General features: G+C 56.4%; 122 protein-coding genes (2 of these 122 only partly in view). 68 read left to right on the top strand and 54 right to left on the bottom strand.

The features are described 5' to 3' along the window. The 20 genes from V6S97_RS06540 to V6S97_RS06445 form a co-directional block, all read left to right on the top strand. A protein-coding gene (locus V6S97_RS06540; protein WP_334426395.1) for a phage portal protein crosses the window boundary here: on the top strand, positions 1 to 1,405 show its 3' portion. The gene continues 287 nt to the left of window position 1, outside the view; 1,405 of the gene's 1,692 nt are visible here — the last part of the coding sequence; its start codon lies off the left edge, out of view; the stop codon is at positions 1,403 to 1,405. Then, positions 1,402 to 2,697: a S49 family peptidase gene (locus V6S97_RS06535; protein ID WP_334426394.1), complete on the top strand. Its 1,296-nt coding sequence runs from the start codon at positions 1,402 to 1,404 to the stop codon at positions 2,695 to 2,697. The genes V6S97_RS06540 and V6S97_RS06535 overlap by 4 nt, the downstream gene beginning before the upstream one ends. A gap of 6 nt (positions 2,698 to 2,703) precedes the next feature. Next, positions 2,704 to 3,135: a head decoration protein gene (locus tag V6S97_RS06530; protein WP_092731713.1), complete on the top strand. Its 432-nt coding sequence runs from the start codon at positions 2,704 to 2,706 to the stop codon at positions 3,133 to 3,135. A gap of 12 nt (positions 3,136 to 3,147) precedes the next feature. Then, on the top strand, positions 3,148 to 4,245 hold the full coding sequence (locus V6S97_RS06525; protein WP_334426393.1) for a major capsid protein: 1,098 nt from the start codon (positions 3,148 to 3,150) through the stop codon (positions 4,243 to 4,245). A gap of 81 nt (positions 4,246 to 4,326) precedes the next feature. Beyond that, entirely contained in the window at positions 4,327 to 4,671 is a 345-nt protein-coding gene (locus tag V6S97_RS06520; RefSeq protein WP_334426392.1) for a hypothetical protein, read from the top strand. A 95-nt stretch (positions 4,672 to 4,766) separates the two neighbouring features. Continuing rightward, positions 4,767 to 5,081, top strand: coding sequence for a hypothetical protein (locus V6S97_RS06515; protein ID WP_334426391.1), 315 nt, complete (start codon positions 4,767 to 4,769; stop codon positions 5,079 to 5,081). Continuing rightward, a complete protein-coding gene (locus tag V6S97_RS06510) occupies positions 5,066 to 5,677 on the top strand; it encodes a hypothetical protein (RefSeq protein ID WP_334426389.1) in 612 nt (203 codons plus the stop codon). The genes V6S97_RS06515 and V6S97_RS06510 overlap by 16 nt, the downstream gene beginning before the upstream one ends. After that, positions 5,670 to 6,197 carry a hypothetical protein gene (locus V6S97_RS06505; RefSeq protein ID WP_334426388.1) on the top strand — a complete coding sequence of 176 codons (528 nt, stop codon included), beginning with the start codon at positions 5,670 to 5,672 and terminating at the stop codon, positions 6,195 to 6,197. The genes V6S97_RS06510 and V6S97_RS06505 overlap by 8 nt, the downstream gene beginning before the upstream one ends. A 46-nt stretch (positions 6,198 to 6,243) precedes the next feature. Further along, positions 6,244 to 7,038, top strand: a complete 795-nt coding sequence (locus V6S97_RS06500; protein ID WP_334426387.1) for a hypothetical protein — start codon at positions 6,244 to 6,246, stop codon at positions 7,036 to 7,038. A gap of 9 nt (positions 7,039 to 7,047) precedes the next feature. Then, positions 7,048 to 7,464, top strand: a complete 417-nt coding sequence (locus tag V6S97_RS06495) for a phage pre-tape measure protein (RefSeq protein WP_334426385.1) — start codon at positions 7,048 to 7,050, stop codon at positions 7,462 to 7,464. A gap of 131 nt (positions 7,465 to 7,595) precedes the next feature. After that, positions 7,596 to 7,730, top strand: coding sequence for a hypothetical protein (locus tag V6S97_RS06490; RefSeq protein WP_272872982.1), 135 nt, complete (start codon positions 7,596 to 7,598; stop codon positions 7,728 to 7,730). Further along, complete coding sequence (locus tag V6S97_RS06485; RefSeq protein ID WP_334426384.1) at positions 7,717 to 11,262, top strand: phage tail length tape measure family protein; 3,546 nt, start codon at positions 7,717 to 7,719, stop codon at positions 11,260 to 11,262. Before V6S97_RS06490 ends, V6S97_RS06485 begins: the two co-directional genes overlap by 14 nt. 60 nt (positions 11,263 to 11,322) lie before the next feature. Beyond that, positions 11,323 to 12,624 carry a hypothetical protein gene (locus V6S97_RS06480; RefSeq protein WP_334426383.1) on the top strand — a complete coding sequence of 434 codons (1,302 nt, stop codon included), beginning with the start codon at positions 11,323 to 11,325 and terminating at the stop codon, positions 12,622 to 12,624. Between the two features lies 1 nt (position 12,625). Continuing rightward, positions 12,626 to 14,941 carry a hypothetical protein gene (locus V6S97_RS06475; RefSeq protein ID WP_334426382.1) on the top strand — a complete coding sequence of 772 codons (2,316 nt, stop codon included), beginning with the start codon at positions 12,626 to 12,628 and terminating at the stop codon, positions 14,939 to 14,941. Positions 14,942 to 14,953: 12 nt separating this feature from the next. Then, entirely contained in the window at positions 14,954 to 15,847 is an 894-nt protein-coding gene (locus V6S97_RS06470; protein WP_334426381.1) for a phage BR0599 family protein, read from the top strand. Between the two features lie 38 nt (positions 15,848 to 15,885). After that, complete coding sequence (locus V6S97_RS06465) at positions 15,886 to 16,125, top strand: hypothetical protein (RefSeq protein ID WP_334426379.1); 240 nt, start codon at positions 15,886 to 15,888, stop codon at positions 16,123 to 16,125. Beyond that, on the top strand, positions 16,122 to 16,325 hold the full coding sequence (locus V6S97_RS06460; RefSeq protein WP_334426378.1) for a hypothetical protein: 204 nt from the start codon (positions 16,122 to 16,124) through the stop codon (positions 16,323 to 16,325). Before V6S97_RS06465 ends, V6S97_RS06460 begins: the two co-directional genes overlap by 4 nt. Beyond that, positions 16,325 to 18,691 carry a phage tail protein gene (locus tag V6S97_RS06455; protein ID WP_334426376.1) on the top strand — a complete coding sequence of 789 codons (2,367 nt, stop codon included), beginning with the start codon at positions 16,325 to 16,327 and terminating at the stop codon, positions 18,689 to 18,691. The genes V6S97_RS06460 and V6S97_RS06455 overlap by 1 nt, the downstream gene beginning before the upstream one ends. Continuing rightward, positions 18,691 to 19,680 carry a gp53-like domain-containing protein gene (locus tag V6S97_RS06450; protein WP_334426374.1) on the top strand — a complete coding sequence of 330 codons (990 nt, stop codon included), beginning with the start codon at positions 18,691 to 18,693 and terminating at the stop codon, positions 19,678 to 19,680. The genes V6S97_RS06455 and V6S97_RS06450 overlap by 1 nt, the downstream gene beginning before the upstream one ends. After that, positions 19,677 to 20,150: a hypothetical protein gene (locus tag V6S97_RS06445; RefSeq protein ID WP_334426372.1), complete on the top strand. Its 474-nt coding sequence runs from the start codon at positions 19,677 to 19,679 to the stop codon at positions 20,148 to 20,150. The genes V6S97_RS06450 and V6S97_RS06445 overlap by 4 nt, the downstream gene beginning before the upstream one ends. 26 nt (positions 20,151 to 20,176) lie before the next feature. Here V6S97_RS06445 and V6S97_RS06440 read toward each other — a convergent pair whose 3' ends face one another. Then, positions 20,177 to 20,344 (bottom strand): hypothetical protein, encoded by a 168-nt coding sequence (locus V6S97_RS06440; protein WP_334426370.1) that lies wholly within the window; start codon positions 20,342 to 20,344, stop codon positions 20,177 to 20,179. A 79-nt stretch (positions 20,345 to 20,423) separates the two neighbouring features. On the opposite strand from V6S97_RS06440, the gene V6S97_RS06435 reads away from it, so the two are divergent. The 6 genes from V6S97_RS06435 (at position 20,424) to ligD (ending at position 24,086) form a co-directional block, all read left to right on the top strand. Further along, entirely contained in the window at positions 20,424 to 21,419 is a 996-nt protein-coding gene (locus tag V6S97_RS06435) for a glycoside hydrolase family 19 protein (protein ID WP_334426368.1), read from the top strand. Beyond that, positions 21,419 to 21,712: a DUF6527 family protein gene (locus V6S97_RS06430; RefSeq protein ID WP_334426367.1), complete on the top strand. Its 294-nt coding sequence runs from the start codon at positions 21,419 to 21,421 to the stop codon at positions 21,710 to 21,712. The genes V6S97_RS06435 and V6S97_RS06430 overlap by 1 nt, the downstream gene beginning before the upstream one ends. Beyond that, a complete protein-coding gene (locus tag V6S97_RS06425; RefSeq protein ID WP_334426366.1) occupies positions 21,712 to 21,963 on the top strand; it encodes a hypothetical protein in 252 nt (83 codons plus the stop codon). The genes V6S97_RS06430 and V6S97_RS06425 overlap by 1 nt, the downstream gene beginning before the upstream one ends. After that, the gene (locus V6S97_RS06420) at positions 21,963 to 22,565 is read left to right on the top strand and encodes a hypothetical protein (RefSeq protein ID WP_334426365.1); all 603 of its coding nucleotides are present in this window, start codon (positions 21,963 to 21,965) and stop codon (positions 22,563 to 22,565) included. The genes V6S97_RS06425 and V6S97_RS06420 overlap by 1 nt, the downstream gene beginning before the upstream one ends. Continuing rightward, complete coding sequence (locus V6S97_RS06415; RefSeq protein ID WP_334426364.1) at positions 22,549 to 22,878, top strand: hypothetical protein; 330 nt, start codon at positions 22,549 to 22,551, stop codon at positions 22,876 to 22,878. Before V6S97_RS06420 ends, V6S97_RS06415 begins: the two co-directional genes overlap by 17 nt. A 149-nt stretch (positions 22,879 to 23,027) precedes the next feature. Further along, positions 23,028 to 24,086 carry a non-homologous end-joining DNA ligase gene (gene ligD / locus V6S97_RS06410; protein ID WP_334426363.1) on the top strand — a complete coding sequence of 353 codons (1,059 nt, stop codon included), beginning with the start codon at positions 23,028 to 23,030 and terminating at the stop codon, positions 24,084 to 24,086. Here ligD and V6S97_RS06405 read toward each other — a convergent pair. From V6S97_RS06405 to V6S97_RS29170, 15 genes are all read right to left on the bottom strand, one after another. Continuing rightward, positions 24,083 to 24,334: a hypothetical protein gene (locus tag V6S97_RS06405; RefSeq protein WP_334426362.1), complete on the bottom strand. Its 252-nt coding sequence runs from the start codon at positions 24,332 to 24,334 to the stop codon at positions 24,083 to 24,085. The two genes, ligD and V6S97_RS06405, sit on opposite strands and share 4 nt — an antisense overlap. Before the next feature lie 19 nt (positions 24,335 to 24,353). Then, positions 24,354 to 25,694, bottom strand: coding sequence for a DNA methyltransferase (locus tag V6S97_RS06400; protein WP_334426361.1), 1,341 nt, complete (start codon positions 25,692 to 25,694; stop codon positions 24,354 to 24,356). A 10-nt stretch (positions 25,695 to 25,704) separates the two neighbouring features. Further along, positions 25,705 to 25,956, bottom strand: a complete 252-nt coding sequence (locus V6S97_RS06395) for a hypothetical protein (protein ID WP_334426360.1) — start codon at positions 25,954 to 25,956, stop codon at positions 25,705 to 25,707. Beyond that, on the bottom strand, positions 25,953 to 26,198 hold the full coding sequence (locus tag V6S97_RS06390) for a hypothetical protein (protein WP_334426359.1): 246 nt from the start codon (positions 26,196 to 26,198) through the stop codon (positions 25,953 to 25,955). Before V6S97_RS06390 ends, V6S97_RS06395 begins: the two co-directional genes overlap by 4 nt. 3 nt (positions 26,199 to 26,201) lie before the next feature. After that, a complete protein-coding gene (locus V6S97_RS06385) occupies positions 26,202 to 26,522 on the bottom strand; it encodes a hypothetical protein (RefSeq protein ID WP_334426358.1) in 321 nt (106 codons plus the stop codon). Positions 26,523 to 26,543: 21 nt separating this feature from the next. Next, positions 26,544 to 26,822, bottom strand: a complete 279-nt coding sequence (locus V6S97_RS06380; RefSeq protein ID WP_334426356.1) for a DUF2312 domain-containing protein — start codon at positions 26,820 to 26,822, stop codon at positions 26,544 to 26,546. 124 nt (positions 26,823 to 26,946) lie between these two features. Then, a complete protein-coding gene (locus V6S97_RS06375) occupies positions 26,947 to 27,519 on the bottom strand; it encodes a dATP/dGTP diphosphohydrolase domain-containing protein (protein WP_334426355.1) in 573 nt (190 codons plus the stop codon). After that, the gene (locus V6S97_RS06370) at positions 27,516 to 27,716 is read right to left on the bottom strand and encodes a hypothetical protein (protein WP_334426354.1); all 201 of its coding nucleotides are present in this window, start codon (positions 27,714 to 27,716) and stop codon (positions 27,516 to 27,518) included. The genes V6S97_RS06375 and V6S97_RS06370 overlap by 4 nt, the downstream gene beginning before the upstream one ends. A 5-nt stretch (positions 27,717 to 27,721) precedes the next feature. Next, entirely contained in the window at positions 27,722 to 28,261 is a 540-nt protein-coding gene (locus V6S97_RS06365; RefSeq protein WP_334426352.1) for a hypothetical protein, read from the bottom strand. Positions 28,262 to 28,465: 204 nt separating this feature from the next. Next, positions 28,466 to 29,065 carry a hypothetical protein gene (locus tag V6S97_RS06360; protein WP_334426350.1) on the bottom strand — a complete coding sequence of 200 codons (600 nt, stop codon included), beginning with the start codon at positions 29,063 to 29,065 and terminating at the stop codon, positions 28,466 to 28,468. Beyond that, on the bottom strand, positions 29,062 to 29,670 hold the full coding sequence (locus V6S97_RS06355; RefSeq protein WP_334426348.1) for a ParB/RepB/Spo0J family partition protein: 609 nt from the start codon (positions 29,668 to 29,670) through the stop codon (positions 29,062 to 29,064). The genes V6S97_RS06360 and V6S97_RS06355 overlap by 4 nt, the downstream gene beginning before the upstream one ends. 10 nt (positions 29,671 to 29,680) lie before the next feature. Next, positions 29,681 to 29,959: a hypothetical protein gene (locus V6S97_RS06350; protein WP_334426347.1), complete on the bottom strand. Its 279-nt coding sequence runs from the start codon at positions 29,957 to 29,959 to the stop codon at positions 29,681 to 29,683. A 330-nt stretch (positions 29,960 to 30,289) separates the two neighbouring features. Continuing rightward, positions 30,290 to 30,781, bottom strand: a complete 492-nt coding sequence (locus V6S97_RS06345) for a hypothetical protein (RefSeq protein ID WP_334426345.1) — start codon at positions 30,779 to 30,781, stop codon at positions 30,290 to 30,292. Next, entirely contained in the window at positions 30,781 to 31,092 is a 312-nt protein-coding gene (locus V6S97_RS06340; RefSeq protein ID WP_334426343.1) for a hypothetical protein, read from the bottom strand. Before V6S97_RS06340 ends, V6S97_RS06345 begins: the two co-directional genes overlap by 1 nt. Next, positions 31,092 to 31,370, bottom strand: a complete 279-nt coding sequence (locus V6S97_RS29170; RefSeq protein ID WP_442886012.1) for a DUF7352 domain-containing protein — start codon at positions 31,368 to 31,370, stop codon at positions 31,092 to 31,094. Before V6S97_RS29170 ends, V6S97_RS06340 begins: the two co-directional genes overlap by 1 nt. Before the next feature lie 332 nt (positions 31,371 to 31,702). Between V6S97_RS29170 and V6S97_RS06335 the strand changes: the two genes are divergently transcribed. Next, positions 31,703 to 31,990, top strand: coding sequence for a hypothetical protein (locus tag V6S97_RS06335; RefSeq protein WP_187772362.1), 288 nt, complete (start codon positions 31,703 to 31,705; stop codon positions 31,988 to 31,990). Here V6S97_RS06335 and V6S97_RS06330 read toward each other — a convergent pair whose 3' ends face one another. The 12 genes from V6S97_RS06330 to V6S97_RS06275 all read right to left on the bottom strand — a co-directional run bounded on the left by V6S97_RS06330 (position 31,991) and on the right by V6S97_RS06275 (position 37,096). After that, on the bottom strand, positions 31,991 to 32,224 hold the full coding sequence (locus V6S97_RS06330; protein WP_334426342.1) for a hypothetical protein: 234 nt from the start codon (positions 32,222 to 32,224) through the stop codon (positions 31,991 to 31,993). It abuts the gene before it with no gap. Then, positions 32,214 to 32,363 carry a hypothetical protein gene (locus V6S97_RS06325; protein ID WP_334426341.1) on the bottom strand — a complete coding sequence of 50 codons (150 nt, stop codon included), beginning with the start codon at positions 32,361 to 32,363 and terminating at the stop codon, positions 32,214 to 32,216. Before V6S97_RS06325 ends, V6S97_RS06330 begins: the two co-directional genes overlap by 11 nt. Continuing rightward, complete coding sequence (locus V6S97_RS06320) at positions 32,360 to 32,617, bottom strand: hypothetical protein (RefSeq protein ID WP_334426340.1); 258 nt, start codon at positions 32,615 to 32,617, stop codon at positions 32,360 to 32,362. Before V6S97_RS06320 ends, V6S97_RS06325 begins: the two co-directional genes overlap by 4 nt. Further along, positions 32,614 to 32,847 (bottom strand): hypothetical protein, encoded by a 234-nt coding sequence (locus V6S97_RS06315; protein ID WP_334426339.1) that lies wholly within the window; start codon positions 32,845 to 32,847, stop codon positions 32,614 to 32,616. The genes V6S97_RS06320 and V6S97_RS06315 overlap by 4 nt, the downstream gene beginning before the upstream one ends. A 2-nt stretch (positions 32,848 to 32,849) precedes the next feature. Next, a complete protein-coding gene (locus tag V6S97_RS06310) occupies positions 32,850 to 33,614 on the bottom strand; it encodes a hypothetical protein (protein WP_334426338.1) in 765 nt (254 codons plus the stop codon). Beyond that, a complete protein-coding gene (locus V6S97_RS06305) occupies positions 33,611 to 34,132 on the bottom strand; it encodes a hypothetical protein (RefSeq protein WP_334426337.1) in 522 nt (173 codons plus the stop codon). The genes V6S97_RS06310 and V6S97_RS06305 overlap by 4 nt, the downstream gene beginning before the upstream one ends. Next, on the bottom strand, positions 34,098 to 34,361 hold the full coding sequence (locus tag V6S97_RS06300) for a hypothetical protein (protein ID WP_334426336.1): 264 nt from the start codon (positions 34,359 to 34,361) through the stop codon (positions 34,098 to 34,100). The genes V6S97_RS06305 and V6S97_RS06300 overlap by 35 nt, the downstream gene beginning before the upstream one ends. A 171-nt stretch (positions 34,362 to 34,532) precedes the next feature. After that, positions 34,533 to 35,399: a TAXI family TRAP transporter solute-binding subunit gene (locus V6S97_RS06295; protein WP_334426334.1), complete on the bottom strand. Its 867-nt coding sequence runs from the start codon at positions 35,397 to 35,399 to the stop codon at positions 34,533 to 34,535. A 35-nt stretch (positions 35,400 to 35,434) separates the two neighbouring features. After that, entirely contained in the window at positions 35,435 to 35,848 is a 414-nt protein-coding gene (locus tag V6S97_RS06290) for a helix-turn-helix domain-containing protein (RefSeq protein WP_334426333.1), read from the bottom strand. Beyond that, positions 35,845 to 36,018 (bottom strand): hypothetical protein, encoded by a 174-nt coding sequence (locus tag V6S97_RS06285; protein ID WP_334426332.1) that lies wholly within the window; start codon positions 36,016 to 36,018, stop codon positions 35,845 to 35,847. Before V6S97_RS06285 ends, V6S97_RS06290 begins: the two co-directional genes overlap by 4 nt. A gap of 152 nt (positions 36,019 to 36,170) precedes the next feature. Next, positions 36,171 to 36,665 carry a helix-turn-helix domain-containing protein gene (locus V6S97_RS06280; RefSeq protein WP_334426330.1) on the bottom strand — a complete coding sequence of 165 codons (495 nt, stop codon included), beginning with the start codon at positions 36,663 to 36,665 and terminating at the stop codon, positions 36,171 to 36,173. A gap of 23 nt (positions 36,666 to 36,688) precedes the next feature. Continuing rightward, complete coding sequence (locus tag V6S97_RS06275) at positions 36,689 to 37,096, bottom strand: hypothetical protein (RefSeq protein ID WP_334426329.1); 408 nt, start codon at positions 37,094 to 37,096, stop codon at positions 36,689 to 36,691. A 591-nt stretch (positions 37,097 to 37,687) separates the two neighbouring features. Between V6S97_RS06275 and V6S97_RS06270 the strand changes: the two genes are divergently transcribed. The 5 genes from V6S97_RS06270 to V6S97_RS06250 all read left to right on the top strand — a co-directional run bounded on the left by V6S97_RS06270 (position 37,688) and on the right by V6S97_RS06250 (position 40,496). Next, on the top strand, positions 37,688 to 37,909 hold the full coding sequence (locus tag V6S97_RS06270; RefSeq protein ID WP_334426328.1) for a hypothetical protein: 222 nt from the start codon (positions 37,688 to 37,690) through the stop codon (positions 37,907 to 37,909). Between the two features lie 468 nt (positions 37,910 to 38,377). After that, complete coding sequence (locus V6S97_RS06265) at positions 38,378 to 38,836, top strand: hypothetical protein (protein WP_334426326.1); 459 nt, start codon at positions 38,378 to 38,380, stop codon at positions 38,834 to 38,836. Between the two features lie 38 nt (positions 38,837 to 38,874). Continuing rightward, the gene (locus tag V6S97_RS06260) at positions 38,875 to 39,339 is read left to right on the top strand and encodes a hypothetical protein (protein ID WP_334426325.1); all 465 of its coding nucleotides are present in this window, start codon (positions 38,875 to 38,877) and stop codon (positions 39,337 to 39,339) included. Positions 39,340 to 39,762: 423 nt separating this feature from the next. Further along, a complete protein-coding gene (locus V6S97_RS06255; protein ID WP_334426324.1) occupies positions 39,763 to 40,311 on the top strand; it encodes a hypothetical protein in 549 nt (182 codons plus the stop codon). Further along, entirely contained in the window at positions 40,311 to 40,496 is a 186-nt protein-coding gene (locus tag V6S97_RS06250; protein WP_334426322.1) for a helix-turn-helix transcriptional regulator, read from the top strand. The genes V6S97_RS06255 and V6S97_RS06250 overlap by 1 nt, the downstream gene beginning before the upstream one ends. A gap of 32 nt (positions 40,497 to 40,528) precedes the next feature. On the opposite strand, the gene V6S97_RS06245 is transcribed toward V6S97_RS06250, so the two are convergent. From V6S97_RS06245 to V6S97_RS06205, 9 genes are all read right to left on the bottom strand, one after another. Continuing rightward, a complete protein-coding gene (locus tag V6S97_RS06245; RefSeq protein ID WP_334426321.1) occupies positions 40,529 to 41,704 on the bottom strand; it encodes a helicase HerA-like domain-containing protein in 1,176 nt (391 codons plus the stop codon). Next, positions 41,701 to 41,877: a hypothetical protein gene (locus V6S97_RS06240; protein ID WP_334426320.1), complete on the bottom strand. Its 177-nt coding sequence runs from the start codon at positions 41,875 to 41,877 to the stop codon at positions 41,701 to 41,703. Before V6S97_RS06240 ends, V6S97_RS06245 begins: the two co-directional genes overlap by 4 nt. A gap of 59 nt (positions 41,878 to 41,936) precedes the next feature. Continuing rightward, on the bottom strand, positions 41,937 to 42,092 hold the full coding sequence (locus V6S97_RS06235) for a hypothetical protein (RefSeq protein WP_334426318.1): 156 nt from the start codon (positions 42,090 to 42,092) through the stop codon (positions 41,937 to 41,939). A 27-nt stretch (positions 42,093 to 42,119) separates the two neighbouring features. Then, positions 42,120 to 42,725 (bottom strand): methyltransferase type 11, encoded by a 606-nt coding sequence (locus tag V6S97_RS06230; RefSeq protein ID WP_334426317.1) that lies wholly within the window; start codon positions 42,723 to 42,725, stop codon positions 42,120 to 42,122. After that, on the bottom strand, positions 42,725 to 44,077 hold the full coding sequence (locus V6S97_RS06225; RefSeq protein WP_334426316.1) for a DUF3560 domain-containing protein: 1,353 nt from the start codon (positions 44,075 to 44,077) through the stop codon (positions 42,725 to 42,727). Before V6S97_RS06225 ends, V6S97_RS06230 begins: the two co-directional genes overlap by 1 nt. Before the next feature lie 54 nt (positions 44,078 to 44,131). Next, positions 44,132 to 44,488 (bottom strand): hypothetical protein, encoded by a 357-nt coding sequence (locus tag V6S97_RS06220; protein ID WP_334426315.1) that lies wholly within the window; start codon positions 44,486 to 44,488, stop codon positions 44,132 to 44,134. A 121-nt stretch (positions 44,489 to 44,609) separates the two neighbouring features. After that, positions 44,610 to 44,795: a hypothetical protein gene (locus V6S97_RS06215; protein WP_334426313.1), complete on the bottom strand. Its 186-nt coding sequence runs from the start codon at positions 44,793 to 44,795 to the stop codon at positions 44,610 to 44,612. Between the two features lie 904 nt (positions 44,796 to 45,699). Continuing rightward, positions 45,700 to 48,114 carry a VapE domain-containing protein gene (locus V6S97_RS06210; protein WP_334426312.1) on the bottom strand — a complete coding sequence of 805 codons (2,415 nt, stop codon included), beginning with the start codon at positions 48,112 to 48,114 and terminating at the stop codon, positions 45,700 to 45,702. A gap of 19 nt (positions 48,115 to 48,133) precedes the next feature. Then, positions 48,134 to 48,418, bottom strand: a complete 285-nt coding sequence (locus V6S97_RS06205; RefSeq protein WP_334426311.1) for a hypothetical protein — start codon at positions 48,416 to 48,418, stop codon at positions 48,134 to 48,136. Between the two features lie 169 nt (positions 48,419 to 48,587). Between V6S97_RS06205 and V6S97_RS06200 the strand changes: the two genes are divergently transcribed. From V6S97_RS06200 to V6S97_RS06160, 9 genes are all read left to right on the top strand, one after another. Continuing rightward, a complete protein-coding gene (locus V6S97_RS06200) occupies positions 48,588 to 49,061 on the top strand; it encodes a hypothetical protein (RefSeq protein WP_334426310.1) in 474 nt (157 codons plus the stop codon). A 153-nt stretch (positions 49,062 to 49,214) separates the two neighbouring features. Then, positions 49,215 to 49,406, top strand: a complete 192-nt coding sequence (locus V6S97_RS06195) for a hypothetical protein (protein WP_127756983.1) — start codon at positions 49,215 to 49,217, stop codon at positions 49,404 to 49,406. 3 nt (positions 49,407 to 49,409) lie between these two features. Next, positions 49,410 to 50,708 (top strand): DUF2800 domain-containing protein, encoded by a 1,299-nt coding sequence (locus V6S97_RS06190; protein WP_334426309.1) that lies wholly within the window; start codon positions 49,410 to 49,412, stop codon positions 50,706 to 50,708. A gap of 46 nt (positions 50,709 to 50,754) precedes the next feature. Then, entirely contained in the window at positions 50,755 to 51,477 is a 723-nt protein-coding gene (locus V6S97_RS06185) for an ssDNA-binding protein (RefSeq protein ID WP_334426307.1), read from the top strand. A gap of 63 nt (positions 51,478 to 51,540) precedes the next feature. Next, positions 51,541 to 52,905: a DNA cytosine methyltransferase gene (locus V6S97_RS06180; RefSeq protein ID WP_334426305.1), complete on the top strand. Its 1,365-nt coding sequence runs from the start codon at positions 51,541 to 51,543 to the stop codon at positions 52,903 to 52,905. A gap of 187 nt (positions 52,906 to 53,092) precedes the next feature. Further along, the gene (locus V6S97_RS06175) at positions 53,093 to 53,719 is read left to right on the top strand and encodes a 3'-5' exonuclease (RefSeq protein ID WP_334426302.1); all 627 of its coding nucleotides are present in this window, start codon (positions 53,093 to 53,095) and stop codon (positions 53,717 to 53,719) included. Next, positions 53,719 to 55,125 (top strand): DEAD/DEAH box helicase, encoded by a 1,407-nt coding sequence (locus tag V6S97_RS06170; protein ID WP_334426300.1) that lies wholly within the window; start codon positions 53,719 to 53,721, stop codon positions 55,123 to 55,125. The genes V6S97_RS06175 and V6S97_RS06170 overlap by 1 nt, the downstream gene beginning before the upstream one ends. An 80-nt stretch (positions 55,126 to 55,205) precedes the next feature. Beyond that, complete coding sequence (locus tag V6S97_RS06165) at positions 55,206 to 55,886, top strand: hypothetical protein (protein WP_334426298.1); 681 nt, start codon at positions 55,206 to 55,208, stop codon at positions 55,884 to 55,886. 265 nt (positions 55,887 to 56,151) lie between these two features. After that, positions 56,152 to 56,538 carry a hypothetical protein gene (locus V6S97_RS06160; RefSeq protein WP_334426296.1) on the top strand — a complete coding sequence of 129 codons (387 nt, stop codon included), beginning with the start codon at positions 56,152 to 56,154 and terminating at the stop codon, positions 56,536 to 56,538. Here V6S97_RS06160 and V6S97_RS06155 read toward each other — a convergent pair. Next, the gene (locus tag V6S97_RS06155; RefSeq protein ID WP_334426294.1) at positions 56,504 to 56,935 is read right to left on the bottom strand and encodes a hypothetical protein; all 432 of its coding nucleotides are present in this window, start codon (positions 56,933 to 56,935) and stop codon (positions 56,504 to 56,506) included. The genes V6S97_RS06160 and V6S97_RS06155 overlap by 35 nt on opposite strands. A 106-nt stretch (positions 56,936 to 57,041) precedes the next feature. Between V6S97_RS06155 and V6S97_RS06150 the strand changes: the two genes are divergently transcribed. From V6S97_RS06150 to V6S97_RS06140, 3 genes are read left to right on the top strand one after another with little or no spacing between them, the layout of a single operon-like run. Then, positions 57,042 to 58,292: a DUF4297 family anti-phage-associated protein gene (locus V6S97_RS06150; protein WP_334426292.1), complete on the top strand. Its 1,251-nt coding sequence runs from the start codon at positions 57,042 to 57,044 to the stop codon at positions 58,290 to 58,292. Positions 58,293 to 58,301: 9 nt separating this feature from the next. Further along, a complete protein-coding gene (gene herA, locus V6S97_RS06145) occupies positions 58,302 to 60,038 on the top strand; it encodes an anti-phage-associated helicase HerA (RefSeq protein ID WP_334426291.1) in 1,737 nt (578 codons plus the stop codon). A gap of 16 nt (positions 60,039 to 60,054) precedes the next feature. Continuing rightward, a complete protein-coding gene (locus tag V6S97_RS06140; RefSeq protein ID WP_334426290.1) occupies positions 60,055 to 60,879 on the top strand; it encodes a hypothetical protein in 825 nt (274 codons plus the stop codon). A 17-nt stretch (positions 60,880 to 60,896) separates the two neighbouring features. Here the strand turns inward: V6S97_RS06140 and V6S97_RS06135 are convergent, their stop codons facing one another. Further along, the gene (locus V6S97_RS06135) at positions 60,897 to 61,769 is read right to left on the bottom strand and encodes a hypothetical protein (RefSeq protein WP_334426289.1); all 873 of its coding nucleotides are present in this window, start codon (positions 61,767 to 61,769) and stop codon (positions 60,897 to 60,899) included. A 118-nt stretch (positions 61,770 to 61,887) separates the two neighbouring features. Then, on the bottom strand, positions 61,888 to 63,381 hold the full coding sequence (locus V6S97_RS06130) for a hypothetical protein (RefSeq protein ID WP_334426287.1): 1,494 nt from the start codon (positions 63,379 to 63,381) through the stop codon (positions 61,888 to 61,890). Between the two features lie 217 nt (positions 63,382 to 63,598). On the opposite strand from V6S97_RS06130, the gene V6S97_RS06125 reads away from it, so the two are divergent. Further along, on the top strand, positions 63,599 to 64,375 hold the full coding sequence (locus V6S97_RS06125) for a metallophosphoesterase family protein (protein ID WP_334426286.1): 777 nt from the start codon (positions 63,599 to 63,601) through the stop codon (positions 64,373 to 64,375). 2 nt (positions 64,376 to 64,377) lie between these two features. Here V6S97_RS06125 and V6S97_RS06120 read toward each other — a convergent pair whose 3' ends face one another. Next, positions 64,378 to 65,106, bottom strand: coding sequence for a hypothetical protein (locus tag V6S97_RS06120; protein WP_334426285.1), 729 nt, complete (start codon positions 65,104 to 65,106; stop codon positions 64,378 to 64,380). A 255-nt stretch (positions 65,107 to 65,361) separates the two neighbouring features. Here V6S97_RS06120 and V6S97_RS06115 point away from each other — a divergent pair, with 255 nt between their 5' ends. The 10 genes from V6S97_RS06115 (at position 65,362) to V6S97_RS06070 (ending at position 82,074) form a co-directional block, all read left to right on the top strand. After that, on the top strand, positions 65,362 to 65,958 hold the full coding sequence (locus V6S97_RS06115) for a hypothetical protein (protein ID WP_334426283.1): 597 nt from the start codon (positions 65,362 to 65,364) through the stop codon (positions 65,956 to 65,958). 44 nt (positions 65,959 to 66,002) lie between these two features. After that, the gene (locus tag V6S97_RS06110; RefSeq protein WP_334426282.1) at positions 66,003 to 67,994 is read left to right on the top strand and encodes an AAA family ATPase; all 1,992 of its coding nucleotides are present in this window, start codon (positions 66,003 to 66,005) and stop codon (positions 67,992 to 67,994) included. A gap of 458 nt (positions 67,995 to 68,452) precedes the next feature. Further along, the gene (locus tag V6S97_RS06105; protein ID WP_334426281.1) at positions 68,453 to 68,626 is read left to right on the top strand and encodes a hypothetical protein; all 174 of its coding nucleotides are present in this window, start codon (positions 68,453 to 68,455) and stop codon (positions 68,624 to 68,626) included. Further along, positions 68,623 to 69,366 (top strand): hypothetical protein, encoded by a 744-nt coding sequence (locus tag V6S97_RS06100; RefSeq protein ID WP_334426279.1) that lies wholly within the window; start codon positions 68,623 to 68,625, stop codon positions 69,364 to 69,366. The genes V6S97_RS06105 and V6S97_RS06100 overlap by 4 nt, the downstream gene beginning before the upstream one ends. 9 nt (positions 69,367 to 69,375) lie before the next feature. Next, a complete protein-coding gene (locus V6S97_RS06095; RefSeq protein ID WP_334426278.1) occupies positions 69,376 to 71,643 on the top strand; it encodes a hypothetical protein in 2,268 nt (755 codons plus the stop codon). Continuing rightward, a complete protein-coding gene (locus V6S97_RS06090; protein ID WP_334426277.1) occupies positions 71,640 to 72,590 on the top strand; it encodes a TniB family NTP-binding protein in 951 nt (316 codons plus the stop codon). Before V6S97_RS06095 ends, V6S97_RS06090 begins: the two co-directional genes overlap by 4 nt. Next, positions 72,587 to 74,032 (top strand): TniQ family protein, encoded by a 1,446-nt coding sequence (locus tag V6S97_RS06085; RefSeq protein ID WP_334426276.1) that lies wholly within the window; start codon positions 72,587 to 72,589, stop codon positions 74,030 to 74,032. The genes V6S97_RS06090 and V6S97_RS06085 overlap by 4 nt, the downstream gene beginning before the upstream one ends. 111 nt (positions 74,033 to 74,143) lie before the next feature. Further along, positions 74,144 to 76,597, top strand: coding sequence for a DUF4238 domain-containing protein (locus V6S97_RS06080; protein WP_334426275.1), 2,454 nt, complete (start codon positions 74,144 to 74,146; stop codon positions 76,595 to 76,597). Between the two features lie 459 nt (positions 76,598 to 77,056). Next, positions 77,057 to 81,046 carry a PIN domain-containing protein gene (locus V6S97_RS06075; RefSeq protein WP_334426274.1) on the top strand — a complete coding sequence of 1,330 codons (3,990 nt, stop codon included), beginning with the start codon at positions 77,057 to 77,059 and terminating at the stop codon, positions 81,044 to 81,046. Between the two features lie 119 nt (positions 81,047 to 81,165). Continuing rightward, entirely contained in the window at positions 81,166 to 82,074 is a 909-nt protein-coding gene (locus V6S97_RS06070) for a hypothetical protein (protein WP_334426273.1), read from the top strand. A gap of 106 nt (positions 82,075 to 82,180) precedes the next feature. Here V6S97_RS06070 and V6S97_RS06065 read toward each other — a convergent pair whose 3' ends face one another. The 3 genes from V6S97_RS06065 to V6S97_RS06055 form a co-directional block, all read right to left on the bottom strand. Next, a complete protein-coding gene (locus V6S97_RS06065) occupies positions 82,181 to 83,185 on the bottom strand; it encodes a hypothetical protein (protein ID WP_334426272.1) in 1,005 nt (334 codons plus the stop codon). Between the two features lie 530 nt (positions 83,186 to 83,715). Next, positions 83,716 to 84,087 carry a hypothetical protein gene (locus V6S97_RS06060; RefSeq protein WP_334426271.1) on the bottom strand — a complete coding sequence of 124 codons (372 nt, stop codon included), beginning with the start codon at positions 84,085 to 84,087 and terminating at the stop codon, positions 83,716 to 83,718. Between the two features lie 212 nt (positions 84,088 to 84,299). Next, on the bottom strand, positions 84,300 to 84,932 hold the full coding sequence (locus V6S97_RS06055) for an outer membrane protein (RefSeq protein ID WP_004430633.1): 633 nt from the start codon (positions 84,930 to 84,932) through the stop codon (positions 84,300 to 84,302). Positions 84,933 to 85,375: 443 nt separating this feature from the next. On the opposite strand from V6S97_RS06055, the gene V6S97_RS06050 reads away from it, so the two are divergent. Together V6S97_RS06050 and V6S97_RS06045 are read left to right on the top strand one after the other, a co-directional pair. Then, a complete protein-coding gene (locus tag V6S97_RS06050; protein WP_080866314.1) occupies positions 85,376 to 85,828 on the top strand; it encodes a hypothetical protein in 453 nt (150 codons plus the stop codon). A 210-nt stretch (positions 85,829 to 86,038) separates the two neighbouring features. Further along, entirely contained in the window at positions 86,039 to 86,599 is a 561-nt protein-coding gene (locus tag V6S97_RS06045; RefSeq protein WP_035212709.1) for a dual specificity protein phosphatase family protein, read from the top strand. Between the two features lie 133 nt (positions 86,600 to 86,732). Here V6S97_RS06045 and V6S97_RS06040 read toward each other — a convergent pair whose 3' ends face one another. Continuing rightward, positions 86,733 to 87,992 (bottom strand): AGE family epimerase/isomerase, encoded by a 1,260-nt coding sequence (locus V6S97_RS06040; RefSeq protein ID WP_162691825.1) that lies wholly within the window; start codon positions 87,990 to 87,992, stop codon positions 86,733 to 86,735. Positions 87,993 to 88,170: 178 nt separating this feature from the next. Here V6S97_RS06040 and metH point away from each other — a divergent pair, with 178 nt between their 5' ends. Then, on the top strand, positions 88,171 to 91,944 hold the full coding sequence (gene metH, locus V6S97_RS06035) for a methionine synthase (RefSeq protein WP_004430640.1): 3,774 nt from the start codon (positions 88,171 to 88,173) through the stop codon (positions 91,942 to 91,944). 70 nt (positions 91,945 to 92,014) lie between these two features. On the opposite strand, the gene V6S97_RS06030 is transcribed toward metH, so the two are convergent. Further along, positions 92,015 to 93,346, bottom strand: a complete 1,332-nt coding sequence (locus V6S97_RS06030; RefSeq protein ID WP_060727421.1) for an MFS transporter — start codon at positions 93,344 to 93,346, stop codon at positions 92,015 to 92,017. Positions 93,347 to 93,424: 78 nt separating this feature from the next. Beyond that, positions 93,425 to 94,201 (bottom strand): AAA family ATPase, encoded by a 777-nt coding sequence (locus V6S97_RS06025; RefSeq protein ID WP_060725257.1) that lies wholly within the window; start codon positions 94,199 to 94,201, stop codon positions 93,425 to 93,427. A gap of 331 nt (positions 94,202 to 94,532) precedes the next feature. Between V6S97_RS06025 and V6S97_RS06020 the strand changes: the two genes are divergently transcribed. Beyond that, a complete protein-coding gene (locus V6S97_RS06020) occupies positions 94,533 to 95,171 on the top strand; it encodes a hypothetical protein (protein WP_004430647.1) in 639 nt (212 codons plus the stop codon). 41 nt (positions 95,172 to 95,212) lie between these two features. Here V6S97_RS06020 and V6S97_RS06015 read toward each other — a convergent pair whose 3' ends face one another. From V6S97_RS06015 to V6S97_RS05990, 6 genes are all read right to left on the bottom strand, one after another. Continuing rightward, the gene (locus tag V6S97_RS06015) at positions 95,213 to 96,256 is read right to left on the bottom strand and encodes a zinc-dependent alcohol dehydrogenase family protein (protein WP_004430649.1); all 1,044 of its coding nucleotides are present in this window, start codon (positions 96,254 to 96,256) and stop codon (positions 95,213 to 95,215) included. A gap of 95 nt (positions 96,257 to 96,351) precedes the next feature. Further along, positions 96,352 to 97,410 (bottom strand): ABC transporter ATP-binding protein, encoded by a 1,059-nt coding sequence (locus V6S97_RS06010; RefSeq protein WP_334426269.1) that lies wholly within the window; start codon positions 97,408 to 97,410, stop codon positions 96,352 to 96,354. 13 nt (positions 97,411 to 97,423) lie between these two features. After that, positions 97,424 to 98,206, bottom strand: coding sequence for an ABC transporter permease (locus V6S97_RS06005; RefSeq protein ID WP_334426268.1), 783 nt, complete (start codon positions 98,204 to 98,206; stop codon positions 97,424 to 97,426). After that, entirely contained in the window at positions 98,203 to 99,087 is an 885-nt protein-coding gene (locus tag V6S97_RS06000; RefSeq protein WP_131861039.1) for an ABC transporter permease, read from the bottom strand. Before V6S97_RS06000 ends, V6S97_RS06005 begins: the two co-directional genes overlap by 4 nt. 103 nt (positions 99,088 to 99,190) lie before the next feature. Then, the gene (locus tag V6S97_RS05995; protein WP_004430660.1) at positions 99,191 to 100,297 is read right to left on the bottom strand and encodes an ABC transporter substrate-binding protein; all 1,107 of its coding nucleotides are present in this window, start codon (positions 100,295 to 100,297) and stop codon (positions 99,191 to 99,193) included. A 290-nt stretch (positions 100,298 to 100,587) separates the two neighbouring features. Continuing rightward, positions 100,588 to 101,466 (bottom strand): MurR/RpiR family transcriptional regulator, encoded by an 879-nt coding sequence (locus V6S97_RS05990; protein ID WP_026363416.1) that lies wholly within the window; start codon positions 101,464 to 101,466, stop codon positions 100,588 to 100,590. 176 nt (positions 101,467 to 101,642) lie between these two features. On the opposite strand from V6S97_RS05990, the gene V6S97_RS05985 reads away from it, so the two are divergent. The 6 genes from V6S97_RS05985 to V6S97_RS05960 all read left to right on the top strand — a co-directional run bounded on the left by V6S97_RS05985 (position 101,643) and on the right by V6S97_RS05960 (position 109,112). Then, positions 101,643 to 102,416: an N-formylglutamate amidohydrolase gene (locus V6S97_RS05985; protein ID WP_099086042.1), complete on the top strand. Its 774-nt coding sequence runs from the start codon at positions 101,643 to 101,645 to the stop codon at positions 102,414 to 102,416. A 213-nt stretch (positions 102,417 to 102,629) separates the two neighbouring features. Then, on the top strand, positions 102,630 to 104,144 hold the full coding sequence (locus tag V6S97_RS05980) for an amino acid permease (protein ID WP_004430663.1): 1,515 nt from the start codon (positions 102,630 to 102,632) through the stop codon (positions 104,142 to 104,144). Between the two features lie 64 nt (positions 104,145 to 104,208). Beyond that, entirely contained in the window at positions 104,209 to 105,573 is a 1,365-nt protein-coding gene (locus V6S97_RS05975; protein ID WP_099086043.1) for a glutamine synthetase family protein, read from the top strand. An 18-nt stretch (positions 105,574 to 105,591) separates the two neighbouring features. Next, on the top strand, positions 105,592 to 106,980 hold the full coding sequence (locus V6S97_RS05970) for an aldehyde dehydrogenase family protein (RefSeq protein WP_334426266.1): 1,389 nt from the start codon (positions 105,592 to 105,594) through the stop codon (positions 106,978 to 106,980). Continuing rightward, complete coding sequence (locus V6S97_RS05965; RefSeq protein WP_334426265.1) at positions 106,977 to 108,122, top strand: iron-containing alcohol dehydrogenase; 1,146 nt, start codon at positions 106,977 to 106,979, stop codon at positions 108,120 to 108,122. Before V6S97_RS05970 ends, V6S97_RS05965 begins: the two co-directional genes overlap by 4 nt. A 273-nt stretch (positions 108,123 to 108,395) precedes the next feature. Continuing rightward, positions 108,396 to 109,112 (top strand): ParA family protein, encoded by a 717-nt coding sequence (locus V6S97_RS05960; RefSeq protein ID WP_004430670.1) that lies wholly within the window; start codon positions 108,396 to 108,398, stop codon positions 109,110 to 109,112. Positions 109,113 to 109,177: 65 nt separating this feature from the next. Here V6S97_RS05960 and V6S97_RS05955 read toward each other — a convergent pair whose 3' ends face one another. Beyond that, on the bottom strand, positions 109,178 to 109,696 hold the full coding sequence (locus tag V6S97_RS05955; protein ID WP_004430673.1) for a Spy/CpxP family protein refolding chaperone: 519 nt from the start codon (positions 109,694 to 109,696) through the stop codon (positions 109,178 to 109,180). Positions 109,697 to 109,754: 58 nt separating this feature from the next. Between V6S97_RS05955 and V6S97_RS05950 the strand changes: the two genes are divergently transcribed. The 3 genes in view from V6S97_RS05950 to V6S97_RS05940 are tightly spaced (at most 47 nt apart) and all read left to right on the top strand, a layout consistent with a single transcriptional unit that may run on beyond the window. Continuing rightward, positions 109,755 to 110,309, top strand: a complete 555-nt coding sequence (locus V6S97_RS05950) for a Crp/Fnr family transcriptional regulator (protein ID WP_112355841.1) — start codon at positions 109,755 to 109,757, stop codon at positions 110,307 to 110,309. A 37-nt stretch (positions 110,310 to 110,346) separates the two neighbouring features. Then, a complete protein-coding gene (locus tag V6S97_RS05945; RefSeq protein WP_031234587.1) occupies positions 110,347 to 110,994 on the top strand; it encodes a TetR/AcrR family transcriptional regulator in 648 nt (215 codons plus the stop codon). A gap of 47 nt (positions 110,995 to 111,041) precedes the next feature. Further along, positions 111,042 to 112,003 carry the 5' portion of an MFS transporter gene (locus V6S97_RS05940; RefSeq protein WP_004430678.1) on the top strand. 244 nt of this gene lie beyond the right edge of the window, so the window shows 962 of its 1,206 coding nt (coding positions 1-962); it begins with the start codon at positions 111,042 to 111,044; its stop codon lies beyond the right edge, outside the window.

Here is a 112,003-nt window from a genome sequence, read left to right as displayed (position 1 = left end):
CGGTTCCCGCTACCAGCTCAATGCTCGTCCTGAGACGAAGGTCCTGTGGGGCAAGGAAGACCCGAAGTGGGAAGAGGCGTTTCAGGAAGAGGTTGAGACCAAGTTCATGCTGTGGGGCGAAAGCCAGCAGAAATGGGTCGACGCCGCCCGCATCAACACCTTCACCGCGCAGGTTCGCCTCGGTGTCTGCACGTTCTTCGGCGGCGGGGAAATTCTGGCAAGCGCCGAATGGATGCCGGCCGATGGTCGTCCGTACCGTTCCGCCGTGCAGATGATCGATCCTGATCGGCTTTCCACTCCGATGGACAAGCTCATGCAGGACTGGTCGCGCATCCGAAACGGCGTGGAGCGTGACCGTCGCGGCGCTCCGATTGCCTATCACATCCGGAATTCCCATCCGAACGACGGCCCGTACCACGATTTTTCCAGTCTCTCCGACATGAACTGGACACGGGTTCCCGCTCGCAACCGGTGGGGTCGACCAATGATCCTGCATATTTATGAGCAGGATCGCCCTGATCAGTCCCGCGGCGTATCTGACTTGGTTTCGGCGCTTTCCGAAATGCGTATGACGAAGCACTTTCGTCGCACGGAACTGGAACGCGCTGTCGTCGCAGCCAGCTACGCAGCTTCGGTTGAGTCGGAAATTCCTGATGATGTCCTGGCAGCCCTTGGCGGACAGACTCCTGAGGGCAACGCCACTGTCGAATGGATGACCGCATACTTGGGGGCTATTGAGGCCTACAATTCCAATGCGACTAACTTGCACATGGACGGCGCCAAAATTCCTGTGTTTGCGCCCGGCACAAAGCTGAAGTTGCAGAACACTGGTGCCGTCGGCCCACTCGGCGACAAGTATGAGCAGAGCCTTCTGCGCTACATCGCGGCGGCCCTCGGGCTTTCTTACGAGCAGTTCTCGCGCGATTTCACACAGACGAACTATTCCTCGGCTCGCGCTTCGATCGGCGAAACGCAAAAGGGTATGAATGCCAAGAAGGCGATTGCAGCCGATGGCGTTGCCAACTTCATCTATCGCCTCTGGCTCGAGGAAGCGATCAACAAGAACGACCTCGAATGCCTCAAAAGAAAGAACGTGCCGCTCTTTTACGAGGGATTGAACGCCGAAGCCTACTGCGCGTGCGAATGGATCGGCGCGGGGCAGGGTCAGATCGATCCGCTCAAGGAAACTCAGGCCGCCGTTCTCAAGGTGAAAAGCGGGTTCTCCACGAAGGAAGCCGAGATCGCGAAAATGAGCGGCGGCGACTATCGCCGCGTCGCACGCCAGATCCAGCGAGAGCGGGAACTGGACAGCTTTTACGGCAATCCGTCGATCTACGACAGCATTGATACCAAGGACATGGAAAACTCACTGTCCGCCACACCAAGAGAAGGAGAGGCGGCGTGAACGCAATCCTCGCACGTTTTCAGGACAGCACCGCTCTCGTTGCCGAAACCCGTGGTTCGTGGCTCGAAACTTATTCGCATATGGCGGCAGATCATCTCGCAGAGATCGACAAGATGGCCGCGAACGAAAACGATTTCTGGTACGCCGAGGATGATTACCGTTATCGGTATCGTCCATACAATGTGAAGAACGGCATTCTTTATGTGCCGGTTCAAGGCATTCTTCTGAACAATTTTCCGTATCAGGTTGGCGATTGGCTGACCGGTTACGAATACATCCGTGAAGCGGTTCGTCGTGGACGCGACGATAGTCAGGTCAAGTCGATCATCCTCGTCATTGATTCAGGCGGCGGGATGGTCTCCGGAAACTGGGATCTCTGCGATTTCATTTACGAGACGCGCTCAATTAAGCAGATTCGCGCTGTCGCTGCCGAGTTTGCCTACTCCGCCGCCTACAACATCGCCGCTGCCACATCACACATCACTGTTGCTCGCACTGGGGGCGTGGGTTCGATCGGCGTGGTTCGGACACATGTCGAACGTTCCAAGATGCTCGAGCAGGCGGGTATTACCCCAACGATCGTTCGATCGAAGCCGGGCAAGTTTCAAGGCAATTCAATCGAACCTCTGTCGAACGCCACGAAGGAAAAGTGGCAGGCGGAGGTCGAAGAACTGCATTCGCAATTCGTCGCCATGGTGGCGAGGGGTCGGGGCATGAGTGATGAGGCGGTCGACGAGACCGATGCTCAAACCTTCATGTCTCGTCAGGCACTCGAGATTGGACTGGCTGATGCCATCGGAAATCTTGAAGACGCCGTATCGGCCTTACAGGCCACATTCTCACAAGAAGGAGATGAACCAATGGCCGAAAACTCTCAGGCCGAACACGAAGCTGCGGTCGCTGCCGCACGTGCCGAAGGTGTCGCAGAAGGTGAAAAGACCGGCGCCGCCAACGCAATTTTTCGCATCAACGCGATCATCGGCTCGGACGCTGGCAAGGCGCGTCCCACTGCCGCGCTGACCGCCGCCCTTAAGACATCGATGTCTGCTGATGAGGCGACGGAGTTTCTGGCATCGCTGCCGGAAGAAGCAAAACCCGACGCTGCCGCCGCCACGCAGCCCGGCGCGGGTGCCCCTGCCGGCATGTTCACCGCCGCCATGGACGGCACGACTCAGCCGAACATCGCTGCTGGTGCCGATGCCAATGACGACAACCAGGCAACCGATGCCGAGAAGGACCGAGCGCTGATCCGCGGCTACGGCCTCGCCGGCTTCTCTGACAACAAGGAGTAAACCGCGATGGCAAACATTACGCCTCCCTATGCAGATCCCGGCCGCGCAGCGTTCGAGGAACTCGACACCTACCTGCAGAACCATCTGTTGGCAGGTTCCCACCCGGAACTGGCACCTGCCTATTCGTTCCCGATTCCGCTGAACGCGAATTACGCGCAGTTCACCGTTCTCGGCCTGAACGCAACCGGTGAACTGGTGCCGGCCGTTACCGGGAGCGCCAGCCCCGACGATGACGTGCAGGCTATCGGCGTACTCGCCCACGCCGTCTCGCGCGGCGGTGCTGGTTCCCCGGCCGTCAACGGCCAGGTGTTCTACTCCGGCTGCTTTAACCAGGACGCGCTCGTATGGGACGACTCTTTCAGCACGGATGCGCTGAAACAGGCGGCTTTCCGTGGCGCGCCCACTCCCACCACCATCATCGTCGCCAAGCGCGCGTAACAGGAGGCATCAATGGTCGCTCAGACCCAACATCTCGAACTCTGGGACACCAGCCGCTTCCTTGGCGTGTTCCGTGACATCAAGCCCGATCCGCTCTACTGGACTCAGTGGTTCCCCTACGAACTGCGCTCGAACGACGAGTGGATCGATTTCGAAAAGATGCCGGTGCAGGGCCGCAAGCTTGCTCCGTTCGTCATGCCGCTCGCGCGCGGCGAGTCGGTCTACGAAGACACCGGAACGGCTTTCCGCTTCAAGCCTGCGTACATTAAACTGGAAGATCAGGTCGACCCGCTCATGCCGCTTCGCCGTCGTGTCGGTATCGATGCGAACATGTCTCAGATGCCCGTGCAGCTTACGCCGATGCAGCGCCTCACGCTCATCCGCGCTGCCATCGCCGAGAGCCATGTTCGTGCCATCAATCGCCGCTGGAACTGGATGGCGGCGACCGCGCTTCGCGACGGCAAGGTCACCATCTCTGGTGAAAACTACCCGACCACGCTCGTCGACTTCAAACGCGCAGTGAACCACACCATCACGCTCGGTGCCGGCAGCCGTTTCGGCGAAGCCGGTGTTTCGATCGTCGACTTCTTCCAGTTGGTAATCGACCGGATGGCGACGGCAGACTTCGGCGGCGTCCCGGTTCGTGCGACCATGGGCGGCGGTGTTTGGGCCATCATGCGCAAGGACGCAGAGTTCAAGACGCATCTGGACCTGAACCTGAAGGGCGGGAACATCACCTACGAACGCGGCCTCGTTTCCGGCGATCCGGTGTTCAAAGTGGGTGAAATGACGATCGGTGGCGGTTCTGGTCAGTCGATCGAGCTTTGGGTCGACAATTCGACCTACATCGATCCGCAAACCGGTGCAGCAGCGCGCTACATCGGCAACCACCAGATCCTCTTCACGAGCACCGCGGAGGCAGTCAGCGGTACTCGCGCATTCGGTCGGATCATCGACAAGAAAGCTGGCTACGAAGCTCTCCCGATCTTCCCGAAGAACTGGGAGCAGCCGGGCGACCTCGAAGTCGAATACATCACCCACAAGTCGGCTCCGCTGTTCGTTCCGATCAACCCGAACGCCACTCTCTTGGCTAACGTCATCGCACCGTAACCAGCGGGCGGCGTCGGTTCAAAGAGCATACAGCATCCCCTGCTCGGGGATGCTTTTTCCCATCAACAGGAGACTGAGAAAATGGAATACGGTTTTACGCTTCATAGCATCCGTCGCAAGGATGAAGAGCTTCCCGTCGGTCAGGTGCAACAGTTCACCGACAAAGACTACAAAGACATGCTCCGTCTCGGCGCAGTTCGCGAGCCGACCACCGACGAGATGAAGCTTTACAAGCTAGCCCATCCCGACGAGGAAATCGATCTCGACAATGACGAGACCGGCGCCGACGAAACCAAGTCGGGCAAAGGCAAGGGAAAGGGTAAAGCGACGCCGTCGAAGACTTCGGCAGCCGGAACCGAACCTCCTGCGGCTGGCGAGGGTGTAACCCCTGCGGCTGGCGAAGGTGAAAGCGGAGCGCTCGTCTGATGAACTGGCGGGAAAGGAAGCGAGAACACCTGCTTCCAGTCCATGAAACCTTCTCGATTCCCGCGGTGTATCTCACCCACGCCGCGGGAATTCCCGTGCCCGTTAACATCCGGCTGCATCAGCGTCCGACTGTTCTTGAGGCGCAGGGTGAAGACGGAAGCGGGCAGATTGTCGACATTGTCGATCGCGTCATCTTCAAGGTCGCAGAAGTGGCCAACGTGGTCGCCAGCGCCTTCGTCATTCTCAGCGATGCCGAGGCATATGTGACCGGCCCGAGCCGCCCTGAACGAGAGGGTTTCATATGGGTTGAGGTCAGGACCGCCACGAAAGCGGAACTGGCAAGCTTGCTCTCTCAGGTCGACACCTCGGGCGACGAGTGGAGGGGCATCCCACCATGGTCGCAGCAGTAATTGCCATCGAATTCGATCAACTTTCGTTCGTCGATGAAATGACGAACACGACCGAGTTGGCGTTGGTTCGTGCTCTCAACACGACAGCGACGCGCGACCGCACCAAGTTTGCCCGTGCTGCCCGTAACCAGGTAGCGTTTCCAGCGTCTTACGTTTCTCCTTCTAGCAAGCGGCTCTGGCTGAAGACGAAGGCGAAACGTAGTTCGCTTGAGACCGTGATTGAGGGTAGGGGGTCCGCAACCTCGCTGGCCCGTTTCACGAAGCAAAAACCGTTGTCCGGTGGACAGCGTCACAAAGGCGGAAAGATCAACGTGACGGTCAAGCCGGGTCAGACCCGATCCATTCGCCGCGCGTTTCTCATGCGCCTGAAGAACAACAACGTCGGACTCGCTGTCCGCACAGACGGGTCGCTGCCCAAGGGAGCGTACAAGCCCCGGTCGTTGGGAAAGAACCTCTGGCTTTTGTACGGCCCGTCGGTCGACCAGGCGCTTCGCTCCGCCTCCGATGGCGGTGGCATTTATGAAGAGATGGCACCTGAGTCATTGGAATTCCTCGAAAAAGAGTTTTTCAGGCAGTTGGAGCTGTTGAATGGTTGATCCTTTTCGCCTGCGGGCCATGAAGCAATTGAGCCACTATGTGAAGCAGGTCAATCCAGCGAACGACTGTGAGTTCGATCTGTCGGATTTCGTCGATAGTGCCGGCCGCCCTGCAGAACGCGTATTTCGTGGAAGGACGCTGTTTGGCGACAACGATCCTCGCCCCATGGTCGTGTTGCTTGAAGATCCGCGGCCAGTGGACGCAGTGAACGGGACATCAACCTCTCCCGCAGCCGTCAATCAGTTCCGCGTGCTCATCCAGGGTTTCGTCGAAGACGATCACGAACATCCGCTCGATCCGGCTTACAGATTGTCCGCCGAAGTCATCCGGGCACTGGTCCGCGCCAAAGCGAATCGCTTCGATATTCTCGGTCTCGGAAATAAAGCGCCATGCGTGATGTCGTTATCGATCGGCCAGCCCGTACATCGCCCACCGGACGACGAGGTTTCGAGCGTGGCCTATTTCCTCATACCGGTCACCCTCGGCCTTGCCGAAAACCTTGAGACGCCTTTCGCGTAGCATAAAATCACGTTATAGTCGCAATACTCACAAGGAGAGAAATTCTATGGACCTGCAATCCCGCAATCTCACTGTACCGCGCGGAACCGCTCTTTTCGCCAAATACAAGCCCGGAACGCAGGTTCCTGGTCCTTTTCGCGAACTCGGTAATACGCCCGAATTCACGCTGGCTCGCGAAGCTGAAACGCTGCCGCACTATTCGTCGCGGGTCGGCTTCCGCACACTGGACGAAGAAGTTGCCATCGAAGCGACGTTGACCGGCTCCGTAACGACGGACGATATGAAGGCCGAGAATGCAGCGTACTTCTTTATGAGCGAGGTGACGACGGTCACCGTCACCGCCAGTTCGAACGTTGAAGAAACCTTCGAAGAAGTCAAAGCCGGCGATCTTTATCAGCTCGGTTTCAGTGACACCAATCCGTCCGGTGCCCGAAAGGTCACAACCGTCGTTATTACCGATGGGGCTGCGACGACGCCGGTAACCTTCACGCTCGATGAGGATTACATTCTCGATGCCGACCTCGGCACGGTTTACATCCCCGTCGGAAGCGCAGCGATCGGTGGATCCATCGAAGTGAACTATTCCGTGGCGGCATCCACGCGCGATCAGATCGTTGCCGGGGAAACTCAAGTTGAAGGCGCGCTCAAGTTCATCTCGAACAACCCGATCGGTCCGCAGTTCGACATCACCTTCCCCCGTGTCCGTCTGTCGCCGAACGGCGACCTCGCGCTCATCATGGACCCCGAGTCGAGCGAATGGCAGCAGTTGCCGCTTTCGATCAGCGTCATGAAAAAGGGCAACCTCGCGCTCGCGTATCGCGACGGTCGTCCGGTAGCGTAAGGGATCGACATGGATCAGTTGGAGACACTGATACTGCCGAGCGAGACCGTGAAAGTCGGGACCCAGTCCTTCGAAGTTTACGGTCTCGCCTTTGCGCATATCACCCGCATCATTCGTGAACATCGTAGCGTGTGTGCAGATCTTTACACCAAGGCTATCGCTGGCGAGCTGAGCGGAAGCGTCGAAGAGATTGCCTTGAGCATGACGGACGATTTCGCACCGCTTGCAGCAATGGTCATCGCTTACGGCTCGGGCAATCCTAACGCGGTCAACATGGCCGCGCGGTTGCCTCTAAGCGTTCAGGTCGATGCTCTCGAGAAGATTGTCAACCTCACCCTCGTCGCGGAGGGCGGCTTGGAAAAACTCATGGAGATCGTCGTTCGGGCGATAGCGGGCGCGGCAAGCCTGACATCCCTGAAAACCTGACGGACTGGGTAGAGGGTGTCCATCGCCAGGTCAGCTTGTTGCTGGCCCACGGACACCCATCAGCCTGGTTCTATCCGGTCAGCAAGGTTTTTGTAGAGGCTCGCTTCGTGGTCGACAGGATCAACGCTCAAATGGCAAGCGAAGCAGCCCTTCTGCAAATGGCGATCTCCACAGTCCCAAATCAGAGCGTGAAGCCCGCCTCCACCAAGAAAGCCCTCAAGGCTTTCCAGTCGCAATTGAAGGTGCTGAACAATGGCGAGCCGTGAAAGAGTCGTCGAATTTGCCGTCAAGGCTCGCGATGAATATTCGAAAGTTCTCAGGAACCTTGAGCAGCAGCAGAAGCGCCTTTCAGCTTCGGCCGCCGCTCAGGGTCGTAGAGCCGTCGTCGGTGTTGCTAAAGGTGAGATCGAGACCGCTGTCGCGAATTACAAGCGTCTCAACAGCGAAGTTGATCGTTATCGCGCAGTCCAGGCCAATGCTGCCCGCACGGGCTCGTTGTCTGCGGCGGAAATGCGAGAACTGGGCGACACGATCAAACTGGTGCGTGACCGTTCTCGTGAAGCCATGGGCGCGTTGCAACAGAAGCGCGCGGCTCTCCAGCAAATCAACGGCGAGGCTCGTGTAGGCTTCGCGAGTTTCAGCCGGCTTGCGACAGAGATGCAGCGCGGTGCTGTGGCGTCCACGAACGAGAGCGTTTCGCTCGTCAACACCACAGCAGAACTGAACAAGCTAACCACGGCGTCGAAGAAAGCTGCCGCCGCGCAGGGTTCGCTCGGTGACCGGATGGATTCCGTAGCCAACGCGGGCGGTGGAGCCAAGAAGGGTTCCCGAGTAGGCGGCGATCCCGAAGATATTTTGGTCTATGGTTTGCGCCCGTGGCAGTTGACGAACCTTGGTTATCAGGTGAACGACGTTGTGTCGGGTCTCGCCATGGGTCAGGCGCCATTGCAGGTGCTGGCACAGCAGGCCGGTCAGTTCGCGCAGATCTGGCCCAACGTCATGGTCACCGTGGCACGGTCTATCCCGCAACTCGCAATGCTTGGCGTTGTTCTGGCCCCGTTCATCTCTGCGGCGATGCGCCTGAAGGAAGCCGGCGACTCTGTCGAATACTTCCAGAAGAAGCTCGCACTCTCAGCCGATGGCTATCGTTATACCGCTGAGGGGCTCACGGAAATCACCGACAAAATCAAGGATATGGGGGTCTCGATCGACGACGCCCGTTCGCTGGTTGCCGGCTTTGCTTCCGACGGCATTTCCGGTGGCCGGTTCGCAGGTCTCGCGGACCTTGCCAAGAACCTCGATGCTGTGACCGGTGAAGGGGTTGTCGAAGCTGGCAGGAGGGTTTCTGCCGCGTTCAGAGGCTCGGTTGACGACGTACAAGCACTAGACGAGGAACTGAACTTCCTCACGGCCTCGCAGTACGAGCAGATCAAGGCGATGGACGCGAGTGGAAATCGCGCAGGTGCGCTGGCCATGGCGCAGGATGTCCTTCGCACCAAGCTCGAGGGAACAAAGACAGAGGCGAGCGACTGGGCGAAAGCGATCGATGAGATGCGCGCCGCGTGGGATGAGCTTGTCGGTGCGCTTGAGGACAGCGGCATCATTCAATTCGTGACGCGGGAAATCGATCGTTTTGGACGTGACGTGAAGAATTTCACGCGTGATGTCCGCACCGCCACCAAGGTTGTGCAGGGTGCCTTCGAAGACCAGAGTGTCGGTGACCGTATTTCTGAACTGCGGCAGGCCATCGCACTGGAAGAAAAGCTTCGGGAGGGAGGTATTGCAACCGGTTCGATGGGTATGAGCGGGGTTGATAATCTTGCCGAGATGAAGTCCGAGCTTAACGACCTGCTCGGACTTCAGCGGGAGATTGCCAAGGTTGAGCGTGAGCGGAACTTTGAAACTGCTGCAATGAGCGGTGAAACCGAGGTGCAGCAAAAGGCACAGATGAAAATCAATGCTGCCGTCGAAAAGGGTCTCGACAGTATGCGCGAGGAGGCCTCTGCGGTTACCCTCACCAACCGTGAGCGCTTTATTGAAGAAAAGCTGCTGAAGGCGCGCAACGACGCACTGGAACAGGCGAAAAAGCTCAATCAGGAATTCCTCGGCCTCACAAAGGAGCAAACCGAGGCCATCCGCCAGCAGGCCGGCGCGCTCTATGATGCGCAGAACCGGAACTTCGAGGCGCAGTACACGGCGGAGCGAGGCACGCCGCAAGGCCGGCAGATGGAGGAACTGATTGCGGCGACCGTCAAGCTTGCCGAGCAGATGGGCGTGAGCGCGAAAGATTTGCTCACCGCTATGTCCTACGAGACAGGCGGAACCTTCGACCCATGGAAGGCGGGCCCCACGACGCAGAACGGTCAGCACCGCGGTTTGATCCAGTGGGGTGAACCTCAGGCCGCCAGATATGGAGTGACTGGTGAAACCACAATCTCGCAGCAGATCGAGGCGGTCGGAAAATATCTGGCAGATGCCGGCGTGAAAGCTGGTGATGGCTTGCTGCAGATTTATGCGGCCATCAATGCGGGCAATGCGAAAAACATCAATGCCTCGGACGCCAAGAACGGCGGCGCGCCTGGTACAGTCCTCGACAAGGTCTCCGAGCAGATGGGCGGTCACGAGGCGAGGGCGCAAGGGCTGCTCGCAGCGTATGCGGGAACCGTCGAACACGCGACCAAACTCGCACAGTTTGACAAGGATCGGGCGCTCGATCAGCAGGAGTATCTTACCGATTATCAGAAGCGCGTCGAGCAGCAGAAGTTCGAACTCGACCTGATGTCCAAGTCCGCCCGCGAGGCTGCTATTCTCAAAGCCGTTCGTGATGAGGAGAACCGGGCACGGGAAACTGGACTTCAACTGACGAAAGAGCAACGCGCTGAAACGGAGCGACTGGCTGCGGAAGAATTTGACCGGAGCAACGTCAATCGCGAAGTGAACGAACTTCTCGAACAGCGTTCCCTGTTGCTTGAGCGCATGGATCTTGCGCAATCGAGCGGCGACCAATCGCTATTCGCGTCGACGGCTACCGAACTGGATAACGTAAACACGAAGCTCAACGAGGCTATCGCCTCCGCCATTGCCTTCTGGCAGGCGATGGGTGGCGAGGGTGCAGCCAACGCTATTAGTCAGTTGCAGAACATGCAGATTACGATCGGTCAGTCGACCGATCGCATGAAAACGCAATTCCTCCCAACAGCGGAAGACATTAACGAAAAGCTCGCCGACATTGGTGGCAATGCATTCAGTGCCTTCGCGCAGGCTATAGCAAACGGTGAAAATGCCGCCGACGCGTTCTTCAACGCGCTGCTGCAAGGAATCTCCGAGTTCCTGATTGAGATCGGGAAAGCTATCATCAAACAGGCTCTGTTCAACGCTTTGACTGGAGGGACGTCGTCAGGCGCTGGCGCAGGGGGCGGTATTGGCGGGCTTCTATCAGGACTCTTCGGCGCCAAGCATAGCGGCGGTATGGTCGGTACTACGACCCAAACCCGTCGCGTTAACCCGATGGTTTTTGCCGGTGCGCAGCGATATCACGGCGGGGGTATCGTAACCGACGGCTTACGTCAGGGTGAAGTCCCGATCGTCGCCCTCGAAGGTGAAGAGGTTCTGACCGAGAACGATCCGCGTCATTCTGCGAATGGGGGCGGTGGTAGAGCCGTCAATCTGAAAGTGGTCAACGCGTTCAATCCTGAAGAGGTGCTGGAAGCTGCGTTGTCCAGCGTTGCGGGGGAACGGATATTGACCAACTGGATGACCCGAAATCAGAACAAGGTCAACGGTGCTCTCGGTCGATAGTTCGTTGCAAAATTACTCTTAATATGAGAAATTCCCGCCAAACGAGGATCGGTTCGACACATGGCAGTCTTCCTCCCTTTCGTGCCCAACTGGCGTAACGGAATCCGGGATACCTACGAGTTCAAAACGGACGTGTTCACCACCCGAAACGGGAGCGAGCAGCGCCGGGCACTTCGCATTCAGCCACGGCGCGCTGTTGAAGCAACCATCCTTCTCGATGGTGAGCGGATGCGCAATTTCGCCGATGCGGTGAACCGGGCGCGGGACGGCAAGGTCGAGATTGCTGACTTCTCAGCGGAGCCCGCTTTGGTGAAGAGCACCACGGCAGCCGGCGCGACTGTTCTGTTGATAGAGTCAACACCGCTCTGGCTGGTCAACGACGGAACCTACGTTCTGATGACGGGACGCACGGCGGCCAAGGTGCATATCGACTTCGTGGACAACAACACGGTCGTCCTCGTAAACCCGCTACCCAAGCCGATTGGCGCAGGCGCGTATCTGCTCCCGTATCTACCCGCGCAACTTGCCAACTCGAACACGCTTTCACTTTACACCAATCAGGTCGCGACGACTCCGGTCAAGTTTGATGTCGAGCCGGGCTCCGTGGTGCGGACTCCGGACGATCTGCCGTTTGACGAAAGTGCCGAGGGTGACAGTGTCCAATCCTTCGGGCCAGCAGCCATCCTGTTCGGCCGCTACGTTCTCCTGCGCAAGCCGAATTATCTCAATCGACCGCAGGTGCAGTTCAACCTCAAATTCGAGACTGTCGATTATTCCCGCGGTGTCGTGAAAACATTCACGCCCGTTCCGCTCGTGTCACGAACGCTGACCGCCACCTACATGGCGATGAGCCGTGCGGATGCGATGGCTATTCTGGACATCTTCGTGCGATGCAAGGGGAGGGCGGGTGAGATTTACGTTCCGACGTGGGGAAGTGATTTCCCTGCCGCCATGAATGTGGCGGACAAGGTGATCCAGTTCGCAGGGACGGATTTCTTTGACACCTACAACGAAGACCGCGCGCACGCGGCGGTTTTGATCCGGACACGTTCCGGGCAGCTTCTGCCTCGCGAGATTACCTTGATGGCGACGAGCGGCGGAAACACCTTCGTCGAGTTCCATGAGGATATCGGCGTTGCCGCCTCGGAGATCGAGCAGATTTCGTGGATGTTCGTCTCCCGATTCGCGCAGGACAGCCTCACGATCGAATGGGTGACGAACACGGTGGCAAACATCAGCCTCTCGTTTGTCACGCTCGAAAACCTGGCAGCCGAAAGCTCCTACGGCAGCAACTGGATTTTGGCGACGGGTTATTGGCGAGATCGCGGGCAGTGGGTCGACTCCGCAGTGTGGGAGGACTGAGATGCCTATCGGTCCTGTCGATCTCATCAAGAATGGCGAATCCGGCGCCAGCGTTCGCTCAAAACTCAATCTTCTGTTACAGGGAGCGATCGACGGTTCCCTCGGCTCCGTCACGCCCGAAGATCTTGATGCACTGGTCGACACGATCGCGCCGGCACGTCCGAAAGACTTCAAACTTGATTCGACGCTGGTGCCATCCAATCTGGTGATCGGAACGTGGGCTCCTTCGCTCGAGGATGATTTTGCATACTACGAGCTGCAATTGAAGCAGGGTCTCGGGAGCTGGATCGGTTACCAGACCAGTTCGACCATGTATCAGGTTCCAATGATACCAAACACGGTCTACACCGGCCGCGTTTATGCGATCGACAAGTCAGGCAACAAGTCTGAGCCGAGCGTCGAATTCACACACACCACCGTGGCAGACGAGATTCCGCCTGCGATGCCTGTAGGCCTCACGGCTACGGGTGGCATCAATTCCACTTGGTTGAAGTGGGGGGCCAGCACCGAAAGTGACTTTGCCAGATATGACCTCTTCGAGGCGTTGGAGGAATTTCCTGCTCCAACGGAAGCCTCTATTCCTTCATTCACGTCTCAAACAAACGCTTTCGTCATTGGCGGTCAGGATCCGGAGGTGACGCGCTGGTATTGGGTGCGTGCTGTCGACACGTCAGGAAACGCATCTCCATGGTCAGCGCCGGCTTCGGCGACGACTACTGAAGTCAGAAGCGAAGTCAAAGCAACTTTGGTGGGCATCCTCTTCAAGCCGGGTGATCCACCCAACGGAAACCGGCTTACGTGGACAGCAGGTCAGATCAGCTTTGGCACCGATGGCAGCATTCCTGTTACGAAAAACATCCCTGCCGGCTATGTCGATTTCAGCGGCGCGACCGTCTACGTCTATTACATCCTCGATGACAATAAGTTTTCGGTAACCACGTCACTCGTGACGATGTACGCACAGGATTCAATCCTCATCGGCGTCTATCAGGGTGAAACCGACTATCAGGCCGTCGAAGGCAAAGCGTTCATCGATGGCGGCACGATCCTGGCACAGACGATTGGTGCAAACCAGCTAGTTGCCAATCAGGCCGTCATTACCGGCGCGGCGCAGATCGCTGAAGCGATCATTGAGAACGCTCATATCGTCGAGTTAAGCGCGGCAAAGTTGATGGCGAACACTGCGTTGGCAGGTTCGATCACAGTCAGCGGGCACGCGCTCGGCGACGTGGCGGGTTACGCTAACGATCCTGCCGGCCGTATCAATCAGGCACTGACGCAAATTGACCCCGGTAAGATCCTGATTGCTGGCGGAACTTCGCTCGCGGACTGGCGCTCAGGCGGCGACAATACCAAAATCAACGGCGGCAACATCGCCACCAATTCGGTTCGAGCAAACGTTCTCGAGATCGGAGCCAGAGGGGTAACGGCGACCGGGATCGCATTCTCAGGAAACACGCCGACATCCAACCGTGTCAGTTGGACCGCTGGAACTATTACATATCTGGACGACGCCGGAGCTACGGTTGAGGTTGCTGTGTCGGAGAACCCCATCGGGGCGATGTGGACCGACGCGACGATTTACATCTACTGGGCGAAAGGCGCGTCTTCCCTATCGTCGACAACGTTACCTTCCACCGCTTTTGCCTCGAATAACATCGTTCTCGCCACGTATAAGGGTGGTCTTAACCTGAGCACCGACTATGGGCGAACCATCATCGACGGGCAAGGGATCAAGACCGGAACGGTCGGTGCCGACCAGATCGCAGCCAATGCGATCCGCGCGCAGCATATTGCTGCCGACGCTATTCAGGCAGGTCATCTCCAGGCAGGCATCGTCTCCACGGATAAACTTGCTGCAGGTGCCGTCACCGCCGCAAAGATGAGCGTCGGTTCTCTTTCGGCTATCTCTGCCATTTTGGGCTACGTCGACATTGGTGACGCGAACATAACCAGGTTGGTGGTTCAAGAGCACAACATAGCCACGGGTGCTGTCACTGCTGCTGCAACAGGAACAAATTCACTGACTATCGTGCACGGTCCCAAGGGTCCCGCGATCAGGGTCGACGTTTCTTTAGTGCTGAGCACCAGCAATACGAATTATACAATCTATCAATTTTGGAACGACACCGACGGCACTCTTGTAGAACAATTTCGACTCCAGGGTGCGCAGTCGACAACTATGCCAGCGTCAAGAGCCTACCTGTACACACCACCGGTCGGACGAACACAAACAACATTCAGGTTCGAAGCGAGCAACACTGACGGTGTCACCGTGAGTAATAAACTCATCACGGCTGTAGCCTTTAAAGCATGATGGAGATCGTCGATGTCATTTAATCAACGAGAGAACAGCCGATATAGCGGCACACCGGTCTCCCTCTATCTCATTCAGGGTGCTGAAAACTCCGCTGAGAGCGGGATGATCGGCCCTTACGGTTTCAACAATGGTGAGACAATCATCAACCGGAAGATTGGAACAAACGAACTGGGACAGGATATCATCCTGCCGTTCTACCCGTGGCCGATTAAGAACAGCGCGATCACCCATGACGGCACGCTGGACAAATCAGATGTGACGATCTCCATGTCACTCGGTAGCGAAATCGATCAGTTGTTTCTGGCATATCCGCCGTCACAGGTCGTCAACCTGACGATTTTCGAGGGGCACGTAGGCGATCCCGTGACCGAAGAAAATTATCCGGCTCTTTGGCTTGGTCGCGTCCTCGGAAGCACCTACAAGAAGAACGAGATCGAGCTTTCTTGCCAACCTGTCTCAACGTCTCTGAAGCGACCGGGTCTTCGACGGAACTATCAGATCGGCTGCCCGCACGTCCTTTATGGTTCCCAGTGCAGAGCGAACCGGGCGGCAGCCACGGTCACCCGCTCGGTAACAAGCGTGACCCGCAACAGGGTCATGGTGGATGCGTGGTTGGGTGCCCATTTCGGACTTTACATCGGCGGGCTGCTGGAATGGGTGAACTCGGATACCGGCGTTCGAGAACTGCGCACCATTGCGAACGTGATTAACGACAGCGGGACCAGTGTAATCATCGTTCGTGGCATTGCCCGAGGGCTCGCTGTCGGAACCCAACTCTCTGTCATCAGGGGATGCAACCGGCAAATGAGCGGGTGCAATCAGCACAACAATATTCATAACTATGGCGGCCAACCATTCATTCCGCTTGAAAATCCGCTTTCCTCCAAGAACCAGTTCTACTAGAATTACTCACTAAACGTGAAACGCGCGAAAAGTGAGCCATGCCCCTTCCTTTCCTGGCATCATTTCTGGTCCAGCTTCTCATCGGCGTAGGCTCGATGGTGATCGGCTACCTGATGATGCCGAAAGCTGCCACCTCGCAACCTGATGAACTTCGGGACATGGATGAGCCGACGGCCGAAAGCCGTCCCATACCTGTGGTGTTCGGTGAACTTGATGTCGCCCCTAACGTGCTGTGGTGGGGCGATAAGGCGACGACCAGCAGAAAGGTCTCAGCTTGAGCGAGTCGGACCCCATCGTCACGATTAGCGACATGCGACCCTTCTTCTGCGTGAAAGGGGTTCGCAAGGCGTTCGTGACGGGCGGCGGCGATTTCGAGCACTTCCTGAAAAACGGTATGCCGGCATCACAACTGCGCGGTAAAGGTTTCGACGCTCAGCTTGATCGCGTGCTCGACGCCATCCGAGCGAGGTCGTCCTGATGGGAATGGGCGGTAAAGGCGAAGGTAAAGTCGAAATCTTCGAATACACCATGGGCCTCCACATGGGCATTTGCGCCTATGGTGACGGCCTGACACTGGTCGCCGCAAAATACAACGACAAGGAAATCTGGCGCGGCGGACTGGTTGACGAGGGTACAGTGCCGGTGAACCGGCCCGATCTTTTCGGGGATGTGAAAAAAGAGGGCGGCGTCAAAGGCCTTTTATGGTGGCTGCCCGGCAAAGCGACTCAGGTCATGCCGGAGTCGCTGGCAGCGCGTCTCGGGCTAACGAGCGCGACATGCCCCGGTTTCCGTGGGCTCGCAAGCGTCTTTCTGACCGGTATCGCTGATGTGTGGGAAGGCGCTTATCAAGGGCTTGTCAACGCGCTGAACAATCAGCCGTCGGCATTCAAACGCGGTTTCTATCTGGCGGCAAATAATCCGTATCTGCGTGCCTTTTCTTTCCGTGTCCGTCGCGCTCCGATCGGTCTCAATCCGGCCCTCGCATTGATCCAAGTCGACAATGATTCCCTTGGAAATCCCCAGTTTGCCGCCAATCCAGCTCACATCATTTACGAATGCCTGACGAATCAGGACTGGGGAATGGGCGAGTCGCCAGGCGTTATCGACAAGCCGTCTTTCGAGGCAGCCGCCCAACTTTTTCACAATGAAAAGCTCGGCATGAGTTTGATCTGGACGCGTCAGAGCGAGATCGAAAAATTCATCGGCGAGGTCTGCAACCATGTTCAGGCTGCAGTGTTCGTGAAGCCCTCGACCGGCAAGCATACCATCAAGGCGCTCCGCGGCGACTACGATGTCGACTTGCTGCCTGTGATTGACCCGAGCAACGCCGATCTTTCCAGTTTTGCCCGCAAGGCATGGGGCGAACTGGCGAACGAGATCGTCGTCACGATGACGAACGCCGAAACTGGAAAGACCGAAACGATCACCGTCCAGGATCTGGCCGGCATTGCAGCAGAAGGCGGGATCGTCAGTTCTTCGAGGAACTATTACGGTTTCACCTCGAGAACGGCGGCGCAGTATGTGGCCGAGCGTGACCTTGCTGCCTCTGTGAATCCTATCGCTACTTGTCAGGCTCAGGTGACGCGGCAGTTTTGGGACTCGGTGAGCAGCGACGTGGTCGTTCTGTCGTGGCCCGAATACGATATCGAGCGGATCGTCTTCCGGGTTTCCGAGGTCCAGAAAGACAGCAACGTCGTCACGCTCGATCTCTACGAAGACATTTTCGGGCTCGATCTCGCCAGCTACCTTGAGTCCGACGACACCGCGTGGGTAAATCCGTCGCAACCGCCGACACCTGCGTCCTATTACCAGATCGGCACGGCTCCTGCATTCATGGCCGCCGCTGCACTGAAACTCAACGATCCTTCCGAACTGGAATATCCGGAGGCGCTCGCCGCCGTCACGGTCGGTGCCGACAGCGATGATGACGTGAACTACGATCTTGTGACCTACGTCACGGACGTGAACGGCACGACCAAACGTTCATCGATCGGCACCCGGCCGTTCTTCGGCACTTTTGCGCTCACCACTCCGCTCATTGCCGAGTCGCAAAGCCAGTTGACCTCGTTGCCGGGATTGCGCGGCGGCGTTCCATCGGCTGGCGATTTTATTCTCATTGGGACCGGGAACGACGAATACACGGAAATCTGCACGGTTCAGACTGCGGACGCGCTCGGATATCTCTTGAACCGTGGAATGCTCGATACCATCCCGAAGGCGTGGCCTGTCGGAACACGCTGCTTCATCATTCCGGCCGACTCCATCATGGTAGATCCGACTGTGAGGTCGGTGTTCGAGAGCACGTCCTACTGGCTGCTGACCAGAACGACAGCCGGCGCACTTCCGTTGGCAGATGCTCCGCAGTTGAATATCTCGATCACACCGCGCCCGTATCGCCCTAACCGGCCTGCCAACGTGAAGATCAACGGTGTGGGTTTCGGCGCGGTCGATGCGCGAGCCGCGTCCGAGTTGTCGGTAACCTGGTCGAACCGTAACCGTATTCTTGAGTCGACGCAGGCTCTGAAATGGAACGAGGCTGACGTTGGCGGCGAAGACGGTCAGACGACGCGCATCGATGTTCGAACGACGACCGGAACTCTGATCGTCAGCTATCCCGGTTTGACCGGCAACAGTTTCACCATTCCGCTCAGCGAACTCGGCACGAACGTCAACTCGACGATCACAGTATCGGCTGAACGTGACAGCTATCGTTCCCTCCAGGCACACACGCTGGCGGTTCAAATCACACCTCGCGATGCGATCATATTGTCCGGTGACGAGAGCGGTTATCTCCACCTGTCGGGCGACGAGAGCGGACGCATTCTACTTTCAGGAGACGCCTGATGGCCGACAAGGAACTTGGAGCATTATTGCCGATCGAAGCGCTGCTTGCGGCGGCGCTGTTTCACACTGTGCAGCAAGGGAATAGTCGAAAGGTCACGGCGCAGCAGATTGCTGACTTTGTGAACGGGAACTATCCGGCGTTCATTCAGACGCTTTTGTCGGCGCAGAGTGCGGAGGACGTTTATGCCGCTATTGGTGCGGCGCCCGACGCAGATAAACTCGGGGGCCAGTTGCCGTCGTTCTTCGCTTCGGCGGAAGCGGTGGATGACGCGCTTGCGGACAAAGTACCTACGTCGCGCACGATTGCGGGTCATGCTCTGACTGCGGACGTTACGATCGATAAGGGGGATGTCGGACTTGGAAACGCCGACAATACGTCTGACGAGGATAAGCCGGTCAGTACCGCACAGCAGGCGGCGCTTGATCTAAAGGTAGCCGGTCCGAACGGTGGTGTCTCTGACAATTTCCCCGTTGCGTTCGACGCGACCACTGGAAAGCTCATCAAGGCTATCACCGGTGCTATTGCGGCTCTTCATGCTCTGACGCCTGCCGCTGACAAGCTCCCTTACTTCAGCGGAGCGAGCGCGGCCTCTCTTGCCGATCTGACCGCGTTTGCCCGGACGATCCTGGATGACGCAAATGGTGCGGCGATGTTCACGACCATGGGCGCGACATCAGGTACTGGCTGGATGAAGTTACCAAATGGACGGTTGATGCAGTGGGGTACGACAGTTGGTGTAACTGATGGCGGCGGAAATTTGGGAATAAGCTTCCCAACATCATTTTCCAGCGGCTCGTCCTACAACGTTGTTGCGTGGAACGGAGAAAGTCAGACCGCTGGCGGAAACATGGTGCTTTCACAGTTACGCTCGGCCCCATGGCCACAAGCTGCCGGTTTCGCTGTGAGTGCGCGAGTGGGGAACACGGGATCTGCACTCAGCTCAGCTAACATCCGCGTCGATTGGATCGCAATAGGAGTGGCTCCATGATTTACGCAAAATTCGATGATCTTGGCTTTCCCGTCGGCTTTTGGATCTCTGAGGCATGCAGCAATCCGGAGGAAGTAATTCCTTCCGACGCTGTAGTTATCACTGAGGCGCAGCACCTTGAATTCCTCGAAAACGCAGGCGGTCGTCGTTACCTTGATGGCGAGGTGATAATCGTGGAGCCGGCCGCCGTGTCGCCATCCATCACCGACTACGAGAACGCCATCCAGAACCTTGTCGACAGTACGGCGCGCGAGCGCCAGTTTCGGGACGGGGTGACGCTGGCATCCTATACGGCGTCTACCAAACCGAAGTGGGCGGCAGAGGCTCAGGCCTTCGTCGCGTGGCGCGATAACGTCTGGTCTTACGCGTATGGTGAGCTGGCCAAGGTGCAGGCTGCTCAGCGACAGCAGCCGACCGTTGATGAGTTCCTCATCGAGATTACGCCAATTTCTTGGCCTGTAACAGAATAAGGATTCCTATGGCCTCCTATATCGACTCACTGAAACGACAGAACACCTTCCTGCAGTCGGAAATCGAGCGTCATGCGAACGCGTGTGATGCTCTTGCATCCGAACTGGAACTGGCGAGCCGCCAGCGCGACGCGTTTCAAAAGCAGCTCGAAGATATGCTGAACGATCAGACCGAGCTTCCTTTTGATGTTCAAAATTCCTCATAAAAGTTGTAATTTAGGGTGATGTTGTGTATTTCTCATCGGGTCCACATCCGTTCCCGAGGATTAATCCATGACAGCAGTGTCCGTCTCTCAGGTCCGCGCCGCAGCAAAGGGGCGCGTTGACGAAAGCAACCTGAATTCTGTCATGATGGCGCTGTCGAAATACGGCCCTAGCGCCGGTTTGGACCTTCCACACCGAACCGTTCCCTACCTTTCCCAGTTGATGCATGAAAGCGGGTCGTTCCGCTATGACCGCGAGATTTGGGGCCCGACGCCGGTACAAGAGCGCTATGACACCCGAACCGACCTCGGCAACACGCCTGAGAAGGATGGCGACGGTTACAAAAACCGTGGTCGCGGCCCGATCCAGGTGACCGGAGCCCACAACATCCGCGCATTCTACCAGTGGTGCAAGCGGAAGGGCTTCAACCCACCCGACTTCGTGAAGAACCCCGACCTGATCAATACCGATCCGTGGGAAGGGCTTTCGGCGATCTGGTACTGGGACGAGGGTAACCCCGACGGCAAGAGCCTCAATCGCTACGCGGATCGTAACGACCCCGAAATGCTCACCCGTCGCATCAATGGCGGCCTGAACGGCTTCACGGATCGCCTCGACTATTACACCCGCCTCGGCCTTGTCGTGCTCGGGTTCAAAGCCACCGATATCATCGGCCTGCAGAACGCCGGGCAGAAGGCGGGCCACTACAAGGGCAAGCTTGACGGCCTCGACGGTCCGCAGACGCGTGCTGCCATCCACCTGATGCTCGTCGACCTGTCGCCAAAGTCGCAGGTTGTTGAGGTCAAAGCGGCTCCTGTCGTTGAGGAAAAGCCGGTGCCGGTCACACCGCCGAGCCTTGATGCGCCGTGGTGGAAGTCGAAGGAGGTGATCGTGCCGGCCGTAACGGGCGGTGGTCTCTCCTCTGGTCTGGCTGCCGTCGGCTCGATGCCGTGGCAGAACCTCGCGCTAATACTCCTCGCGTTCGGCCTTGCCGGCGCATTCTTGCTCTGGCGCAAGAAGTCGGATGCCAAGGTTGTATCTGATCAGGTGCAGGGGATGGCGTGATGGCGGAAGTCAGAACTGCTCCGGTTACGGCCACCTACTGCGAAGATATCGAGGATGTGAAGGCCACCGCAGGTGCTTTCGAGTTCTTCGTCGATCGCGATCAGAAGATCGCAGGACTGGTTTACTCCTGCCCGTGCGGGTGCGGCCGAACCGGAGCGCTGAATTTCCGACCGCATCCGTCGCCTTCGTGGCAGTGGAATGGCGATCGCGAAAAGCCGACCCTGACGCCGAGCGTCCACCATGTCGGCCACTGGCATGGCTTTCTCACTGACGGCGTTTGGAGATCGTGCTGATGTTCGGACTCACCGACTATCTCAAACTGGGCATCGGTGCCGTCGTAGGCGCAGCGTTGATGGTTGTCCCGGCTTGCTCTTACGGTTCATTCCGCGAACGGGAAAATGCCAAGCTCGAGGCTGCAAAAGAGGCTCTCAACCGCATCACCAAACTGGAGAAAAACGATGCTTCGTTCCGCAAGCTTTCGTCTCGCGAGCGTTGTCTTGCTTTCATGCGTGACAGCAAGTTGCCAGACAGCAACTGCGATTAATGGAAGCGGATACCGGCACATCAGCTTCTCTGATGCCGAAGCTGCACGCCTCGCATCACAGGATCCCACAGCCGGCCCGGCAATCTACTCCAACAACCGCCAGTGCAGCCAAGACGCTGCCTGCCGCAAATAAGGGCAGGGGAGTGAACATGGAACCTGGTTATCATGGCACCGGGATGTGGGTGAGAATACAGCATCGCTTCGGGCCACGGATGATGGAGTGGTTCATGGCAGGCCACTTGATTGCCTTCGGGTGGGTCCTGTTGCTTCCGTCGCAAACCTTCAACCAGCCGGCTTTCATGGGCTTCAATGAGATTGTCCCGTCAGAGAATTTCCTTGGCTGGATCATGTTCGTTATCGGCTGCCTCCGCATCATCGGTTTGGTGATTAACGGAGCCAGAAAGACCGTCACACCGCAGATCCGGCAGATTTCAGCCGGAGCCGGTTGTCTAGTTTGGGCTGGCATCGCATACGCTTTTGCATCTTCCGGGGTCATCAGTACGTGGATCGCCATCTATCCGCTCTTCGCTGTAGGAGAGCTGGTCAACATCCATCGTGCAGCGCATGACCAGGGAGAGGTTCGCAATGGAAAGATTGGCTGAGCTTCCTCCGCTCGCTCTCGTCGTATTTGGCGCTACGCTGGCGATCATTTTCGCCGTGCGTCATCTCGGCATTCTTGCCGGCGCGAAAGCTACTCCCGAGAAATCTCAGGCCGCAGCACAGGTTGCTGCGGTTATCGTCGATCCCACCGCGCTCAACAACGCGACGAAAGCGCTCGAGGCGCACACCGACGCAATCACGGACATGACTGAAGTAATGAAAGAAGCCGGCCGCCACTGGGGCCACATGGCAACTGAGATGGATCGCATTCGCGAAGAGTTGCGAATTCACCGGGAACTGGCACGCCGCACGTAGGTCACCGTGGCGCAGGCTTGTAATACAAGAAGCAGATGGTGTTTTGCATTCTGGAAGTTATTCGCGGCGTTTGAGGGCGGGCGCAACGCCTTCACCGTCGCCGCTCCGGTGTAACGAAGAGTCAATGTTTCTGGCGCAGGCTCTCGCCAATGACGAAAACGCCACGCTCTCGATCTAAACCTCTCCTCCGCAACGACGTGAAGCCAGTCACGTCGCGTCCGATCCGCAAGCGTAACAAGTCGCAGCCGGCATTGCCGCTCGATCCGATGCCAGGGCGTGTCGACCCCGCTCTTGCGCTGCTGAAACAGAAGCCGCCTCGCGGGGACAAGTGGGGATGGGAGATCAAGTGGGACGGGTATCGTCTGGCGGTTCACAATGAACCCGGTGGCGTCAGGATATTTACGCGAGGCGGCTACGACTGGGCGGCCAGATTCCCAGCGATTGCCGAAGCGGCTAAGGATTTGGGCCCGGCATCATTCATAATCGACGGTGAAGGCGTCGTCCTTGACGAACAGGGACGCTCGGACTTCAACGCGTTGCAGAACAGCCTCGGTACGTCGGGTGCTCGGAGCGGGGGCAAGAACGCAGACCATGCGATCCTTTACGCGTTTGATATTCTCTATCTTGACGGCAAAGACCTCCGCGACGAGCCTTACAGCGTGCGGCGGCATCTGCTCGAAGAGATGTTGCAAGGCTACGAGGGAGCGATCCGGATTTCCGAAGAATTGCTCGATGTTGATCCCTCCGACCTTTTACGCCATGCGTGCGGCCATGGGTTGGAAGGGATTGTCGGCAAAGATCGCACGGCCGCCTACCGCAGCGGCCGAACCGGCGACTGGGTGAAACTGAAATGCGTTCAGTCGGAAGCCTTCTTTATAGTTGGCTACGAACCGGACTCTTTAGGCGGTTTCTCATCCTTGCTGCTGGCTGGTTACGATGGAGATGACCTGCGCTATGTCGGTAGTGTTGGCACCGGATTCAAAGCCCGAAGTGCCGCGGAGTTGCAAAAACTGATGGCGAAACTTCCGTGGCGAAAGAAAACGCCTCCGGTATCGTACAGCGGCCGACGGAAAGTCGTTTGGTTGCAACCCACTTTAATTGCCGAAATCGAATTCCGCCAAATAACGCCGGACAAAAAGCTTCGGCATGCTGCCTACAAGGGCCTGCGCGAGCGTCAGGATAACGCTGACGTGTATCGGCTAGACTAGCACAGGGCCTCGGCCATAGCCTGGGCAAAGCCGATCTCAACACCTTCCCATTTGCCGGCTTCGACCTGCGCTTGTAACACGCGAGAAAGGTGGAGCGGATTTTCCGTAGCCATCATCACAGAATGAAGCTGCGTGAAATATAAGCGACCAGCGTCGCAGTCAGCCTGATAATCGTTGGTGCGAACCGGCGTCCATGGATGCAGCCGGCCTGCGTTTGAGACGACAAAAGGAAGCTGTTCAAAACTCATTACATTCATTGTTCCACTCTCACATTAAGTCGCTCAGGTCGACGTTTTCACCGATCAAATCTGACAAGTAGGAATTTAATCCTTTTCTTTTAGGATGTGAACATACCGTGAACGAATTTTCAGCAAGTAGTTCATCTGAAAGCAACATTTTTTGGTTGCAATCGTTAATCTCTGGAAACCTGCGTCCTAAAAATTCGACGTATTCAGTTTCGGCTTCCATGAGGATGCAGTCAAACCCCTCGCGCCGAGCTGCCTCAGCGGTTGTTCCGGAGCCGGCAAATGGATCGAGCACGATGCCGCCCGGTGGCGTGATGTGCCGGATCAGGTTTTGCATGAGTGCGATCGGTTTCACCGTGGGGTGACTTCCGCCAGCGCGATCTGCTTTGCCCGCTTTACCGTGGTAGATGAGAGCGTCGCCGCGGTCTTCGCCGATGACACCCACGGCTATCGCATGCGCGTAATCTTCGTCGCTAAGTGGAAACTGGTGAAAGAAACGAGCAGCAGAACCTTCATCATTGAAGAACGTGCCGGGAGTCCGACCGTTGAACTTGCCGTAAATGTCCTTAGGCACACCTGATGGCTCGGTCCCTTTAACTGGCGCCGCAGCACCAGCTTTTGCCGGGAACATCGCGACAACTTCCGGTGAACCGTCGAGGATCAGGTTGGCGGGATGACGACCGTTCACACGACAACCATCTATGTTTACAGCTCCAACACCATGCATCTGCAGGTTTGCAGCGCCATTCTTTTCAGTGAATGGTTTCTGCCCAAGGAAAACCGGCTCGAGTGCAGGTTTCTGCGACTGGGTTCCGTAACCCCAACCCACCCAAGGATCACCTTCTTCGCAAGAGTCGCAAACGTGATCATCTGGTCGAGGATCGCTTGGAAGGGCGGACTCATAATGACGGCCCGGGCGGTCACATCTATGCGCGTCGATCGCTCTTTCGGCATTGCTGGCCTTCGGAAAACCCGAGCCAAAGCACCAACCGTGCATCGGATGCATTATGAAGCCGGCCATCTCCATGGCGCAAGCCTGCCAGTGACCAGTGCGGCTGCCGCTGAAAGCGAAAACGTAACCGCCCGGTAACAGGATGTCGTAGATCAGCTTCCAGAACTCGGGATCGCGCTCGATGCCCGTGCCATCCCACTTCCGGCCCATGAAGCCGCCAGACAGTCGCGCAAAACTGCCGTCGTTCTTCTCACGGCGGGCAGGGGCTGCACCTTCCTTGCCGAAACGCTTCTGGATCGAAACCAGTCCATACGGTGGATCGGTCACGACTGAATGGACGCGCACGCCCTGTGCAATCAGGCGTCGTAACGAGGCGCGGTTGTCGCCGGGATACAGAGAGATGCTCGTCATAGGAATACTTTCAGACCAGAAGATCGTCAGGGGCGTCGGCGGTCGTTTTGGGGCGTAGAACCTGAAGCAGGACGCGACGCAGTTTCTCAGACGGCGCGGCCTCAGGTACGAGATCGTCGACAACGAAGCTGTTGTGATCGCGGCCCATGCTGACCAGGTTGCCGCTTCCGCCCATCTTGCTGTTGAAAATTCGGATCGAGTGCCATTCGCCGTTGGACATGGCGAGGTCGATCAGCTCTTCGAGAGACATTTCCTCGATCATACCAGCAACTCTTCTTCAGGCGGTTTGGCAGGTGCAACGAAAGCCGGCATGTCGCGCGTTCGGTGGCTCGGCGGCAGCAGCTTGACCGCCTCGAAGATTGCCTGATCGAGATCGGCGATATGTTGGGTATCGGTTTGCGATGCGTCTTGAGAAATTGCCCACAAGGCGGCGATCGCTTCATAGGCGGCGTCGAGTTGGCCGCGCAGGAAAGCAACTTGGATGTAGTTGTCGCTGGCGGCCATGGTTCACACCAGAAGGTCGTCGGGGTCGACGTTAGAACTCGAGACCTCGAGCACGCCGAGATTTACATCCAAGATACTGAGATCGTCGACATCTATGGTTTCGGTAGTCGCGTCAGCCGCGTCAAAGCCTTCGAGCTTGCCGGTCGCCGCGTCGAACGTCAGACCCGTCTCGGCAGCCTTGCCGCCCGGAAACACGCGGTCGAGTTCTTCGAGGAGAGGGGTCTTCTGCAGCACAAGCGTGATGGCCTCGCCGCCGATGGTTACGATGGTGAAGGGGCTGCCCTTCGTCTTGCGGATAGCACCGCGCAGTTCGCCAAGTTTCATTTGTCGTCTCCGTTGTTGGGATCAGGGGTCGAGCATCGTCATGCCGAGCGCGGCCATGTAGGTTTGCAAGATCGTCTCTTCTTCGAGACGCTCGTTGGCGTCCTTCTTTCGAAGGCGGATGATGGTGCGGATTGCCTTGGTGTCGTAACCGCGACCCTTGGCCTCACCCATCACGTCTTTGATGTCGCCCTGGATCGCCGCCTTTTCTTCCTCAAGCCGCTCTACGCGCTCGATAATCTGGCGTAATTCTGCGGAGGCGACCGTCTCAACCGTGTCGCCGCTGTTGTGTCCGATAGACATTTCGACTCCTAATTATTGAAAGTCACGTTAAACGTGAAATATAAGCGCGTCAAGCAGCCCTACGTGGCCATAGCGTATTCCATTGTAGAAAGCATCGCGAACTCGTCGGATGCTTCATCGTCGCCTACAAGGCCGCCGCCGATGAACGATTTGGCGGCTTGGAAGTGTGCAGGTTTTGCCCGAGATCCTCCAATTTCGCCGAAAGCGCGCCAGCGGTAAAGCAATGAGCTTCTGCGATAACCACGTCTGTCAACGTTGGTAGACGAGAATGCTTTGCTTCTGTGTAAGGCTCCACGCCTTCCGGGTACTTCTCAAACATCTCGTCAACAACGCGCTGAAGTTCGGTGCGAACCGCTTCCAGATTGGCTTTAGGCGGACGGTCGTCGTTCAACTGCTGCTGGATCATCGCGTCGCGCAGAACCACGAGGCTGCTGATCGCTTTGGTGATGTGGGAGAGTTGGCTATCGGCATCGATGTCTTCGCCTTCCCACCATTGCATGATGTGGCCCATCGCAGCGTCGACGTAGACCGATGCCTTGACGCCGGCCACTCTGTAGTTATGCCGCCCATAACCCTTCTTGTAGCCTTCCAACATGGCGACACCGACTTCGCACATAACAGTCATCGGAATGGTGGCGAACTGGCGCCACTTCTTGATACCGAAGCCATCCTTGGGGTTCGTTTCCTTCGTGCTCATGGGCAAGCCTCCGCAACCATTGCCTCGCGGACGCGATCGTAGGCTTCCCACACACTCTCGTTGTGCACCGGCTGGACGTTGTGCTCAGCACCATCGCGCATGCGTACGGTAACGTGCCCGGAGCTATAGTAGCACTGGATGCTCTGGACGTAACGGGGATTGACGCTGGTGGTTTTCGTAATCTCGACGAGCGCCATGGAAATCACCACTTCTTGCCGTTTGCAGCAAGCCTGGCTTCATTCTTGTGATCGGCGCGGACGGCATTGTAAGCTCGCTTTTCAGCAACGGCGGCGTCGACATCGTAGCCGAACTTGGCAGCGTAAGCATCGATCGTAGCAAGGACGCGCGTGATCTCGATGCCGACACGAACGTGCCAGTTCGACTCGATCAGATTGCCGATCCCTGTAATGAGGCGGGTAATTGCAAACAGCGCTTCGGCGCGATTGTCGGTCAGGTCGATCGCAAGCCCTTCCGGATTGACGAGCCTGTATCCGCAGCCGCCAGAAAAATCAAAGAGCCTGATCTTGGCGTCAGCCAGTTCCACTTCTGCCATCTTGCGATGGGGCAGGTGGTCATCCATCAGGTCTTTCCGCTCACCTTCCATGGCTTCGGAAAGTTCGCTGACAACGAGCATCAGCATTTCGCCCTTGTTCCGATCGAGGCGCTCGCCTGTCGCCGGGTCACGCCACCAGTGGGCATTGGAGGCATGGATTGCGGCAGCGAGGGTGTTTAAGTCTGTCATTTCCAGTTTCTCCTTCTTTTGCGCTTTACCGTTTGGCGTCCGAGGTGGAAAAAGCCGCAGAATTTGCATTTGTAAGGTTCAGCCTTCGGATATCGCTTGCGCACCGAGGCTACGACTTTCGCGGCGAACCGCTCTTTCCCCTGACAGGCCGACTCCCAGTCTTCATCTTCACTTACATTCATATTTCCACCTTAAAAGTGAAAGTCAAGATAAAAGTGAAACGATTGGCCGCAGATCGTCTATCCACGTGACCAAGGGATCGCCGGGTGTCTCGTGGGATCGATTGTGTGATCGTCGAACCATAAACGACTTGTGACCGCAATCGTGACCGGAGACGGCGTGGTTGTAGTTGTCTTCGATCCAGACACCGCGCTCGAGGATACCGAGCCACTTCTTTTTGCTTTCGCCGAGCGGCAGGCAAATCACCTGTTCGAAGATGTCGCCGAATATCAGATCGAGGTTGAGCTTCCGCCTGGCGACGATGAGGGGGTTGTCCGAGCAACTGGTCAACACTGTCAGCCTGTGGCCCATCTCCTTGAGCGCTGTGACGTTCTCTACGGCATGCGGGCATGCTTCGAGATACTGGAACTGGGAGCTGTGATTGAAGCCGACGACTATCTCGCGCGACGCTGCCGGCGTCAGGCCGAGCCATCCGCTCATGTCCCACGAGTCCGGCAAACCTTCGATGGGACGGTTCTCGACGGCCGAAACGAAGCGTCTGAATGCGCCGAGCCAGTCTAAGAGCACGTCATCGCAATCGAGGATGATATGGAGATTCCGGTTCTGGCGATGGAAATCAATCATGCCTGCAACTCCAGTTGACGACGAAGCTGGCGGAAGCCGACGAAATTGCCGTGTTCCCACGGATGGTCCCATTCTCTGATCTGAACATTTCCGCCGCGATCATCAGCCTGCAGTTCGAGCAACTCGACGATCCACTGACGAGCAAGGCCGGTCTTCTGCTGGATGTCCTTCTCCGTCCATCCGAGATCGATGAGACGCTTGAATACGCGCGCCTGTTCGATGGGTGTCAGCGGCTTGCCAGAATTGCGAACGATCTGGCTGAAAACACGATCAGCCTCGCTCGAATAGCGATCTTCCGTCTGCACCGGTACGCTCTTAATCTCGGCTCCGAGATGCTCGATCGCGTACATCGTCGCGCCGTGCCGACGGTGGCCGTCGGAGATGAACGCCTTGCCATCCTCCGTGTAAACGGTAAGCGGCTGTTTGACGCCGACCTGCGAGATGGATTCCGCCAGTGCCAAATCATCCGGGTCCTCCGGATTGAAATTGACGGTGCGGCAGTTCCAGTCGACCTTCACATGCAGGTCGCGCGGGTCCATGCGATAGATGTCGGAGCGGCCGACGGCGAGCGATTTGATGACGCCTTGGTTAGATGCAGCGGTCATGCGATTTTCCTCACACGAGCAGGTCGTCGAGATCGACCAGCTTTGATTTGACAGGTGGAGAGTCGATCAGGTCATCCAGGTCGACTATTTGTTTGGGGGAGGGAGGCGTGGTTGCAATCCGCCATGTGGCACCGAAATGCCTGACGCCCCGAGCATCCTCGACGAGCACGTTAGTTTCGCCGTAGTGCTTGATAACGGCGCCATCGACCGGCTCCAGTCCGTAGGCGTTCAGATAAGTCACCTTCGTGCCGACGGGCCAAAGTGTGTTGGGGCGATTTTCGGCTGCCATCACAGGATCCCCATGAGTAAAAGGATGCGCAGTGTTGAAAGCAGCAGGAACCAAGCGGCAATGCCGAGGACGGAGCAAGTGAGAACCAACCTCATCGCGCGTACCTCGATTGCTGGTTTGCACGTAAACTGGTCGCCTCGACTAAACAGCGAATGCTACCGTCGACGAAACGTTCGAGAAGCTCGCCGCGGAAAGCGGATAGAGGTGTACCAGGTGCAAGTTCGTCTCGCATCGGAACGGCGGTTTCATGTATCCATTCGCGGTAAGCGGGGCTTCGATTGGAGCGACCGGCGATGTCTCGTGCGCTGCGAGCGATGTCGGCTTCGGTCATCATACATCACCGCCTTCAGCGATTCGGACCATCTGCCGGCCCATATCGGTCAAACGATACCCGGACCCGCACACCTCACCTTCGTCAGTCATCAGGCCGCGCACATGTTCGGTGATGCCTTTTCGTGCCAATGCTCGGGTGATGTTCCGAGCGGTCTCATCGTTATGAATGCCAGATTCGATGGATATCCAGTTGAAGGTGACAGCGAAGTCGGGGTCGAGAGGATAGAGTGCCGTGACAATGTCCCGCTGGCGCTTTGACAGGGAAGCGAGTTCCGGTACAGACTCCATGTTGCGAAGCAACTCAGGCAAACCTTCGGCGAGCCTGCCGGCTTCGTGGCGAAGGATCATGCAAAGGGCTTCAAGCTCGCAAAGCTGGAACTCACCGGACAGCCACGCTCTGCCACCCTTGCTCGTGCTGCGACCTTCGTCGGCGCCGTTCGCACGATCGTTCCAAACTTCATAGGCTTGGGAGATGGTGACCTTTTTCATCACGCGCTCCCCGCGACGCCGAGATTACTCAGGCGCTCGGCCCGCATGGTCTTTGTGAATTCGGAGAGACCTACAGCTTCGAGTTCCTCGATCGTTGCCCAGTCGGCGGCAGCATCAACTTCCACAAAGCGATACTCAGAAGGATCATTGTTCGATTCCCAGGTTGCGATGTGTTCACGAGCAAGATCAATGTCAGAAATTACTGTCGCGTGATCTTGTCCTGCGCAGTCAAGCTGGCTGAAAAAGCCGAGCCCGAGACAATGGCCGAGATATATTCCGGCCTCTGGATGTACGATGACGACGCCCTTCATCACGTTTCCCCCTGATCAAACAGATGAAATACGAGAGCGCCGTTCCGCAGAAGAAGTGTCGAAATGAAGCGGGCGCCTGCTGGTGCTGGCTGTCCGGTTCCCACGACGTGTATAGTGCGACGGGTTTTGGGATGACCCGGATCGCATCGATACCAAATCGCAATCTGTCCAGGGTACTGAACGGCGGCGCTGAGGATCTCCGAGTGAACCGGGCAATCGATTTCTACACAGTCGCTAACATCTTCGAAATTAATCGTGGTTTTGTGGACGGTAACCATTTTCGATGTCTCCTAAACTGAATTGCACGATAAAAGTGAAATTAAAGCTCGTCAACAGAAATTCTCACTAAAAGTGAAATTCTACGCGTTCGAACTGAGCTTCCGGGGCCGTTTTACAGGGCAGGCGTCCAGCCTCTCGAACTGGGTATTCCTGCCGAGTCCGTTTTTAGGATCGGCAATGAACTTCAACATGATGTTCTTGGCAGCATAGGCGCTCGGCGCCGAGACCTCGAACGTCTTCCGACTACGGCCGACTGCAAACCAGAACTGTTTCTGTGGGCTCATTTGAGGCAACTCTTGACTGTCACATTCAACGTGAACAAAATAAGAACATGAAACATCGTCGCGGCATCAACCTGGTTCCGGATTCCTTTCGGGTGATCTATGAAGGGACGGTGAGTCGCGACCTTTATCCGACGCTCACAGCATATCCGGAGTGGTATGTGTTCGGCGGCCGGTGCTCCCGATGCGAACGGGAAGGGTGGATTGATCGCCGGGAGTTGGTTCGGCGCTTCGGTAACAACGTGTTCCTCAACCAGTTGCGTCCGAAGCTGCGCTGCATGAAGTGCGGGAATAAGGGCAACAACAACTGGATCATTGGGAAGCTGGCGAGGGATTAGTCAACGGCTGGCGACACGGGCCATTAACTCGGGCAAGATGATGTGCCACATCGTGGCGTCGTAGACCGGTTCACCCGGTGCGAATTGCATCGGCGCCATGTGTGACATGTAGAATTTCGCGGTCGCAACCAGGTTCTCGTCTGACAGCGCGCGCATCTCACCTCGTTTCCTGCGTGACCAGTCCTCGTATTGTTGCGCTCGCGCCTGCGCTTCCGGCGTCAGTTTAAAGGTCATCGAGTTTCTTCCGTTCAAATGCGTCTGCCAGCAGAGAGCCTGCGAAATAAGGCCAAACGAGTGATTTCCAGAAACCGTGTTTACCTGCGAAGCCCTGCGCGATGCTGGTATAAATGAAGCAGAGGGTGAAGGAGGTCATCGGCAGGTTCCCCGTAAAACAGACTCCTCGAGAGCGCCGGCTGCGCGGCGGAAATGCCCGCACGCGGTGACGCATTGATGGTCGTCATCCCAAGACGCAGGGATATCGGAAACGACCGCTGCCAACGGTCTCAATGCTTCCCGAAGCAGTTCCACTTCCGCAACTAGATCAGAATGCTCGTAGCATTTTTGCATCGATCGCAGGTCGCCGCCGAACTGAGCATGTGCTTTTAGGACATCAGGATGGAACTTCATTTCCCGCTCCTGATGTTTGTGTGTTTGTGGAGGATGCGGGCAGGAATCTCCTCGTGATGTGCTGTTTCCACGTATTGTATCGGACCATCGATTTTATAGACGGTGCCGTAAGACGCAGACTTGTCGCCTTCAATTTCCTTTGTCCTGAGGCAATAGGACAAGATTCTGTATCCGAGGAAACCTGCCAACAGGCCGAGCGGAAACAAAATCTGATTTAAAATCTCGCTCATATCTAGCCCTCCTGCTTTGCGGGTGCTGCGGGGAGAGGCAGCCAGTGTGTTGGCTCGCCTATCCTTTGAACTACCCATTCAGGCCTACGACTAAAATCGTGAGATTCTGGCAGGTCATTGCCGTGGTCCCAATATCCAATTTGGACCTCGGAAAATGGATCAGGTGATATCTCATCACCTACCCAGACCGTCCAAAGAATGACAGGTGTGCCATCCTTCGGCGCGGTCTCAATCGGCTGCCACCCCGCCACGTCCTGCACCTGTGCGGAGAGGGCGGTGCGGGCGGTGCGTATGGCTTCCCCATAATGCTTTACGCCATCAGCAGGTGTGTCGCCGTCCGGGCAAACAAGAAGCTCAAGAAAATACCGGTTTTTGCCATGAGCGTTGTCCGGCAGTTCTGCAAAAGGCAGAAGCGCTTTTCGCAGTTTCTCGTTCTCGCGCTGCAAGCTTTCGAGGGTGGAGGTAAGCGCGGCCGATGGAGCTTTGTCGAAATGAGCCACGAGAGCCATTCCGGCTTTCGTGATCCGCGCTGTCGATGTTTCCATGAAGCTGTCGTGCCTGACGCTGATGAAACCAAGCTTGGCCGCAAGGTTGAACGTGTCATCCTCGTAGTCTGTGCAAAAGGCGTTGATCCAGTTCCACTTATCGTCTTCAGCATTCGTGGTGCCGGTGGACTTTGCTAGGATATGAAGGAACCACCATAGGCGTTCCACGCGTTCTGGCGTCACGCCTTCCAGCGCCTTCTTGATCTCTTCCAATGCGGTCATTGCACGCTCCGCTTCCAAAGGACGTTGCCTTCCAGGTCTTCGATGCTGACGACGTGGTCGTTCAGCCTGCCGTGGTCCTCAGGCTTGCATTTGTTGCTCGGCTGGATCGGATAGAACCCGCACGCAACCGTTCTCATTATCCAGACAGTTGGGAGGAACGAGGCGAGAGGCTCAAAGCGACCGTCCTCAAATTCCTCACGTGGTCGAACCCACAGGGAGCCGTCATCAACGCTGCGGTAGATGGCAACTTCACTCATGTCGATCGAGACATCGTGGCCGTCAGCTCGGAGGACGAACCACTTCTCGGCCTGCATCTTGCCGACACCAATCAACACGTATTCCGTGCCGCGCTTCTTGTGGCGATGTGTTGCAGGCAGCGGCTGCACCGTTACCGTCTTTGCACTGTGCTTCAACACCAGCTCAACGATGTCATTCCTGTCGACATCATAGCGCTCGCCGTCAAACCAGCCTGCCAGCAGATCATCAACGTCTTTCGAAATTTCGTCTCTGTTTGTCATAGTCCACCATAAATCCTGATTTGAAATTCTTGCTGCTCTCGATCGACCACGCTGGCGCCCAAAAGCCGCCCTCCGCCTTCACGAGCACCTTCTTCGGGATCCAGACCTCGTGGCCGTAATACTGAAAAAGGTACGCGCGATGCGTCTCGTTGAGACACGGCCCGAGACCGCGATACCCCCGTGGCACTTCGTCGAGTTCCTTCGCTTTGACTTGCTTGTCGGGGATCATTTCAACCTCCGCGAACCTGTTGGGAAACCGGCATCTCTGACCTGCCGGAAACCAAAAGGGTTCATTTCGCCATCCAGCGCTCGAAGCGCCGGTCGACGTAGAAGAGGACGCTGCTCCAGCAGAATCCGAGGATCAGATCGGGAAGATTGTTGAGGATGGCGATGACCACGGTCAGCTCCCGAAGTTGGAGACGATCCCGCCGCGCGCCTTCATGACCGAGCGGATGAATGTCTTCAGTTCGACCTGGTCAGCGACAGCGTCCTTGTTGACGTAGACCTTCGCCAGCCATGTCAGCGTCGACTTATCGGAGAACCAACCCTGCAGGTTCTTCTTGTAGGTCTTGCTCGGGATTTCAGCGTAGGCGTAGAGCGGCTTGCCCTGCGGATCGACAGCATCGTCGAAGTCCCGGTCGTTGACGCCGACCAGTGACAGGCTCTCGCCGTAGAACTCGTCAGCCGATCGAACCAGCGTGTTGCCGAGCGCGGCCGGCACCAACATGCAGGTCGTCTGCTCGTTGCTCACCGAGGATAGTGCAATATCACCGGACTCGTCAGTCTGACGGACCGGAGCATAATCAGCGTCTTCCGAAATGAAGTTCTGCCAGATGAGCCAAGCGCCCGACCCACGTTCGCCGAGTGCAATCGAATACTTCTTCGGGTCGCTCTCGAGGTCGCCGATGTCGTCGACTCCTGAGTTCTTGCCGCAGAGCGCGTGCAGATATTCACGGTGAAGATCGGCGACGGGTACGAACTTGGCAGCATTGGCCGGCTCGGTGCGCTTGAGATAGGCCAGTCCGTCAGGCTGACCAACGAACGCATCGCATTTACCCTGAAGGCTGAGCTGGATGTTGCCCCAGGTGCCGCCCGTGTCTTTGACAACGTCAACGGTCAGGCCTGCTCCTTTCGCTTCTGCGCGGATCATTTCACCTGCTGCGGCGTAGGGCTGGTCGGCGGCACCTGTGCAAAGTGTGAGAGCCGCAGCGGGACTGGTGAACATGCAAGCGAGCGCGAGCGCCGCTCCGATGAAAAGCTTCTTCATGTTGTCTCCTGTTGGGTTGAATTGTCGGTTGGAAGTCATCGTATGCTCCGCACCGGTCTGAGGTTGCGGCCGGTCGCCCCGCGCTTGGCGGGATAGCTGCGGATTGCATGACGAACGGTGGTGTGGTCACGACTGCCGAGGTAGGCGCCGATCTCGACAAGGCTCGACGTGGTTCTGCGGACCATCCAGTAGCAGCAGGCCTGCCGCACGAGGACGACGTGCCTTTGCATGCGGTCGCTCGTTATGAGGTCGGCAGAAAGCCCTGTACGCCTGCAGAACAGTGCGAGGATGCGTTCCTTCGTCGTCATCAGGCGCGTAGGCTCGACGACGGGTGCGGGCAACTTCGGTTTCGCGGCTATGTTGACGACCTTGGGTGCGCCGTAGATGCGCCGACGGACATCGGCATAGCGCGCCAGCAGCTCCTCGGCTGTTTTTGGTTCATGGCTCATAGCAGCCCCATGATCGAGGCAGCCGAGGCGACGGAGAGGGTGAGGAGTAAAGTCACCGTGCTTTCGATCACCGCGTTGATGCGATCTGCTGCGCCCCGATGACGGTCGAAACAGGCGGTTGCATGTTCGAGAAGTAACTTTGCGTCGCGGACATCGCGTTTCAGGCTCATCACTGATCCCTCTCGAAACGGCCGCTGAGCACGCCAAAGAGGAATGCGGTCAGAGCGCCGGTTGCGAATGCGTAAAGAAGCATGCTCATTTCGAATTCCTCGTAAAAAGTGAAAGTCAGGACGCTGTTACTCTGACAAAGCCGGTGGGTTGGTTAGGATGATGCCATCTTGGCGAGATGCTGCTGACGCGCGATGTCGTCATAGATCACGTAGCCGATGCCTTCGTGCCAATCGCAAAGCGGGTTGAGGTCGCTACCAAGCCCGAGCCATTCGTCTGCGCTGATCTGGCGGAAAGGACCGCTATTGACGTGTTCCCGCATGAACTGTGTTGAGGCATTGGCCTGCGCTTTGAAAATGCGACGGTGCGCGTCAACCAAAGCCATTTCCTGCTCGGAGAACATTGGCTGCGAGACGTCCGCGCCGATCAGTGAATTGAGGCTGCAGTTCAAGGCGTCACACAGGGCTAGAATGAGCCACAACGTGGGGTTCTTGGACTTGCGGCGTTCCAGCGCCCAGACATGAGCCTTGGACGATCCGCAGCGCTCTGCGACCTGTTCAAGCGATAAGCCAAGCTCGTGACGGCGAACCGAAATGTACGTCGCCATGTGTGATGTGATGGATGGATGCCGATCAGCGCGTTCGCTCATCTTCTTCTCCCGCTGTGCTGTGGTTACTTGGTGGGGGTGGAAAGGCGGTCTAGCGTCCAGCGTGCCAGCGCTCTCCACTGGTCTTTCTCGCTGTCTGGCATGTATGGCCATGCCGCGCCGTCTTCGTACCCCACGGCCGACTGGCAGAACTTTTCAGCCATTTGTTCAGCCAGTTCACTGGCGGCGACGTCCCGCCTCAGCGAGCGACGCTTATTCCAATCGTCGGATTTGGAAACGAGTTCACAAGCCTTCGCTTTTGAAATTCGTTTCTTAGTGTCGCGAACGCGAAGGTAGAATTGCAAGTAAGGAGGCGTCTCGCGGTATCTGCCGACAACCGTCGCATCGACATATCCTTCACCGACGAATGCTGAGTTCACTATGGATTCCCATGTAGCTTCCTCAAATTCCTCAAAGGCGGACTTCTCGCTCATGTTCCCTGTCCCTTGTCTGAAGCCCTATGCGCCTCACGTCTCGATTGAATTTCACGTTTAATGAGTAATATTGCACGTTAGCACAGGAAGTCAATCGAGAAGTGAAAATAATTGATATTTCTCCGAGGTGGTCACCATGCGAGGTAACGGGGCAAAGTTTGGTTGATGTTGCGCAGTCTGCCGCGTTTTCAAGAGGGACGGCATGAGGTACAAGACACTGACAGCAAACGATCGACGTGCAATTAATTGCAAACATTTGCAACTGTTGGCGGCGCAAGCCTGACGCAATTTAAAATCGCCATAATCCCTAACTAGAAGGGATTATCGACCGTAGGCAACGATAATTAATTGTCGTTAATGTGTGGCAGAAACCGCTCAAATCAATTGAAGTTGACGCAATCGTCATTATGTTGATTGACAAAGGAGTGATAGGACGCAAGAACACACGTACACGTAGTGCTACTACGAAAACTGCCTACAAACGTTTACCAAGAATAAACGTGAGAATAATAAAACAGACACAACTGAACGTGGAACGAGACCGTCGCGATGACGTTTACTCCCACTTAGTTCAGTACAACGGAGGTGACAATGTCACGAGTTCAGGCCGTAGTATGCGAGACGCACGTCGGACAAGACGAGCACAAAACCGTCGTAATGGCGTACGAGTCATCCACCGCAATGGACGTAGTGTCCAACATCACAGATTACAACGACGTAGTTACCCAGGAAGATATCGACTTCCTGCACGCGCATGCCGCGAAGCACTTCGGCACGCCGAAGTTCGTCAAGTCGAGCGAAGCTGCTTGGTGATCGGTGCCGCGTGTCTGCTGATAAATTCTATGATCTAGACACGCAACCGCATCCACAACCACTGGATATAGTCTGGTGTAATTTCCCGGAACGTGAGAATCCAAAAAGGCCGGGCCCAAAATCCCGGCCCGCGCTCGTTAGGCGCTGGATAGAGTCTGACCAAGGTCTCATTTACGTCGAGGTTGCTTACGGCACCACGCGCGAGAACCCTTTGTCCGCGCCGTACGATCTGCACATTCAAAATTCAGGCGAAATCGATAAGTGCGGCCTCCTCCGACACACGTGTTTCATACTTGACCGAATGGCGATATTACCGTGGGCGCCAGAGTACTTCTGCGTGCGCGAGGATGATGGCGCGGGTCCTATCGTCGGTCGCTTAACGGAAGATCGCATCGAGCGATTGAAGTATCTCACGAAAGTTCGTGCCGCATCTGCATATTGATTTTTCTCCGAGGGGGAGGGATGGAGATGATGAGATTTCTCCGAGGTGCACTTAGTGTCGCACTTCTCGCAGCTCCCGGTGCTGCGTTGGCGTTTGGAAACGACGATCGATGGGAATCCGGATGGGGCATGGGGGTGGCCGAGGCAGTTATTACTCGTGGCGCCGGCAATCAGATATACGTGACGTGCGATGAGGGGGCTGACAGGAATGCTACCGCAATCTCCTTTACACTTGCCGGCGACAGCTCGAAAGACAGTTCTGTCCAGCTAACGTTTGATGGCGAGCCGCCCGAGGATTACTCCTTGTGGGACGGGCGGATCAAGTCGGACTGCCGGGCGTGTGCGGCGACTTACGATACTGTCATCAAGAAGCTGAAAACTCACAGCTCCGTGCATGTGAAATTCAAAAACGGCGATGCCGCGAAATTTTCGCTGAACGGATCATCAAAGGCGATCGGCCAATGCGTCGCCGATTTTTATCGATAGAGCGCGGGGTAGGTATGATGAGATTTCTCCGAGGGGTCTTGCTGGCGACTGTTGTTTCCACTTCTGCATGGGCGGCGGAGCCATTCTCGGCATCAGATTTTTCGCCCATGGTCAAATTTTCGGTGGACGGTCCCGCTCACGACCCTGCCTTCCTCTCAAAGATGGCGAACATTCTCGTGAAGTATGGGGCCACCGAGGACGACGCATATGCGACCATTAAAACACTTCTTCCTTTTGATCCGGCAGATATGAGCAACCTCGTACTTGCCTCAGGCCTGCTAAGTGCAATGGAACGAACCTCCACGAGAACGGCGTCGCGCCGTGTTGCGAAAGCGTTTTCCGGTGACGTGGATGGCGTGAGGGCGTTGGATGACGAACTGAATTTCTTGACGGCCGACCAGTACACCGAAATGAAAAAACTGGAAGACGCCGGCGCGATACAAGGCGCAAAAAGGTTGACCCTAGGTCTCCTGGTGAAGAGACTGGAAACAGCTTTCGAGTGATATGTAGATTTCTCCTAGGTGCAGATTTCTCCGAGGGCGTTTTAACGTAGTCGGATACAGGTGGTGTAGAGCGACCGGTTTTTCGCGACGAAATCCGCCATGATATGTGATAACATAACATATGAAATAAAAATTTCACGATAGAGTTGAAATTTATTTTCTTAGATGATAGGGCTTGTAATATGCGCCGATTTGCGCTTCCCTAATCGTGCCGTGACGGAGTCGCGGTGCGGGTTGAGAGCCGCCAAATTGGAGCGCACAAGCGCCTTAGAGAACCGTCTACGGGCGCTTTTTCTATGGTCGGGCGCAATGGGAAGCCGTGAGGCTTGCCGGTACTCCAATTCCGGTCTCTCAACCCGTTGACGCCCGGCCACCACGATTGAGAGCGTGGAACCGGGTTCACCTCAATTGGAGAACCTTGAAATGTTAAGCACTCTTATTCCTACAGTTTCGTTGATCGAATTCGATGATGAACCGCGTATTCGCGATATCGAACTTGCCGAAAGGCTCGATTTCAAACGACCGGCAGATATCCGGGAAATAATTGCCCGCAACCGTGACGAATTAGAAACCTACGGCGGTTTTCCGTGCCGTACGGAAAACCCCGGAACACAAGGTGGTCGCCCCGGCAAAGCTTATTATCTCAACGAAGGGCAGGCGCTTGTTATTTGTGCACTGTCCCGCACGCCGAAGGCCGCGCAAGTCCGCAAGCTCTTGATTGACGTGTTCATGGCGTATCGGCAGGGCAAACTCGTTCACGTCAAAGAGCATCGCCGCTCATTGCCGCAAAGGCGACGGAATCAAATTCAGTTCTCATTCGAAGAAAATCTTGAATCTGTTTACGCCAGCACGGACCATGAAAGCCTCATTGCCGGGCTGATGACGCGGCTGCAAAATCTGGAAATAGCGGCCTTTGGCGAACCTCAGAACGCACGGCAGATTGTGCCCACGGGTCGCATCAGGGGCTACTAATGGAGACGCGCCTATTGCGAGTCGGCGACGTGTCGAAAGTCACCACGTTATCCCGCGCCGAGATTTACCGTCGCATTCGTGCGGGAACCTTTCCCAAACAAACCCGCATCTCGTGGCGGTTTGCAGTCTGGAAAAGCAGCGACATTGAGAAATGGATTGCTGAAACCACGGACCAATCAAAATAGACTAAGCCCGGCCTTTGAAGCCGGGCTTTTCTTTAACTCATAGCGTTCGTTAGCGCCGCAAGCCCATACAACACAATGCCAATCGACACGGGCATGAAATACCATTTTCCGCGCAAGCGTTCCCATAGACCTGGATCCGGCTCATACGTCGCTTCGCTCGATACCGTCGCCACGGTTGCAGGCTGAACGGCAGGCCGCGCCACGCCGACGCTGTGCAGCGGCTTGGAGCCGCGCGACACTGCAACCTTGCAAGCCGGCATAGGAGCGCCGGCAGCATTCGGAACAGACACAATCGCTTGCCCAGTTCCAAGTCCTGCAATGTCGGCAGCCGTGATATTGCCCGGCATGGTGTCCGCCGCCGCCTTCAAGGCCTTTTGGTGGACAGGAGTCGCGCCGCGCAAAGCGTGCTGAATCCGCGTCGCCAATTGCCCGCTAATGACGTGCGGCAGGTCAGACGGCGCTTGCGTCACATAAATCAGGCCGACTCCCTTGGATCGAATAAGCCGCGTGATTTGCTCGATACGTTGCACAATGGCCGGGCTTGCGCCGTCGAAAACCAAATGTGCCTCATCTATCAAGACCATGAGTCCAGGTGTGCCAGCGTCGCCAATTTCACCGAGTCCACGGTAAAGCGAATCCAGCACATGCGCGACAAATGCGCCGTAGAGGCCGGGCAGGTGGGTTAGTTCTGAGGCCGCATAGACAGTTATGCTTTTCGTGTCCCTTGGATCGTGCCGCGCACTGCCGAAAGCCCATGCCGCGCCGCGCTCGAGACGCAACATAGCGCGTTGAACGGCAGCAACGGAAACAGGCGATATGAGGCCATAGGAATCGGAAAGGTTCGCCCGCGTGGCGTCGTTCAAGAGCTGGCGCAAGTCCTGCAGCGTGGCGACGGCGCGGCCGGTATCTTCGGCCCATGCAAGAGCAATGGTCAATGCGCCCGCTTGCGCTTCCGACAGGTTCAAGGCGCGTGCAATCAAGTCCGCCCCCAAATCATCGATGCGCATTTGCGGGCAAATCAAAGAGGAGCCTAGCGACTCCAAGTCGCCTTTTGCATCCAGCACCAAAACCGGACACGGGCAGCGTTCCGCGATCGCTCCTAGCGTCGTGGTTTTACCCGTGCCCGTCGCGCCGAAAATGCCGACATGGCGCGACAGATACCGATATGGAATCTGTGCGTCTGGTCCGATAGGGAGGGTATAAGTCATGCTGTTACCTCTTCAAAGCGAAAGGCGGCAAACCGCGAAAGTCCGGTATCCTCGAGCCAGCCGTTTCGAACCTTTCTAAGCCAATAAGTTTCACCGGCTTTGAGGTAGGGTGCGGCGGTCGCATTTATGCAAACGTACTGTTTCCAGCCTTTACCCTTTGGTTTTTCTGTCATGGCGCGACTCCCGTGTGAAGTTAGGAATGGCGCGCCGCTGGAACGCGCCTAACCAAACGTCACTGTGCTTTATCGCAAGCCGCCTGCACGCCTTGGACGCTCATGCATTCGATGGTTTCTCCGCCTTTGTGCAGCTCAACCCAATTACCTTTGAGACTGACGACAAAGCCGAATGCGCGGGCATAATCGCTTGCCCATCTCTGGAAACTATTCATGGCTATTTCCTCTTAAAACGTGAAACGTCAGTCGCGACGAATGCGAATGATTTTGGTATTCACCTTTGCCGTGGCGAACGTATCCGACGGCAAAGTTTCCATGGTTTCCGCGTCTGGATGACTGAACGTCACGGGTACAAGCGCAACCAGGGTCGCGGGTTCAGAGTGTCCATTTCTGCCCATAAGTGAGACAGCCGCGGCGATGTGCTTTCGCACTTGGCTGAATGGCGGGTTCATGATGATGCGCGGGAATTCGACCTTTCCGCGCGCATCCGCCGTATATTCGAGAAAGCAGCGGTTAATGACAGGGCCTAACCGGCGCAATTCGTTCGCCAGTTTTATGTGACGTTCGACCATGGTCAGCTCACAGTCACTGTGACCGGCCGCAAGCAAGGCGCGCACAAGTTGCCCGGTTCCCGCGCTTGGCTCCAATGTCAGATAGTCGCCTCGCGGGCCAAGGTATTCGACCATGCGCGCCGCCACGTCGTCGGGCGTAATGTGGCATTCGGTGGCCGCGTCAACGGCGACGGGTTCGGGAATGGTGCCGGGCTTGATTTCTGCAAAATCCGTCCGCTGTTGAACCGGAACAAACATAGGTTTTGCAGGGCGGGAATAGATAGAAGGCCGCGCCATTACACGGACTCCTTCGGCTGCATTTCAGTATAGCTTTCCGGGCGGGCATGCTCTTTCGAATCCGTCAGAAATACCGCAACCCACGGGCGGGAATAGCCGGGCCCTTCGTGGAACGGGTTAGGGCAGATTTTGAAACGATATTCCCCACAAATCGACGTGCGCGTGCCCCTGCATTCAGAACTGATTTTGCCGTATTGTGCCTTTGTCATTTCGACCTGTTGGAATTCCCGCAATTCCTTCCCGTTCCACCCGGCATAGCAATAGAATTTCGGTGCCCGGAAATTGAGAATAGGCGGCAGGGCGTCTTTCTTCGCTGGCACTTCGTAACCAACGGAATGCATAAGGTCGCGCCATTCGTCTGCCGACATCTCGAGCGAAACGCCATCCGCCAAATGAAGCGGCAAAGCAACTTTACTTTCGAGTTGGAAGGCGTCGCCGTCGACCTTCGTTGCTTGCGGCTTGTGGGCGCCGTGTTCACGGGCGAACGCCTGAATGATGACGGGCGTAATGGGGCCTTCAAAGCGTTGCACGGACCCTAACAATTCGCGCTCATAGCTCAAGCGGTTCAGAATATGTTCGATCCAGCGACGGCGCTTGGCACTGTTAACGACGCGTTCCGCGCCCGCGATGCAGGCGGCGCGGGCTTCCTGCATGCTCCAGCCCTTTTCACGAATGGTGCTATGAAGGCTGTACGGAGCAAGCGAACCGGTTTCGAGCACGCCCATATCGATGGCGGTTCGAATTTTTTCATCTTCGGTGATTTTCGCCCACACCTTCAAGCACAGATTTGCATGGTTGATGTCGCGCTGCAGGTCGCGCAATTCGGCCAGCAACGTTTTGATGCGGTTCGCCCGGACTCGCGGGTCATTTTTCATGTTGGCGTAATGCTCAACACCCGACGCACGATAGAGCCAGTAATTGGCAGCCTTGGACGCCTTAACCGCGTTCGTCATAGCGGAGTGCATCCGCTCTTGCGTCTTCCGGGCCTTCCGTTCGGAATGGTGCCCGACAAGGATAGGCTGCCCCATATAGAAAGCTTCGGAAAGCTCATTCGCAGCGGCCTGAAAAGCGTTTGCCTGTTGCGCCCGCTTGTGCGCGATACCGTCCAGCCGGTCCGCCTTAAGTTGTGCGCGTTCGGCAAGCGTCATCTCTTCGGGCTCGATTTCGCCCGCTAGTTCAAGCGCCAAATCTTCCCGGTCAGGCGTCCATTTTGGCGCAACGAAAAGCTCCTGTTTCGGAGCCCACGAAAAACCGGCAGCCTTTACGCGTGCATAGGTTTCCGCATCAAGACGGGTGGAAGCGTAAAGACGCAACTTGTTATCTTCGGGGCTATACGTGGCGGAAATGGTCATATCTCGAATTCCTCTTAAAACGTGAAAGTTAGCGCAAACGAAGGCTCTTGCCGTTTACAAATCTTCAATGCGGTAGAGGCGATGCGACAGGCGCCGTCGCAACTCTTTTGGGCATTGATTTAGCATTGTAAGGATGCGCTGGCCGTTTAGATTGGTAGCAACCCGAGACGCCGACCTTTGCCAGTCATCGGAATATTTGCGCCCGACCCCATAGCCGGGCAGATGGCGGTTGATGCGTTCGGTAATCCCGTCCCGAAACTCGCGGCGGATATCAGCGCCGGTAACAGGCCACCACGTGGTAAGGCCATGCTTGAACGTCTGCGCAGGGCTGGCGATGGCCTGCCGAACTCCCTGCACATAGGTTAATAACGATATCCGTTTAGACGTGGCCTTCAATTCGATATATTTCATAGTCGAATTCCTCTTTTAAGTTGAAAACGTGGTTACAGAAAAAGCGGTGCTATGAGCTGGCCAAACTGGAGACCTGCTAACAGGACTGCGGGCAGGGTGAGCGGTAATAAAAGCGGGTGGATCATGCCTTTCTTGAATCTCGTATGAGTTCCGCAGCCTCTGGACGCGTCATCCATGTCGAGTTGAGTCGGCATGCTTTGGGGAAGAATTTTGGTCGGCGCAATTTGTTGACGCCTATTTCACCAGCAACAACAGAATAAAAGCGCCAGCCGTCTTGATACTTAATCTTCGCGACCTTCAAAGTCATTCGGGTACGTCTCCGTTTCGATAATTCCAATCTAAACGTGAAATATGCGAAGCGCAAGAGACATTCACATTAAAAGTGAAAGTTAGTCTGTTCGGCCTGGTTCACGGCTGCCGGATACAATGAGGGCCATTGCTGCCCGCCTTCCTGCTTACATCCTCGACGATACATGTTGCTGCGTCTCAATGCGTCTGTTGCGCTGGCGTCACTGTCTCTGTGCGTCTCAGCGTTACTGCAGCGGAGCAGCGTGTCTCAATGCGTCTCGATAAGGTGCAAATGGGCTGTATCGCATCATGTGATAGGATCGATTATCGCTAAATGATCAATTAAAACAATGACATAGTGGCTTTGGGTCCTTCCTGGGGGTGGCGCCGAGGGGGCGGGAGGCACCGACCGCGATTCACGCGCAATTTGAAAATTTCGGCAACGAAACGACTTTTGAGGCGTAATGTTGTAACGTTCAGGCGAGAAAATGGGATAAAATCGATCGGTGAAGCGGCTGATACAGTTGGATTTAGACTGTATCGGGCAACTGTATCGGAAATTTCCCTTTAAAATCAATGGTTGATACAGTGAGTCAGTTGATACAGTAGGATTCTATATAGTTGTTTATAGAGAGGTATAATCAGTGCGGAGCACGAACCAGTGGTAAAAGCAAAAAGGGGTAAATAAGGAAAAGATATAGGAATCCGTATGTATTGACTGTATCAACTGTATCAGACGAGATAACATACTGATTTTTAATGCGTATTTGCGATACAGTTGCCCGATACAGTTGCCTTAGCCCCTACTGTATCGGTCGTTTAAGGATGCGATACAGCGCATTTGCCGAGGAAATAGGATACAGCGCATCTCAGCAAAAACCCCGCCGTAGCGGGGTCAAATGCGATAAAATCGAAGTTCGATCCTAATCAATTTCGTCGGGTCGCGTATAAACGCGGCATTTTCCGTATTTTTTATTGATCTCGAGACCTGTCACCATTCCCTTTGATCTGTCCCAACCTACGATCTGCATCGCGCGGCCGATCTTGATCGTTTCGGTATGAGGAACGGAACCGTCGCGTCCCATCATCTCTCGCCATATCTGGGCGATGCAGGTATCTTCGCGGTAGATCTTTGGCAGATCGTCGTCCAGGTCTTCGAATTCGGCCCCTAGCGGAGTGTCCAGCCAGGCGGCAATTTCGCCAGCCAGTGTCTCTTCGGAAGTCTCGACACGACGGCTTTCCTGCATCTCGTGGGCTATCTGAGCAGCTTCGTCCTGCATGTAGAGCGGTAGGGTCGGCAGATAGGCGTATTGCTTCATCATCTGCTGATAAATCGATACCGCTTCCGCCCAAATCTGCATGACGTTGGCGCGGAATTTCAGGTTGTCGATCTGCTTGTCACCGGGGAGGTTGCAGACAATCGGCCAGAAACGCCGGCCACCGGTCTGGTCTCGCAGGTATTCGCGGTCGTTGGTTGAACCGATGAAGATGCACTGGCGGCCGAACTCTTTCGCGCGCTTCTCCCACGCCAGGCGGGCTTTATCGTGCGTGCGGCTGACGAACGCCTTCAGGTCGTTGACCTCTGACCGCTGCATGGCTGAAAGCTCGCCCAATTCGAGGATCCATTTGCCCTGCATCACCTCGATCATCTGCTTCGGATCACCGACATCACCTGTCAGTTCACCATACCATTGGAGCCCGAGGACCTCGATGAAGGTGGATTTACCCTTGCCCTGGACACCTTCAAGAATCGGGACGAAATCGAACTTGTGGCCGGGCTGAAATATGCGGGCAACGGCGCCGACGAGAGTGAGGAGGGCAGCCTGTCGGTTATAGGTGTTGTCCTCGCACCCGAGATAATCGATGAACATAGTTTCCGCGCGCGGCACACCGTCCCAGGTAACAGACGTGATCACTTCTTTGACCGGATGGAATGAGCGCTTATGGGCTGCCATATCGATCGCACCACGTAAATCGCGGTCGGAGACCTTGATGCCGTAGCCTTGAAGCTGTGTTTTGGTCTCGATCAGCGATCGGATGGCGATATCGTGGCTGTCGGTCCAGTTGTCACCGTTAAGCTCGTCTTTCACCTTCCAGATCGAACTGTCCAGATTGACCGGCTCGTAGGCCGCATCGCGTTTCTTTTTCGCGCGCTTCGGCGAAGCCCGGAGCACCACTTCCTGTGAAAACTCGTTAAAATGGGCGATACCGCGGACGCGTAGGTCGTTCTCGACAATCAGATTGATGTTCGGAAGAGTGGTTTTTAACTCGCCTTCTTCATTGCGATGGAAGCGCTGCATCCAGTTGGGGTCGATCTCGTCGACAATCTCCGCTTTCGCGGGAACTGGGGAGGGCGCGTCGCCTAAGAGGTCGGACAGATCAACGGCAGGCTTGTCAAAGTCAGTTTCGATGTCGAGATCGAGATCCTGTGACATGCGGTTGCTGTTGGCGGCCTGGATTAGCGTGCGGAAGGTGACCGGGTGCGGTTTGCCCTTGAAGGAATTCCACCTGACCTCGGAATATTTGCGGTCGAACTTGGCCGATTGCTCTGACCAGTCACACCAGGCCTCGAACCCTTCATCTTCGCCACGGAACTGGTGATGGAAGGCCATGCCGACGGTGAGCCAGTAGTCGCGATCCTCGACCCAGTCTTCGGGAAGGTCGTCGAGGATGGCTTGAATTTCCTCATCGTCGATGTCGAGCGGGTCGGCGCGGACAATCGCGAACAGGTCGTCGTCATCAGGTTCCGCTGCAACAGCGCGCGCGCCGCTGATCTTCGCGACCATAAGCTCGGTGAAATCCAGATCGAGCGGGCGTTCCCATCGATACGGTTTCCCGGTGTCAGGGTGAATGGAAGGGGGGATAGCGACTTGGGTGCCGGTGCCCTTGAGGTCGATTTCCCAGTCGTTCTTCTTTACGTCGCGACCCTTCTTCGGATCGAACACCATCTCGAAACCGTCGGACTTGTGCAGCTTTTTGCTGGCGAGCGCCTCGGTCGAGAGGAAATAGATGTGACGGCTTTCGCCTCCTGATCCTGAGATGACCCGTGGCAGGGATTTAGCTGCCGGCATCATTTCGACCAGCGCTACCCATGCCTCACTCGCTTTTTCAGGCTTGCGAATGTCCAGGTCGATGACATGCAGATACAACCCGTCAATCCGAGACGGTTCGCCGGTTCTAAGACCTACGTTGTTGCCCTGACGGTAGCTGTTTCGAAGCTGCTCGGCCGAGTAGCGCGGTGCGGAGGACCAGTGATCTTCGATCGGCATCTTGTCGCGAGGTCGCAGCCAATGCAGCGCGGCGCCCGCTTCGATGAGAGCGAGGTTTTCGGTGAGCATGGATTACTGTCCCGTTCGATCAGGGGATGGGGAGGAACGGAATCAGGTCATTCTTGGTGAGTCGGTCCTTTTCCTCCGGTCGATCGGCCTTCGCTGAAACTTCGAGAAGCGACTTGATCGCCTTTGGAGATAACTTGTTCTCGTGGAACCAGCGATAAATGGTGAAGCGAGCGTTTTCAGTGGCTTCGCTTAAAAGGCGCGTGTTTACCTTGCCGTCGTGAACATACTCCGACGGCAGCTTATCGCGCAGGAGGCTGTAAAGCTCACCCTCATACAGCTCTTTGGTATTGGCAGGCTGATCCATATTCGAACCCCTAATGAAACATGGAGGCACCTTAGTCGCCTCATTTCTAAATTTCAACATAGGTGAGAAATAATTCCAACAAAGTGTTGCAAGTTACCCGGTGTCGTGCCATAAAAATCGAAATTACACGAGAGAAGTGTAATTGACCGCCGAACCAATGGAGACATCAATGAGCTTAGAAGCAACCATTTCCGAACTGACTGCTGCCGTCAGCAAGCTGACCGTTATTACCCAGGCACTGCATGATCTGCGCGCCGACGCCATCGAAAAGACCACGGCAGCCGCCGCGACCGGGTCCAAGTCGGCGACGAAGACCAAAGAGGCTGAAAAGCCCGCCGCCGACAAGGGTGCGATCAGCGAGAGCCCCGAGGACCGTGTTAATCCGATCGAGGCGCTGACCGATGCCGCCAGCGACTATATCGGCGCCAGCGATCGCGAAGAAGAGCGCGCTGCCCGTAAGGAGAAGGTCAAGGCGCTTCTCAACCACGAAAAAATCCGCGATCCGAAGGTTGAAGCCGGCAAGGGCCTCTTCAGCACAATCCAGCCCGAAGCTCACGATCTCTTCAAGTCTCAGATCGCGAAGCTCAAGGAAAAGGGCGACATCACGACGCCGAAAAAGGCTGAAGACGACCTCCTGGACTGATCCGGCGCCAACGCTCTCCGACTTCGGTCGGGGGCGTTTCGGCGGGAAGCGCAGAGTAGGACTGCAATGTTCTCCTCCTCCCGACAGAGTGGTCCAGGTTCCCACCGCCTCCCACCTCTGCGCTTCCTCCCCAAACGCCTTCAGGAGAAAGACATGCCTTCCCCCATTATGAAGTATTTCACGTTCGAGCACCTTCGCGACCCCGGTCTCAAGGAAGTCTCGCGTCAATGCGCGTCGTTGGCACGTGCGATGGAAGAAGAACTGCCCGACGGCCCGGAGAAATCTGCCGGCCTGCGTCATCTTCTTGAGGCGAAGGATTGTTTCGTCCGCGCCCGGATGGACTGACCCATGAAGGCGCACGCTCGATTATCACCCTCATCGGCGGATCGGTGGATGACCTGCACGGCTTCGGTCGCGCTGATCGACCATTTGGTCGCCAAGGGTGAGTTGAGCGAAAGCGATCTTGATGAAGATTGCGATGCGCCCGTCGTCGACGATGAGGATGAGCAGGATTATTCGGCCTATGAGGGCGAGACGCTTGACCTGAGCAGGGACTCCACCGCCTATTCGGCCGAAGGGACCGTTATGCATGAGATCAGGGAGCATTGCCTTGATCTTGGATGCGACCCGCATCATTTCGTCGGCGCCACGCTGACAGCCGACGGTCATTCGTTCAAGATTGACGACCATATGGCTGATCGTCTCGTTGCGGGTATCGACTGGATCCGCCAGCACACCAACAATCCGCTCGTTGAGATACGAGTTGACCTGTCGCATTGGCTGCCCGGTCAGTTTGGCACCTGCGACACTGCATTCTTGTACCGAAAGATGCTCGGCGTCAGCGACTACAAGGATGGGGCAGGGGAGCCAGTCGAGGTTGTCGGCACGAGGCAGCTCCGTCTCTACGCCCTCGGCGCTTGGGAGCACCTTGGTCGCCCGCAGGTCGAGGATGTTGTTCTTAACATCGACCAACCTCGCGCGGGCGGGATGAAGTTTTGGGAAATCACGCTCGACGAGCTTCTGGAGTTCGGCGAGGAAGTGAAGCGCGTATTCTCGCGGATCGAGCGCGGCGACGTGGAATTCGTTCCGTCGACAAAGGGCTGCCGCTGGTGCCCCGTGCGCAAGACGAAGCGCGGTTGCGCGGCGCGCAATCAATGGCTGATGCAGATGTTCGGCAGTGCGCTGCTTGATCCAAGTGAACCAGAGCCGAAGTTCAAAGATCCTGCACAGATGCCGCGCGCGCTGCGATTCTACATCGTGCACCATGCCAAGGCCGCTCGCGCCTGGCTTACCGAATTGCACCAGCAGTCGCTTCAAGCCGCTCTGGATGGCGATCCCGATCCCGGTTCAAAGGCGATCGAAGGCGGGCTAGGGGACAGGTACTTCACGGCACCAGATGAGGCGGAAGCCATTCTGGTCGGAGCCCTTGGTGAAAACGCTTACAAGCCCCGGCAACTGATCGGTTTCACTGCCATCGACAAGCTCGTGAAGCCGGGGAAACGGAAAAAGGGCATCCCTGAGGCATGGGAAGCTCTGCAGGAACTGGTCGATCGACCAGACGGGAAGCCAAAACTAGTTCCCGTTGACCACCCGAAACCGGCGTTAGAGGTCACGCCGATTGCGGATCAATTTGACGACCTCGACTAACCACAGCCGCTGCAACCGAACTACCGAACAACAGGAAACTGAGAAAATGGCTATTGAAGATAAGGCCACTGATGGCCGCACTGTCCAACTGAAGCGGGTACGTCTCTCCTTCACCGACTCGCTCAAGGACAAAAAGAAGACGAGCGATGATCCGAACGCCCTGCCGAAGCACGGGTTGAATATCATCAACGAAAAGGATTCTCCCTACTACGAGGAGAACCACAAGAAGATCATGGCCGCGCTCCGCGCAGCCGGGGAGAAGGCTTGGAAGAACCCTGACGCGTACAAGGACATCATGGAGGATAACCCCAAGCGTGTCTGCTTCCGAAAGGGCGAGAAGTTCAAGAACAAAGAAGGCAAGGTTTATACGGGTTACGAGGGTAACTACGCCTTCTCTGCATCCGGTCCTTCTGCGGGCCAGAAGCGTCCGAAGTTGCTCGATCGTCGCAAGCGTTGCCTTCGAGACCAAGCAACTGCCGAGCAGTTGAAGGCCGGCAAGGTGTTCGAGGAGAGCGAAATCCTCGATATCTTCTACGGTGGCGTCTTCGGCGACGTAATCGTCTCATTCTTCGGCACGGATAAGGGTTCGCGCGGTATTTTCTCGTCGGCAGAAGCTATCCGCTCTCACGAAGAAGGCGAGCGCATGGGCGGCGGCATCTACGTCGACGCCGACGACTTCGATGACCTCGAAGAAGACGACAGCTTCGACAACGGACCTTCCACGGGATCGGAAAGCAAGACTTCGGCGTCTGACGACTTCGACTTCTGATCCGAGGAAACTGGCGGCATTTCTTTGTCGCCAGTTTCAACTTTCGAGAGGAATTCTTGAGCCATGGGTGCGAAGCCGTATGCCCTCTACAACGAAAACGACGACCACGCCGCAGACTGGCTCGAAAACCTTATTGCCCTTGGAGTCATTGCGCCGGGCATTGTCGATCGACGAAGCATCGAAGATCTGCGTGGGGATGACCTTAGAGGATTTCGACAAATTCATCTTTTCGCTGGCATCGGAGTGTGGAGTTACTCCCTCCGTTGCGCTGGCATCTCGGATGATACTGCAGTTTGGACTGGAAGCTGTCCCTGCCAACCTTTCTCCGCGGCAGGCAAAGGAGCAGGGATGGATGACGAGCGGCATTTATGGCCTGCGTTCCTCCATCTCATCGGAGAGTGCCGCCCTGACATCGTTCTTGGAGAGCAGGTTGCAAGCGCTGACGGCCTCGGTTGGCTCGACCTTATACAAACTGACCTGGAAGCGGCGAGCTACGCCATCGGGGCGGTTGATACCTGCTCTGCGGGCAGTGGCGCACCGCACATCCGGCAAAGACTCCGTTTCAGTGCCTACGATATTCGATCTGCCGCAGGTCGGGTTCAACACACCGCGAGCGACAGACGGTTCGAACGGTGGACCAAATCAAGCCAACGGAGCGCTTTCAGCGGACGTGGCTCTATGCGGCTGGCCGACCAGCCGCACGTCGGACAGGACTTCGGGTCCGGACTTTGCCGTGATGAACAGGGAGAACTCGGGAGGATTGTCGCTCCCGACGACAGCGGCGCTATCGGGCTGGACGACAGCCTCGGCGCGAGACTGGAAAGACTCGGGGGCGGATATAGCTCCGAGGCCGGACAACGGGAAAGAGCGGCTGGATCAGCTTCCGAGACAGGCGAATTTGGCGGGCTGGCCCACCATGACCGCGTCGATGGTGACAGAGCAGGATATCGGGCAGGCCCTCAAAGCTGGCAACGAGATCGGCCGGCAGCCATACGCGGATTCGATGATACTCAGCGGTTGGCCCACGACGACGACGACGACCAACAACGGCAAAGGCGAGATGTTGGAAGCCCGGCAGGCGAAGGGGTTCGGTCTCACTCTGACGGACGCGTCGGTACAGGCTTTGTGGGCCGAATTAAACGGCCCGGCCCGACTAACGGTATTTGGCGAGATGCTGATTGGCTCTTCTGCCGAGATGACAAGTGGAGGGCAGTTGAACCCGGCACATTCCCGCTGGTTGATGGGTCTGCCTTCCGTTTGGGATCTGGCAGCGCCTTTGAAGGCAAGTCGCGCCAAGGAATGCTCAAAGGTTACGGGAACGCCGTCGACGCCGAAGCGACGCGCGTCTTCATCGAAGCCTGTGCCGACTTCTTTGCTCATTTGGATGCTCGCCGCGTGACGGCGGAGTTGATCGGAGACTTGCTGTGAGCCGCTTTTACTACGTTCATCCCGAGAGTGGGTGCGCTTTCTCCTCGGAAGACCCTCCAGAGGTGGTTTTGACATCCGGAGACGGCCTCTGCATGGAAGTTGACCTCCACGAATATCTTAAAACGTGTGCTGAATGGGGGATCGAACCCGACCTCGAGCCCATCGCCGACCTGCTAGGAGACCTCCTATGAAATTCACCGACCTCATGATCGACCTTGAAACCCTCGGAACCGCCGTGAACGCACCTGTCGTTGCGATCGGCGCCGTTTTCTTCAATCCTGAGACCGGTGAACTTGGTGAGACCTTCGATGCAGCGATCGATGTCGAAGACGCAATGCGCTACGGCAAGGCGTCGGGCTCGACCATTCGCTGGTGGCTCGGACAGGGCGATGCTGCACGCCAGAAGGTCGTTCGCGGCAAGCATCCGTCACACCTCGTTTTCACGAAGTTCCATGAGTTCTGTTTGAAGCACGGCGATAACGTGAAGCCTTGGGGCAATGGCGCGTCGTTCGACATCTCGATCCTCGAATACGCGTTCGGGCGGATCATTGAGCGGCCGGCCCCGTGGAAATTCTGGAACGTTTGTGATTGTCGAACGATCAAGCGTCTCGCCGACGGCATAGTTACTTTCGACGAAAAGCTCGAGGGGACCGCACATACTGCTCTCGACGATGCCAAGCATCAGGCGAAATGGGTTTCCGTTTACTGGCAGGGATTACGTCGCCGCGCGCAGGGGCAAGTGTCCTTGCCATCGTCGTCAGCAGGCTGGAGCACTCCGGCTAACGCAGCATCGGACTTGCTCGACGGTCTTTGATGTCTCTCCGCACCCGCTCAGCCTTGCGTGCCGGCCAGCAGGCCATCAGCCGCATCGTTCGCACAGAAAAGGCCAAACTGATCATCAGCGGCATGGGCTCTGGTAAGACTGGCGGCACGCTTGACGGATTGACCTACCTGTTGAACCGCTTCGACGTGCAGCACGTCCTTGTCATTGCCCCACGCTACGTGGCCCTGAACACTTGGCACGACGAGGTTAAGGCGTGGGCGCACACGCAGGCCATCTCCTGCGCTATCGCCGTGGGCGACGCTTCCGAGCGTGCCGCCGCAATCGCGCAGGGTGCCGAGATTACGACCATCAATCCGGAGAACCTGTCATGGTTGGCGAAGCATATTCGCACGGTCGAGAACTGGATTTGGGACACCGTCATCATCGACGAGTCCAGCCGATTCAAGGCAGGTGAAGCGCGAACTAAGGCCACCAAGACCAAGCGTGCCGATGGGACTGTTCGCGCCTCAAAGGGTGGCAACATGACCCGGTTTGGGATCATGACGACGGCGCGCAGAAAGATCGAACGGATTTTCCTTTTGACCGGCACGCCTGCGCCGCAGGGTGTTATAGACCTATGGGCGCAGTCATATCTGCTCGACCAAGGGAAAGCCCTCGGCCGCAGCAAGTCCGATTTCGAGAAAGAGTATTTTGACAAAGACCGGTTCACGCATGCCGTGACGATCAAGCCCGGAGCCGAGGAGAAGATCCTTTCGAAGATCGACCATCTCATCGTCACGATCCCGCAGGAGAAAGTGACGGAGGAACCTCAGTTCATTCCGATGCCGGTCGACCTGCCGGCGAAAACGTTCGAAGAATACAAAGACTTCGAGAGAACGCTTTACACCGAACCTTACGATGTAGAGGCGGTTTCCAGCGGAGTCCTCGCGAACAAGCTCTTGCAATTTGCCAACGGCAGCCTTTATCGCGAAGATCGCAGCGTTGTTGAAATTCATGACGCCAAGCTGGCTGCATTGGAAGAACTCGTCGAAACCGCACACGGCGAGAACCTGCTTATTTTCTACAGCTTCAAATTCGACAAGGATAAAATCAAGACCCGGTATCCTGATGCGGTGGTCGCCAACGACTATAAGGGTGACCTCGTCGGCGACTGGAACAAGGGAAAGATCCGGAAGCTGCTGGCGCATCCAGCGTCGATCGGACATGGCACCAACCTTCAATACGGTGGGCATATCGCCGCCTGGTATGGTCTGACATTCTCCCTCGAGTTTTGGCAGCAGGCGAACATGCGCCTTCCGCGACCCGGTCAGACGCGCCAAGTCTTGATTTATCCGATAATTGCACGCGGGACATATGATGAAAGAGCGCTCTCAGTCCTTAGCCGTAAGGAATCGACGCAAGACCACATCATTCAAACATTTGCAATGAAACCTTGACTTTCACATTAGATGTGACATTTCATGACGGTGAATCGGGGCGCTTGACGTCTTGATATTCCGTTTTGAAAGGATTCACTGTGAGCGTTCCCTTCCGGACACCTGCCAAACAGGTGCATCCTGAGTTTGCCCGTCGAATGGTACAGGCTGCTGACAGCAATTACAAGGTTCCGGCACCCAACGAAGGTCGCCTCCGCTGGTTCTCAGAGCAGTTCGAGCAGCGCGGACACAAGGTTTCCATGGAGACCATCCGGAAGTGGTTCGCCGGCATGACGGTGCCGCGAGCGAAATTGCTCATACCTCTCGCTGAAATTCTAAAGGTCGACGCAGGCTGGCTGGCGGCCGGAACACCTGCAAAGTTGACCGGTGCTCAGCAGCGCGCGAACGTGATGGCGGAGCAGGGGGCTGCAAACGTTATTGCCGGCTTCGTTCAGATGGACGGTGGTCAAGCGGCGTTTCCCGGCCCCAACGACCGGGAGGCGCGTGATAAGTCGATAGACATGCACGCGATCATCCGCGGGGCGAAATACGATATTACCATCACGACACTTGTTCAGGGGCAATTCAAAATCCCGGTCTCTGCGGCGGAGAACATCATTCTGGCAGTAGCCCGCGAGCCTACGCCCGGTTTTGGTGTGAAGGTGCTGGAGATCGACTGGGCCCGAGGTCTCGAAGTCGGAAAACTGGAGAACGGCGCGCTCATTCTCGACGACAACCTCGAAAACTGGCGAGAAGTAAAATCGTTCACTGAGAGGCTTTAGGTCCCGATACGTCTCAATGCATCAACTGAGAACGTGGTATAATTTTGTGGTTCTGCAATTGTAACAAATTGTTTTTAAAGGAAATTAGGTTCCCTCCGGGCCCACCATTTTTCTGCTGTTCGCCACATACCTTTGAACTTTCGCCTCGAAAACTGAGCAAAACGGCTCGTTTTCTCGTGTTGGTTGTTCATATAATTCCTAGGCAAACATTCGGGTAATGATTTTTGTCTAAGCGTCAGCCTCAGAATTAATGAGGGACGCCCTTATGGCCATTCAGCTCAAATACAACGGTAAGAATGACAAGGCAGGTCAATGCGAGGTGACGATACGAGGGAAAACCAAATCGACGGGTGATGGAGAGCAAGGACGAATCCTAGCGCTGATCGAAATCGAAGCCTTTGAGAAGGGTGAGGTTGAGCGCAAGGAGCTAATGGAAGCTTACGACGATATGGTCGCCAAATCAGTAGATGGTTTTGTGCTCCGCTTATGGGAACCGAGAATGCCGCCAGCCGCAAACGAACTTCCGGAGGCAGCAATCAAGTCAGCTCGCTACGAAGCGTATATTGACGGAGAGGAAGTCTACAAAGGGGATGATCTCCAAGAGTTGCGAAATAGAGTCAGCAATATTCCAGACTCCAGTTTCGGTCCTTAAAATCACGGGGTGTTGTTATTTGAAACCGCTTTGCTGCTTCTATTTTTTCAAGACCTATGTGCTGAGCGGGTGAGTGATTAAGGAGATGCTTGTAGTTCAACAGCGCGCCTTCTCCGTGAATATTCTCTATTTCCTTCCATTTATCCAAAATGTATTCAGCTGCTTCAATGATGGCCGCGTCCTCGCCGATGGGATCGCTGGCGATGCTGTTGCGCACTCTGTCGATCCAAAATTCCAGTCCCTTGGTGTCGCCTAATTCCACACAGCAAACAACGGTTCCCACGCGGAAAGCTCTTTTGGATGGCATGCTTGGATTCTCAAGTTCCGTCACCCTGTCGGCGATAGCATTCCTCATCACGCTCAGATGTTTTTCTCGCATAGTGATGCCCTCGGTCATTAATAGAAGATTCTTGTCCGAGATTTCTATCGGCGCAAATCCTCTCACTCGCGCTTAGCGCTTCCTCTCTCCTATAATGTCAATCGGAGATTGATTCGGGGGTAGGATGCTGGAAGTCGACAAAAAACGCGAAGCAACAGCGTCAATTAGGGGCTATTTCTACCAGCTCGATGCAGCGTTACTCGAAATCCTGAATGCGGGCCTGGACGAGAACGTCGTCATTGAGGGCATTGAAGACTTCGACCGCTACACCGACGAAGGCGTCATTTATGGCCAGGTAAAATACTACGCGGAACAGAACCTGACAGACTCGGTGCTGCGCGATCCCCTGCATAAGCTCTTTGTTCATTTCCATGGGCTCGAAGAGGCTCAACGCGCAGGCAGAAAATACCTGCTATACGGGCACTTTTCGGAAGTTAAGATCGATATTGGCGAGCTTTCCGTCGAGCGCTTCAAGTCGGTGATGGAATACCGAAAGGAAGTGAAGGCCGCTGACGGTACAAAGTCCTACGAAAAGAAGTCTTTGCTCGACGGCATGGCCGCGCCAGATGGGCTAATTGAGGCGTTCTGCAAGAGCTTCAGCATACAAATCTCGACGGAATTTTCTCAACATCGCAACATCGTCATCGAGGCAATACGGAAAAACCAAAACGTCTCCGCGTTTGAGGCCGAAGGCTTTCACTATCCAATGGCCTTCGACTACATCGCCACACTCGCCACGAAAAAAGATCACAACGACCGCAAGGTCACCCGTCGTGACCTGCAGGAACTGCTCAAAGGTACTCAAGCTGTCCATAATCGTTGGCTTCTCCGGGAGAAGGATGCAAGCGAGTACGCGAAGCATATGAAACGCCTGTACTTCTCGTCCACCAACGGCGCAGGAATCGTGCGTGCTTTCATCATTGAATGCGATAGGGCAACCGACGGTTCGGTTGTCTGCGACCAACTCAGGGCAATCGGCAACAACTGGAGTTCGGCCAAGAAGCGCCGCATCCAGAATTCCGAGCGCTACGCGCCATTCATCCTGTTACGCGGCGCGGATGAAAAACTCATCACGCAAGTGAAGAACGAGCTTTTCGATACTGGAATCGTTTTCGTAGACGGTTTCCCATATCGCGGATCGCCATTTCGCATCGATCACGTTCATAGCCAGCAGACCCAAGAGCACCAGATCGAAATTCGTCTTGTTGACGACATTGACCAGTTGCTGGAGGTCCTCGATGGGGTGGGGCGGAAGTTGTGCCACATCTACGACTTCTTCCTTGAACGCCCTGCAACCATGGCGCTGCCGGGTCCAAAGAGTCGGATGTATTCGATCCCCGTCAGTAGCATCTCCACAATCACGAAAATTATCTGAGGACGAACAATGACTGAGGAAATCGCCAATGCCGAGGTTGTCGCCGTTTACCCCAACAAAGTCCGTGTGGCCGTCGATGATCTCTTGAACTTCCAGACGGCGGGTGAGTCTCTTCGCGTTGGGTCCTTTCTCAAGGTCTCGGACAATGACAACGTTTCTCTCATCTGCATCATCGAAAGCTTTTCAATCGAGATGAAAGAGGTGAAAGGCGACGGCAGCAGTGACTACAAGCGCGTCTATATGATTGATGCGTATCCTCTCGGGACCCTTAAAGACGGAAAGTTCAATCGCGGCGGTGACGAACTCGCCATTCCACCAAAGAAGGTCGTCCCGGCGACGAAAGCGGAAATCGCAGCCATCTATGCAGACTGCTATGCGGCTGAAGACCGCTTTTGCTTTTCGTCGTTGACTAGGCAGCGCGATATTGTCGTCCCTGTCCATGGCGACCGGTTTTTCAACAAGCATATTGCTGTTGTCGGTGCGTCAGGATCGGGCAAGTCGTCGAGTGTGTCGTCAGTTCTGCAAAAGGCAATATCTGCCAAAACCGGCGAATACCACGGCCTCAACAACTCCCATGTTCTAATATTCGATCTTCATTCTGAATACGCCTCTGCCTTCCCGAAGGCCAACGTGATTACCGTCGATGACCTCGTGCTGCCCTACTGGCTCCTCAATGAGGATGAGATGGAGGACATGTTCCTGGAGTCCGGGGACAACAACAACTACAACCAGGAGGCATTACTTCGCTCAATCATCACGGTTGCGAAGCGCATAGCCAATCCAAAAGTTCCGAAAGTCAATTTCGACAGCCCGCTGCGATACAACATAGACCATCTGGCTAATGCTCTTCGCCATCTAACACGTGAGAAGATCGACAGTGACAACTCGCTGACCATCAAACTGAAAGACGGTTCGCAGAAAGAATTCACGGACACGGATGACCAGCTCACGCATTATTGCACCGAGAACTATGAATTTGCGATCAAGGCTACGGGTGTAAAAAAAGGCCCCTACGCCGAGGGAAGCATCGACAAATTCGAAAGACGCGTAAGATCGAAGATCACCAACTCCCGCCTAGGGTTCATCTTCGGTGACAAGGCGAAGAACGCCACCTTAGAAGATGTCATAAAGCAGTTTACTGGTTACAGTGATGCGTGGGAGACCAACGTCACCATAATTGATCTCAGCGGCATCCCCTTTGAACTGCTCAGCATTACCGTTTCTCTGATCTCCCGCCTTATGTTTGATTTTTGCTACTACGCTCGTCGGGTCGAAAACAAAACAGAACAGCCATTTCTTATGGTATATGAGGAAGCGCATAAGTACGCTCCAAAGAGCGGTCTTGCCCGCTACAAGGCTTCACTAGCCGCAATCGAACGCATTGCCAAAGAAGGCCGAAAGTACGGCATTAGCCTCCTGATTTCGAGCCAGCGACCGTCTGAGATATCAGAGACTATCTTTTCGCAATGCTCCAACTTCCTGGCAATGCGCCTCACCAACCCTGACGACCAGAGCTATGTCCGCCGACTACTGCCGGATACCCTTGGCAATTTGACCGAGGGCATGCCCGCGCTGGAGCAAGGGGAAGCGCTTCTCATCGGGGACGCCGTCATCATGCCTTGCGTCGTGTATGTGGAGAAATGCAATCCCGAACCCTCATCGAGTGACGTGAAATATCTGACGCTCTGGAAAGAGGAATGGAAGAAGATCGATTTCAAAAAGCGTGCAGACAATTGGAGGGGCTGACCGTGGGCGACATCACATGAAGGTCGGGTACACAGAGTTCTCATATGGATACGCGTTCACCGAAAACCTCATTCGGTCACACCCGACTGGGGCAACGGGCGCGCCGGTGTTCCCAAATCTAGTCCAAGAGGCGCAGCTTGGATATGACGTCCAAATCCAATTGCCAGCAGTGCCACTTTTCTTTCAGTTTAAGCTGCCGGATCGAATGGAAAGGGGAACGGCGTTCGAGATATCTACTGGCAGCTGCCCAGGATTAACGACACCATTTTATCGGATTGGCTTAATGCGCAACGACCTTTCGGCGCAGCACGCCCACCTCATAGAGCTGGAGAGGAGCCATCCGAATTGCGTTTTCTACGCCGCTCCTTGCCTTGCGAACATTCACGAATTCAACATGTCCTATGGTCTTGGCAGAGTTTTCCAAGACACCGCATTTTTCTCCCCTGGGGATATCGGGCCACTTCCCGATGATAAACAGCATACAATCGCCTATCGTAGCGATTTGGGGCATGCGTTCTTCTGTTCCGATCCGCAGGAAATACGCCACACAACGTTCGACGACCTCCAACAAAAGATTGGCGCGCTCCTCCAGCAGAAGCAGTACGGAGATGCAAGAGCGACCTCTCGCACTATCCGCGATCAGATTGTCGACTTGGCGTCTTCGACTTCCCAAAGGCAGGCAGCCGGACTAGCCGACAGAATACGTGTTCGCGTCAGAGCCGTCATGCCTACGGCCGCGATCAACACTGAGCAGGAAGAAACGCTTACGAATCTGCTTGTGGCCCGTGACATTGCTCGTATCGATCTCGGGATCGAACTGTTAATTGCTCAGCCAGGTTAAGGGCGGCGGGACAACGGTTAAAGGCCCATCCCGAAAACCGCGTTTTTGTTCTGGCCAGGAGCCTCAAAGCGATTGCTCCGGGGAAGTGCCGAACCATTGCCTAAAATGAACATCGAGGGGTATCCTTGCCAATCCAGTTCAAGCAGGGAGTCAAAATCCCTGGCCTTGGCTTTCGCCACCAAACCCTTGGGGGCCGTCTGATCGTAACCTATGGCCACGTCAACAAGAGGATGATGCAGAAATTGAACGGCCTGCAGAGCCAACGTCACAGCGCAGGTGATGACGTTTCGGTCTGCAAACAGGCTGCCGTCGTGATCATTTGCAAACTGAAATGGACCACTGGCCACTGGTTTGTGCCCTGGGACAGTGAAATAGGCATAGCGAGAAACACCACGAAGAAATTCACCGGTCGGCTGGTTGTCGTTTCCGGCGAATGTGGGATCGTTGCCGACCAATATGATGTCGATGCCGCCATCACCTTCAGAAGACCTGGACACGTATGCGCCCTCGATGAATAGGGCTGATTGAGCATCGACCTCTAGGCATGGTTGCTGGCCGAACAGAAAAAATGCCTGTGCTCTAGGAAGTTTAACGGCCTGCGCGTCAATGGTCGGTAGCTCCAGCTCCATTAGATTGCTACCAATTTTCGAAACGTCGAAAATGCAGTCGCCTGACGCGAGCACGTTGGTCGCAATAGATTGCAAATGCGCTATGGTCATCAGGCGTTCGTCACGCTCGTCTGGCGACATACCGCTGAACTCTTTCGAGACAGCCCAATGACGCATAATCGTTTCCTGGCGGAATGTGTTTCGAAGCTCCGATGCCGCCAGAGAGCCCGACACCGTCATGCCTAGCGCGTCCAGCCTGCGGCGGAAGACTGCCTCGAACATAGTCGCGCGGCATGGATGGGGATATCGCATTCGTTTGGTCCTGGGTTATGATCCACCCAGACTGACCAGAATATCTGCAAACAAGAAGCTCTCGATGCGATGAGAAAGGAGGCCGCCCTCAGCTCTCGTCAGCTTCTAGTTCTTCGAAACGCTTAGCCTCGTCCAACAGCCAGTGTACAAGCTCTGTCGCATCATCCCATCCAAGCGAACGTTCTTCAGCAGCTTCACCTACTATGATCGTGATTGCATCAACACGGCTGAAGCCTCCGAAACGCACTAATCTGGACACCCGACCCGCTGCGTTTCGCGCTGCATTTCGATGCCTGTCATAGTCGCGAGCCGCATCCATCAGCGAGTGATTGCTCTCGGCTCGCTTCATCGCCTCCTCGAAGTCAACCTCGTGATCGCGATGCGCCACAATCGACGCGATTACGGCAGTGATGTCTTCAGTCGTTAGGCAATCCTCGTTCATGGTGCCGTGAGCACGGTGTTGAACCTTGGTGACGATGTTTTTGCAATCATGGCAGATGAAGGCATATCGATGCGTTCCAATCGTAATTGAACTGGTCGAATCCTGCTTCCGCAGCTGCAAATTTTTTGGATCAGTTTCCATGGACCAAACTCGCACACGATGTATTTGCGCCATCCAACTACCCTTGTTGGATTTGCGGCAAATCTCCCGCTTGTTCCTGCTGCAGCATTCACATTTCCAGTTATCCCCGACGGCGTCCCAGGTGCCACGTCCCTGCGGCATCGCTACGACCATTGTCTCGAACTCAGCATCAGTAGGGGAGAGCACCCGTTTCGGCTTGAGACGCTTCGGCCGAATAGATTGTCCCGCACCATCGTTGGAGATTGAGCGAGCATCCAGCAAGGTCGATAGTGTCTTTTCGTAGAGCTGCGGAAGGGCTGCCCTGATTTGCGTCAAGAAAAAGTGGCGATCTTCAAACGGTATGACGACGGTGCGACGTGACTGATCACGCCGATGCTTTCCATCTGCAAATCTCATGGCCATGCGGCGAGAAAAATCGACGCGGTCGGCAAAGTCATCCTTTGCATCCAGCCAAAGTTCGTTTGCAACGCGGAGGTTGACCTCATGGACCGTGTTGGGGACCGCTCGAATAAACTCTGATATTTCCGCAGGTGTAAACGTGAAGTTCGAATCAATTTGCCCCGATAGCAAACGCTTCGCTTCTCCGTCTGCAGCATTGCAGTCGGCGCATATAATGGTAGCACCAAATCTTTCCACAAAGATCAGCAATGCGTCTTTCGCATTCGCGATCTGTTCGTTCAGCAGTCCATCGCCGTCCACTTTTGGATTTGACGCATCGAACAGCTTACGGGCGTGATCACCTAAATGGTCGTGGTGCATCTCCAATCGACACAAAAGGACTCCGTTTGACCCAACGCGCGCTATCTCCGGCTTTGTGCGTCGGCAACATGGGCAACTCCACCCCGTCCATGTGGCCGCCCACCAGCAATTTAAGTCCAGCCGGTCAGCATCAAACCGCTGAAGGAGCTTTCTTGTTTGCTCGCTCCATCGACCATCACGATCACGGGCAAACTCGGACAGTTGCCCATCCGTCATAGCTTCAATATCAGGTACTTCCACGCTAACGCTTCGTTTAATAGCCACGTATCCACCTTGCATCAGCCGAACCGCTTTCGATATACCATTGGCTCACGAAGAACAAAATGGCAACATAAGGCCAAACTCGACTCGTCAACGAAATTCCAACGACGACACGACAGGTTGCGTCTCAGAGCAAGGCGTCAGAAACCTTTTGAACGTAGAGGTCAAACTCATCACGGAACGGACCACATTCAGAATGAACCTGACTTATGCAATTGGGGATATCCACGGCAGAGACGATCTCCTTCGCCTGCTCCTCGCAGCGATAAATGAAGACGCGGCCGATAGCGCTCGACGTTTCATATTCCTCGGCGACATCGTTGATCGTGGCCCGGACAGCAAGGAGTGCATGGAAATCGTCAGTCAGATGATGCTGCTACATCCAGGGTCCAAGTTCGTGCTGGGCAATCATGATGAACGCCTCTGGCATGCGATTACCGGTATTCTGAGACCAGACGAGCAGGCTGCTTGGCTCGAAGATTTTGGTGGCTGGCAAACCGTCGAGGCCTATTGTGGCGGCCACCGGCCATCACTCCCCGAGTTTACCGCCCATTTTCAAGAATTTTACGATCATCACCTCGAAATGCTGCAAGCAGCGGTCGACAAGGTGGAGACCGTCAATTTCTGCTTTGTGCATGCCGGTGTTCGGCCTGGCATCAAGTTGGAGGATCAGGACCCTCATGATCTCCGATGGATAAGGCATAGCTTCATCGATTTCAGCGGCGAGTTCGAGAAGACTGTCGTCCACGGACACACTATCACGGATAGCGGACTTCCTGAGGTACACGGGAACCGGATAGCTATAGATACCGGCTCCTACCGCACTGGTCGTATTTCTTCAGCTGTGTTCGCTGACGACGAACTCACAGGCTTCATTTGTGCCGAGAAGATAAACGGCAACGCCGTTATTCGCCGCTTTGACGCTAGAATGGAAACTCAAAACCAGAACGTTGCCACGGTGACTGCCGTCTAAGGCTATGTTGCCGCGCTCACTGATGCGGCCTTAGGGTCATCTGCCCAGAACTTCAAACTGAAATTGTTCAAGTATCCGTCCCGATCAGGAACTGCTGTGAATGTTTCCGGAATTTGGTGTCCATCGCCACCGCTCTCGAAATAGTCCCTCAGCGTATACAAAGCGCTTTTCATCAAATGCTGCCAGGTCGATGACAGTTCGTTCTGACGAATTTCCTCCTGCTTCGCTTTGCTCGGCTTCCGCTTTGGCTGCGGCTGCAGATAAGACGGCCGAGGAATGACCTTGTGGTGAAATGTGATGCGGCCTGTGTTCCAGTCGTCTTCGACCTCTTTCCGCCAGCGGTAAGAAATCGTCACTGACAGGTTGTTTGTGAAATCATGTGGCCAGTACACTCTGTCGTCGACATACCAATACGGGCGCTGACGTTCCTCAGTTTCCATTCGATGTTTCATCCTACCGAAGGCAAAGGATAAATCGGAGCCCATGCGCCTCGCGTAACCGTAGGTCTCCTCCCGCTTCTTCGCAGACTTCGCGTCCCGATACGCGTTCAAAGCCTTCTCGAAATAATGCAGCTTGCTCCCAACGTATTCACCACAGTCGCGTAGCCTGAGCCGGTACAGGTCGCCAAGCCATTCTGCTTCAATAGCCTCATCAATCAGCTTGGATAGTTCGCGTTCATCGATGCCTTTGATCGCCTCGATTTCTCGTTGTTCCAGGTTGATTTCACCCATTGGCCTCATCTCCTGCGTATGCTGCTGATGTTCGGCGATGAACGTTAACATGACAATCGATGATATGAACTATTCACACCCCTATGCTTTGTCGCTCGCTCTGTGGAGCTAATCACCAAAATCGGACTTGACGCAATCATTTTTGTTCTCTATTTGTTCGCTTTATGAAAAAGATCGCTCTGCACACCCTACGACTATCGCTCTGATCCGCCGCCTCTGCGGAGGCTGAGATTATTTGCGTTTAGGGTTTTGCGTATGAGCAGTCATTTGTCGGCTCCACCGGAGCAGCCGCTGTCATCAGCGACACCATTTTTTCCCCTTCATACAGTTCGTTGCGATGGCCCTGCCGTTTTCCGCAACCAGTTAGCCCGAGACATCGGATGCCTGTTGGATTTGGATGACGATGTCATCTCATGGTCCTGTGGGGCCGTCGAGTTGGCCATGGACGGTGTCACTCATGTTCCAGACCTGGTTGCCGAAAGCCAAAGCGGGATCGTTCTAATCGATGCGGTCACGAAGGCCGGACCTTCAGCCATAATCACTGAAATGGCTGCGGCAGCCGGATACCAATATCGCCCGTTATCCAGACCGGAACTGCCCGCCATACGATTGCGGAACGCGAAGGATTTGCTGCGGTACGCGCGATATAGTGTGACCCTTGATGACCGTATTCGTGTCCTGGCTGCCCTGGATGAGTGCGGTACAATGACTTTGGCTGAATGCCTATCCGGCTTTCGCACGACGCAGCCCCTACCGGCTTTCGCGTCAATGGTCCTCCAGCGCTTCGTAGCCATCGATCTTGATGATGCGCTTATCGGACCCGAATCCACCGTTCGCCGCTTTCGTGGCTGACCACTGGAACTTCGTATTGCGACACCGTCGCCGGAAACAATCCAATGTCGTTTATCAAAAAGAACATCAGCGTCACAAAATCAGTCCGGGACTACGCCCTGTTCTGCACATTCAAGCATGCACTGCGTCGTCATCCAGTCTTCGCATCGGGGTGGGCGGGGCTGGTGCTACTGAATGCTCCCGAGGGATACTTGCCGAAAGACTATGGCAACGCGGTACTGGCCGAACTCTATCCGAACGATGATTTTCGCCGGACCGACGCCGGGTTCATGTATATCTGCGTCAATGACAAGCCCTCCAAGGCCACGGCTGACTATGAGGAGGACTGCCAGAACAAAAAAAGGGCAGTCATTGTCGTAGAACATGGTGCGGTCGTACCGCCAGAGGTAATTCTGGGCGCAGACATCATTGTCAATATATTGCCTATCTCTGCTCGCGACTTTCGGGCAGCGTGCCATGTCGTTCTGGGAATGAAGGTTAGCGACGAAGAAGCCAACCGTGTCCTGCAGTACCCACATAATCACGTTTGGGCAGCACTGCGGCGGGGACGGCCGGTTTCCGACGTCATACGTCGGCTGTCCGAGGTCATTATCCAGCAGGACTTAACCGCACCGAAAAAGCCCGAAAGGGATGTGCCTCCATTGTCACTGATGCACGGGTACGGAGATGCCAAAAAATGGGGCATCGACCTGGCACGGGATATCAGCGATTGGCAAAACGGAGACATCACCTGGGACGATATCGATAGGGGAATTGTCTTGAGCGGACCTCCCGGCGTGGGAAAATCGATCTTCGCCAAAGCGGTTGCAATGGAGTGCGATGTCAAATTGATCGCCACTTCCCTGGGACGCTGGCAGGCTCGTGGGCATCTCGGAGATTTGTTGAAAGCTATGCGCGCAGACTTCGCTGCCGCCAAAGATGCCGCGCCAGCCATCCTGTTCATCGACGAGATTGACTCAATCGGAGACCGGGAAAAGTTCACGCAAGACAACAAGGATTACAGCGTTCAAGTTGTAAACGGGTTCTTGGAATGCCTGGACGGCCTGGACGGTCGTGAAGGTGTCGTGGTTGTCGCGGCGACCAACAATATTGCGAGAATTGACCCTGCGGTCCTGCGGGCTGGGCGACTGGATCGCCATGTCGAAATACCCTTGCCAGATGGGCAAGCTCGTTTGGCAATCCTGCACCAACATATCGACGGCATTATTTCGATTGATGGGCTCGCAGCATTGCGTGCTGCGACAGTTGGTATGACCGGTGCCGACTTGGCCAAAGTTGCCCGAGATGCTCGACGATTGGCACGCCGCGAAAAGCGAATGCTGACCGTTGACGATTTACGGGCTGCATTGCCCGAAGTCGTAAGGATCGACGGTGAATATCGCCGATCCATCGCCGTCCATGAAGCTGGGCACACAGTTGTCGGGAACGAGTTGAAACACGGAGCTTACCTGGGCACTCAGATTGTAGACCAAGTGGTCATGAATGGCGCAGATCAGCAAGGTGGAGCAGCCTATTTCGATCTGCCCAGAGTGTCTCGACGTGACCGTGATTTCTACCATGGCCAGATCACCATCATGCTCGCTGGACTGGCAGCAGAAGAAGTCGTTCTGGGGAGCACTAGTGACGGCGCAGGTTCCGGCAGCAATTCCGATCTGGCCATGGCAACACGAGTGGCAACGATCACCGAAACGATGTTCGGTATGGGAGCCAGCTTCCGCCACAGCCCAGCAACAAGCGATGAAGAATTGGAAAAGCTGAGAGCCGGTGACCGCGAACTGGCTTTCCGTGTCGACTGTAAACTCGCCGCTCAATTTGCTCGCGCCAAGGAAATCCTGGAAGGCAACCGTCCGCTGCTGGATGCAGTCGCTGACGCACTCGTGAAAAATGGGACGCTCACGCCGCAACAATACGAAGAGTTGGCCCGGCAGCATCAGGTGGGGCAGATGGAGCAGGCGACTGGAGTAAGTGATTTGAAAACAGATGCTTACGAAGTCAGTAATTCGTCGCGGCAGGCGAGTCTGAGCGGGGCAGCATAGTCGCCGCCTGTCGAAAAGTTTCGACAGGCCTAAAACCGCTAACCAAAACTGAACGATCAATGAAATGAGGGCTTAGCCATAATTCAGAAATGCAGATGACTCCTTGGTACCGCGTCGCTTAGGCTCCCGTCACGTTTGAATGGAGAACTAAACCGTGAAATCGGCAGCGCAAACACACCGAGGTCTATGGGCGTCTAGCCTGTAAGTGCGCTGAGTTCTTCTCGGCCGCTCACAGGCCGAACGTCCGCCAAAGCCAACTCTAACAGTGGAACGGTGGATATGAACGTGAAGAGTATGACATCGCCGATTTATCTGTGCTGCCTTGCGACCCTGTCGGGTTCCGAGGCAACGACTTGGCTCGTCCGCAAGCTCCTATCGCACATCGCGAACTGAATTCCGAAAACAGTCCGAAGTGTCCAAGGCTCAACCCATAGGTTGCGCCAATGATGGAGCATGCCATGAAGTATCCGGTGTCTCAATTCTTGCGTGGCGCAACGCCCGTTCAACCTACCGAGGTCGTCGCCCTCGGTATTGCCCGTGAACTGATCCTGAAAATAGCTGAGCTGCAGGAAGCCGCGAACTCTGCCCAGCACCGTCTCCCTGTGTCTTCGGGCAAGGGAGGCACACAATGAAAACTGGATTTGAACCCGGGAGCGCGCCAGTTTTCGAGCCCCCGCGCCGTGTCATGCATAAAACTCTGCCTGGCATCTTTCCGAGTAAAAAGGTGCAGGGTGGCTACGTGCGAACGAAATCGCCACTGATGATGGACGGCCTGTACCATCTGGACACTAATCCGGATGTCGTCCGCATCCTGCCTTACCCGATCCGGATCGAATACCCCTCAAACCAGGATCAGGCTGTCTTCTGCATGCGAGACCATACCTTTCAGATGGGTGTGGAGTTGCGCAACGGAGAGCGCATCTACATCGACTACGAGCCATACAACATACAGTTGGAACGGCCGTGGATTGCGGATCGCACCGCAAATCTGGTCCAGGTGACGAGGAACGAACTCGGCGCAAACTATGCCTTGCTCGACGAGCGGACGATCTACATTCAGCCGCGCTTTTCGAACCTGAAAGTGATGTGGGCACATCTGCATGTTTCTGACGATGAGGCGCTCATGGCTGTTCGTCGGGCCGTTCAGATCGTCGACCTGCCAACGACCATCTCTGCGGTCCGTCGGCAGGTGAAAGTGTCTGGCGTCAAATTCGAGGTCCTGGACCCTCTCGGTCACGTCATAAGCCAGCGATCCTTGGAGGAGGTTGATCGCGTGTTCACAGCCATCATGCAGATGATCAGCAAGGGCGAAATCGACATCGATTATTCGAAGCCCTTCGACGATTCATCTCTGCTGTTCGAACGTCGTTAGGAGCGCCGCATGTCAATCCGTGAACATCCTGGTGCATTCCTGAATCCCGAATCCCTGCCGGTCATCATGACGGCAGACGAACTTGACTTGCCGTTGCCTGAAAACGGCCAGTTCCAGCAAAAGTATGATGTGGCGGCGGGCACCCGGTACAACATCTGGTCGGGCGACCGGATGCGCATCGGATACTACATGGTGCAATCCTGCTCGAAAGATGACCGCTTCGGCGTCGTGATTGCGATGAACAATATCGTGACCCAGAGCACCGTGCATCTGACTACGTCGCAACTCGTCTTTCTGGAAACACACCGGCGGCTGAGGCAGGAAAACGGCAAACGATTGAACGTAAATGCGCCGGGTGCTGCCTTCCGATATACGGATGCCCAGTTGGCCAAAGGCAAGTTCTATCTGAGCTATGTAGAGGCCATCCTGCGCGCAGCGGAGCGTGAAGGTGTAGAACCAAAACGGGGATTGATAGAGCGCGTCGCAAAGGCCCACGCATTGGTGCGGGGCGATACCCGCCCACCTTCGTACAATACGCTCAGAGAGAAAATCGAGAATTATCTGCAGGCTTCGTCTGACATCGTCGGGGCGTTGTCTCCCGGCATAAGCTCTGGAAACAAGCGAGACCATTTTGGTGCGCATGTTGAGAACCTGATGGCAGATGCCGTCGAAAAGGCTTGTCGTCTCGACAAAGGAGACTGGCGGGACGTCAAGAAGTTCTTTCTGGCATCGTTGCATGAGCGCCCAAATCGCCACCTGTTGAAGGAACTTTGCAACGAGAAAGGCGTGTTGATCGAACCAAGCGACCACACCCTTCAGCGGCGCTTGGGGGCCATCGATAGGTTTCAGAGGGCGCTGTGGGGACGCGGCGTGGACTACGCACGCCAAAAGTTTAATATCTACATCACTCAAGCCTTGCCGGATCATCCGCTCGACATTGTCGACGTCGATTTCACACCCATCGATATCGTTGTGGTCGACGATGAGAGACCGATTATCTATGGGCGTCCCCACCTCATCGCTTTTCGCGACCGAAAAACCGGTTCGATCCTTGGGTACTCCATTAGCTTTAAGGGGGCTTCGTTCGAGCATTTCCTCGAAGGTCTGGTGCACGCCATCGGCCCGAAGGATATGTCGCAGTATCCTGGCTTAGAATGGAAGCAGTACGGCACCTTCCGAAGGCTCGGCGTCGATAATGACATGGCGCTGATCAACGACCATGTGCGTGACTCGTTGGCGCAATTGGGAATCCAGCTGATCGAATACCGACCAGGTCATCCGTGGGAAAAAGGCGCTGTCGAGCGGCTGTTTCAGACCATGAACCAGGACATCATCCACAATCTGCCCGGATCGACAAAAGGAAGTCCGAAAGAACGCGACTCGTTCGCTGGCAAAAACTCCGATCTCCCCATGCTCACGCTGTCCGAGCTGAACGATTTCATCATCCGGTACATCTGCAGCGACTATCATGTGAACCCGCATAAGGGCCTTGGAATGCTGAGAACCCTGGACGGGATTCCGAACCAGCTCTGGGATAATGGAATTCGCCATTCCCAGGCGAGGCGTCCTATCGATCCTGATGTCATCACCCGAATGATCGGTAACACAAAGGACGTGAGCGTCCGCGACGGCTGTGTGTGGTGGGATAATCTTATCTACTGCCATCCCGACCTGATCATCGTCCAAGCTGACGCACAAAACAGGACGGCGGTGCCAGGTGTTCAGTCCACCAAGTACAAGGCTTGGCGAAACCCTAGCAACCTGGACCATATTTTCCTGCTCAACCACCACACTGGCCAGATCATAGAGGTTCCGGTGCAGGAGGCTGACGCTTGGTACGCGAAGGGGCTGCGGCTCTACCAGCATCAGAAGGTTATGGAATACCTGAGAGAGCAGAAACGCGACGCTCGCGATTTTAGAAGCGCCTACAACGACTTCGCTGACAAACTGGAAGAGATCAACAAGATCAGAGTGAACAGGCGGTCTCGCCAGCAACTGGCAAAATTCCATGCGAGGGCCACCAACAAGTATCGGCGTACGCGCGTTGTCGAAATCGATCACAACGATCCTTCGGGTTCGGTGCCGATGAGCCTTTCTACGGTTGTGAACGCAGTCCCAGCGGTACAGCCGGTTTCACCAGCTCCGCGTCCCATGACGTCTCCCGCTCCCGACGTAACGCCACCGCGCCAAGAGGACGGCCGCAAATACTCGTTCGACCTGAGCCAGGACGATGACGACATCTCCAATTTGTTCAAGCGTAAGGATGATAAAGCATGATTTATCCGGATTTTCACACGAAGGCGTTCGAGACCGACGAAGAGCGACGGGCGGCTGCAAGCCTGCCTGCGGCCACCCGGCAGGCGATGATCAAGAACGTGCTCTATCCCTATGAGAAATTCGTCGAAATCAGCGATAAGATCATGAAGTTTCATCGTCCCGTAGAGGGCGGGGAGCCGGATACCGGATGGATAGCAGGACTGCTGGGTGAATACCGGTCAGGCAAAACGTTCATCCTGCAGAACTTTGCGCGGCAATTTCCGCCTCGTTTGACCGACAATGGCTTCGAGCACGACGTCGTCTACGTCCAGGCCCGTCAAGACTGGGATTCCCTGGAACTCGGGAAACAGATTTATATGATGACCGGCGTTCCTGCCGTTCCCCGGCTGACCATTGCATCGATGAACTCGAAAGCTGCGAGGCGTCTGATCGAATGCAAGACGAAGCTGCTGATCATTGACGACGCACATTGCCTGTTCGGGGCGGCTGGCAAGCGGCGTGCGGTGTATGCCTCACTCATCAAGTACCTGGTCGATCAGGCCAATGCTTGCAATGTGCTGTTGGCTGGCCCTGCTAGTATCGAGGCTCCGATGGATGCCGATCTCCAGATGAAGGGACGCGGTGGATTTCCGCGTTACCGCGTGGAAAGCTTCGATCCCAAAACCCCCGAGGGGCGCAACAAGTTTCGCATCTTTCTGCATGGAGTGGACCAGCGTCTGCCATTCCGGCAACTGTCCGACCTTGCCGCTAAGCGCTATCTGCCGGACCTTCTGGAGATGACCGATGGGTCTCTGGGATTGGCGATGAATATCGTCATTGCCGCAGGGTACGAGGCCATCAACGACGATTCTGCTTGCATCATGCCCCACCACCTCCGTTCTGCGGCCGAAGATCGGTTGCCGAGTGGGAGGACTTTCCAGCCATTTGCGGAGGTCCAGGCCCAATGACGATTGCCTTCGATTTGCGGACCGCACCATTCAGCAGGTGGGATGTCATCAATCAGGTGACGGAACCTGCCCACGGATACTATGCCCGTTTGGTTTCAGCGGAAGGGCATACGAGCGTAACGTCGTACAGCGACTGGATCGATGTACGGGCTCGCAATGTTAGCCCTGAGCACCTGTTGGACGTTATCGAGAAGCTTCCTCTGTCGGCTGACCGCTTGAACAGGTTACGTCGTGCGACACCAAGGCGTAACGGCGCAAAAGTGATGCTGTGCGATGAGATATTTCGTTACAGCGATTTTTCCTACACCAGGCGTCGCTGGTGTCCCGGTTGCCTTCACGAGCAGCCGTTTCATCGGGTTTGGTGGGATATCCAGGCGATCAGGCGGTGTCCTTTCCACGGGACGGCATTGGTCGACACGTGCACCAATGGCAAAACGCTGCATTGGTGGTGGCCAAACTTCGATATCTCACCCGATGGCGAGGTTCTCGGTCGCCCTATGGCTGTTCATGCTTCGGGCGCAACGCTGGAAACCTACCTCCTTGGTCGCCTGGGCTTCGCCGACAGGTCGTCTGCGCCACTTGTTGATACTTGCGACGCCGGTACGGTCATCGAGGTCTGCGATATCATCGGCAGGTTGCTCTGCAATCCTTGGTCGGCCGAGCTGCCCGAAATGCCGTCAGATGCGACGGAAGTTGGCTTCCAGGCTTTGAACCGCGACGGCCCTCATCTGGTGGAAACGCTGCGAGCCTGGATTCGTGCGCGAGTGCCAGTTGCCATGAAGACACGTGGATGGACCATTGTGTTTGAATGGGTCCGGATTCAGCAAAATGCCCTGGAGGACAGAAAGATCGCCGGGGTTATCAAGACCGCAATTCGCAAGGCCCTCGCACTCGAAGCTCGCGGGGCCGTGAACCCGATCCTGTCCGATGATTTCTTGAAGCAAGAGATCGGGTTGACGGAGTTGGCTGCTCGGATTGGGGTGAACAGGAAAGGTCTGCCTGCGGTGGCCGACGCACTTGGGCTTCTGCCTGAACGGGAATGGTACCGCGCGCCGGTCAAGTTCGATCCCGTAGAGGCAGACACTATCGAACATCACGTGCGTCGAATGATGACCCGTGTCGAGGCAGCAACGGCATTGGGTATGGCTTCACAGGACATTCAGCCACTCGTTGATGCAAGGTTTCTCCGGTCGTTCGGCAATATTATCGGCGACGGTCCGGTGGGCCACCGATTTTTGGTCGGCGACATCCAGAAGCTCTTGGACTTCACAGGTGGTTTGCCACAGATGAAGCACGCAAAATCGCGGTCCCTCACCACCTTCGCACGGAACGAGGGGTTGCGTATGGGCGATGCCGCAGTGAAGGTGATGAGCGGCGAATTACACTGCATTCGAGGCGACAATGGGAAGCGAGGTTTTCGGGCCGTTCGCGTCATATACTAAGCCCATCTCTCGGCATTAGTCCTCTCTGCAGAGAACACTTTCTGCGAGCAACGGCGATTGCGTTTCGCTGATTCCCATAGCTAATATGCTTCAGATCAGCAGAGTTGAAACATGTCGAAGACCCGAGACAATCACTACGTCGCTCAATGGTATCAACAAGGTTTTTTTGACGAAGGCCAGAAACATTATAGATACCTCGACATGCGGCCAAATATCATTGTGCTGCCTGATGGGCGAACATTCCCTGAAAAGAGCCTATTCAAGTCGGTCACTTCGCAGTGTTTTTATCAGACTGATCTTTACACAACATTCTTTGGTGACGCGATCAACGATGAAATTGAACGGAAGCTTTTTGGTCCAATTGACGACTGGGGATCGAAAGCTGTCAAGGCCTTCATAGGGGATGACGTTCGACTTTGGATGAAGCATTTCCAGCAGTTCTTCGAATATATCGACGCTCAAAAATTGCGGACGCCCAAAGGATTAGGCTGGTTGAAGCAGCACTACTCGACCCTGTCACAAAACGAGTTGATGCGTGAAATGCAGGGTATCCAGAGGATAAATTGCACGCTCTGGACCGAGGGATACCGAGAGATCGTTTCGGCTGAGGAGTCCGAGACCAAGTTCATCGTCACGGATCATCCCGTCACCATTTACAATTACGCTGTTCCACCAGAACACGAACTGTGCGCTGGGTTGAATGACCCAGCTGTCGCGTTGAAGGCCAGCCAGACAATCTTTCCGTTGAACAAAAATCTCTGCCTGATCCTCACGAATTTGGAATACGCAAATTCCCCTGAGAAGGTGGACCCTACGCAAAAAAGAACATTCGCGAGAAACTTTAGAAACTCCATGGTGCGCACTGACGCATTCATACGTTCCCGTAAACTGAGTTGTCTGGACGTAGCCCGTATTAACTTCATCATGAAAGCCCGTGCCAACCGATACATCGCAGCTGGCAAGGAAGAATGGCTTTTTCCCGAGAAGGTGGTTGATGACAAATGGAGCGATTTGCGTTTCACGTTGCTGCCGCCAGAAGTCGGTCGGATAGGCTTTGGCGGGGAGCTATACGCCCAATTCGAGAACGGCGACGTCTATTATCAAGATCAATTCGGACGGACAGAGAAAGAGCGAGAATTCCTGACCAAGCATGTGTCGGAGCACGAGCTAGGAGCAAACGATCCCTGTGGATGCGGCTCTGGAAAGAAATACAAAAAATGCTGCAAGAATAAAGCGGTCTCGCTGCGCCCATCATGGACAGAGTTGAGTGTTCGTGAGCGAAACATTTTCCTGATCAATGCTGCCTTGAACATCCTTGGCTTGAATCAAGAAAAGGATTGGGTTGAGGTCCGTCGCGAACTTACCGACGATAAAATTGCGCGTGTTTATTCCGTATACGAGGCGCTATGGCCTCTAGAGACCGATATCTTAAGCCTGCTGCCCAAGCCAGACGGTACGGCCCGAGCGGTGTATACCGGCGTTATCGAGCCGAAACTGATCGCCGAGTTTGCCATTGGCAGCTGCCTGTATTTTCCGGAACTATTTATAGAACACCCATTCCTTCATCCAGGGACAGTGAAGAAAGAATTCAGCCCCGTTGAGCATCCCGCGCGGTTCCACCAAGATTTCTTGAAAAGTGTATTTCTGCTCATCACGTTAGCGCCGCTAATTGAGGCTGGTATTGTTAATCTGGTCCCCGATCCGTGCAATTTCGACCCGCATCTGCGTAGTCAGATGATGAGCCTCGCTCAAGAGCGGTCTCGGTGGTTGAATAGCATGCCAGCTATGGACGCCAGGACCAAATGGCTCATGGCCGAGAATTTCAAACGGGGCATGAGTGCGTTGCCTGAGAGTGTGCGGCGCGCGCAGATCAAGGAGGCGATACCCGATTTAGATGAGGCCGAAATCGACAAACTTTTAGCTTTCCAGATGCGCATGCGGGAAGAGGACCCCTTTGCGGCTATTGATGACGGCATTGTCCAGCCCGGAGAAAATGGCGGCATTCTTCAAATGCTGAAAATGGCACCAAACTTCGAGATGACGATCTACCTCGCCCGAGCAACAGGGGCATTCATTGTGACCGACAGCGTTCACAGGTGGCACGAGCTTAAAGGCGCGCAGCAACGGAACATGGGCCTGCCTCTTTCACTTGCGCCAACCTTCTGCAGTCGGCTGGAGACGGAGCCTCATCGCTTTATCTGTGATAGCGGAGTCGTGGCAGCGATGAGGCTGAAAGGGGAAATGTCTGCCCACCGAGGGATGGTGCAGGACATCTATGATTTTGCGCGCTCCACTCAAAAGCGCGGACGTAGGAACAAACTCGAAAGCCAGATAGCGGCTCGATATGCCGCCGTTAACAGCGCCAGCCAGACTTTGATTCAGAAAACCACCGCGTATACCACCATGGGCAGAATACAATGCTTGATGCCAGAAGGAGGTCTGAACCACATCAACGTAAGCCGTATGTTGTTGACGTCAGGGGCGGAGCAGCATTTGGACAGCGTCCCTATGGCTTTCTTCATGGAAACGCTCAATGCGGAAGCCTATGAGCAAAACCTGTTGTGATTAGCGGTCGTTTGCACCCAGAGGCCTACTTCCTAACTGCTTCGTACGGGTCCATCCCTGACATCAGGCGCTCTTTGATTACTTTCATCCCGCCATTCGATCTTATCGTCAGGAATGAGATCAAAAGTCCGCTCGGAATGCAGTGGGGCAGGTGTCAAATTTTACGGTCGACCAATTGGCGTGAGGTGTTCAATCGCAGCGGCTGTGATCTGAGCGCGATGAGAGTCCCCGATCAAATCACGCATCTCGGCGTGAAGTTGTCGGTTTCAGGCTCGGAACGAACAGAGCAGCTTCGTCCTGCAGAAACATCGCATCGATCAATTGGGCGGTGTTCAATCGCTGCGGTGTGATTGGAACAGAGAAAGAACAAAGTTGTGGCTTAAGGTTTGATGTGGTTGCACGGACAACTTTATGTAAGTCATACTGCGCTGGACAGACGTTCAGCGCATAAGGGTCAATATGGCCGCTACCACAGGCACGCAGATTTCCAAGCCAGCCAAAGAACAGGATTTTGAAGACAACTGTGTCGTTCTGTGGAAATGCATTCTGAACGATCCCAGTGTTCAGAAAGTGGGACGGCGCGGCCAGAAGCAAAAAGGCGTTGACCTTTACGGATATCGCGACAGGAAGCGAGATCAACTGGTCGGACTTCAGTGCAAGCTGAAAACTGGCAACCGAAAACTGACTGAGAAGGAGGTCCGCGACGAATTCAACCAGGCGCTGACCTTCGAACCAACCCCTACCGAATACTACATCCTGACAACGGCTGACGACGATCAAAAGCTCCAGGCTCTTGCAAGGAAGCTTGCGGCAGAGCAAGCAAAAAAGGGATTACACATAGCCTTTTACATTTGGGGATGGGGAACTATTTCCGATGAAGTCGCGAAGCATCCACAGGCCTTGGACGCGTTCGATCCCACCTTTGGCACTCATTCAAAAATGCTTTTGGAAGGGCAGGAGAAAAACACCTCTGTCCTTATGGATATTGGGGCATCGCAGAGCCGGAGTTTCCATGAAATGGAACGACGACTGATACGCATTGAAACATCGGTCACTGAACGACAGTTGGGAGGACCAACAGCGCAAACTGCTCTGGTCGAACTTCATTTCGACAGGCAGATTGACGGATATCGTGAGATGGCAAATGGGGGTAAGCCCAAAGAGGCGCTTACTCTCTTTGAACAGCTACTAGATCAGGTCAAAGAGGAGGCTTCGGGACGAATCCTTTTCCGCATAAAGGCGAATATTGGAAACTGTCTTCTGAAAGTTGGTCGGATCGACGATGCTGCCGATATGCTGCTCGATGCTTATGATCACGCTCCGGATGAGCCCAAGGCTCTCCCGAACATGGCGCTTGGTCTCCTCCTCAAGGGCAGGTGGGAAGAGGTTCTTGAGCTAGGCCGGAAAAACCTGATCGACGTTGAAGCAGACGAGTATCTTTCTGCCAATGTTGTACAAGCGGCGAAAAACGATCCCGCTATTGTCGATCCACTTGCGCTGATACCACAGCAGCATCGAGAGAAACCTTCAGTGGCGGTCGCTCATGTCGAGTTTTTGCGTAGCAGGAACGCTCCCGATTGGCAAAAGACTGCGCGTGCTGCGTTCGAGAAATTCCCTGAGGAGCACTATCTACGGCAGTTCGTTGCAGAGGCCGAGCTGGATGAAGCCACGACTGATCCAGATTTCTCCCGAACCGGCATATTGACCGCCAGTGTACGGTCGAAGGTTGAGAATGCTGCGGACGTCCTTCGGAGCATTTGGGACGATGCAAAGGCGGTTGATGGTGGCGCAACTGAAGAAGCGTTCGCCTGCTTAGCAAATCTCCTCCTTGCTCTTAGGATGTTAGGCCGTTTCGGCGAGGCAGCTGACAGGGCCCAAGAAGGCATAAACTATGGAGCCTCTTCGCCGGATTTCGTTCTCAGAGCGGCCATCGTTGCGCTGGAATTGGGGTCATCGAACCTCGATCTGGGAGCGCTTCTTCCAAAACTGGAAGAGTCTCCGAGCAAGCAATTGCTCCAGAGCCAGTTCCTTCTGGCAACAGGGAACTGGAAAGAGCTTGGTGCATATACAGATGAGGATGTTGCAAAACTTCCTGAGGCGGAGAGGTTGCCCTTTGGCGTCGCGACTCAACTGGCACGTATTGCAAATGGACCAAAGGAAGATGTTGCCGCTGGACTTCAGCTAGTTCTTGATACCGCCCCTGATGATCTGCGCGGCCTGACCGTGATTGCCGACTTTGGCATGATGCTTCAGCAGGAGCAGATCGCCGACATGGCATATGAGAAAGCCAAAAGCCTTGTTGGAGAACACACACACTATTCCGGCCGTCATATGCTCGCAAAGCATGCTCGGAGACGCCATTTCTGGAGCGATGTTGTCGACCTCTCATTGGGCTACGTTGATCTGCAGCTAGACAGCCCTGAGCTACGAGACCTGGCAATGGCCTTGGCGAATGAGCGACCGCCACGTCAAAGGGGGGTTAACTTCTTCAAGAGCCTTCCTCGCCTTATCCGGCAATTACCACTGTACCGTCACGCCGAGGGTTTCCTTCAGCACGCTCGCGGCGACTTGAAGGCCGCAGAGGAGTGTATGCGGGACGCCCTTCCGGGCAAGCGGGCCGACGATCTTCTTCTCTTGCTTTCCATATTGAGGGAAGGAGGAAGAGATACCGAGGCGGAAGAACTGCTCCGCAATTTATCGATCAGCGAGGTTATCGGCGTCCCTTCTTACCTAATGGCAGTCGCTCAGGAACTGCTTGGGGTCGGAAGGACCGAGGAGGCCCTTAAGCTCGGGTACGATCTGGCGCGGACACATCGAAACGATCCCGATGTGGCGCTGAAGTATTCAGGCCTGATGTTTCGAGCCTTCGATAATGACGCGATACCGAGCGTATCCATCGTCGGGGAGGACACTGCTTTCCTTCTCGACAATAGCGACGATAAAAATCTCTGGTTCGTGATTGAAGGCGAGGAGGACAATGTCAGCGATGGCTTGCTGTCTCCAACACATCCATTTGCAGCGCAATCAATTGGGCACCCGGCTGGATACAGCTTCGAGATGATCCACAGCTTTCAGAAGCAGCAAAACTGGACCATCAAGGAGGTGAAACACAAGTATCTTTGGCTCTTTCACGAGATCATGGAGAATTTCGAAAACTGGTATCCAGGGGTCAACGGTATCAGTCGGTTTACGATGAAGGGTGACGATATCACTCCCGTCCTCGACCAGGTGAAAAAGTCCGCCGAAAACCTCAACCGCGTCGCTGAACTCTACACAGACAAACGAACGCCCTTGGCGTTGGTTGCCGCTCATCTCCACAGAGACCCGATTTGGTTTGTGGGTTATCTGCGGGGTATGGGACACGACATCCATACCTGCGTGGGGCAACCCGCCGAGCGGGCTGAAGCGCTATTAATCATAGAACGACACCGTGCCGCAGGAGCCGTCTTAGACACTTACACGGCGTGGACCGTTGCAGTTTTGGGGCTGTTCGGTGTTTTGAGGGACGTCTTCAATCGTGTCGTCATTCCCCGTTCCGTACTTCACGATCTGCAAGCGTTTTTGGGCGAGGAAGAGTTTAGCGAGCGCCAGTCGATGTCCATGGTATGGCGCGACGGTCAGTTCTATCGCCATATCCATACCCGGGAAGATTTCGAGGCACGACGCGATTTTGTGCGCGAAAAGATCGAACTGATCGAGAGGGAATGCCAGATCGTCGCGGTAGACGCACCAGCGTCCACCGATGGTCTGGCTGACAAACTTGCTGAGATGTTCGGTGCCGAGCCGCTCAACCCGGCGGCGGTCGCTGGCAATGATTATGTGCTGATTTCTGAAGATTACCATTACCGAATGTGGGCAGAGCAGCTGTGGGCGGCCAAAACAACATGGCTGCAGCCGATTATCGAATTCTCTCTTCGTGAGGGCGGCATCAATCCTGAACAGTACGCATCCTGGGTCGCTCAGCTTGCCGATCTTCAGCACGACTTCGTGTCACTCAATGGACCTACAATCTACACCTTGGCCGGTGATGGCCAGACCACGGACTGGGCGAAGATGTCGGCGGCGCTGAGATACATTGGTGGCCCAAGAGCTGACCTGAAATCGCATGCAGACACGATAGTCGACTTCGCAAATCTGGCGTTCGGTAAATTTCGAACGCCGCCTTTGCACGTCGAAAAGACCTTGGGAATGCTTCTGGAGAGCGTGGTCCGAGGACGTTCCGAGGAGTGCCATTATCTTCTCTGGTATATCTACAACAAGCTGCCAGGAAGGGCGCGCAGCTACCTCATCCAGTGGATGAAAGGCCACTTCCTGGACGCCACACCGGTCATCCAACTTCAGCGGCTGTTTCTCAGCGAGACCGCAGACATATCTGCGATGGCGATAATTCAAGGACTAGGTGCTGTCTCTCAAAACGTTCGAGCAGTGGAGGGACTGACTGGAATCTGAGTTGATTGTTGAACAGGTGGTCTGTCCCGCTAAGGGCAACCTCCAGCACTTAATGAGTTCTTAATTGTCGGATGCGATTTTGCCGTTTTGCGGAATAATCTCTAGGGCGGAAGGCAAAAATGGACAAGATGGACTGGGCGCTGTGGGCATTGAAGTATCTCAGAGATGCACGTGTCGCAGTTCACGAGGATTTCAACGACCTAATGAAAGAGATACCTCAGTATCATCGCGCACGGCTAGAGCATTGGTATTCGCCATGTAAGAACATTATCCAGTCTCTATATCACTTTTCGAGTGAGTTTGTCGAGAATCCCACAGTTCCTAGCGCCTCCTACGCGTCACCAGAGGATTTTGAGCGGAAGCTCAACGAGTATCGGCTGTTCGTCAAAGGCATGGAAGCCGAGTTGGAAAGCGAAGACAAAGCATATCGCGAATCCAATAACGTCGACGGACCTCCGTTTCTTGTCGGAAGTGCCCAAAGAATGGTCGAGCATCACCTTGCAACGATAAATTATGTGATCTCGAAGAGGCCAATCCCAGAAGATATCTCCCCAGAGGTTAGCGACGTCATGTTGGTAGCTGGCCTCGCGCGAAGATTTCACGAAGCAGTGTTGAGTTTGAAAACTCATCCCCACGGTGGGGAGATAATTCAGCCGAAGGACGAATGGGATTGCCAATATCTCTTTAGAGCAATCCTAGCATCGTATTTTGCCGATATTCGCGATGAGGAGTGGAATCCGTCCGTGGCGGGAACGTCAGCTCGTTGCGAGTTCTACCTGAAAAACATTCATACCATGGTGGAACTGAAGTTCGTCCGAAAATCTACTGACAATAAGAAGGTTAAACAAGAATTGGCGACTGACTTTTTAGATTATGGAGCTAATGATCGTGTGGAGCACGTTGTTTGCTTGGTCTATGATCCGGAATGTAAACTGAAAAATGCAACTGCATTGCAATCTGACCTCTCCACAGGGGTCAATGGGCTCTCATCCGTTACTGTCGTGGTCTCTCCACCACGAGACGTCTAATTTTCCTTACGTCTGTTCCTATGACTTGTAGCTTTGAGCATTCTAGGGATTCTGGATGTATTATTACAGTATTTTTCGCGTTCAAGATTTAGGAAATCTTGCTGCCCTATTCCCGGTACGTCTTTGCAAACGCGCGATTACTTTCAATCTTCATTGCTCGCAACTGGTCATCGAATTGACTCGGTTTCGAAGGAGCTATCCATTCTATTGGGATGCTTTCGAACAGATCGACTTGGGCGTCGTAAACGGAAGCAACTATCTCGCCAGCCGTTTTGCAGTCATCTCCCACCACTTCATCAAACTCGATAATTGACAGAGGGTCATTTAGTACCTCTACACCATCAGCCCACTGCCGAAAAATTGCCCCCTTAGCTCCTTCGCCTCCAAGCGTCCTAGAATTAACGCGCGTGTCGAACATGTTCGTGTGGCCATAATAGCCGCCCTGAAATTCCGGCGTTGAGGTCGGGGACTTGATCGGCTGATAGAGCCATACCACCGGCTTTGGGAGTACCAAGTTCGTTACAGGGTGGCTGACGTCGGACGCGTATCTATGCCCCTTCAGCGACAGCATGCCATGATTATCGCCACCGTGGAGATGAGACATCTCCACTGGATGTGGAAGGCCGCAGCCCTTTGAACAAAAGAAATCCGAAGAGATGTTAAACAAGAGCAGACCGTTTATCCTCAGCCCAAAACAACTGGGCATGGATGCAGAGATCATGCTGTCGTTTCCGAAAAGGTTGATGCCTGGCGACTGACTATCAAACACATAAACCGCAAGCATCCGATCCTTACGGCCCATTCGAGACGCGATATGAAAATTTGGATCAACTGCAATTGGGCTTTTCTCGATCATACCTCTAAGCAGCCAGACCCCGATGCGGACTTTATCCAGCCAATCGAGCAACTCGTCATATTGGCTCACATTTAGAGCCTCGCGCCGCTCCAGCGCCTCGATGATCGGCTTAATCCGAGCCTCTAGCTTCGAGAATGTGTTATTACAGTCATCACACGCCGGAGCGACAAAAGCTTGCCAAGCATAAGATATCGGAGCTTTGCCCTTTGTGTAATCGAGGCCCAAAGTTACTACTCGCTTCGGATCACCCGTCATCTCAAGCAGCCAGTACGGGACGACGTGCTCCCTGGTCTTGGAGTTGGGCGTCTTCCCGCAAAAAACACAGAACTTTCGCGATCTCGTCTCTGACATGGTTGTTGATGCTGTCCCTAGATGGCCAATACCCGATAAGCTTAGCGGTAACAGCTAAAACTCGTAAACAGCTGATGATCTTACATCGGCGAGATGCGCCGATCACACACTAAAGTTGTGGAATTTGACCATAGGTATCTCTGCTCAAACATATGTGGCGACGGCCCCGTATTTGCTCAGGGGTATGAGGCGAGGTGCTCAAATGAACGTGGCGACGGCGTCTGAAAAATCAGGATTTTCAATGCGCCTCTGTTCAGAGGTATGTGGCGAGCGGCATTTTCTCATATTTTAGACAAAATAGCGAGATTCCAGGCAGCGGATCCCTATTTCCATCGATCATTGCCCTCTTCTGGATTTTTTGTTCCATCCAACAAAAAATCCGACCAGCCGGTTAGGCTGATCGGATCATCAAGATTAAATTTTCGGCTATCGGGTCAGTTACAAACCCGCATACTCTCCGTATGCCAGCCGCCGTCATAGGAATTGGGAACGCGGCGGTCTTCGAACCAGCAGCGCGGCGGGGGCGGCGGTGGCGGTTCGTAGTAGCGGGGGCCGCCGTTGCCGTTGGCGATGGCGCCGCCGATCAGGCCGCCGATGACGCCTGCGGCGAGGCCGCCGGCAATCGCTGCGCCATCATTGTGGCGGCGATGTTCGCGGTAGGGCGGTGGGGGTGGCCCGCCACGGTCATAACCCCGGTCGTAGCGCGGGCGATAGGGATAGTCCTGCGCGGCAGCGGCGCCATAGGATGCAAAAATGCTGCCGGTGGCGACCAGCGCGGCAATAGTGGAAAGAATTATCTTTTTCATCGGGGGCTACTCCATAAGCCTGCTTCGGGAGATAGAGGCTCATTATGCCCGGATGATGGCACGGGACGGGTGAACGGCCTGTGAATATTTCATTTTCAAGCGGTTCATATTTTCCTGATTTCAGACTGCAGGGATCGCGGAAGATGCACGCTTTCCGCAATAAAAAAGCCCGGCGGACGGCCGGGCTTCTTGTCGAAATCCTTCGGTCGCGATCAGAACTTCACGCCGAGACCCACTTTCACAGTGTGCTGGTCGACATCGGTGTTGATACCGAAGATGTCCTTGTCGCTATAGTCGTTGTATCGATATTCCAGCCTGCCGAACACGTTGTCGGTGAAGGCATAGTCCAGACCCGCGCCGACGGTATAGCCGTTGAACGTGGTGCTGTCCTTGCCGGCTCCGGGCGTTTCGATGAAGCCGCGTGTCGCGGTCCAGCCAGCGGTGGCATAGAGCAGGGCGTGGTCGAAGGCATAGCCGACGCGGCCGCGAACGGAACCCTGCCAGTCGGTACCGATCTGCACGCCGGCATAGTCATTGTCGTTCCAGTTATAATCGACATCACCTTCGATGCCGAGCACCAGATTATTGTCGAACTGGTAATTGTAACCAACGAAGGCGCCGAGAATGCCGCCATCGAAATTATCCGAGGCGACCGGGCCGCCGGCCGAAAAATCGCCATTTGCCCAGCCCGCGCCGCCTTGAATACCAAGATAGGGGCCAGACCAGGTGAAGACCGGCAGGGTTTCCTGCGCGACCGGAGGTGCGGGCGTTTCGTAGACGGCATCCGCGGCCATTGCGGTGCTGGCCGACAGGGCCAGGAGTGACGTTACGATCAGCGTTTTCATCGTTTTTCTCCCTGAGCTGACTGACATCCATAGCATAGATTAGCTGCTTTTAATATGGGGCGGGGTTCGGCGGTTCCAAGAGGCGCTCGTGTCCTCCCGGCCTTGCTGCCGCCTTTGCCCCGGTTCGCGGCGTTTTATCGCCCCGCGATGCTGTTCTGATGCTGCGAACGCCTTCAGCCGCGTTTGGTTCCCTTTGGTGTTTCGTCAAAGGTTCGGAAAAGTGGTGGGCGGGTGTCACGCTTGGTTGTCTTGACAGCGGGGGACGCGACCATAGAGTTGTGGTTGACCACGGCGGGCCGGTGCTTTGCGCTGCGCCAGAAGCGGCATAAGCTGCGGCTGAGAGTACACCGTCGCGACCTCCCGGTGAGGGGGATCGTTGCGGGCGGAAAGGGCATGGGAGGATGAGTTCACATGAGGCTTTATTTTAGCGGAGGAGGGACGACGTGATTGTCGGAGCCGTTCTCAGCGCCATTCTTCTCCTCACCCTCATTGCGTTTCCGCGGCATCTCAAATCCGTTGTCATCTGCCTGTTGCTGATCTGGACGACCACCGCCGCCTTTGTGATTTATGACTGGCGGCGCGGCAACCAGCGGCTTGACCATATCGTCGCGACCGCCGGCTTCGACGCGGCCTGCCCGGATGCGGCATTGCCAATCCGCCTCAGCTTCCGCAACGACAATAATGTCGCGGTGCAGCGGCTGACCTATACGCTCGAAGGGTTCGAACCGGCCTTCCGCGCCTCGGTCACCTTCGATCCCTATCAGGTGAGCGAAAGACGGATCGAGGCCGGGGAGACGTTCGCGGCCTGCCGTTCCTTCAGGCTGCGCAACAATGAAAGGGTAGAGCCGCAACGTCTGGAATGGCGCGTTACCGTCATATCCGCAGAATTCGACTGAACGGTTCGACTGCTTCCGGCGATCACGGTATTTTGAGAATTTTCACTCCGGTGAGCGGCCGTCGTAAAACCCTTGCATCACAGTTGCTTCGGGCGGAAAGGTCAACTTCCATCGTCCGCGCCGGAACGGGTCGGGATGGTCGCTGACTTGTTTTCGTCCATTTGCGATGCCACTTCCCCCTTCATTCGATTGATGTCGCGGGTTGATGTTTTGCGTATTGTTTTGAAGTTTCTGAAAATAACGGCCATTGGCCTTGTCGCCCTGCCGGTTCTGGCGGGTGCGCATATGGGCATCGGCCAGCTGACCGGAAATTTCCACGAAGTCATTCCCGGCGAACTCTATCGTTCGGCCCAGCCGAGCGGCAAGGACATCGCGGCCTATGCCAAGGCCTATGGCATCAAGACGATCATCAACCTGCGCGATGAAAAGCGTGAAGGCTGGTATGAAGCCGAAAGCCGCGCGGCGAAAAACAATGGCATCCGGCTTGTCGATTATCCGCTGAGTTCAAGCGAAAAGGTCTCGGTGGAGGATTCGGAAACGCTGGCGGCCGTGCTGCGCAATGCGGAAAAGCCTGTTCTCATCCACTGTGAACATGGCGCCAACCGCACCGGGCTTGCCTCCGCCATCTATGTGGCTGCTGTGGCCGGCAAGGGCGAGGCGGCAGCCGAGTTTCAGCTTTCGCCCTATTACGGGCATGTGCCGATCCCCGGAATCGGGCGTTATGAAATGTACCAGTCATGGGATGATTTCGAGGAAACCATCGGGTTTTGAGGGTTGCTTTATGCTCGACGTCATCCTCGGCCCTGTGCCGAGGATCCAACCACTTTGCGTCCGATACATAGGCCGCAGATGCTCGGGGCAAGCCCGAGCATGACGGCAGAGGGGCTATTGGCCGCAGAGCGCCTTAATAATCCCCGCCGCTTTCCTTGATCACCTTCGTCAGGCTGCCCGTCGCCGGGAAAAGCGGGATGAGGCAGGCCTGGAGCGCATGGTAGATATCGCCCTTGCCTGGGAATAGCGTGTGGGCGGGAACCAGATCTTCCGTCAGTTCCTCATGCCAGCCGCCATTGGCATGGTCGATGAAGTTGTTGGCGATGGTGCTCCAGATGCGACGATAGCTGTCTTCGTAGAAGCCATCCGCCGGCAGGTTCTCGTTGAGGAAATGGGCCGCACCCGCCGCCTCGGACATGGGCCACCAGAGCTTTGCCCGCTTGTCGGGATTGTCATTCCAGTCCAGCGTATAAAAGAAGCCGCCCTTTTCCCGGTCCCAGCCCAGCGCCATGGACTGCACGAAGAGGGATTTGGCCGCGACAGGCATCCAGTCGTGGCGGCGTTCGCCCAGTATCCACAATTGCAGGATGAGGCGCGCCCATTCCAGCCAGTGACCGGGGGTGGAGCCGGAGGGGCGGAACATTTCGTTGCCGCGATAGTCCTTGTCCAGCGTCCAGTTGTCGTCGAAATGCTCGGGCACGCGGAAATCCAGCTCGCCGGCGCGGCGGCGGATGACGAGATCGGCGATGCGTTCGGCCTTGCTGAGATAGTTATTGTCGCCGGTCACCTCATAGGCGGCCATCAGCGCTTCGGTGAGGTGCATATTGGAGTTCTGGCCGCGATAATTGTCGATGGGCGACCAGTCGCGATTGAATTCCTCGGCGATGGCGCCATGTCTTTCTTCCCAGAAACGACTTTCCAGCACTTCGGTAATATCAGCCAGCATCCGGTCGGCCAGCGGGTGGCCGACGGTCTTGGCGGAAGAGGCGGCCAGAAGCACGAAGGCATGGCCATAACCCTGCTTGGTGGCGTCCACTGGGCCGGCATCGTTCACCTGCCAGAAATAACCACCATGTTCGCCATCGCGGTGCTTGTTCCAGAGATAGGTCATGCCGTGATCGACGATATCGCCGCAGCCCGGGCGGCCAAGCAGGTGGCCGATGGAGAAGCAATGCACCATGCGCGCGGAGGCATGGATGCCGCGCACGGGATCGTTTGCCTGCAGCGGCGCGCCCTTGGCATCGAGATCGAAGAAACCGCCGGCGGGATTGAGGGCGCGATACTGGAAGAAGTCGAAAAGTCCCTCGGCCTGTTTCACCAGCCACTGGCGGTGCCAGGGCAGGGTATTCCAGTTGCGGCTGTTGTGATCGTCTTCGGGCATTGCGTCCTCCATGCGTTTGCTGCTTCGGCTTATATCCTTGCCGTATAAACCTGTCATCTGTCAGCGATATTTCGTAACGTGACGCAACGACGCAAAGCCATGCCTGTCCCTTGAAGATATATTGACATAAACATATCTTTATGTGACTTGACGACTTGCGATCTTGCAAATCGAAATGAGGAGTGTGCCCGTGTTTGACGATCTGTTTGGCCCTGAAGGGGCAAAGCGCGACGGCGCGGAAATTTTCAAGGCGCTGCGCGAAGCTGCCAGCGAACGTATCCTCATTCTCGACGGTGCCATGGGCACGCAGATCCAGGGTCTGGGTTTTGACGAAGACCATTTTCGCGGCGACCGTTTCATCGGCTGCGCCTGTCACCAGAAGGGCAATAACGACCTTCTGATCCTGACCCAGCCCGACGCCATCGAAGAAATTCACTACCGCTACGCCATGGCGGGTGCGGATATTCTCGAAACCAACACGTTTTCGTCCACGCGCATCGCGCAGGCCGATTACGAGATGGAAAATGCGGTCTACGATCTCAACCGCGAAGGGGCGCAGATTGTCCGCCGCGCCGCCCAGCGCGCCGAGCGCGAAGACGGCCGCCGCCGTTTCGTGGCCGGCGCCATCGGCCCGACCAACCGCACGGCCTCTATTTCGCCTGACGTGAACAATCCCGGTTACCGCGCCGTCACCTTCGACGATCTGCGCATTGCCTATGGCGAGCAGATCGACGGCCTGATCGACGGCGGTGCCGATATCATCCTCATCGAGACGATTTTCGATACGCTGAACGCCAAGGCGGCGATATTCGCCTGCGAGGAGCGTTTCGAGGCCAAGGGCATCCGCCTGCCGGTGATGATCTCAGGCACGATTACCGACCTCTCCGGCCGCACGCTTTCCGGTCAGACGCCTTCGGCGTTCTGGAATTCGGTGCGTCACGCCAACCCCTTCACCATCGGCCTGAACTGTGCGCTTGGTGCGGATGCGATGCGTCCGCATCTGCAGGAACTGTCTGACGTCGCCGATACCTTCGTCTGCGCCTATCCCAATGCCGGCCTGCCGAACGAATTCGGTCAGTATGACGAAACGCCTGAGATGATGGCGCGGCAGGTGGAAGGCTTCGTGCGCGACGGTCTCGTCAACATTGTCGGCGGTTGCTGCGGTTCGACGCCCGAGCATATCCGGGCGATTGCCGAAGCGGTCAAGGATTACAAGCCGCGCCCGATTCCCGAGCACAAGCCCTTCATGTCGCTTTCCGGCCTTGAGCCCTTCGTGCTGACCAAGGACATTCCCTTCGTCAATGTCGGCGAACGCACCAACGTCACCGGCTCGGCCAAGTTCCGTAAGCTCATCACCGCCGGTGATTACACGGCGGCTCTCGCCGTTGCCCGTGACCAGGTGGAAAACGGTGCACAGATCATCGACATCAACATGGATGAAGGCCTGATCGATTCCGAAAAGGCGATGGTGGAGTTTTTGAACCTCATCGCCGCCGAGCCTGACATCGCCCGCGTGCCTGTCATGATCGACTCGTCGAAGTTCGAGATCATCGAAGCAGGCCTGAAATGCGTTCAGGGCAAGCCCATCGTCAACTCGATTTCGCTGAAGGAAGGCGAGGAGAAGTTTCTCCAGCAGGCGCGGCTCGTTCACAATTACGGTGCGGCGGTCGTCGTCATGGCCTTTGACGAGGTCGGACAGGCCGATACCTATCAGCGCAAGGTGGAAATCTGCTCGCGTGCCTACAAGCTGCTGACCGAAAAGGCCGGCCTGTCACCGGAAGACATCATCTTCGATCCGAACGTTTTTGCGGTGGCGACGGGTATCGAAGAGCACAATAATTACGGCGTTGATTTCATCGAGGCCACCAAGACCATCCGCGAAACCATGCCGCTCACGCATATTTCCGGCGGTGTTTCCAACCTGTCCTTCTCCTTCCGCGGCAACGAGCCGGTGCGTGAGGCGATGCATGCCGTGTTCCTCTACCACGCCATTCAGGTTGGCATGGATATGGGCATCGTCAATGCCGGGCAGCTTGCGGTTTACGACAATATCGATGCGGAACTGCGCGAGGCCTGCGAGGACGTGGTGCTGAACCGCCGCGACGACGCGACGGAGCGTCTGCTCGAGGTGGCTGAGCGTTTCCGCGGCACAGGCGCCAAGGACACCAAGGTGCAGGACCTCTCCTGGCGCGAACTTCCCGTCGAGAAGCGTCTGGAACATGCGCTGGTCAACGGTATCACCGATTTCATCGAGGCCGATACGGAAGAGGCGCGCCAGAAGGCGGAGCGTCCGCTGCACGTCATCGAAGGGCCGCTGATGGCCGGCATGAATGTGGTCGGCGACCTCTTCGGTTCGGGCAAGATGTTCCTGCCGCAGGTGGTGAAATCCGCCCGCGTGATGAAACAGGCCGTGGCCGTGCTGCTTCCTTACATGGAAGAGGAAAAACGCCTCAATGGCGGGTCTGAGCGTAGTGCTGCCGGCAAGGTGCTGATGGCAACCGTGAAGGGCGACGTGCACGATATCGGCAAGAACATCGTCGGCGTCGTCCTCGCCTGCAACAATTACGAGATCATCGATCTTGGCGTGATGGTGCCGACGACGAAAATCCTTGAAACGGCTATTGCCGAAAAGGTTGACGTGATCGGCCTTTCGGGCCTCATCACGCCATCGCTGGATGAGATGGTGCATGTGGCGGCCGAAATGGAGCGGCAGGGTTTCGACATTCCGCTTCTGATCGGCGGCGCAACGACGAGCCGCGTGCATACGGCCGTGAAAATTCATCCGCGCTACGAGCAGGGTCAGGCGATCTACGTCACCGATGCTTCGCGCGCGGTCGGCGTCGTGTCGGCACTTCTCTCCGCCGAGCAGAAGCCCGCTTATATCGATGGCATTCGCAGCGAATATGCCAAGGTGGCGGAGGCCCATGCCCGCAACGAGCGCGAAAAGCTGCGCCTGCCGCTTTCCCGTGCCCGGGAGAATGCGCACAAGATCGACTGGTCGAGCTATAGCGCCGTCAAGCCGCAGTTCTTCGGCACCAAGGTGTTCGAAACCTACGATCTTGAGGAGCTTTCCCGTTACATCGACTGGACGCCGTTCTTCCAGACCTGGGAGTTGAAGGGCCGTTTCCCGGCGATCCTCGAGGATGAAAAGCAGGGTGAAGCGGCGCGTCAGCTTTATAGCGATGCGCAGGCCATGCTGAAGAAGATCATCGAGGAGAACTGGTTCCGGCCACGCGCGGTAATCGGGTTCTGGCCCGCCAATGCGGTGGGCGACGATATCAGGCTGTTCACGGATGAGAGCCGCAAGGAAGAGCTTGCGACCTTCTTCACGCTGCGCCAGCAGCTTTCCAAGCGCGACGGTCGTCCCAATGTGGCGCTGTCCGACTTCGTGGCGCCTGTCGATAGCGGCGTTGCCGATTATGTCGGTGGTTTCGTGGTGACGGCGGGTATCGAGGAAGTGGCGATTGCCGAGCGTTTCGAGCGGGCGAATGACGATTATTCGTCCATCCTCGTCAAGGCGCTGGCCGACCGCTTTGCGGAAGCTTTTGCCGAGCGCATGCATGAGCGCGTCCGCAAGGAGTTCTGGGGTTATGCGCCGGACGAAGCGTTTGCCGGCGACGAGCTGATCGGCGAGGCCTATGCCGGTATCCGCCCCGCGCCCGGCTATCCGGCCCAGCCCGATCACACCGAAAAGAAGACGCTGTTTGCCCTGCTCGACGCCACCAATGCGGCGGGCGTGGAACTGACGGAGAGCTATGCCATGTGGCCCGGCTCGTCGGTGTCAGGCCTCTATATCGGCCACCCCGAGAGCTATTATTTCGGTGTCGCCAAGGTGGAGCGCGACCAGGTGCTGGATTATGCCCGCCGCAAGGATATGCCGGTGGAAGAGGTGGAGCGCTGGCTCGGGCCTGTTCTCAACTACGTGCCGACGAATGCTGCCGAGGAAATCGACAGCGCTGCGTGAGGTTTCACTCATCGTCGTTGAAATAAAAAAGCGCGGGTTTTGCCCGCGCTTTTTTTGTTAACTGTTGAACTTACGACCTTAACGCCGCCAGTTCCTCGATGCCGACATGGCTCTCGATCTCGCTGCCGCGCAGATAGAGGTAGAGGCCGATCGCGAAGGCGAGGATGGCGATGAAGACCAGATACCAGGCATGGGCCATCGGATTGATCGCAAGCGCCGTCGTCACGCCGATCGGCGTCAGCCCGCCAAAGACGGCATAGGAGACGTTGTAGGCGAAGGAGAGGCCAGAGAACCGGACCGATGCCGGGAAGGCGCGAACCATGACATAGGGCACCGCACCCGCCATGCCGACCGAGAGGCCCATCACGCCATAAAGCACGAACATGGTCTGAAGCGAGGTGCCGGCGTAGCTGTAGAAGGTGAAGGTGGCGATGCCGAAAAAGATGCTCGCGCCCATGAAGAAGAGGCCGGAGCCGATACGGTCGATCAGGGCGCCGGCGATGATGACGCCGAAGATCAGGAACAGCGTGCCGAAGCTGGTGCCGGCGAGCGCCTGCGTCGGGGTGTAGCCATAGAGCTTCTGCAGGAAGGTGGCGGTCATCAGCGTCGTGACGACGATGGCGGCCGACAGAACCCATGTCAGCAGAGCGGAGATGATCACGCCACGCATATGGTGCTTCAGTACCAGCCCGAGCGGCAGCTTGTCCGTCAGCGATTTTGACTTCTTCATCTCCATGAAGATCGGCGTTTCTTCCAGCCAGCGGCGCAGATAAACAGCGATCAGGCCGAAAATGCCGCCGAGCAGGAAGGGAATGCGCCAGGCGTAACCGGCCACGTCTTCCGGTGTGAAGAGCGAGTTGATGGCGAAAGCGATTAGCGAGCCCAGCATGATGCCGAAAGAGAGGCCGGATGTGAGAAAACCGCAGGCAAGCCCGACGCGGCGGAACGGCACGTGTTCGGCAACGAAGGTCCAGGCCCCCGGTACTTCACCGCCGATGGCAGCACCCTGCAGCATGCGCAGGATGATGAGCAGGATGGGGGCGGCGACGCCGATGGTGGCGTAGGTCGGCATCAGCGCCATGCCCAGCGTGGAGAGGGCCATCAGCAGGATCGAGAAGGCAAAGACGCGCTTGCGGCCATAACGGTCGCCATAATGCGCGAGAACGATGCCGCCCAGCGGCCGCACCAGATAACCGGCGGCGAAGATGCCGAAGGTCTGGATCATCACCAGCCAGTCGGGCATTTCCGGCGGGAAAAACAGATGGCCGATGACAGTCGCGAAAAATACGAAAATGATGAAGTCGTAAAATTCGAGCGCACCGCCCAGGGCCGAAAGACCGAGAGTTTTGTAATCCTGGCTGTTGAGTGGCCGGGCTGCTGCCGGTGTGGTGGTGGGAGACATGAAGCTGCTTCTTTTCTAAATTACGTATTACTTATGGGCATGCGGCAAGCGCAGCGCGATTTCAAGCCTTATCGATGTTCAATCGCTCAGGTATTTCGAGGGACGGTCGAGGAAGCGTCGCAGGAAGCTGATGTTCTCCAGCTCGTCATAGAGGCGCTCGGTGACGCCATCCTCATCGAAACAATAAATCGTCGCCTCGGGAATGGCCAAGAGCACCGGTGAATGGGTGGCGATGATCAACTGGCCGCCACTATCGGCGGCGTCACGGATGAGGGCCGCCAGTTCGAGCTGTTTTTGCGGCGAAAGCGGGCTTTCCGGTTCGTCGAGAAAATAGAGGCCGGCGCCATGGACCCGCCGGTGCAGAATGTCGAGAAAACCCTCGCCATGCGACCGCCGGTCTATGGCATTGTTCCTGATGATCCCGCGAAACGTCTCCGGAGTTTCCTCGGGAAAGTCTTCGCCTTTTTTCAGAGCCTTCTCCCGCTCCCAGCGAAAATCGTCCAGCGCCTCCTCATTCTGGCGACGGACATAACCGAGGACATCTTCCGCGCGCAGGAACATGCGAATCTTCGGATATTTCTTACGGGCGAAATAGAAAGACTTCGCCACGGTCTCGGCATGCTGGAGATAGAGGTCGCCGGCCACCTGGCCGTGATTGCCGATGGCATAAGCCGTCATCCCCGCCGCCAGCCCCTCCAGCAGCGTCGATTTGCCGGAGCCGTTATTGCCGGCAAAAAAGGTGATTGGCGTCTTGAATTCGAGGCGTTCCAGATGGCGCAGCGCCGGAACCGAGAAAGGGTAATCATCCCTCCCGCCCGTGCTTTCCTTCATGGTTACGCTGTCGAGAAACAGCATGTCGCAGTCCTTGCCAATATCCATCCTGTGCGGAGGTGGTGAGCCTCGGCGCGTCTTGGAGACCCGAGGTGTGTCAGTAGGACTGCAGTTTAACGTGGTCTGCGGCCTGCGCCAATGGCGCCGGACTGTTCGGTCTCAATTCGGCTTTGCAGGGCTATATTTCTTAGTGTATTATAAAATAATAATTCATAACTTGTAATATAGTATGATTTCGTATATACGATTGGACATAATAACTATTGTGTAATTAAAAGACTAAACCAGATATATACTCCGTATTAATACAGTGATGTCAATCGTCATGCATTCTCATTGCTGTTGTGGGGAATGGATGAATTACATTGCACTATTTTCCGCCGTGACCCTTTTTTCCGCGATATTCGCGAGTGGGGCAGAGGCGCGGAAGGTTCGATTATTTGCCATACCCGGATTTGGCGGCGGTGAGACGATCGATCTCGTCTATGATCTGCCGAACACTCCAGCTTTCCTTCGGGACGGGAATGCCCTCGATCTCGGTTATCTGAACGGTAGCACGAGCGGCTATGTTCTGTATAACGGCGACCGTTATACCAAGCTCAGCCATGCGGATATTGCGAGCCTGAAGGCGACGCTTGGTTTTGATCCAACGACCAAACACCGCATGGAACGGGCAGCCCGTGACGAGCAGAACAGCCGCTGGGGCTTCGTGATTTTCATCGCCGTGCTCGTGGTCGGCTTTTTTGTGTTCATCCACAAGGGGCTACAGATCATACGGTGGTTTGCGCGGTCACTGACGACACCAGCCGTCACTGACAGTGGCTCGGCGGACGCCGTGTCCGACCCGCTGGAAATTCGCAAGAAACAACTGTTGAACCGCCAATGGAGCGACAGCGAGGCGAATCCCGGCGCACGTGTGCCTGCACCTTCTTCAGGGCAGGCGCCTTCCCGGGCCAGCGCTCCTGTCCGGGCTTTCGGGCGCAGGAACGCCTGAGACTGACCCGGCTCCGACCGCGAACTGCCGCAGGACCCGGACTATTCGAACCGGTCTATGATGCTGATGCCGCTTTCCCTGAAGCTATCCATGGCGGGCAGGGCGGTTGCGGCCTCTGAAAGCGTGATGTGGCGGCCGATCAGTTTTTCCGGCGCGAGCTTGCCACTTTCGATCATGGCCAGCATGTCCTCGTAACGCCACGCCTGCATGCCGTGGCTGCCGTAGATTTCCAGCTCATGGGCGATCACCCGGGCCATGGGAATGGCGGGCATGGCATGGTCAGCGAGCATGAGGCCCACCTGTACATGACGTCCACGCCGGCGCAGGTTGCTGATGGAGTTGCAGCAGGTCTGCGGGTGGCCAAGGGCATCGACCGAGACATGCGCACCGCCGCCTGTCACCTCGCGCACGGCTTCGGCAACATCGGCAACCGTGCGGCTGTTGATTGTCGCGGTCGCGCCGAGCTGCCGAGCCATCTCAAGCTTGTCTTCGGCGATGTCGATGGCGACGACCTGCGCGCCAAGACCAGCGCCGATCATGATGGCGGAGAGGCCGACGCCGCCGCAGCCATGAACCGCCAGCCATTCGCCGCCCTTCAGGCGTCCCTGATCGGTCACGGCACGAAAGGAGGTGGCGAAACGGCAGCCAAGACCAGCGGCGGTGGCGTAGCTCATCGATTGAGGCAGATGCACGAGGTTCTGGTCGGCATAGTCGATGGCGACATATTCGGCGAAGGAACCCCAATGGGTGAAGCCGGGCTGGAACTGTGCTTCGCAGACCTGCTGGTTGCCGGAACGGCATTCATGGCAATGGCCGCAGCCGGACACGAAAGGAACGGTAACGCGGTCGCCGGTCTTGAAGCGGGTGACGTGTCTGCCGACTGCGGCGATGACGCCGGCAAATTCATGGCCGGGGACGTGCGGCAGGCGAATATCCGGGTCATGCCCCATCCAGCCGTGCCAGTCGCTCCGGCAAAGGCCGGTCGCTTTCACCGCGATGACGACACCGCCATCGGTCGGTTCCGGATCGGGCAGGGATGCGACTACTGGGGTTTCGCCGAATCGTTCGTAATAAAGCGCGCGCATCATGGCCTCACATCGTTGGTATGCAGGTTCGAAGTGATACCTGCTCTACCATCGCCAGCAAAGGGGCGAAGCGGTTTTGCATCCGGGAAGATGATTCAGTCCTTGATGACCATCAGGTCGCCGGCCGCGAATTTCAGTGTCACCGGCTCACCGACGGCGGGTGGTGCGGTGCCGGGATCGTTGAACATATCAAAAGACAGGGTCGAGCCGCCAAGATCGAGACGGGTGCGGATGACCGAGCCAAGGAACTGGCTGGAGGTGACCGTGCCGGAAATGGCGACATCGCCTTTCGCGTCGTTGCCGAGCGAGCCCGCTTCCGGTCGCAGGGCGAGAGTGATTTTTTCGCCGTTCGCCGCATTGACCGGCTTGTGGAGGGTGATCTGCTGCTCTCCGACACGGATGGTGTTGGAGGAGGAATCCACGATGATCGCGTCGATGAGGTTGAGCGTACCGACGAAGGAGGCGACGAAGCGCGTCGCGGGCTTGTTGTAAATATCGAAGGGCGTGCCGATCTGGTCGGCGCGGCCGCCATTCATGACGACGATACGGTCAGAAATCGACAGGGCCTCTTCCTGATCGTGGGTCACGAAAATGGTGGTGATGCCGAGTTTCTGCTGAATCTGGCGGATTTCCTCACGCAGTGAGACGCGGATTTTGGCGTCGAGCGCCGAAAGCGGCTCGTCGAGCAGAAGGACTTCCGGCTTGGGGGCCAGAGCGCGGGCAAGCGCCACGCGCTGCTGCTGGCCGCCCGACATCTGGTAGGGGTAACGGTCGGCCAGATGTTCCAGATGGATGAGCTGGAGCATTTCCTTTACGCGCTCATCGATCTCGGCTTTCGGCTTGCCGGCGACTTTGAGCCCGAAGGCGACGTTCTCGTAGACATTCATGTTCGGGAACAGCGCATAGGCCTGAAACACCATGCCGATATTGCGCTGGTTTGGTCTCAGCGTCGTCTGGTCCTTGCCATTGATGACGATCGATCCGCCAGTCGGGATTTCAAAGCCGGCGATCATGCGCAGCACGGTGGTTTTGCCACAGCCCGATGGTCCAAGAAAGGAGACGAACTCGCCCTTTTCGATGGCCATGTTGAAATCATGCACGACCTGCACGGAGCCGAAGGATTTCTTGATATTGCTAAGTGTCAAAAAGCTCATGAAAATCTTGTCCTCAGGCCTTGGGAGGCGCGCCCTTCTGGTAGCGTGAAACGAGTTGGATCAGACCCAGGCAACCCCAGGTGATGCCGAAGGAAATCACGGCAAGGGCCGCCGGTTCATAGGCGCGGTTGGCGCCGAGCAGCTGCATATAGGGGCCGAAGGCCGGGCGGTTCAAAAGGGCCGCCATGGTGAATTCACCGATGACGATGGCGAAGGTCAAAAACGCGCCCGAGAGCACCGCGACCAGAACATTGGGCAGGATGATGCGCGACAGGATGGTCGTCCACCCTGCGCCAAGGCTTTGCGCTGTTTCCGTCAACGTCGAGACGTCGATGGTTCTGAGACCGGTGTCGACGGCGCGGTACATATAGGGCAGGGCAAGCGTGGCATATCCGAACATCAGAAGAAGGTTTGTGCCGAAGGTCGTGCCGGTCAGCGGCAGCCAGCTCGAGGTGTTGTAGAGACGGATGTAACCGAACACGATGACGATGGCCGGGATAACCAGCGGCAGAAGAGTAATGAATTCGATATAGGGCCGCAGGCCCGGCAGTTTCAGACGCACCCAATAGGCCGTTGGCACGACCAGCAGAACGCCGAAGACGATGGTGAACAGCGCCATCACGACGGAATAGCTGAAGGTCTCCTGAAAACGCGGATCGGTAAGCACCTTTGCATAGGCGTCGAAGGAATATTCGCCGCGCCGCATTTTCAGCGAGAAGTTGGTCATGCCGATCAGCGGCAGGGCGAAATAGAGCAGGCCGAAAATCAGCGCGCCCCAGGCGAAGAAACGCTTCATTTCAGCCACCTTTCGCTGCGGGCGCGCAGCCAGATATAAAGTGCATTGGCGATGCCGGTGACGACGATCATGCCGAAGGCGAGCGCGTAACCGAGATGCGGATTGCCGAGAACGTCGCCGCGGATTTGCGCGAAAAGCAGGATCGGCACGATATTGAGCGAGGAGCCGGTGAGCGCGATTGCCGTGGCCACCGCGCCGAAGGCATTGGCAAACAGCAGCGACATGGTGCCGAGCAGCGACGGCAGCAGGATGGGGAAGGCCACCATGCGCCAATATTGCAGGCCGGTCGCCCCGAGGATTTCCGCCGCCTCGCGCCATTCGCGCTTCAGCCCGTCAAGCGCGGGCGTGATGATGAGGATCATCAGCGGTATCTGGAAGAACAGATAGGTGACGGTGAGGCCCCAGAAAGACAGGATGTTGAAGCCCAAAAGCCTGAGATCAACGCCGACCTGCGTCTTCAGAAAAACGGTAAGCAGGCCGACCGGACCGAGCGTGGCGATGAAGGCAAAGGCGAGCGGCACGCCGGCAAATTGCGAAGCGACGCCGGAAAAGGTGAGAAGCGGGCCGCGGATGCGCTGCGGCAGGCCACCCAGCACCACGGCTGCGGCCACGGCAAAGCCGATCAGGCAGCCGAGCGCTGCCGAGGCAAGGCTGATCTTGATCGAAATCCAGTAAGCGGCAAGGATCGATGAGGTGAAAAGCCCGGCAATATTTTCCAGCGTGAAGCTGCCATCCGTCTGCTGAAACGCGCCGATGACGATCTTCATCGTCGGCATGATCAGAAACAGCAGAACAAAAACGGCAAAAGGCAGGACGCCTATCCAGTGAAGCGGCAACTTCCTGCCCGCATCGGATGGTCCGCCGGTGTTGGTTGATGGCATGCCTTGTCCCCAAACGCCGTTTTTAAAACGGTCTGTCTATTAAGGTCTTAATTATAAAAGAGGCACCCCGGCTTTTGACCGGCCGGGGTGCTTTTTCAACAGTTTACTTCACGTTCGCGCCGACGACTTTGTCCCAGCCGCCTGTGACGGCAGCCTTGTTGGCGTCCACTTCCTCGAGCGTCGGGAAGATCGCCTTTTCATAGGCTGCTGCCGGCGGCAGGCTGTCGATCAGTTCCTGCGGAACCTTGCCGGCCTTGACCATGGCGTTGAAGCGGATCGGGTGGCAATAGCCCTTCAGCCAGCCAAGCTGACCGTCGTCGGAATAGAGATGCTCCATCCAGAGCTTTGCAGCGTTCGGATGCGGTGCGTAGGCGGAAATGCCCTGAACGTACACGCCGGCGAGAACGCCCTTCTCAGGAACGACAACTTCCGTCGGCGGGTTGTCGTTCAGCGTCTTCTTCCAGGACAGCGCGTTATAGTCCCAGGCGATGATGATCGGGGTCGCACCCTGGGCCAGCGTGCCGGCCTTGCCGATGACCGGAAGGAAGTTGCCCGCCTTGTTGAGGTCGGCGAAATACTTCAGGCCGGCTTCACCGGCTTCCTTGCCAGACTTCGCACCGGTGGAAAGACCGGCGGCGAGAACGCCGAGGATCGCCTGGTTGGAGGCGCGCGGATCGCCGGCAAGCGCTACCTGACCGGAATATTCCGGCTTCTGCAGGTCTGCCCAGTCCTTCGGCGTGTTCTTGACGAGGTCCTTGTTCACGAACATCGACATGACGCCGTAATAGTCGCCGTACCAGTAGCCTTCCGGATCCTTCACATTGTCAGGAATTTCGTCCCAGGTGGAGACCTTGTAAGGCTGCAGCAGGCCTTCGGCCTTCATCTGCGGGCCGAAGGCGAGACCGACGTCAACGACGTCAGGAGCCTGTGGGCCCTTGTTGTCCTTGTTCGCCTTGATGGCTTCGACTTCATCGGCGGAGCCGGCGTCGGGGTTCAGCTCGTTGACGGTGATTTCCGGGTATTTTGCCTTGAAAGCGGCAATCACGTCGCCGTAACCACACCAGTCGTGCGGCAGCGCGACGGTGGTCAACATGCCTTCCTTCTTGGCGGCGGCGATCAGTTCGGCGCTCGGTTCAGCGGCGGCAATCGCGGTGGAGGCGATGACCAGCGCGGTGGTCGTAGCAAGCAGTCGGCGGCAGTGAGAGATCACTTTTTTCTCCTCTTCGTGTTCTCATATTGCGGACGCTGATACGGATTCTCGATGAAGCTAATGTGACGGCCAGATTACAAATTATTTATCCGGATTCCGCCACTTTACACTCGTTTTCCGCCACTATCAGGATTGTATGCCTGTAATTGCGGGAGTTGCCCGTTTTCGTCCGTTAGACCAGATGCGTTCCCCAGCTTGGTGTTTTCCCCTGTTTTATCGTGCTGGTGGCGATGACAGGTATCCAATCAGCGTGCGGCATCCGCGTCAAGTCGTATGCCGGCTATGCAAATTCATGTTCTTTCCGGCCTGCGGAACAGCCGTGTCTGTTCAAACAGGCCTTCCAGCGCGTTCATGCGTTCCTTGGTTTCATCCCAGGTGCCGCTCTGCACCGCCTCGATCAGGGCTTCGACCACGAACAGGGTGACAACGGAGGAATCCCATGCCGAGGGAGCCTCGATCCTGACGCGGAAAATGTGCAGCGCATGGCGCGCCACCGGCGATGTCCATTGATCGGTGAAGAGGATGATCTGCACGCCGTTGGCCTTGGCCACCTCGGCGAGCGTCGTCATGTCGTGCTCGTAGCGTCGGATGTCGAATATGACGAGCACGTCGCCGGCGCTCATGTTCAGCATATATTGCGGCCAGGCGCTGGAATTGGACGACATCAGCGTCGTCTTCGGGCGGATCACCTGCATATGGGTGAAGAAATATTCGGCAATCGCGCCGGTGATGCGCCCACCCACGAAATAGATACTGCGCTTGCGGTCGGAAAGCAGCGCGGCGGCATTGTCGAAGACAGCGGTGTCGAGATCACTCAGCGTATCGCGCAGATTGCCGGTAATGGCGTCGGCGAAGCGGTTGAGAATGTGCAGGCCGGGCGCATTGGTGGCCCAGCGGTCGTGTTTGGCGACGGGTCCGGAGATCGTTGCTTCCAGTTCCTGATGCAGATGCGCCTGAAATTCCGGATAGCCCTTATAACCGAGTTTCTGCACCATGCGCGCCACCGTTGGCGTCGAAACGCCGGCATTTTCCGCGATCGTGGTGATGCTGCCGAGGCCGGAGACGGGGTAGTTGCCGAGCAGGCTTTCCGCCAGCCGTTTTTCCGAACGGGTCAGCGCGCCGTAATGGGCATGGATGACATCCGACACGGTCGCCGTCGTGCTGCGCAAATTTTTCCCCTTTCCGGTCTTCTGCCGGTGCATGGCTAAAATAAACATCTGTGCCAGCTATCGAGTCAATGGGGAAAATGAAGAGAAAATTTCAAAATTCCATTTGACACTCGCAATAATGTGAAGAATTCTTTTCGTCATTGGCGGAACACGGGGTTTCCGGGTGGGGTTCGTGCATGACGGTGCGTTCACGGTTTTTCACAGAAGCGGAAGGGCAGGCCGTCGGCGTTGAGAATGCGGCGGCGAAAGGCGATGTCCTTCTTGTCTGCGAGCATGCCTCCGCCACCATCCCGCAGAAATACGGCACGTTGGGTCTTTCGCCGGAGGTGCTTTCGAGCCATGCGGCCTGGGATCCGGGCGCTCTCGCCGTTGCCCGGCTGCTTTCTGAAAAATTTGACGCCACGCTCGTCTACCAGCGGTTTTCGCGTCTCGTTTATGATTGCAACCGGCCGCCCGAATCGCCTTCCGCCATGCCGGTGAAAAGCGAGATTTACGATATTCCCGGCAATTTCGAGCTCAGCGAAGCGGAGCGGTTCGCCCGCACGTCAGCGCTTTATGTGCCGTTTCATGATCGGGTGAGCGAGATCATCGCTAAGCGGCAGGCGGATGGCCGCAAGGCGGTTGTGGTAACCATTCACAGTTTCACGCCCGTTTATCACGGCCGGTTCCGCGAGGTTGAGATCGGCATCCTGCACGATAGCGACAGCCGCCTGGCGGATGCGATGCTGGCGGGCGCCGAAGGATCTTCGCTCAGGGTCAATCGCAATGATCCTTATGGCCCGGAAGACGGTGTGACGCATACGCTACGGCTGCATGCGCTGCCGGACGGGCTTTTGAACGTCATGATCGAAATCCGCAACGATCTCATCGCCAATGAAGGAGATCAGGCGGCCATTGCCGGTTTTCTCCATGAGCTCATGGGGAAGGCGCTCTCATCGATTGACGGGTGAGGGAGCAAGGGCTGGCCGATGGTGAAAGCACCGGGGCCGGCCATTGAGACGAGACTGCCACCATTCAATAAAGCCGGAAAGGCGCGAAGCGGCAAGGGAACAGCAAGTGCGTGCGGCAGAGCGAGGGAAGCACCCGCGTGAAGCCGGAAACTGGGGCACAATCGGCCAATAACGGCTGACTGGCTTGTTTTTTTCTTATCAGGAGAGAAGGGCATGGACAGTTCATCATCAGGCGTCAGCTACAAGAAGGCTGATGCATCCTATTTCGAAAAACGCGGACTATCCCGTTATGCGGGCGTGTGGTCGCTGTGGTCACTCGGCGTCGGCGCGGTCATATCAGGGCATTTTTCCGGATGGAATTTCGGCTTTTCCACCGGCGGCTGGGGCGGCATGCTGGTGGCGGGCATCATCATCGCCATCATGTATCTCGGGCTGACATTTTCGATCGCGGAAATGAGCCCGGCCTTGCCGCATACGGGTGCGGCCTATTCCTTCGCCCGCACGGCCATGGGTCCATGGGGCGGGTTCATCACCGGACTTTGCGAGAATGTCGAATATGTGCTGACGCCGGCGGTCGTCGTCACCTTCATCACGGCCTATGTGAACTCCATTCTCGGCCTTGATCCGGCCTATTCACCCTTCGTGTGGATAGCGTTCTATCTGATCTTTCTTGCGCTCAATGTCTTCGGACTTGAGCTTTCCTTCAAGGTCACACTTGTTATCACACTGATTTCGCTCGCCGTTCTGGTGTTCTTCTGGATCAGCGCCATTCCCAATATCGATTTTTCGCGTTTCGCGCTCAATATCGGTGTCGGACCTGATGGCAAGGCGGTGGAGCTGCCGGAAGGTGGCGGTTCCTTCTTCCCCTTCGGTTTCTCGGGCGTTCTCGCCACGCTGCCTTTCGCGGTCTGGCTGTTCCTCGCCATCGAGCAGCTGCCGCTGGCGGCTGAAGAATCAGTCGATCCCAAACGAGACATGCCAAAGGGCATCATACTCGGCATGGTGACGCTGATGGTCTCGGCCTTCATGATCGTGCTGCTCAACCCATCCCTGCCGGGCGTTGGCGCCTTCCATCTCAGCTCCTCGCTCGAGCCGCTGCTTGATGGTTTCAAGGCGATCTACGGCGATGGCGGCGTGGTGGTACTGGGTCTCGTTGCCTTGACCGGCCTGATCGCCAGCTTCCATACGATCCTTTATGCGCAGGGCCGGCAGATCTATTCGCTGTCGCGTGCGGGTTATTTCCCGACCGTTCTGTCGATCACACACTCCAAATACCGCACACCCTATGTTGCCAATATCTCCGGCGCAATTGTCGGCCTCGCTGTCATGCTTGTCATCTGGTTCTCGCTGGGTGCGGAACAGGGCGGCAGCATCATCGGCAGCGTGCTTTTGAACATGGCAGTGTTCGGCGCGATGTTCTCCTACATCATGCAGGCGATTTCCTTCATTCTGCTGCGGAAAAACCTGCCGCATATCGAGCGGCCGTTCCGCTCGCCCTTCGGCATTCCGGGCGCGGTGCTGACTGTTATCATCGCCATCGTCACGCTGCTTTACCAGATCCAGGATCCAAACTTCACCAAGGGCGTGCTCTGGGTCGCCGTCTGGTTTGCCGTGGCGATCGCCTATTTTGCCTTTGTCGGACGCCATCGCCTCATCCTGTCGCCGGAAGAGGAATTCGCGATGGAGCACAAGCAGGCTGCGGTTACCGCAGCGGCTGCAAAGGCCTGATGCACAAATAAACGGGCGGCCGCATCCCGGCCGCCCGGTCGCCACAATAAAGGGAACGGACAAAATGACGAGCTACACATTCGACGCGCTAAAAATGGATGTCGCCGAGGGGCGCATCGACACGGTTCTGGCCTGCCTTGTCGACATGCAGGGGCGTCTGATGGGCAAGCGGTTCCAGGCGGAGTTCTTCGTCGAAAGCGCCTTTGAGGAAACCCATAGCTGCAACTATGTGCTTGCCACCGACATGGAGATGGAAACCGTTCCCGGTTACAAATCCTCCAGCTGGGAAAAGGGATACGGCGATTATGTGCTGAAGCCCGATCTTTCGACGCTGAGGCGGGTGCCCTGGCTGGAAGGGACGGCGCTGGTGCTGTGCGACGTGCTTGACCATCACACCCATGAGGAAGTGCCGCATTCGCCGCGCGCGCTTCTCAAAAAACAGGTGGCGCGGCTGGAGGCCATGGGGCTGAAAGCCTATATGGCGACGGAACTGGAGTTCTTCCTGTTCGACCAGACCTTCGATGCGGCGCGCGCCAGCGGCTACAGGGACCTGAACCTCGCCAGCGGCTACAACGAAGACTATCATATCTTCCAGACGACCAAGGAAGAGGACGTCATGCGGGCGCTGCGCAAGGGCCTGCAGGGTGCGGGAATTCCGGTCGAAAATTCCAAGGGCGAGGCGTCTCCCGGTCAGGCGGAAATCAATGTGCGTTATGCCGAGGCGCTGACCATGGCCGACCGGCACGCCATCATCAAGAACGCCACCAAGGAGATCGCCTGGTCGAAGGGCAAGGCGGTGACGTTCCTTGCCAAGTGGAACTACAATGCCGCTGGCAGTTCCTCGCATATCCACCAGTCGCTGTGGAGCCTGGATGGCAAGCCGGCTTTCCTCGACAAGGACGGCGAACACGGCATGTCGGATGTGATGCGGCATTATGTTGCCGGGCTTCTCGCTCATGCCAGTGAGATCACCTATTTTCTCGCCCCCTATATCAATTCCTACAAGCGGTTCATGGCTGGCACGTTTGCGCCCACCAAGGCGATCTGGAGCCTCGACAACCGCACGGCGGGATATCGCCTCTGCGGCGAAGGCACCAAGGGCATCCGCATCGAATGCCGCGTCGGCGGCTCCGATCTCAATCCCTATCTCGCCATGGCGGCTTTGCTTGCGGCAGGCATTGACGGCATCGAAAATAAACTCGAACTTGAGCCCGCTTTTGTCGGCGACGCCTATGGCGGCAAGGACGTGCGCGAGATACCCAAGACCCTGCGTGACGCCACCGCCTTTCTGGACGGATCGAAAATGCTGCGAAAGGCCTTCGGCGACGATGTGATCGACCATTATGTCCATGCCGGACGGTGGGAACAGGAAGAATACGACCGCCGCGTGACCGACTGGGAAGTGGCGCGCGGTTTCGAACGAGCCTAATCATTACGGGAAAACATCATGACCATGATCCAGAATATCTCGCCCATCGACGGCTCGGTTTATGCCGAACGGGAGGCGATGTCGCTGGAAGCGGCGCGCGCCGCCGTTTCGAAAGCGCGCAAGGCGCAAAAGGACTGGGCACGACGTCCGCTTGAGGACCGCGTTCAGCTGGTTCTGAAGGGTGTTGCACGCCTCAATGAAATGGTGGCGGAAGTCGTGCCGGAACTGGCGCATATGATGGGCCGTCCGGTTCGTTATGGCGGCGAGTTCAAGGGTTTCAACGAGCGCTCCAACTATGTCGCTTCCATCGCTGCAGATGCACTGGCACCGCTCGTCATCGAGGAGAGCGGCAATTTCGAACGCCGCATCGAGCGTGAGGCGCATGGCGTGGTCTTCGTCATCGCCCCGTGGAACTACCCCTACATGACGGCGATCAACACCGTCGCGCCCGCCCTGATGGCCGGCAATACGGTTGTTATCAAGCACGCGGCGCAGACGCTTCTGGTCGGCGAGCGCATGGTGCGGGCTTTCGTCGAGGCTGGTGTACCGGAAGATGTCTTCATCAACGTCTTCCTCGATCATGCCACGACCTCGGCGCTGATTTCCGAAGGACTGTTCAATTTCGTCAACTTCACCGGTTCGGTGGAAGGCGGCCGCGCCATCGAGCGTGCCGCTGCCGGCACCTTCACCGGCCTCGGTCTTGAACTCGGCGGCAAGGACCCCGGTTATGTGATGGAGGACGCCGATCTCGACGCCGCCGTCGATACGCTGATGGATGGCGCCACCTATAATTCCGGGCAATGCTGCTGCGGCATCGAGCGCATCTACGTCAACGAAAACCTCTATGACGAATTCGTCGAGAAGTCCGTGGCGTGGGTGTCCAACTACAAGCTCGGCAATCCGCTGGAACAGGAAACCACGCTCGGGCCGATGGCCAACAAGCGTTTCGCCAAGGTGGTGCGCGCGCAGATCGCCGACGCCGTCGCAAAGGGTGCCAAGGCTTTGGTCGATCCCAAGCTTTTCCCTGCGGATGACGGCGAGAGCGCTTACGTCGCTCCGCAAGTGCTCGTCAATGTCGATCATTCCATGGAGTTCATGACCGAAGAAACCTTCGGCCCCGCTCTTGGCATCATGAAGGTGAAGAACGACGACGAGGCCATCGCCCTGATGAATGACAGCAAATATGGCCTCACCGCATCGCTCTGGACGCAGGATGCAGCGCGTGCCGGGCGTATCGGCCGTGAGATCGAAACCGGCACCGTGTTCATGAACCGTGCGGATTATCTCGATCCCGCGCTCTGCTGGACAGGTGTGAAGGAAACGGGCCGTGGCGGCTCGCTTTCCGTTCTCGGTTTCCAGAACCTGACCCGACCGAAATCCTACCATCTGAAGAAAGTCACGAAATGAATATCGTCGCCAACTGGAGCTATCCCACCGCCGTCAAGCTTGGCCGTGGCCGGATCAAGGAACTGGCGGAAGCCTGCAAGACGCTCGGCATCAAGAAGCCGCTTCTCGTCACGGATCGCGGCCTTGCCAATATGGCGATTACCGCGCATGCGCTCGATGTACTGGAAGAGGCTGGGCTCGGCCGGGCGATCTTCGCCGATGTCGATCCGAACCCCAACGAAATCAACATGGGAGCCGGCGTAAAAGCCTATCGCGATGGCGGCCATGACGGGGTTGTCGCCTTCGGCGGTGGTTCCGGGCTCGATCTTGGCAAGACCATCGCATTCATGGCCGGGCAGACGCGCCCGGTCTGGGATTTTGAGGATATCGGTGACTGGTGGACGCGGGCGGACGCCTCGAAGATTGCGCCCATCGTCGCGGTTCCGACGACGGCGGGCACCGGTTCGGAAGTTGGCCGCGCCAGCGTCATCACCAATTCGCAGACCCATGTGAAGAAGATCATCTTCCATCCGAAGCTTTTGCCCGGCGTCGTCATCTGCGATCCGGAACTGACGGTCGGCATGCCGAAGGTCATTACGGCAGGCACGGGCATGGACGCCTTTGCCCATTGCCTCGAAGCCTATTCGTCGCCGTTCTTCCATCCGATGAGCGCCGGCGTTGCGCTTGAGGGTCTGCGTCTCGTCAAGGAATTCCTGCCGCGCGCCTATAAGGATGGTACTGACATCGAAGCACGCACCAATATGATGGCGGCGGCAGCGATGGGGGCGGTTGCCTTCCAGAAGGGACTTGGCGCCATTCACTCGCTCTCGCATCCGATCGGTGCGGTCTACAACACCCATCACGGCATGACCAATGCTGTTGTCATGCCTGCGGTGCTGCGCTTCAATCGCCCGGCCATCGAAGACAAGATTGCCCGCGCGGCTGCCTATCTCGGCATTTCCGGCGGTTTCGATGGGTTCTATGACTATGTGCTGGAGCTTCGCAAGGAACTCGGCGTGCCTGATAACCTGACCGCCATGGGCATCAAGCCTGATCGCATCGATGAGCTGGCGGCGGAAGCGATCAAGGATCCGAGCTGCGGCGGCAATCCGGTGCCGATGACGCTGGAGAATACCAGGAAACTGTTCGAGGACTGCTTTTAGGGATAGCCTTTATTCGTCAGGCTTGTGAGAGCTCGAGAGGCTTCTCCCCAGCGGGGAGAGGAAATATGCCGCGCCTTCACGCCGTGCGATGTAAGCCCGAAGAGGACGCTGCCAATTATCGACAGCCCGCGATACTCCATCGCGGGCTTTTCGTTGCGCGGCATAACCGTTCTTAGCCTTTTATTAACCCTGTTCGTTAAGATTACGGAAAGCACCATGAATTGCTTCGGTGCGTGAATGAGCATGAAACGGCTCTGATCAATCGGGAATATCATGCCTGTCATTACTTTTGCCAACACCAAGGGCGGCGCGGGAAAAACCACCGCCGTACTGCTTCTGGCAACCGAACTTGCCCGCAGCGGCCACCGTGTGACGGTGCTGGATGCCGATCCGCAATTGTGGATTTCCCGCTGGCACGAATTATCAGGCGACATCGAAAATCTCTCGGTGATTTCGCATGTGACGATGGCCTCGCTCGAGGGCCATATTCGCGAAAACAAGGCCAACACTGACTGTTTCATTATCGACCTGCCGGGCGCGAAAAACCCGCTTCTGACCATGGCGCTCGGTATTTCCGACCATGTGCTGATCCCGGTACAGGGCTCAGCCATGGATGCGCGCGGCGCTGCCGAGGTTCTCGATCATATCGAATTCCTGAACCGCAAGATGGGCAAGGCGATCGCCCATTCCATCGTGCTGACGCGGGTCAATGCCATGGTGGCGACACGCTCCCTACTGCTCGTCAAGATGCTGCTCGCGGAAAAGAACGTCTCGGTTCTCAATACACCGATTGTCGAGAGAGCGGCCTATCGCGATATTTTCGATTACGGCGGCACGCTTCTCTGTCTCGACAAGGACAAGGTCAGCAATATCGACAAGGCCGTGGAGAATGCGAAAGCCTTCGCGACGGAGGTCGTCGGCCTTCTGCCGCAACGGCTTCTGCGGCTCGGCACGCAACCTGCGCGCCTTTTCACTCGCCAGGCCGCCTGAGAGCTGCCCCCAGGGCAGGGCGGCTCCATCCGCCTGCTTAAGGCCAGAGGACATTTTCCGGCTCGTTAAGGCGCATAGCCGCGCAGCTTGTTGTAACGTGCGATCTGTTCCTTGGTCAGCAGCTTCACCGTTTCGAGATGAGCGGCAAGGTGGATGTATCTCAGCCTGGCGCGGCTTTCTTCAATACGGTCGAGCTGCGCGCGCAGTTGATCCGCATCGATTGCGCCGTTACGGAAGCTCGCATCCAGCGCCGCTTCGCCGGCGATCATTTGCCTGCCTTCTGTCGCGGCATCTTTTCGCATGGTTTGAAACAGCTGCTCGACGGCGGTGTTCTGCTCCACCGTCAGCGCCAGTTCGGTCGCCATCTTTCCGACATGTGAGGGACCCGGCATGCCGTTGAGATCGGCGGCCTTCGCAAAGCCCCATCCGCCTCCCTGTTCCAGTTCGGCCATATCCTCGGCCGACAGGCTTTTGATGGTTCGGCTCTGCTGGCCCGCATAGGGAGACTGGTGGCGATGCTGCTCTTCCGCCATGGCGGAGAGGGGGATAAGGGCGGTGAGGAATACAGGAACTGTGAATTTCATGGGTGCTGTCCGAGCTGTTGCGATCCCCTGAGCTTGCCAGCCGGCCGGTTTGCCGGACATGATAGAAATCATGTCGAGTTCGATTTTTGACCAGCTTCGCCCGAGGGCGTCCATCTCCCGATCCTTTGAAAAAGGTGAATACCTTTTTCATCAGGGCGATCCCATTCACATGCTGGCGCTGGTCGCCAAGGGTTACGTCCACCTGATGCGGTTTCAGGTGGATGGACATAGTGCAGTGTTGCAGCGCGCGGGACCCCTGACGATTCTTGCCGAAGCCTCGGTCTTCTCGAAGCAATATCACTGCGACGCCATCGCGATGACAGCAGGGCGCGCATTGTTCGTGCCAATCGGCACGCTGCGGCAATTGCTTGAACGCGAGCCAGCATTCGCGCTGGAATGGATAAGTCACATTTCCGTCGAGTTGAAAAATGTCAGAACGCGTGCGGAAATATTGGCGCTGCGCTCGGTCAGCGCGCGGCTCGATGCATGGATCACCGTCAACGAAGGCAGGCTTCCGCCCAAGGGTCAATGGAAGGGCCTCGCAGCTGAAATAGGCGTTTCTGCCGAGGCGTTGTATCGGGAAATAGCGAGACGCCCGGCTTCATCCGACTAACCGGGCGCAGGCGACAAATTATCTGCTTGATTTGGAAATGATCGTTTCCTATATTGCGGCCATGACCAATATCGCCCAACCCAATTCCCAGGAACAGCGCCATCGCGGCAGGCCACGCGAGTTCGATCTCGATCATGCGCTTGATGGCGCGATCCGTGTCTTTTCCAGACGCGGTTACCACGCCACCTCCGTTGGCGATCTCACCGATGCGATGGAACTGGCGCAGGGCAGTCTTTACAAGGCCTTCAAGGACAAGAAGGCCGTGTTCATCGCCACGATGGAGCGCTACAGGATCGTACAGACCGAGCGTTTCGAGGCAGCGGTGGCCGGTTTCGATACCGGTTACGAGCGCCTTAGGGCAGGCCTGATGTTCTATGCGGAACGGTCGCATGGTGGTGTCGGTTCTGACGGATGTCTGGTGGTTGGTGCTGCTGCCGACCTGGCGGCCCTGGATGACGACATTGCAGTTGTGGTCGAGCGGGCTGTGAAGGCGAGGGAGCGCATCGTCGCCCGTCTCGTTGCCGAAGGGCAGAAGGATGGTTCCGTAGGTTCAAAGGCTGATCCCGATGATCTCGCCCGGGCGATGTTGTGCATGATGTACGGCATGCGCGTGGTGGGAAAGACGGGGCGCAGCCTCAAAGACATGGTGGCCGTGGTGGATATCGCCATGAAGCTTGCCGAGTGATTTTTGTGATTATTTAGGAAATGATTGTTTCCATATTGGAGAAAATGATGACGACGCGTGTAATTGAAGGGGATGATGTTGAGGCAACATCCATTTCCCCGGCCTTGACTTTCCTCCTGGCGACAGCCTGCGGACTGATTGCCGCCAACCTTTATTATGGCCAGCCGCTTGCCGGCATTATCGGGGCGGAACTTGGTCTTTCCGCCGGCGCTACCGGCCTTATCGTAACCCTGACTCAGATCGGTTACGGTATCGGTCTGCTGTTTGTCGTGCCGCTTGGCGATCTCGTTGAAAACCGCAAGCTGGTCGTCAGTTCCGTCGCGATGGCGGTGCTTTCCCTTGTGGGAGCGGCATTCGCGCCGCATGCGGCCCCGTTTCTGATTGCGGCCTTCCTGGTCGGCGTCAGTTCGGTCGCGGTACAGGTCATCGTTCCCTATGCCGCCCATATGGCGCCGCACGCCATTCGCGGCAGGGTCGTCGGCAATGTCATGAGCGGGCTGATGGCCGGCATCATGCTGGCGCGGCCGGTTTCCAGCCTGTTGTCGGAAGTGGTGTCATGGCGCGGTGTTTTTCTGACGTCTGCGGCAGTCATGGCGCTTCTTGCCGTGGTGCTTTTCCGGCTTCTGCCCACCCGCATGCCCGATGCGCGGTTGAGCTATGGGGCCTTGATGGCCTCGATGGGCCGGCTGGCGCTTCACACGCCGATCCTTCGGCGGCGGGCGATCTATCATGCCTTCCTGTTTGCGGCTTTCAGCCTGTTCTGGACCACGACGCCGCTTTATCTGAGCGGGCCGCATTTCAATCTGAGCCAGGGCGAGATTGCGCTCTTTGCACTGGCCGGTGCGGCCGGCACCGTGGCCGCCCCGATTGCCGGGCGGATGGCCGATCGCGGCTGGACGCGTGCGGCCACCTTCTTTGCACTGGTGGCGGTGGCGCTCTCCTTCGCCGTCACCCATCTGGCGCCTGAAGGCTCACATCTGGCGCTCGCCATTCTGGTCGTCGCTGCCAT

This window comes from Agrobacterium sp. CCNWLW155 (assembly GCF_036888815.1).
GTDB classification, from domain to species: domain Bacteria; phylum Pseudomonadota; class Alphaproteobacteria; order Rhizobiales; family Rhizobiaceae; genus Agrobacterium; species Agrobacterium radiobacter.
Note: the sequence above shows the minus strand (reverse complement) of the source record. Positions and strands in the feature narration are given on the sequence as shown.

Bases quoted from the DNA above. Each gene is read 5' to 3' on its own strand.
- V6S97_RS06510 (WP_334426389.1), top strand. From the start codon at position 5,066: ATGGTCGCAGCAGTAATTGCCATCGAATTCGATCAACTTTCGTTCGTC.
- V6S97_RS06490 (WP_272872982.1), top strand. From the start codon at position 7,596: ATGGCAAGCGAAGCAGCCCTTCTGCAAATGGCGATCTCCACAGTCCCA.
- V6S97_RS05965 (WP_334426265.1), top strand. From the start codon at position 106,977: ATGAATATCGTCGCCAACTGGAGCTATCCCACCGCCGTCAAGCTTGGC.
- V6S97_RS06225 (WP_334426316.1), bottom strand. From the start codon at position 44,077: ATGACCATTTCCGCCACGTATAGCCCCGAAGATAACAAGTTGCGTCTT.
- V6S97_RS06405 (WP_334426362.1), bottom strand. From the start codon at position 24,334: ATGAGTTTTGAACAGCTTCCTTTTGTCGTCTCAAACGCAGGCCGGCTG.
- V6S97_RS06065 (WP_334426272.1), bottom strand. From the start codon at position 83,185: ATGACGGGTGATCCGAAGCGAGTAGTAACTTTGGGCCTCGATTACACA.
- V6S97_RS06350 (WP_334426347.1), bottom strand. From the start codon at position 29,959: ATGGCAGCCGAAAATCGCCCCAACACACTTTGGCCCGTCGGCACGAAG.
- V6S97_RS06300 (WP_334426336.1), bottom strand. From the start codon at position 34,361: ATGATCCCCGACAAGCAAGTCAAAGCGAAGGAACTCGACGAAGTGCCA.
- V6S97_RS06430 (WP_334426367.1), top strand. From the start codon at position 21,419: ATGGCGGAAGTCAGAACTGCTCCGGTTACGGCCACCTACTGCGAAGAT.
- V6S97_RS06255 (WP_334426324.1), top strand. From the start codon at position 39,763: ATGTTAAGCACTCTTATTCCTACAGTTTCGTTGATCGAATTCGATGAT.
- V6S97_RS06020 (WP_004430647.1), top strand. From the start codon at position 94,533: ATGAATTACATTGCACTATTTTCCGCCGTGACCCTTTTTTCCGCGATA.
- V6S97_RS06000 (WP_131861039.1), bottom strand. From the start codon at position 99,087: ATGCCATCAACCAACACCGGCGGACCATCCGATGCGGGCAGGAAGTTG.
- V6S97_RS06525 (WP_334426393.1), top strand. From the start codon at position 3,148: ATGGTCGCTCAGACCCAACATCTCGAACTCTGGGACACCAGCCGCTTC.
- V6S97_RS06275 (WP_334426329.1), bottom strand. From the start codon at position 37,096: ATGAGCGAGAAGTCCGCCTTTGAGGAATTTGAGGAAGCTACATGGGAA.
- V6S97_RS06040 (WP_162691825.1), bottom strand. From the start codon at position 87,992: ATGGAGGACGCAATGCCCGAAGACGATCACAACAGCCGCAACTGGAAT.
- V6S97_RS06315 (WP_334426339.1), bottom strand. From the start codon at position 32,847: ATGAGCGAGATTTTAAATCAGATTTTGTTTCCGCTCGGCCTGTTGGCA.
- V6S97_RS05985 (WP_099086042.1), top strand. From the start codon at position 101,643: ATGACGGTGCGTTCACGGTTTTTCACAGAAGCGGAAGGGCAGGCCGTC.
- V6S97_RS06060 (WP_334426271.1), bottom strand. From the start codon at position 84,087: ATGAAAAAGATAATTCTTTCCACTATTGCCGCGCTGGTCGCCACCGGC.
- V6S97_RS06485 (WP_334426384.1), top strand. From the start codon at position 7,717: ATGGCGAGCCGTGAAAGAGTCGTCGAATTTGCCGTCAAGGCTCGCGAT.
- V6S97_RS06285 (WP_334426332.1), bottom strand. From the start codon at position 36,018: ATGAGCCTGAAACGCGATGTCCGCGACGCAAAGTTACTTCTCGAACAT.
- V6S97_RS05980 (WP_004430663.1), top strand. From the start codon at position 102,630: ATGGACAGTTCATCATCAGGCGTCAGCTACAAGAAGGCTGATGCATCC.
- V6S97_RS06340 (WP_334426343.1), bottom strand. From the start codon at position 31,092: ATGAAGGGCGTCGTCATCGTACATCCAGAGGCCGGAATATATCTCGGC.
- V6S97_RS06210 (WP_334426312.1), bottom strand. From the start codon at position 48,114: ATGCTCACCGAAAACCTCGCTCTCATCGAAGCGGGCGCCGCGCTGCAT.
- V6S97_RS06355 (WP_334426348.1), bottom strand. From the start codon at position 29,670: ATGACCGCTGCATCTAACCAAGGCGTCATCAAATCGCTCGCCGTCGGC.
- V6S97_RS06180 (WP_334426305.1), top strand. From the start codon at position 51,541: ATGGGTGCGAAGCCGTATGCCCTCTACAACGAAAACGACGACCACGCC.
- V6S97_RS06520 (WP_334426392.1), top strand. From the start codon at position 4,327: ATGGAATACGGTTTTACGCTTCATAGCATCCGTCGCAAGGATGAAGAG.
- V6S97_RS06390 (WP_334426359.1), bottom strand. From the start codon at position 26,198: ATGGCCGCCAGCGACAACTACATCCAAGTTGCTTTCCTGCGCGGCCAA.
- V6S97_RS06290 (WP_334426333.1), bottom strand. From the start codon at position 35,848: ATGAGCCATGAACCAAAAACAGCCGAGGAGCTGCTGGCGCGCTATGCC.
- V6S97_RS06115 (WP_334426283.1), top strand. From the start codon at position 65,362: ATGAGCAGTCATTTGTCGGCTCCACCGGAGCAGCCGCTGTCATCAGCG.
- V6S97_RS06235 (WP_334426318.1), bottom strand. From the start codon at position 42,092: ATGAATAGTTTCCAGAGATGGGCAAGCGATTATGCCCGCGCATTCGGC.
- V6S97_RS06425 (WP_334426366.1), top strand. From the start codon at position 21,712: ATGTTCGGACTCACCGACTATCTCAAACTGGGCATCGGTGCCGTCGTA.
- V6S97_RS06320 (WP_334426340.1), bottom strand. From the start codon at position 32,617: ATGAAGTTCCATCCTGATGTCCTAAAAGCACATGCTCAGTTCGGCGGC.
- V6S97_RS06155 (WP_334426294.1), bottom strand. From the start codon at position 56,935: ATGACCGAGGGCATCACTATGCGAGAAAAACATCTGAGCGTGATGAGG.
- V6S97_RS06190 (WP_334426309.1), top strand. From the start codon at position 49,410: ATGAAGGCGCACGCTCGATTATCACCCTCATCGGCGGATCGGTGGATG.
- V6S97_RS06380 (WP_334426356.1), bottom strand. From the start codon at position 26,822: ATGTCTATCGGACACAACAGCGGCGACACGGTTGAGACGGTCGCCTCC.
- V6S97_RS06250 (WP_334426322.1), top strand. From the start codon at position 40,311: ATGGAGACGCGCCTATTGCGAGTCGGCGACGTGTCGAAAGTCACCACG.
- V6S97_RS05970 (WP_334426266.1), top strand. From the start codon at position 105,592: ATGACCATGATCCAGAATATCTCGCCCATCGACGGCTCGGTTTATGCC.
- V6S97_RS29170 (WP_442886012.1), bottom strand. From the start codon at position 31,370: ATGGTTACCGTCCACAAAACCACGATTAATTTCGAAGATGTTAGCGAC.
- V6S97_RS06435 (WP_334426368.1), top strand. From the start codon at position 20,424: ATGACAGCAGTGTCCGTCTCTCAGGTCCGCGCCGCAGCAAAGGGGCGC.
- V6S97_RS06500 (WP_334426387.1), top strand. From the start codon at position 6,244: ATGGACCTGCAATCCCGCAATCTCACTGTACCGCGCGGAACCGCTCTT.
- V6S97_RS06395 (WP_334426360.1), bottom strand. From the start codon at position 25,956: ATGATCGAGGAAATGTCTCTCGAAGAGCTGATCGACCTCGCCATGTCC.
- V6S97_RS06005 (WP_334426268.1), bottom strand. From the start codon at position 98,206: ATGAAGCGTTTCTTCGCCTGGGGCGCGCTGATTTTCGGCCTGCTCTAT.
- V6S97_RS05960 (WP_004430670.1), top strand. From the start codon at position 108,396: ATGCCTGTCATTACTTTTGCCAACACCAAGGGCGGCGCGGGAAAAACC.
- V6S97_RS06400 (WP_334426361.1), bottom strand. From the start codon at position 25,694: ATGACGAGCATCTCTCTGTATCCCGGCGACAACCGCGCCTCGTTACGA.
- V6S97_RS06370 (WP_334426354.1), bottom strand. From the start codon at position 27,716: ATGGCGCTCGTCGAGATTACGAAAACCACCAGCGTCAATCCCCGTTAC.
- V6S97_RS05945 (WP_031234587.1), top strand. From the start codon at position 110,347: ATGATCGTTTCCTATATTGCGGCCATGACCAATATCGCCCAACCCAAT.
- V6S97_RS06055 (WP_004430633.1), bottom strand. From the start codon at position 84,932: ATGAAAACGCTGATCGTAACGTCACTCCTGGCCCTGTCGGCCAGCACC.
- V6S97_RS06105 (WP_334426281.1), top strand. From the start codon at position 68,453: ATGAAGTATCCGGTGTCTCAATTCTTGCGTGGCGCAACGCCCGTTCAA.
- V6S97_RS06175 (WP_334426302.1), top strand. From the start codon at position 53,093: ATGAAATTCACCGACCTCATGATCGACCTTGAAACCCTCGGAACCGCC.
- V6S97_RS06170 (WP_334426300.1), top strand. From the start codon at position 53,719: ATGTCTCTCCGCACCCGCTCAGCCTTGCGTGCCGGCCAGCAGGCCATC.
- herA (WP_334426291.1), top strand. From the start codon at position 58,302: ATGACTGAGGAAATCGCCAATGCCGAGGTTGTCGCCGTTTACCCCAAC.
- V6S97_RS06240 (WP_334426320.1), bottom strand. From the start codon at position 41,877: ATGACAGAAAAACCAAAGGGTAAAGGCTGGAAACAGTACGTTTGCATA.
- V6S97_RS06470 (WP_334426381.1), top strand. From the start codon at position 14,954: ATGTCATTTAATCAACGAGAGAACAGCCGATATAGCGGCACACCGGTC.
- V6S97_RS06480 (WP_334426383.1), top strand. From the start codon at position 11,323: ATGGCAGTCTTCCTCCCTTTCGTGCCCAACTGGCGTAACGGAATCCGG.
- V6S97_RS06385 (WP_334426358.1), bottom strand. From the start codon at position 26,522: ATGAAACTTGGCGAACTGCGCGGTGCTATCCGCAAGACGAAGGGCAGC.
- V6S97_RS06205 (WP_334426311.1), bottom strand. From the start codon at position 48,418: ATGGATCAGCCTGCCAATACCAAAGAGCTGTATGAGGGTGAGCTTTAC.
- V6S97_RS06010 (WP_334426269.1), bottom strand. From the start codon at position 97,410: ATGAGCTTTTTGACACTTAGCAATATCAAGAAATCCTTCGGCTCCGTG.
- V6S97_RS06505 (WP_334426388.1), top strand. From the start codon at position 5,670: ATGGTTGATCCTTTTCGCCTGCGGGCCATGAAGCAATTGAGCCACTAT.
- V6S97_RS06085 (WP_334426276.1), top strand. From the start codon at position 72,587: ATGACGATTGCCTTCGATTTGCGGACCGCACCATTCAGCAGGTGGGAT.
- V6S97_RS06025 (WP_060725257.1), bottom strand. From the start codon at position 94,201: ATGCTGTTTCTCGACAGCGTAACCATGAAGGAAAGCACGGGCGGGAGG.
- V6S97_RS06015 (WP_004430649.1), bottom strand. From the start codon at position 96,256: ATGCGCGCGCTTTATTACGAACGATTCGGCGAAACCCCAGTAGTCGCA.
- V6S97_RS06215 (WP_334426313.1), bottom strand. From the start codon at position 44,795: ATGACTTTGAAGGTCGCGAAGATTAAGTATCAAGACGGCTGGCGCTTT.
- V6S97_RS06220 (WP_334426315.1), bottom strand. From the start codon at position 44,488: ATGAAATATATCGAATTGAAGGCCACGTCTAAACGGATATCGTTATTA.
- V6S97_RS06325 (WP_334426341.1), bottom strand. From the start codon at position 32,363: ATGACCTCCTTCACCCTCTGCTTCATTTATACCAGCATCGCGCAGGGC.
- V6S97_RS06310 (WP_334426338.1), bottom strand. From the start codon at position 33,614: ATGACCGCATTGGAAGAGATCAAGAAGGCGCTGGAAGGCGTGACGCCA.
- V6S97_RS06185 (WP_334426307.1), top strand. From the start codon at position 50,755: ATGGCTATTGAAGATAAGGCCACTGATGGCCGCACTGTCCAACTGAAG.
- V6S97_RS06450 (WP_334426374.1), top strand. From the start codon at position 18,691: ATGGCCGACAAGGAACTTGGAGCATTATTGCCGATCGAAGCGCTGCTT.
- V6S97_RS06120 (WP_334426285.1), bottom strand. From the start codon at position 65,106: ATGGGTGAAATCAACCTGGAACAACGAGAAATCGAGGCGATCAAAGGC.
- V6S97_RS06090 (WP_334426277.1), top strand. From the start codon at position 71,640: ATGATTTATCCGGATTTTCACACGAAGGCGTTCGAGACCGACGAAGAG.
- V6S97_RS06415 (WP_334426364.1), top strand. From the start codon at position 22,549: ATGGAAAGATTGGCTGAGCTTCCTCCGCTCGCTCTCGTCGTATTTGGC.
- V6S97_RS06245 (WP_334426321.1), bottom strand. From the start codon at position 41,704: ATGACTTATACCCTCCCTATCGGACCAGACGCACAGATTCCATATCGG.
- V6S97_RS06420 (WP_334426365.1), top strand. From the start codon at position 21,963: ATGGAAGCGGATACCGGCACATCAGCTTCTCTGATGCCGAAGCTGCAC.
- V6S97_RS06110 (WP_334426282.1), top strand. From the start codon at position 66,003: ATGTCGTTTATCAAAAAGAACATCAGCGTCACAAAATCAGTCCGGGAC.
- V6S97_RS05975 (WP_099086043.1), top strand. From the start codon at position 104,209: ATGACGAGCTACACATTCGACGCGCTAAAAATGGATGTCGCCGAGGGG.
- V6S97_RS06335 (WP_187772362.1), top strand. From the start codon at position 31,703: ATGAAACATCGTCGCGGCATCAACCTGGTTCCGGATTCCTTTCGGGTG.
- V6S97_RS06230 (WP_334426317.1), bottom strand. From the start codon at position 42,725: ATGGCGCGGCCTTCTATCTATTCCCGCCCTGCAAAACCTATGTTTGTT.
- V6S97_RS06365 (WP_334426352.1), bottom strand. From the start codon at position 28,261: ATGACAGACTTAAACACCCTCGCTGCCGCAATCCATGCCTCCAATGCC.
- V6S97_RS06030 (WP_060727421.1), bottom strand. From the start codon at position 93,346: ATGTCTCCCACCACCACACCGGCAGCAGCCCGGCCACTCAACAGCCAG.
- V6S97_RS06160 (WP_334426296.1), top strand. From the start codon at position 56,152: ATGGCCATTCAGCTCAAATACAACGGTAAGAATGACAAGGCAGGTCAA.
- V6S97_RS06265 (WP_334426326.1), top strand. From the start codon at position 38,378: ATGATGAGATTTCTCCGAGGTGCACTTAGTGTCGCACTTCTCGCAGCT.
- V6S97_RS06080 (WP_334426275.1), top strand. From the start codon at position 74,144: ATGTCGAAGACCCGAGACAATCACTACGTCGCTCAATGGTATCAACAA.
- V6S97_RS05955 (WP_004430673.1), bottom strand. From the start codon at position 109,696: ATGAAATTCACAGTTCCTGTATTCCTCACCGCCCTTATCCCCCTCTCC.
- V6S97_RS06330 (WP_334426342.1), bottom strand. From the start codon at position 32,224: ATGACCTTTAAACTGACGCCGGAAGCGCAGGCGCGAGCGCAACAATAC.
- V6S97_RS06070 (WP_334426273.1), top strand. From the start codon at position 81,166: ATGGACAAGATGGACTGGGCGCTGTGGGCATTGAAGTATCTCAGAGAT.
- V6S97_RS05950 (WP_112355841.1), top strand. From the start codon at position 109,755: ATGATAGAAATCATGTCGAGTTCGATTTTTGACCAGCTTCGCCCGAGG.
- ligD (WP_334426363.1), top strand. From the start codon at position 23,028: ATGACGAAAACGCCACGCTCTCGATCTAAACCTCTCCTCCGCAACGAC.
- V6S97_RS06495 (WP_334426385.1), top strand. From the start codon at position 7,048: ATGGATCAGTTGGAGACACTGATACTGCCGAGCGAGACCGTGAAAGTC.
- V6S97_RS06475 (WP_334426382.1), top strand. From the start codon at position 12,626: ATGCCTATCGGTCCTGTCGATCTCATCAAGAATGGCGAATCCGGCGCC.
- V6S97_RS06125 (WP_334426286.1), top strand. From the start codon at position 63,599: ATGAACCTGACTTATGCAATTGGGGATATCCACGGCAGAGACGATCTC.
- V6S97_RS06455 (WP_334426376.1), top strand. From the start codon at position 16,325: ATGGGAATGGGCGGTAAAGGCGAAGGTAAAGTCGAAATCTTCGAATAC.
- V6S97_RS06200 (WP_334426310.1), top strand. From the start codon at position 48,588: ATGAGCTTAGAAGCAACCATTTCCGAACTGACTGCTGCCGTCAGCAAG.
- V6S97_RS06135 (WP_334426289.1), bottom strand. From the start codon at position 61,769: ATGTTCGAGGCAGTCTTCCGCCGCAGGCTGGACGCGCTAGGCATGACG.
- V6S97_RS06280 (WP_334426330.1), bottom strand. From the start codon at position 36,665: ATGAGCGAACGCGCTGATCGGCATCCATCCATCACATCACACATGGCG.
- V6S97_RS06075 (WP_334426274.1), top strand. From the start codon at position 77,057: ATGGCCGCTACCACAGGCACGCAGATTTCCAAGCCAGCCAAAGAACAG.
- V6S97_RS06270 (WP_334426328.1), top strand. From the start codon at position 37,688: ATGTCACGAGTTCAGGCCGTAGTATGCGAGACGCACGTCGGACAAGAC.
- V6S97_RS06445 (WP_334426372.1), top strand. From the start codon at position 19,677: ATGATTTACGCAAAATTCGATGATCTTGGCTTTCCCGTCGGCTTTTGG.
- V6S97_RS06195 (WP_127756983.1), top strand. From the start codon at position 49,215: ATGCCTTCCCCCATTATGAAGTATTTCACGTTCGAGCACCTTCGCGAC.
- V6S97_RS06150 (WP_334426292.1), top strand. From the start codon at position 57,042: ATGCTGGAAGTCGACAAAAAACGCGAAGCAACAGCGTCAATTAGGGGC.
- V6S97_RS06360 (WP_334426350.1), bottom strand. From the start codon at position 29,065: ATGATTGATTTCCATCGCCAGAACCGGAATCTCCATATCATCCTCGAT.
- V6S97_RS06100 (WP_334426279.1), top strand. From the start codon at position 68,623: ATGAAAACTGGATTTGAACCCGGGAGCGCGCCAGTTTTCGAGCCCCCG.
- V6S97_RS06345 (WP_334426345.1), bottom strand. From the start codon at position 30,781: ATGAAAAAGGTCACCATCTCCCAAGCCTATGAAGTTTGGAACGATCGT.
- V6S97_RS06140 (WP_334426290.1), top strand. From the start codon at position 60,055: ATGAAGGTCGGGTACACAGAGTTCTCATATGGATACGCGTTCACCGAA.
- V6S97_RS06465 (WP_334426379.1), top strand. From the start codon at position 15,886: ATGCCCCTTCCTTTCCTGGCATCATTTCTGGTCCAGCTTCTCATCGGC.
- V6S97_RS06295 (WP_334426334.1), bottom strand. From the start codon at position 35,399: ATGAAGAAGCTTTTCATCGGAGCGGCGCTCGCGCTCGCTTGCATGTTC.
- V6S97_RS06095 (WP_334426278.1), top strand. From the start codon at position 69,376: ATGTCAATCCGTGAACATCCTGGTGCATTCCTGAATCCCGAATCCCTG.
- V6S97_RS06305 (WP_334426337.1), bottom strand. From the start codon at position 34,132: ATGACAAACAGAGACGAAATTTCGAAAGACGTTGATGATCTGCTGGCA.
- V6S97_RS06530 (WP_092731713.1), top strand. From the start codon at position 2,704: ATGGCAAACATTACGCCTCCCTATGCAGATCCCGGCCGCGCAGCGTTC.
- V6S97_RS06375 (WP_334426355.1), bottom strand. From the start codon at position 27,519: ATGAGCACGAAGGAAACGAACCCCAAGGATGGCTTCGGTATCAAGAAG.